Origin of the sequence: Thalassobacter stenotrophicus, from assembly GCF_001458315.1 — a bacterium.
Lineage (GTDB): Bacteria > Pseudomonadota > Alphaproteobacteria > Rhodobacterales > Rhodobacteraceae > Thalassobacter > Thalassobacter stenotrophicus.
The window spans coordinates 1-113,144 of sequence record NZ_CYRX01000024.1 but is presented as its reverse complement, the minus strand read 5'-3'; the positions used below and the strand labels follow the sequence as shown (position 1 = coordinate 113,144).

Here is a 113,144-nt window from a genome sequence, read left to right as displayed (position 1 = left end):
AATCCGTCCGGGGTCAGGGGAAACACGTCCCCAAGCGGGTTTGTGCAACAAAGCCCCGTGCGTCAGCCACTGATCATCTGGCTGACGGTGCCTTTGGCTTTGATCGGCGTCGTTTGGGGGCTGGTTATTACACAGACCGCGCTCGAGTTTATGGCCATCCTTGGCATCCTCTCACTGACGGGTATGTTGATTAAGAATGCTATCGTTTTGATTGATGAAACCGACAGTTTGATTGCAGCGGGCAGGGCGCGTATGCAATCGGTCCTAGATGCGGCTGTCAGCCGAGCCCGCCCTGTCACGCTTGGGGTTGTGACGACTGTTTTGGGGGTAATCCCGCTCATTTGGGACCCGTTCTTTAACTCCTTGGCCGTTGTCATCATCTGTGGGCTGAGCTTCGCAACGATCCTGACGTTGATCGTGGTGCCGACCCTCTATGCGATCTTCTTTGGCGTAAAAATGGATGAGATGGGGGCAGAGCCCGCCGAAGCATCAACTGATATGGGGGCCAACTGAGTATGTCGGGCCTTTTGCGCAATCCGATGCTTATGATCGCTTTGGCGATCACGGGCGGGATAGCGGTTTGGGGCATTATTGATACCGCTGGGCTGACGGCGCTGGCGCGGCGGTTGATCATAATCCAGTTCACCTCTCGGGCATGGTTCATCATGTTGACGGTCAGTTTCATTCTCATCACGAGCGTGGCTTTGGCCTTCTCCCGCTACGGAAGTATCGTGATCGGAGCGGATGACGATACGCCCGAATTTTCAACGCTTTCTTGGCTGACGATGCTATTTGCGGCCGGCATGGGGGTGGGGCTGCTATATTGGGGCACCGCAGAGCCACTGACACACTTCATCGCTCTTGATGGAGCCGAAGGCGTTGACGCGGTGTCCGCTTCCTTGTTTGTGACCAACTTTCATTGGGGTTTTCATGCGTGGGCGATCTATGCTTTGTCGGGGCTTGTGATCGGATATTTTGGCTTCCGCAAGGGATGGCCAACCTTAATCGGCTCGCCGATCTTGGCTGTTTTTGGCCAAGGACCCATTCCGCGCGGGGTGGCGTGGCTGTCTGATCTTCTGGCAATTGTTGCTATTGCGATTGGGCTGGGGGGCTCGGTTGCTATGGGCGTGTTTCAGATCGCTGATGGTGTCGAAATCCTGTTCGGGATGGAGGCGCAGGGTATCACGCTCATGTTGGCGGTGTTCGCAGTTCTTGTCGTAGCGTACCTGCCGCCGTTGACTGTCGATCTGAGCAAGGGGATGGCGCTGTTGTCCAACATTGCAATGGCCATTGCGGTTGTCCTGATGCTTTATGTGCTGCTTGCTGGGCCGACCCATACGATCATGGGTGGATTAGTTCAGGCTGGGGGGGAATACCTTGGCAGTTTCTTTGTGCAGGGGTTTCGGACTTTTACCTTTATGGATGAGGTAACGGTCGGCTGGTTTCAGGATTGGACGCTGACCTACATGGTCTGGTGGCTGGCTTGGGCGCCGTTTGTTGGGGTTTTTATTGCGCGCATTTCCAAGGGGCGGACGATCCGCGAATACCTTTTGGGTGTGATCGTCGCGCCTTCGGCATTCTCAGTGATGTGGTTTGGTATTTTTGGCGGCGCGGGGTTTGCCGCCGCCTTGAATGATAGCCTGCCTGTTCTTGATTTGGTGCGTGATGATACCGGCGCCGTGACTTTCTACATGCTGCGACAGTACCCGCTATCGAACGTGACCATTGTGCTGACACTGCTTGCGGCGTTTCTATTTCTGGTGACGAGTGTGGTAAGCGCGGCATTTGTGCTGGGTATGTTTTCCACCCGTGGGGACCTGAACCCCTCTACCCGAGTGAAGCTAGGGTGGGGTGTTATCTTGGGGGCTCTTGGTCTTGTGATGATCCTGTCGGGCAGTATTGGTGCTGTGAAATCGATCATTGCATTAGGGGCTTTGCCGTTTGTCTTTGTGGTTCTCTTACTGGTCGTTTGCTTTCTCAAGGCGCTGAAGGACGAGACACCACCATGAACTCGACACTCGATACGATCATGAACGTCGAGGTTCTGGCGTTCATTGCCCTTTTGATCTGGTTATATCTGAAGCCCTCTAGGAACGATGATTAACTAACCCTCTGATTGTTCGCACAGTCGAGTGATGCACCGCTTTTAGGCTTCCGAAATTTTCTGCGCTGCCGTGCTAGCAGTGCCCCTTGGTCAATGTCGAACTTGCGGCCATGCCTCCCTCTGCAGCCAAAGCTCAGTGCGTCTCCCTAGGGCGCTTGCATTCCATCAGGAGGTCATACCCAATTTTCACAACAAAATTTGGTATTCCAAAATATTGAATATTATGATATCTGCCACGTAAGGCGCAGAAAGCGTCGAACGCATGGGAGGAAATTATGAAGAAACTTTTGGCTTTGGCATCTGCCGCAGCGCTCCTCGGTGGTGAGGTTCTCGCTGAAGAATACCCAACTAAAACAATTGAAGTGATCACGCACGCCGGGAATGGCGGCGGTACAGATGTGACCACACGGATGATGATGATCCGCGCGCGGCGCGAGCTTGGCGCTGACATGGTCGTTGTTAATAAGCGTGGGGGCGGTGGAGCCACCGCGATGGATTACTACCTGACGCAAGAAGCCGACGGTCATAGCATCCTAACATTCACCATCGGCCACTCGGCGACTGTGGCGCTTGGCAAAACCGATCTTACGTTGGATGACGTCCGTCCGATCGCGCGTGGCACCGATGATCCACAGATCCTGATGACTCGTTGCGGCGTGTACGACAATGCAGAGGCCTTTGTGGCCGCTCAAAAAGACGACCCGCTGACCTACGGCACAACCCAGCTCGGTAACATCGATGACGTGTCGGCCTTTATGTTTACCCGTCGTGGTGAGCTGGCTACGCCAAAAATCATCCCATTTGATGGCGGTGGTGAATTGGCCACGCAGCTTGTTGCGGGCGCCGTTGATGTGGCGGTCTTGAACCTTTCTGAAGCGGGGTCACAGATTTCCGCCGGCGATATCTGCCCAATGGTGGTTCTTGCGCCTGAGCGTATGAGCGGATTGCCCGATGTCTCGACCGCGCAAGAGTTGGGAATTGATGCGAACTTCTCGACCGTGCGTGGGTTTGTTGTTCATGCCGATACGCCAGATGATGTGGCCGCGAAGATCGAAGCGTCTTTGATGAATGCAATGAGCCACTCGATCTACCAGGGTTTCCTGACATCGGTTGGGCTTGATGCGAATTCGGTCGCGGGCTCTGATGTTTGGGGCAACCAGCTGACGTCGATGCAGGCTGATATGGACGCCGCTCTGCGTGAGCTGGGCTTCATCGAGTAAGCACGCGCACTAAACTGCCGACCCGCAAGCTCATGTGTTGCGGGTCGGCCTGAGCTTCCCGCATTTTTCTAGGATGTCATCCATGACGCGCTACGCGGTGCCCTGCGGCACGATCGTCTTTTGCCTACTCGCCTACTGGCTAAGTACCCAGTTCGACCGTGTTCCGCCGATTTTGTTGCGCGGTATGCAGCCGGAAGATTTCCCGCAGATGGTGCTGATCTTGATCATCGCGCTGTCTGTTCTGGTGATGATCTTTGACAAGCCGATTGAGCACGGCGTCGTGGGCGCAAACGTCTGGCGCAGTATTGGCATGTTTGTGGTCTTTTCACTGGTCGCCCAAATCGACCTATTCTTGGGCTTGGGCGTCTTTGCTGGGGGGCTTGCTTCGCTTTGGGGTGAGCGGCGGCTTTGGAGCATCGGATTGGTCGCTTTTATCAGCCCCGCACTCGTATTTCTTCTCTTTGATTTGGTGTTCCGGATCCGCTTCCCGCGCGGCTTTCTGACGAACCTCTGGTACGGATAACCCACATGGAACCGCTTATTGCCGGACTTCTCGCACTGATGGACCCACAGCTGCTTGTGTTGCTGTTTGCAGCCACGCTGGCGGGGGTCATCATTGGGTCGCTACCGGGGTTGAATGCCACAACCGGTGCCGCCCTATTGCTGCCTTTCACCATTACGATGGAGCCGATCCCCGCGATTGCCATCCTGACGACGATCTATTGCGCGGCCACATTCGCAGGCGCGATTACAGCGATCCTGATCAACACTCCCGGCACGTCGGCAAGTGCCACGACCTGCTTGGATGGCTTTCCGATGGCTCAACGCGGTGAAGCGGGCAGGGCGCTGGGCATGGCGACCGTTTCATCGACAATTGGTGGGATTATCTCGGTCTTTTGTCTGATGCTTGCCGCGCCATTGCTTGCGCGGATGGCCTACAACTTTGCGCCACCAGAATACTTTGCGCTGACGGTTTTTGGGATTTCGATGCTGGCCACCATTGGGGATGGCACGCCGCTCAAAAACATAATCGCGGGGTGCATCGGTATTTTGTTGGCAACGGTGGGTAAGGATCTTTTGACCACGGTTGAGCGCTTTACGTTTGGGTTCAATGAGCTGTCCGAAGGGATCGGCTTTGTCCCGGTCATGATCGGAATTTTCGGAATATCCGAGCTGTTGGTACAGGCAGAACGGCTAAGCGTTGAGCGGCGTCAAATCCTGCTCAAGGCGATCAAGCTGCCCTCTCGCGCGGATTACCGCAAAGTCTGGAAGACGATTTTGCGCAGTTCGGGCATCGGCACGTTTATTGGCATCTTGCCTGCCGAGGGCGCGACCGTTGCCTCAATGATTGGTTACAATGAAGCGCGCCGTTGGTCCAAAACGCCTGAGGAATTTGGCAAGGGCGCGATAGAGGGCATCGCGGGATCCGAGGCTGCAAATAACTCAGCCACGGGCGGAGCGATGGTGCCCACCTTGGCCTTGGGCATTCCGGGCAGCCCGACGGCCGCCGTTATCCTCGCGGGGCTGATGGTCCACGGGCTTCAGCCCGGGCCAACCATGTTCACCGAGCAGGCCGAATTTGCCTATGCGATCTTTTGGTCCATGCTGCTGGTCAACATCACGTTCATCTTTGTGGGGCTGTTTGGGGCCAAGCTGTTTGCACGCGTGACCTTTGTTCCGGTGCAAATTCTATGGCCTATCGTTTTCACGTTTTCGATCGTTGGGGCCTATGCGCTCGATCAGTCTATGCTGGATGTCTACATCGCGATCGGGTCTGGCGTGATCGGCTATTTCATGCGCCGCTTTGGCTATTCGGTTGTGCCATTAGCCATCGGGTTGATCCTTGGGGGGATGCTGGAGAAGCGGCTCGGCCAATCTCTGATCATGCTCGATGACCAGTGGTGGCTGATGTTCACGCGCCCCCTGACGCTCCTGTTTTTCGTCTTAACCGTACTCGCGTTGTTCGGGCCCTATTGCTGGTGCCTGTTTCGCCAACGCGATCCGCTCCAATCTACGGGAGAATAACCCATGACCAAAATTAAATCGATCCGCACCCGTGTCTGGAATTGGACGGGGCCGACGGTCCCGCCACAGGGGAACTTCTGCACCAACGCCTCTGATGCGCTGGGCATGAAGGGGGACGCGATGGAATCGTTCCGCTTTCACCAATGGCTGACCTGTGAGGTAGAGGCCGACGACGGCACCATTGGCATCGGCAATGCCGCACTTGCGCCCTCGGTCACGAAGAAGGCGATTGATGATTGGTATGCGCCGCTGGTCGTGGGTGAGGACCCGTTCGACTATGCCTACATCTGGGAAAAGATGTACCGGCGCACCCAAGCATGGGGCCGCAAAGGCGTGGGTATGACCGCGATGTCGGCCATTGACATCGCGATCTGGGATTTGATGGGTAAACTCGTTGATAAACCAGTGTTCAAACTGCTCGGTGGGCGCACCAAAGAGGAAATCCCAGTCTATTACTCCAAGCTGTATTCCGGCCCTATTGATGTGATGCAGGCCGAAGCCGAAGAGGCGATGAAAGCCGGATACCAGGCGTTCAAGATGCGCTTTGGCTGGGGTCCACGGGACGGCATGGCGGGGATGCGCGAAAACCTCAAGCGGATCGAATGCGTGCGCGAAGTGATCGGCTACGATAAGGATTTGATGGCCGATGCCTACATGGGCTGGAACCTCGACTACACCAAACGCATGCTGCCCAAGCTGGCCCCGTTTGAGTTGCGTTGGCTGGAAGAGCCGGTGATCGGCGACGACACCACCGGCTACGCGGAACTGAACGCGATGAACATCGTGCCGATTTCTGGCGGTGAGCATGAGTTTTCGGTCATGGGGTGCAAGAACCTGTTGCAGACCAACGCCGTGAGCGTTTTGCAGTACGACACGAACCGCGTTGGCGGGATCACGGCGGCCCAAAAAATCAACGCCATTGCCGAGGCGCATCAGGTGCCCGTCATCCCGCATGCCGGCCAGATGCACAATTATCACGTCACGATGGCCAACACGAACTGCCCAATGTCGGAATATTTCCCGGTTTTCGATGTCGAAGTCGGCAACGAGCTGTTCTATTACATCTTTGAAGGTGATGCAGAGGCGCAAGATGGTTTCTTGCAACTGGACGAGGAAAAGCCGGGTCTTGGGATCACGATCACTGATAAATATCTGGAACACTTCGAGATCACCGAATGAACACCTACACCGGCATATGGCCCGTCGCACCGACCCCGTTTCATGACGATGGCACCCCCGATCTGGAGGGCATGAAACGTGTCCTTGATTGTCTGATCGATCAAGGCGCGGACGGAATTTGCATTCTTGCCAATTTCTCGGAGCAGTTCCTGATTTCGGACGCGGAGCGTGAGGTGTTGGCGCGGCTGAGCGTTGAGCATATCGCAGGCCGGGTGCCGGTGATCATCACGATCAGCCACTACGCCACCCAAATTGCCGTTGAGCGTGCGCGTTTCGCCAAGGACTTGGGCGCGGACATCGTGATGATGATGCCGCCCTATCATGGGGCATTGCTTAAGGGCACGCCCGAGCAGAGTTTTGAGCAGTTCGCCGCTGTGGGTGAGGTCGGTATTCCGATTATGGTTCAGGACGCGCCTTTGTCAGGTGTGGATTTGCCGGTTCCGTTACTGGTACGCATGGCGCGTGAGATTGAGGCCGTGAAGCTGTTCAAGATCGAATGCCCGCGCGCGGCCAATAAAATCCGTGCCCTGATCGCAGAGGGCGGGGACGCGATTGAGGCACCGTTTGATGGCGAAGAGGCGATTACTCTTTTGGCCGATCTGGACGCCGGCGCGACAGGGTCAATGACCAGCGGTATGATCGTGGATCAGATTAAACCGGTTATCACCAAGTATCACTCGGGTGACGTCTCTGGCGCGACAGAGGCTTATGGCCGGGTCGCAATGGCGATTAATCATGAAAATCGGCAATGCGGTTGGCAGTCGTGCAAGGCCGCGATGGTAGAGGGTGGCGTGATCAAGTCTGAGTTCTGTCGCCACCCGATCCCGCCCTTGCACCCCGATATTCGGTCGCGGATGATTGATCTGCTGCGGCCGCTTGATCCGCTCGTTTTGCGGTGGGGGAAGTAGCATGGAAGATCCTGCCTGGAGAAATGAACTGCGTGATTTCGCCGATCTCAAGCCGCGCAAGTCGCTGGCTTCGGAGGCGGCGGACAATCTGCGTGAATTCATAATGCTGGGAAAACTAGCGCCCGGCATGCCCGTGCGGGAACGTGATCTGGCCGAGGCATTCGGGATCAGCCGGACCCCGCTGAAAGAAGCGCTGCGTATTCTCGAAGGGGAAGGGCTTATTGCGTACGGCCCGACCCGCCGTCCCAGCGTTGCGGACCCTTCGCTTGATGAAATCAATGACTGGTTGCGGGTCCAAGGCGCGCTTGAGGCGTTAGCCGGAGAGTTGGCTTGTACCCACGCGAGCGACGCTGACTTGGCTGAAATTGAGCGGATCAACGCCTCCATCAAAGAGGCACGCAATTCCGAAGGCAAGCTAGAGGCATTTCGGCGCGACATGGCGTTTCACGCAGCGATTGTAGCGGCCGCGAACAATGTCGCCTTGGCGGAAACACATGCCACTTATAACGCTCGGCTATGGCGCGTGCGGTTTTTGTCGTCGCAGCGCGATGCGGGCCGCGGCGCCACCCGGCAGGAGCATTTGGATATCGTTCAGGCGCTAAAAGCCCGTGATCCGGTTGCCGCACGTCGCGCCCTGAAATTGCACCTACAGACGGCAGAGAAAAACATCGCCGCGTCGGTTGCAGAAGTTCAATCTGAAAAAGAGGCCGAATGATGCGCCCCAAACTCGCTATTGTCCCGGGTGATCCGTCTGGAATTGGTCCTGAATTGATTGCTAAACTGCTGTCCGAGGATGGCGTGTGCCAAGCTGCAGATATCATTTTGGTTGGCGATGCCCATCTTTGGCAACGCGGGGCCGAGCAAGCTGGCGTTGAGGTTACGCTCAACACGATTGAAGAGGGTGCGATCGGAGGTTTTGAAGGGCTTGTGCACCTTGACCTTGCGACTGTTGATCCCGATCAGGTCCAAGTGGCCGCAGTAACCGTAGCGGGCGGCACGACGTCCCTGAGGTGCTTGGATAAGGCGCTTGATCTTGCGCAAGCGGGCCTTGTGGATGGCGTGTTGTTTGCACCCTTCAACAAGGCTGCAATGACCTCTGCTGGTCTGAACGCCGAGGACGAGCATCGCTATATGGCGCGGTATCTTGGGTTCACTGGGTATCATTCGGAAATCAACGTCTTGGACGATTTGATGACCACCCGCGTGACCAGCCACATTGGGCTCAAAGATGTGGCGGCCAACATCGACGCTCCGGGCATCCAGCGTGCGATTGAGCTGGCGCATGCCACGCTCGCGCGCTCTGGCAAAGCACGGCCACACGTCGCGGTTGCCGCGTTGAACCCGCATGCGGGAGACAACGGTAAGTTCGGCAGCGAAGAGATCGATATCATCGAGCCCGTCGTCAAAGCCTGTCAGGATCGTCAAATGCATGTGACCGGTCCTTGGCCTTCGGACACCGTTTTCCTCAAGGCCAAACGAGGTGAGGTCGACGCGGTGGTCACAATGTACCACGATCAGGGTCAGATCGCGATCAAACTGATGGGGTTCGAAAGGGGCGTGACCGTCGCCGGTGGCTTGCCCATCCCTGTCGCCACGCCCGCCCACGGCACCGCGTTTGATATCGCAGGCCAAGGGATCGCGAACGTGAGCGCCACGCGCCAAGCCTTTGATCTATTGGTGCGCATGGCAACAACCGCAAAGACCGAAGCCGCGTTATGACGTTGCCCGCCATAGGCTTTATCGGCGTTGGACTGATGGGCGCTGGCATGGCGTCTTGCCTATTGGCGGCGGGGCATCCGCTTGTGGTTTTGCCCCACAAAAACCGAGTGCCGGTCGAAGACCTCTTGGCGAAGGGCGCGATTGAAGCGGCCAGTGCACTGGAACTGCTGCAGGGCTGCGAAGTCTTGATCACCTGTGTGCCCAACGCAGAGGTCATCGCTGATCTGGCTAGTGAATTGGTGCTCCATTTCAATAAGGGACAAATGTGGATCGACACCAGCACGTCCCGGCCTGAAACCAGCGCGCAGTTGGCGCGTGATCTGGCGGCGCGGGGGGCTGTTTTTGCGGATGCGCCCCTAACGGGTGGGCCACAGCAGGCGCGCGAAGGTAGCCTCGCCTCGCTTGTCGGCTGCGATGCTGCGCATTTTCCCGAGGTTGAAGCTATCGTTGGCGTTTATTCAAAAACGGTGCGCCGTTTTGGCGATGCTGGTACCGGGCATGCTGCAAAGCTGCTGAACAATTTGGTTACGCAGGGTACCACGATGCTTTTGGCGGATGCATTTCAATGCGCCGAGAAAATGAACGTTGATGCCCGCGCGTTATATGACATCATGATGAGCGGGGCGGCCCGCTCCGGCACGCTGCAAAAGGCCGTTGGCCCTGCGCTAGACGGCAATTACGACGGCGCACAGTTTACGATAACCAACGCGGCTAAGGACTTGCGGTATGCCCGTGATTTGATCGAACACGCGGCGCCCTCTCGGACGGCGTTGGCAGCTCTGCTCGCTGATAGGTTTGCGACGCTGGTCTCGGATGGACGCGGCGACCAGTTCGTTAGCACCATGCTTGCGCCCGAGGACCCCTAATCCCGGCGCCCTTAATCGCGCCTGACAGTTGAACCCCCATAAAAACGGATACTCAAGATGAGCTTTAAGCCCCACGGAAAACATCTGATTGCTGGCGAATGGGTCGCGAGTGATCGGACCTTTGCATCTGATCCGGCGCATGGCCCTGCCCATGACTATTCGGTCGGAACACCCGATTTGGTGGCACAAGCCTGCGAAGCTGCCGAAGAGGCATTCTGGTCTTTTGGCTACTCCTCCCGCGAGGACCGCGCCGCGTTTCTGAACGCAATTGCGGATGAGGTTGAGGCCCGCGGTGAGGCGATCACGGAAATTGGCGCCCAAGAAACCGGCCTGCCGGAGGCGCGCCTTCAGGGCGAACGCGGTCGCACCACTGGCCAGCTGCGGTTGTTTGCATCACACATCCTCAAGGGCGATTATCTGGACCAAGCGCATGATCCAGCACTGCCCGACCGGGCGCCATTGCCGCGCCCTGATCTTAAGCTGGTGCAGCGCCCGATCGGGCCTGTCGCCGTATTCGGCGCCTCGAACTTCCCACTGGCGTTCTCTACGGCTGGCGGCGACACGGCTGCGGCTTTGGCGGCTGGGTGTCCGGTCGTGGTTAAAGGCCACTCGGCCCACCCCGGCACGGGCGAGATTGTGGCTGAGGCGATCCACGCGGCGATCCAAAAGACGGGCATGCATCCGGGCGTGTTCAGCATGATCCAAGGCGGCAAGCGCGACGTCGGCACCGCACTGGTCCAACATCCGCTGATCCGCGCCGTTGGGTTCACCGGTTCACTCGGTGGGGGGCGTGCCTTGTTTGATCTGTGCGCAGCACGGCCAGAGCCGATCCCGTTCTTTGGTGAATTGGGCTCGGTCAATCCGATGTTCATGATGCCCGAAGCGATCAAAGCGCGCGGCGCGGATATGGGCGCCGCGTGGGCCGGTTCGCTGTGTATGGGGGCAGGGCAGTTCTGCACGAACCCCGGTATTGCGGTCGTTCTTCCGGGTGCGGATGCGTTCGTTGATGCGGCACAGGGCGCGTTAAGCGAGATGGGCGGCCAGACAATGCTGACGGATGGGATCGCCGATGCCTACCGCAGCGGGGCTGCTCGCATAGCGCAAGGCGCTGGAGTGAGTGAACTTCTCGGCACGGCCTGTGAAGGCCGCGAAGCGAAGCCCTATTTGTATCAAGTGTCAGCCAAAGATTGGCTGGCCGAACACGCGTTGCAGGAAGAAGTCTTCGGACCCTTGGGCATTGTGGTCGTTGCGCAAAATGCGGATGAAATGGCGTCTGTTGCCAAGGCATTGCAGGGGCAACTGACCTGTACGATCCATATGGATGACGCTGATACGCAGATGGCCCAAGGCCTGATGCCGATCATAGAGCGTAAGGCTGGCCGCGTCTTGGTAAACGGCTTCCCCACTGGCGTTGAGGTGTCAGACACGATGGTACATGGCGGACCTTACCCGGCTTCCACCAACTTCGGCGCGACCTCGGTTGGGACGATGTCTATTCGTCGGTTCGTACGGCCGGTGTGCTACCAAAACATGCCTGACGCCTTGTTACCTGACGGGTTCTAAGGGCTTCCTGTTCAGTCAAATCTAATGGCAGGGCGCAGCGGTTCCATAGTTGAAATGGTCCACCGCTGCGCCCTTTTTGCTGGGTGGTTTATGGCGGTTTGACTGTCACTGGATTCGGCGCCGCTATCGATTAGACTGGCCCATCTCTGGTTGCGAGGGGGTGTGCGTTGGATCACCGCAGGGTTGTGGATAATTTCCGAATTTGAATGTGATCTGCGGTAATTCTTTTGTTAAATATTTGTTAATGCTCATTAAAATATGTAAACTTATATAGACAGTTTACAATGTAAATAAAAAAGTACACAGTTTTCCTATCGGCTGTGGCCTAAATAATGGGCTGGGCCGTGAATCCACGAGAGTGGCCATCGCATCTTGCCAAGCCGTCTTCGTGTGGGTTCCGAAACCTAACCATGGAGGAGTTTGGACATGTCCGATGATCCAGAGAAGGTCTGGCCAACCGGTCTGACCCTAAAAGAGGCCGAGGAAGTGCATAGCTACCTCATTGATGGCACCCGCGTGTTCGGGGCTATCGCGCTTCTGGCACACATTCTTGTGGCGTCTGCAACGCCTTGGCTCGGCTAAGGAAGGATAGACAATGAACAATGCAAAAATGTGGCTTGTTGTGTCCCCGTCCGTCGGGGTCCCCCTGTTTCTTGGCGCAGTCGCCGTTGGGTCGTTCGCGGTCCACGTTGCTGTTCTAAGCAACACGTCTTGGGTGTCGGACTTCTTGTCCGGTCAGCCTCTTGGCTCCGGGGATGAAATGGCGTCTGCCATGACAGTACCAAACGCGGATACCGCGAAAGTGGCCTATACAAAAGATCTGGACGGCGGCGCACGTGAAGTGACCATCGTTCTTGCTGATGGCACATCAGCAAAGGCCATCCTGCAACCCGGCACAATTCGGGCTTCCGCAGATGCACCCCCTGTGATCGGCACGTTTTAGTCGATCATCCGCGCCCCGGGCGATTTCGCCTGAGGGCGCTCTCTTTTTGTCTGAGCGCTTGGCTGGCCGCGTATGTCAGCTGATCATCGACCCGTGGTGGTAAATGGACCCATGAAGTATCGCGCCTTTGCCCTTAACAAGCTGGCCTCAATTGCGCCGCGCTATCTGCCGTTTGTGGATGTCGCAACCAAGGATGTGCCGCTGTCGCGATTGCTGCGGCTGTCGTTGTTTCAGGTAACGGTTGGCATGGCGTTGGTACTGTTGATGGGCACGCTCAATCGGGTGATGATTGTTGAGTTAGATGTCTCGGCGGCGCTTGTGGCAGGTATGCTCGCGCTGCCATTGCTGTTTGCACCATTTCGAACATTGGTCGGCTTTAAATCGGATGAACATCGGTCTGCCCTCGGCTGGCGGCGCGTGCCTTACATCTGGAAGGGCACGATGTACCAATTCGGCGGCTTTGCGATTATGCCCTTCGCGCTTTTGGTCCTTTCGGGCTACGGCGAGGCGGTGGATGCCCCCCGGTGGCTGGGCTTGTCGTCTGCGGCGCTTGCGTTTTTGCTGGTAGGGGCTGGTCTGCATATCGTGCAGACGGTGGGGTTGGCGCTTGCGACGGATTTGGTCAAGCAAGAGGACCACCCAAAGGTCGTAGGCCTGATGTATGTTATGCTGTTGCTCGGGATGGTCGTGAGCGCGCTTATCTATGGCGCATTACTGGCTGATTATACGCCGGGCCGGCTGATCCAAGTGATCCAAGGCTCTGCGGTGGTGACTGTCGCGCTCAATATGATTGCGATGTGGAAACAGGAATCTCGTGACCGGTCGCGCGCCTTGCGCATGGCACAGACGCCGAAGGTGTCATTCTTAGATGCCTGGGGGCGGTTGATCGCCTTACCCGGGACGATGCGGCTGTTGGTTGTGATCGGCTTAGGCACATTTGGCTTTGGCATGGCGGATGTTCTGCTGGAACCATATGGCGGCCAAGCGCTTGGGTTCTCAGTGGCTGAGACGACGCGCCTGACTGCATTGTTCGCGGGTGGCACGTTGATGGGGTTTGGTATCGCATCGCGTGTGCTCGCGATTGGCGGGGACCCTGTGCGTTTGGCCACATTCGGTGCGATGATTGGCTTGCCGGGGTTTGCGGCGATAATCCTTTCTTCGGTCCATGGTGGGGGGTTTGTCTTTTGCGTGGGCACGTTAGCCACTGGGCTTGGTGCGGGCCTGTTTGGGCACGGCACGCTTACGGCCACGATCCGAAATGCCCCGCCAGACCAGGTCGGTCTGTCGCTTGGGGCATGGGGTGCGGTGCAGGCAACCTGTGCCGGCATTGGCGTCGCACTGGCCGGAATTGTCCGTGACATCCTTGTGGCGGCCCCAAGCCTTGCGGGACTTCAGCCCAGCACGCCCTATAATGTAGTCTTCACGATCGAGATGGCGTTCCTTGTTATGGCTATTCTCATTGCTATTCCGCTCGTGATCCGCCGTGGCGTTTCCCGGACGTCGCGCCCTGTAGCGACCGCACAACCAAAGCCAGTGGAGGCACAATGACAAAGATCATCACGCGGTATTTTGAACACGCGGACCAGGCGATGGCGGCGCGCGATGCGCTCGTGTTTGAGCAAAAGGTTGCGCCACAGATCATTCGGACATTCACGGATGCGGAGTGCCTTGCGGATAAACTGACTGCGCTGCAAGTCACGCCAGCAGCGGCGCAAGTCTATCAAGAGCGCCTTGCTAAGGGCGGCGCTGTGATGCTGGTAGAGGCCGGATGCCGCCCCTTGGGCGTTGCGCGGATGACGCGCGAAGCCGCCGTGGCCAACGGGGCCGTGGTTCTTGATGGCGTCGTTGATGAGGTTGAGGTGAAGGACCCAACCTACGGGCGCCGTGGATTGAGCGTTCTGCAAAGCCATCCACGGTTCATGTCGGGGGTTGAGCGTAGTTCACGTGCACGCGGCAATCATCACATGGCTGATTGGCCCATTCCGCTTTTGTCCAAGCGCAAGCCCTATGACGGGACCCTGTTTTATCGCCACGCGCACATGGCGAACTGGCCATTTGGCCTGCTGAGCCAACGCAAACCTTACACTAAGTCGATCTTTGGGCGACATCAGCGTATGGCGAGTTTTCCGATCAAGTTGATCTCTCAGCGCAAGCCATTCACGGGCTCGATTATTCCGCGGCATGGGCGGATGGCGAATATCATTCTGCCGCTGACCAACCGGCGCAAGCCGTTCAGCCGTTCGATCTTTCCACGGCATCAGCGAATGGCCACGGTGCCGTTCCCCCTGTTGATCAACGGTAAAACCGGCAGCAACGCATTGATGCCCGGCGCCCCCCGCATGGCGAACTTTCCCATCGGATTGTTGAGCACGCGCAAGCCGTTCACAGGGTCCATTTTTTCGCGCCACGCGCGGATGGCGAATTTCCCGATTGGTTTGTTGAGCCGCCGTAAACCCTTTACCGGCTCGATTTTTCCCAAGCACGCGCGGATGGCGAACTTTATCCTACCACTCGTGATCAAACGTCAGGATCCAGCTGACCGCCCCCAACGAGACGGCTTTTCGTTTTCTCGGATGCTGGGCATGCCGACTTTGATGCAGCGTTAGTCACAGCTTACGCATTGGGGTCGGCTGGACAGGCCGCCCCAATGGCTTGGGGCTTATGGGACCACGACGATATTGCCCGTGTGGGCTTTTTCGATGAACGCGGATTGTGCGGCGTGCAGCTCGCGCAGCGGGTAGGTGGCGGCCAAGGCGGGTTTGATTTCACCGGCTTCAATGTAGCGGACAAGTGCTGCTGTGACCTCGGGTGCGATGACGGTAGAGCCCGTGAACGTCAGATCCCGTAAGTAGAATGTGCGCAGATCAAACGCGACGATCGGGCCCGCAATCGCGCCGGAGCATGTGAGCCGCCCACCACGTTCGATGACATCGAGAAGGGTGCTCCAATTGGGGCCACCCACGACATCCGCAAGGACGGTGATTTTCTCGTCCCCTAGGGCCGCCCTTAGGTTTCCTGGCGCGCGCGGGAGCACAAGGTCAGCGCCCAAGGCGCGCACCGCGTCATGTTTGTTTTCGGATGCGAGGGCGACCACACGGGCGCCGCGTCGCTTGGCCAGCTGGATTAGCCCAGTGCCCACGCCACCCGAGGCGCCCGGTACCAAAACAGTGTCTGCCGCCGTCACGCCAGCGCGGGTCAGCATCCCCTCAGCCGTGGAGTAGGAGCATGAAAACGTGGCCAATTCGGCGTCAGACAGGGGGCTGTTTACGGCAATCGCGTTGACCGCAGGCATGGTGGTGTATTGCGCAAAGCCGCCATCCCGCTCCGAGCCGAAGTAACCGGTTTTGTTGATGTCGTTGGGATCTTGCGGGTCCCGCAGCCAGCAGTCGGTGATGATCCGTTCACCAATGCGGGTGGCGTCCACGCCTATGCCGACGGCGACGATCTCGCCACAGACATCAGCCCCCTGAATACGTGGAAAGGATATCGGCGCGGCCCCCCATGTCGGGTCTTCGTCGTCGACTTTGGCATAGCCATCGCCGCTTGTGGCCTCCGTTACGGCTTTGGAATACCAACCCACACGGGTGTTCACGTCGGTGTTGTTCAGCCCGCAGGCCTTGACCCGGACCAAAACCTCGCTTGCGGCGGGCGTGGGGCAGGGCCAATCTGGGTGCCAAACCATCTGATCCATGTTGCCGTGTCCCATAGTGACCATTGCGTTCATTGTGGTTGGCAGTGTCATTTCGGGTGCTCCGGTGTTGTACTTCGCTGGGGTGGCGGCTCTGTTCGCCAACCCTTCGATCAGGTCAGTCGCAGGCTGTCTAGGGGCAAGGCCATCGGGCCGTGTCCTCAGCTTCAAATGGCGTGCCGCTGCGAAGGCCGTTCAAAAGCAATTCGAATTGCAAATGTTCTCCAGAACAGAGCCACCCTTTTGCCGAGCTTTGGACACAGTTCGCCGCGATTTCAGCCTCAGGAAAAGCGCGCACCCGATGATGAGCGCACGCTTGCAACAGCCCGTGGGGGTGCGGAAATCAATGAGACCCAACAATGCCCCAAACGACCCCCACGCTTCGGCAGAATTCCTGCCGGTGGGCACCCGTTTGTTGGGCGGGCAGTACGTCATTGAACGGTATTTGGGCAGCGGCGGTTTCGGGATCACCTATGTGGCGCGGGACAGTTTGGACCGGCAAGTCGTCATCAAGGAATGCTTCCCCGAGGCGCTGTGCCAGCGGAAAAACCGCACCGTGGTCGAGCGGTCGCGGACCTCAAAGGGGCAGTTCCATTCGATTGTTGAGATGTTTGTCCGAGAGGCGCGGAGCCTCGCGAAACTGGACCACCGTAACATTGTGGGCGTACATCAGGTCTTTAAGGACAACGAGACAGCCTACATGGCGTTGGATCTGATTGAAGGGCGGGATCTACTTGATATCATTGACGAAAAGGGAAAGCGCCCCGCCTTTGCAGAGATAAAATCGGTGCTTTGGCGGATATTGGATGCCATTGCGGTCGTTCATGCGGAGGATATGCTGCATCGAGATATTTCCCCCGACAATATCCTGATTGATACGTCAGGCAGCCCCGTTTTGATCGATTTTGGGGCCGCGCGGGAAGAGGCCAGCAAAAAGAGCCGCGCATTGTCGGCGGTGCAGGTGGTCAAGGACGGGTATTCCCCGCAAGAGTTTTATGTCGCGGGCAGTCAGCAGGGGCCGTGCAGCGATTTGTACGCGCTTGCGGCAACCTTTGTGCATGTCATCTCAGGCAGCGCTCCACCTAATAGCCAGATGCGCTTGGCGGCTATCGCTGACAAAAAGCCGGATCCCTATGTGCCCTTGGTAGGGCGTATCGCGGGGTATCCAGATGCGTTTCTGCGGGCCTTGGATCAGGCAATGGCAGTGTTGCCGAAGGATCGGATTCAATCCGCGCAGGACTGGATGGCGCGCATCGGTGGTGAAGGCGGGTCACCCGTGCCTACGCGCGCAGCAACCCAAGAGCGAGACATCGAACGGACAGTTACGCAGTTGATCGCGATTGCCCAGCAGGATGGTGGTGGCAGTGCAGCGGCAGAGCCGAAGCAACCCAAACCTGTGGAAGTTGAGCCCGCGCCCAAGCGGGCCGAGGTGTCTTATCAGCAGCGGTTTGCGGAATTGGCCCATCCGCTTGAACCCGACCCAGAACCCGCAGGCTATACCGACGAAGATGAAGCCCCAGATTGGATTGAGAAAGCGCGCCTCAAACAGGTCGCGCGTGTTGCCGCCAGCGAAGCGGCAATCGACGCAATGTATACGGCCAAGTCAAAGCCCAAGGCCGTATCGCAGCCTTTGGCTGTGCCGGGCGCTTCGAAGGTGCCGATGATCTTAACGGTGATGGGCGCGCTGGTCTTTGCCGTGGTTCTTGGTCTGAACGGCAAACAAATCATGGCGCTGGTTTCGCCTGCAACGGCTCCTGCTCAGACAAATACGCCGCCCATCCTGACCCTGGACAGTGACGATGTTCTGTAACCCCGTGCGCGACGTCATCGCGTTGAAAGCAAAAAGAAATGAGGTTCCGAGATGACTTTGTTTAAACGCGTCTTCAATACGCCGCCCAAAAGCGAGCCTATAGCGCCCGTCGACATGGGAGAACCTGAATTGGATCAAGTGTTGGACACACGGGCATTGTCTGAGGTCGTGGCCCGAGTAGAAGAAGGTGCCCAGTTATCTGATCCGCCGAGCCCGCACCCCGTGGCCTGCACGACACTCACAGAGACCTCGCCACGTGAGATCGACCCTATCCCGCGGGATGAGGACTATACACTGGCTCGCGCCGACGACTTGGTTGCCCCCGCGCGTGCGCCTGCGGCGCCAGACCCCTCCGATGCCTTCGCTGAGCAAGAGGCGCTTGCGGCCCAAGAAATCGCCGCGTTTCAGGCGCGTATCGCGGAAAAACAAAAGGCAATAGAGGAGGCGCGGCAGTCTCAGGCCCTGCATCGGACGCCGGTGTCGGAGGTTCAGTTTACGACGCCACCCCAAGGACCAACGCTCGTGCCAGAGGTTGATCCACCGCAAAGAAATGACCGCTCAGCTCGGCGGGTTCGGACGCGGATGCTGGGGTTTGATCAAGAGGCCGCGATCATCGATCCGATCGACAAAGCCGCAGCCCAAGCCAGCCCAAAGGGCGCACGCTTTCCGGTCGCGTGGATTGTTGTGGCGGATGGGCCGGGTCGAGGGCACAGCTTTACGCTGCATTCGGGTGTGTCGACCATTGGTCGTGGTGACGATCAAACCGTGGTGCTGGACCTCGGTGATACCAGTATCTCACGCGAAAAGCATGCGGCCATTGCTTACGATGAGGAAGCCAACGGCTTTTTCCTTGGGCACGGGGGAAAGTCGAACATCGTTCGCCTGAATGGTCGCCCGGTCCTAAGCACCGAAGACCTGCGCCACGGTGACATGATCCGTATCGGTGAAACAACGCTGCGGTTTGTGGCTCTGTGCGGCGACGAATTCGTCTGGGAAGGCGCGGGTCATGCACAAACAATGTGAGCCAGTATTTGCCTTTGATGTTGCCTCTGCGATGTCGCGCGGTGCACGGGACTATCAAGAAGACGCCATGTTGGCAGATATCGCCAGCGGGGCAGATCTAGGCTTTGTGATTTTGGCGGATGGTATGGGGGGGCACGCCGCAGGCGACGTCGCCAGCCAGATTGTCCTGACAGAAGTGTTTCGCGCGCTGACATTTATGCGCAGTGAAATGGTGGCAGACAGGACGTGCATCCCAGAAACGCTTAGGGACGCTGCGCGTGCGGCCAACAGTCGTTTGCGCTCTCATGTTGAGATGCATTCGGAATGTAGCGGGATGGGCTCTACCTTGGTGGTTGCCGTGCTGATCGGTGATGAATTGCATTGGATATCCATAGGGGACTCTCCGCTTTTTCTGTTCCGTGACAACGAGTTGACGCAGCTCAACGAAGATCACTCCATGAGCCGTGCGATTGACACCATGGTTGCCGCAGGCGCGATGAGTGCGGCGGAGGGTAAGGATCATCCAGATCGCAATGTGCTGACTTCCGTGCTGTATGGGAAACCCATCCCGCATATGGATTGTCCGGAGGTGCCCCTGACGCTGAAGGGGGGCGACACCCTGATTGTCGCCAGCGATGGGCTGCAATTTCTGCCCAACGTGGAGATTGAGGCTGTCCTGCGGGATCAGCCCCTCAGCGGAAGCGCCGAGATATCCGACAGTCTGATGGAGGGGTTAGAGCGCCTACAGGACCCGGATTTGGACAACGTTTCCCTTTCCGTGGTTCAGGTGAAAACCGCGCGTACCGGTTCAGGCGTCAGGCCAGTTGTACCCTTAAGAGTTATCGAAACTGGTAGCATCCCTGACTTTGTCCAGCCGATGTTTTCCATTAGACCACGCACAAAAGGGGCAGCGGGGTGAGCAGGGACGGTGACCATGGCACGGCCTTGGCGGCATTGCATGCGTTGCTCCAGTCCGGTGGGCTTTCTGCGAACGCGCGGGACGTGGCGGAGGGTCTCTTGAAGGCGATGACATCCAAAACACGTCTGTTGATTGCGGGCCCTGAAAGTGCGGGGCGGGATGCGCTGGCGAATGCCATTTGCGCACGCGCCATTCCTAAGGCTGAGTTGTTCGTTGCGGACACGCCCGCCGCGTTTGACCCTAGCAACGGGGATATCTGCATCTGGTGTACGGCTACCTTTTCCTCGTCAGAGTTGCAGGTTTGGCAAAAAGTTCCGGATCGTTTGAAAAGTCGAAGTTTTTTGGTGCCAATTGCTGATACCATTACGTTTTCTGAGCGGCTCAATGACGCGCAAATATCCTACTTCCAAAGCATCGCGGACAGTGAGTTCTATGGGTTATTCCCGATTGTACTGGGCGCACCGCTGGGTCCGCAAAACGCAGAGCTATCGTCCACTTTGCTGCGCGAAATCGTAGGTATGGTGTCCTCGCAACGGGTAGCAGCTTATGTGGATGCTCAGAGCTTTCTCACCAGCCACAGAGATGAGGCGGCTGAACGAGGCGCAGCCCCAAATCTGGCGGCCGATACGAACCAAAATGCTAGCGACCAAGCCACTCAAGACGCGGCTCAACAGGCACTTTCGGTTTTGGCTGGCTACGCCAAGGATTTGGCCCCTGAAATGGCGGGGGAAGCCCCAGAAGCGCTCACGCAAATTTTGACGACTTGTTCGGCGGCTGCCGAGGCACTGGCAGAGGCTATGCAAACACATCTAGCGGGGGCAGGCGTATCAAGCGAATTCGCGCTTTTGTCCGAGGATGCGCGCACGGCTGCGGACAACATCTTACTGTTGTCGGTTGAAGGCGGACTCTCGCAGACGATCTGCGCAGTCACAACCTTACTCCAATTGCGGCGTGAGTTAGAAATCCTTGATGCCGCATAATTGGGCGGCGCTACACGGAGTATTAACCCCCGTACTCTACTGGCTGGTTCTGATATGAACATGGCTCCTCCCATACCGTCCGCGGGCCCTGATGATGGCCTGAGTGCATCGGATCGGCTTTTGAAATCCGCCGTCGCGGGGCTGGACGCGTTTGCCCAACAGATGGAGCCGGTAAAAGCCGCCGTGCTTACCGCTAAAAACCTTGGGGATGACAGCAGTGCCAAGATCGCGGCGCAGCTTGAGGCGAAGATTGAAGCCTTCGAACCGAGCGTTACGATGATTGGCCAGATTAAGTCGGGCAAAACGTCACTTGTAAACTGCATGATTGGCCGCCCGGACTTGCTGCCAACGGATGTGAACCCGTGGACCTCGGTTGTGACATCACTGCACATGTCACCCAAACCAATTAACGCTGAAACGCGCGCGCAGTTTTGCTTTTTCGAAGAAAATGAGTGGGATCGACTGATCGCAGGCGGCGGCCGCATCGGTGAATTGGCGGACCGCGCCGGCGCGGATGATGAGCTGGCCAAGATCAAAGCGCAGGTTGAACAGATGCGCCAAAAATCAAAGCTGCGCCTTGGTGAGAGGTTTGAACTTTTACTGGGGCAGCAGCATGACTACGGCTATTTCGATCACGAATTGGTCGAGAGGTACGTCTGCCTTGGTGATGATTTCGATGACAGCGCATCCGAGCAGCAAGGTCGATTTGCGGATATAACGCGATCTGCCGACCTGTTTTTCCACCAGCCTGCGCTGCCCGTTCGGCTATGCATTCGCGACACGCCGGGCGTAAACGACACCTTTATGATGCGTGAGCAGATTACTATTCGCGCGATCCGGGATAGCCGCATTTGCGTCGTGGTATTGTCCGCGCATCAGGCATTGTCTTCAACGGACTTGGCGTTGGTTCGGTTGATATCCAATGTGAAGTCAAACGAAGTTATTATTTTCGTGAACCGCGTCGATGAGTTGTCTGAGCCCAGCACTCAAGTTGTCCAAATCCGTGACAGCATTGTCGAAACACTGGCAAAAATAGATGGGCCAAAAGACGCGGAGATTATCTTTGGCAGCGCGATCTGGGCACAAGGTGCGATGATGGGGTCTTTTTCTCGCGTACCCGAGGCAAGCAAGGCTGCGCTTATGCAGCTCGTGAATGCGAGCGAGGACGCGAGCCTACAACATCAAACAACACGTAGTGTGTTGTGGGAATTGTCGGGCATGCCCGCGCTTTATGCAGCTATTTCTAGTCAAATTATGCATGGTGAAGGGCAGGGCCTAGTGAGGCACATTGGGGCGCGTGCCCGGAACCTGCTGGCCGGTGTGCAACAGGCAGATAACCTTAAGGCCAAGGCGCAAATCGGCGAAGTTCCGGTGCAAATCAGCGCGTCAGAGATCAGCACAGCGGTTGCCGTAATCAAAGAGAGTTCAAAGACGACATTGATGGCTGAGCTTGATGAGGCACAGACGGCTTTTTCAATCCGTTTGGATCGTGTGCACGATAGCTTTTTGGCGCGTGCTACGGATGCTTTGTTGTCTTATCTAGAGCAGTTCGGTGACGACGAAGTGTGGGAATATGATCCGGCTGGTCTGCGCCTTTTGCTTCGATCCTCGTACCAAGCGCATGGAAAAACGGTGCAATCAGCTTTTGATCGTTGTGTACGTCAGGCAGCGGAGGAGATCGGCTCACTCTATCAAAATGCGTTAAACCTGCCGGTTGAGTTGTTTGATATCAAAGTCCCGCCGCCTTTGCGTGTGCCGCCACCGGTAACTTTGGGTCAGACAATCGCGCTGGATTTGAAGGGCACTTGGTGGCGCAACTGGTGGTATAAGCGGCGAGGATATCAGTCATTTGCTACAGATTTTCGAAAGCTGATCCACGCCGAAACCATTGGAGTGATCCAAGATCTGAAGTCGCAGCATGGGGATGCTTTGCGTGAACAGGCGGTTCAGGAGGCGGAGCGATTTGTGTGCGAGCAGGCAGAAATCCTACTGAATACTCTTTCCGCACCTCTACTGGCCAAGGATGGAGTGGACGCGTTGTTTGATCGCCAGACTTTGATCGCCCGCGATGTGGAGGTACAGCAAGCGATCCGAAGCCTAGAGGCGATTGAGGCATGAGCCAAACAGCCGCGTGTGACAAGAAACCCTGTATTGCTCTCATGGGCGAATTCAGTGCGGGCAAAAGCACGCTGGCCAATTTGTTGATTGGCAGCCAGCCTCTGCCGGTTCAGGTTATCGCGAGCCATGTACCACCTGTGATGATTTCTTTTGGTGCAGAGGATCCCTTTCGCGTGGATATTGATGGCGAAGAACATCCGATTGATTTGTCACACATTGCGGCGGCTCCGCTCAAAGACACAGCCTATATTCAGATTTATTCTGAGGCGGATGTGCTCGAAAGCTGTGATCTGTTGGATATGCCGGGGATTTCTGATCCCAATATGTCGCCACAAGTCTGGCAAAGGATGATTGCACGGGCTGATGGCGTGCTTTGGTGTAGCCACGCAACGCAGGCATGGCGCCAGAGTGAGGCTGCAGTTTGGAGCGGTCTACCGGATACGTTGCAGTCAAACAGCCTTCTTCTGCTCACGCGAATTGATAAAATTACGAATGAGAAAGACCGCGAGAAGATTATCCGGCGGGTTCGCATGGAGGTCGGTGATCAGTTTCGTGCGTGCCTTCCAATTTCATTGTTACAAGCCGCGAATGAGCAGAATGACTATGACGCTTGGTTGCGGACTGGGGCTGGCGATTTCGCGCGGTATTTCAAGCAAATTTTGAATGATCTGACGCCTAATTCTGATTTACGTTCCTCCGAACGATCCGGTGCAGAGACAGCAGCCTGTGTTGCTGCAGAGACTAGAGCTGAGGAAATGGCGCAGCGCATTGTGCCGCGCCGTATCGGCAGAGTGCGCGCAGTGACGCCGCGACCCAAATCCGATTGAAGAGCGGTTGCGTTTACCTTTCTGCAATCCCTCATGGCGTATCGTGCCTGCTTTACATTTTAGGGCGAGAGGCTTGTTGCCGGCATGGACGTCGCAAAACGAATGCAGTCACTTCGGGATCAGTTTCCTGAATGCACGTTGATGGCATTCGCCGATCTAGAGGCTGGAATGGTCCTCTCTGTGAGCGCGGATACATCGCGCATGCAGGAAGAGATTAGCAGTCTGTGTTCTACCGCAAAGGCCGTTCTTGACCACCAAGCAAACGGCCCCATGGAGGCTCTTATTTCCAACGGTTCTGATGCCGGGGTTTTCGAAGCGGTACTGATTGAGCCTGAAGAAGTGGGTGTTTTTCTTAGATCGACGATCAAGCAAAGTGACGCGTTTTGCTGCGTATGTACGAGTCGCATTTCCCTTCAGCGTTTTTTGCCTGCAGTGCGTGCCGCGCTTGATGCATTGGAGATGCCGAAGTGAAGAGTGGCTCAGAAACCTCTAATGTTTCGATGCTTTTATCTCGGCTACAGGCCTTATCGCGCCCTCAATCCGCAATCGTTTCCAACGGGCCCATTTTGGGTATGGATGACCCGAGAGAGAACTTGATCGCTAAGATAGCAGAGACCCAACTGCCGAGGCGACTTATCTTTATAAATGACCGATCAGAGGCGATTTCGTGTTTTGCGAATGGAGGGCGCTTGTTGGGCGTCGAGTACACCGCTTGTTCAGGCGAAAACCGTTCCTATAAAGCTGCTCGAACTGAGACTCCCCATCAAGCTGTTCGTGCAGAGCCTGTCGCCGAGGCATTGGAGCGTTTTTTGGACAGTACCGCTCGCATAACGGTTCGTTCGCAGCGCTTTGACCTTAGCACATTTCAAAACCATGAAGAGCGCAACCCACCTGCGTTGCCCGATATAGGTATGCGTGAAGCCACCCAAGCATCGCCTCTTGCCGCTTTCTCCGATCAATTTCGCACGCAGGTAGAGGCATTGGTGGTCTGGAAGAGCGGAGAGTTTCAGGTGCTCTGGGGTGATCCTAGTTTGCTGAATTCGCTCAAGTCTTTGGCTGCTGAAGAGGGGGCTAGCCACGATGAGCAAGACTGCATCGGATCAGAAGATACGCCTAAGCCAGCGTGCGCAATCTACAGTGGGCATCCCGCTGGCGGCCGATCCGTTTTCTGTGCAACTCAGTCGGGCGCAATTCTGTTGGCTTTGTGCAAATACGAAAAAACGACCGAGTTGATTGCACTTTGGAAAAGTTATTTGGCGGAATAGCGGGGGTTCTTTTGCTTTAACCAAATGAATTGTACGCCCCTTGCCCGAGAAATCCTCTAGCCACCAAGAATGCCAAACGCAATCAACGGCTTCTACCCACGCATACGTTTGTGTTCTGGGTCAAAAGCACCTGGCGCTATGACTTCGGCCTCGACCATATCTCCGCAAAGATCGAGCGACATCGTGGCGCCCACATTAGCAAAGTCAGTTTCAACAAACGCGTAGGCCAAGTTTTTCTCGATCCGGTGCCCCCACGCCCCAGACGTGATCGTACCGACAACGCGACCGGCCTCCATCAGGGATGCGCCCGGGTGTGCGGGCGCGTGATCTGTTTTGACATGCAGCGTTACGAATTGCTTGCGAGGCGCCTTCGTAAGGCGTTCTCTCAAAGCTTCGCGGCCAACAAACGGGCCCTTATCGATACGTACAAACCGGGTGAGGCCCGTTTCATAGGGATCGAACTCGGTGATGATGTCGGCTTTCCAGTGCAGAAATCCTTTTTCCATTCGCATAGACTCAACTGCTCGTGCGCCGAACAAACGTAAGTCAAAGTTCTCTCCAGCCGCACGCAGTGCCAGGTAGGCCGCGTACAATGATGCGTTGGGCACGTGGATTTCATAGGCCAATTCGCCCGAAAAACTGACCCGCATAACAGTGGCTGGTACAAAGCCGATTTCACACTCGCGCACCCGCAGGAACGGGAATGTGTCGTTAGACCAATCGCCGCGCGCACAAGCCTGTAGCACCGCGCAGGCATCAGGGCCGGCTAAAACAAGGATCGTCATGTCATTGGTAAGACTGCGAATTTGCACATCTTCATCGGCACACATGTGCGCGCGCAGCCAATCCATATCATGGTATTCGCTTGCCGCAGCAGACCCATACCACATGCGCTCCGGCCCACGGTCACTGGCTGGCAGATTGGCCACAGTGGCCTCTGATTTCACCATGCCCTGCTCATTGAGCAGATAGACCAAGCCTACGCGCCCGTCCTTTTTGGGCACGAAGCTGCAACTCATCCGATCCATGAATGCGTGGCGGTCGACACCGGTAATCTCAAATCGGTTGAAGCCGTTGACCTCACATAGGCCGACCTTGGTGTGGACATGTGCCACTTCGGCGCCGACGGCTCCAAACGTGTTGTCAAACGCGAAGGAATGCGTCGCCACAAAGTCCGGCGTCGGCTTGATGTAATCCATGCGCTCCCACCCGTTCACAATTGTGAACTCCGCGCCCTCGGCCGCTAATACAGGAGTAAGGGGGGTGGTTTTTGCAGGCCGGCCCGCGGGCCGGTGTTCGTGGGGAAAGTGAAAGCGGAACTCATTTTGATAATCTTCGACGGCTTTGAGCGCGGTTAACTCGACTGTCGCGTGGCCCGTGAACCGGCGCGGATCGGTGCACCAAGTGTCGTAGCACGCTTCGCCATGTACGATCTGTTGCGCCAAAAGCCAGCCGTGTCCGCCGCCTTCTCCGAGCCCGGCACGCAGGCCGATGATGCAAAATGCATTCCGCTTTCCGGGGATCGGCCCAACCAAAGGCGCGCCGTCGATGGTGTACGTGATGGGGCCGTTAACCACCCGCTTGATGCCCACGTCGGCCAAGACGGGCATCCGCTCAAACGCGCCTTCTAGGACGTCCATCACGCGGTCTAGGTCATCTGGGCAGAGGTCGTTGGAAAAGTCGGGGCTGATCCCATCCATCCCCCACGTTTTGCAATCCTGCTCATAGAAACCAACCAGCAATCCGCCTTTTTCCTGGCGCGAATAATAGTCGGAGATCGGGCACCGCAAGAGCGGCATCCTGTGACCAGCCTCGGCGATAGCGGGGATGTCTTCGGTGACAAAATACTGGTGTTCCATCGACGCCACGGGGTGCCGAACGCCCATCATCGCACCGATCTCGTTTACGCGGTAACCGCCCGCGTTCACAACGATGTCTGCGGCAATGTCGCCCTTGGTTGTGTGCACGACCCAAGTATCGTCAGACAGTTGCTTAAGGCCGGTCACCGCAGTGTTGCGGTACACCTCAGCACCCGCTTTGCGCGCATGAAACGCGAGTGCCTGACACAGTTGGGCGGGGTCGATGTCACCGTCTTCCCCATCCCATAGGCCCCCCAGCAGGTTCTCGGTTGAGATCAGCGGATGCCTGCGCGCGCATTCCTCGGCATCCAAGATTTCATACTCAACGCCCATGCCGCGCGCCATTGAGGCAAAATGGCGATAGCCCTGCATGTGGCCTTCGGTATTGGCCAACCGAATGCCGCCGTCACCATGATGATAACCCACGGGGTATTCCGGATCGTCGCGCAGCTTTTTGTACAACGCGATGGAGTGCGACTTGAGCCCGACCATCGTCTGGTTCATCCCGAAGTTCGTCACCTGCGCGGCAGAGTGCCAAGTCGTCCCGCTCGTCAGCTCGTCTCGCTCAATTAGGACAACGTCGCTCCAACCCTCTTGGGTTAGGTGATACAAGGTCGAGCAGCCAGCGATACCACCACCGATGACGGCGACTTTTGTGCGCGATTTCATGGGGTTCGGCCTCCGACACTTTATGATCTACGCTTCAAAGCACCACGAACAAAGCCCGTTGAAAAGTTGAATTTTGCGGTTTCATTAGGTCCAGATCGTAGTGCGGCCTGTGCGTCGTCACGATCGCGTTGCAATTGATCTTTGAAAGGGTAGGCTTCGGCGGCGAACCGCGCCAAGTCACAGGGAGAAAGCCATGAGTCGCGTCAAACTGACGGTCAACGGACAAACCGTGAGCCGGGAGGTGCCAGACAACACCTTGCTGTCACAGTTCCTGCGCGAAGATTTGCGTCTGACGGGTACGCATGTTGGCTGCGATACCAGTCAATGTGGGGCCTGTTTGGTCCACGTGGATGGGCGTGCGATTAAGGCCTGCACGACGCTTGCGGTGTCGCTGGACGGAGCAGACGTCACGACGATTGAGGGCGTTGCGAACGGGGATGATTTGCATCCAATGCAGACGGCGTTCAACACGCATCACGGGCTGCAATGCGGGTTTTGTACGCCGGGCATGGTGATGGCGGGCATCGACATCGTGACGCGCTATCAGGCCATGGGCCAGCCTCTGACCGAGGCCGCTATTCGCGAAGAGCTAGAGGGCAATTTGTGCCGCTGCACCGGCTACCACAACATCGTCAAAGCGATTGCAGACGCCGCACAGACCATGTCGGGCGCGGCTAAGGCGGCCCAGTAGATGGGTTCGGCTGAGAAAGGATACGTCGATGTATGAGTTGAAATACCACAAAGCGACCTCTGTCGCGGACGCGGTCGCGATTTTGGGTGATGCGGAAGATGGCAAAGTAATTGCGGGTGGTCAGACGCTTGTGCCCACAATGAAACAACACCTTGCCGCGCCAAGTGACCTGATCGATATCCGTGCCTTGGCTGAGTTGCAGGGCGTTTGCATCAAAGGCGACGCGCTGGTTGTTGGGGCCGCGACGCGCCACGCAGATGTGGCACTACACACGGATGTCCGGACGCATATTCCTGCGCTTGCGAGGCTTGCGGCCGGCATTGGCGATCCTGCCGTGCGCGCCATGGGCACGATTGGTGGCTCATTAGCCAACAATGATCCGTCCGCTTGCTATCCGGCGGCGGCACTTGCGTTGAACGCGACGATCATCACAGATCGTCGCGAGGTCGATGCCGATGCGTTCTTTGCCGGTATGTTCGCAACCGATCTGGATGAGGACGAGATTATCACCTCCGTGCGGTTCCCGATCCCTGAAAAGGCGGCCTATGCAAAATTTCCGAATCCTGCGTCGCGCTACGCGATGGTAGGGGTTTTCGTCGCCGTTTTGGACGGCGATGTGCGTGTGGCTGTCACGGGCGCGGGCGAAGACGGGGTCTTTTGCCACAAGGGGCTAGAGGCCGCACTTGCAGCTCGCTTCACATCAGCTGCTGTTGATGGCGTTGATGTGTCGGAAGAAGAACTCATGAGCGATTTGCACGGTTCCGCCGCATACAGGGCCCAGCTGATCAAGGTCATGGCAAAGCGCGCGGTGATTGCTGCGGGCTAAGGCCTGGGTGTCGGAAAATGTTACGGGCTGAAACCATCAGCCCGTAACATTTTTGCTATCAACTGATATGCGCGCGCAGCAGCCACGCGAATTTCTCGTGGGTCTGACCGCGTGCGATGCACAAATCTTCGGTCAGCGTGTCACCGTGATCTGCGGCTAGACTGCCGGTTTCCGCAAGGCTTGAGGCGACAGTGTTCTGTGCCTCCATCATCAGGCGGATCATATCTTCGGCAGCTGGAACACCCTCAACCTCAGTCACCTTTGAGCGTTTCAGCATGCCCCCGAGGGTGCCTTCAGCGTGACCGTGCAGGGCCTTGGCACGCTCCGCGAGGTCATCTTGCGCTACGAAATGGTCTTCGTAGATTTGCTGAAACAGGTCGTGCAGGGGGCCAAAGGCCATGCCGGTCACGTTCCAGTGGAAATTCTGTGCGAGCATTGTGGTGACAGCCGTTTCTGCCACACATTGGTTCAGGCCATTCACGATCTCTGCTTGCGCGTTTGTCGTCAGAGTTGCCGCTGTCTGCGTCATGATTTTCTCCTGTTTTGGGGTAAATTTGTGCGTTTTTGAATGTGTTTTGGCCGTTCCATGCTTTTGGATATAGGGATGTTATGTGCCATTCCAAGACATTTTTAGAATTATTCTAAATTGGGTGAAGGCTCGATAAATTTCAAAGTCATAGCGGTTGTTGCGCACATGCAGCCGTTGGCTGGGGCGAAAAGTCTGTGAAATCTGGCCCCGGGGGCCTACCGTAAAGATATCAAGCATTTCGAGGCATCTGAGGGCAAGGGAGCAAAACATGGAGGTCATTCTCACCATTGCATTGGCCTTTGTGGTGTTTTTACTTGTGGCTGTCATTGTAGCCACCAAGGCTGCGCGCCCCCGTCAGGGTGTCCGACTGACGCTGGATCAAAAGACCGGGCAATACGTTTTGGATCAATCAGATCAGGGTGAGCGGCGGTAATAGTCAGGCTGCCTTTGAAATCCCGCCCATGTCGCCTAGCTCTGCGTACATGATCGAACCCGAACCCAACCCGATTATGCGTCTTTTGCGATTGATCTCTGGCGCGCTGCGACCGCCAAGGGGGCTGCGCCGCATCGCCGTTGCGCTCGCATTTGGCGCGGTATGCCACGCGATCTTTGGGCTGGCTGTTGTCGCGATGATCGCTGCGATGTTCTTTGGGATGAGTGAAAGCTTAGGGACCGTGCCCGCGCCCTTGTCGTATTTGGTCAACGCGCTTTTGCTGATTCAATTCCCGCTCGCGCATTCCATTTTGTTGACCACGCGCGGCGGTAAGTGGCTGTTAAGGTTGGCCCCTCGCGAGCATGCGTCCACTTTGATGACAACCACTTACGCGATTGTTGCGTCCAGCCAATTGTTGCTCTTGTTCGCGCTCTGGACGCCCAGTGGCGTGGTCTGGTGGCGGGCTGAGGGGGGCGTTTTCTGGTTGATGTGCAGCCTCTACACCAGCGCATGGTTGCTTTTGATCAAGGCCAGCTATGACGCAGGCGCTGAGGTGCAATCGGGCGCGTTGGGGTGGATGTCTTTGATGGCCAAGATCAAGCCAGTTTTCCCAGACATGCCAACGGGCGGGATGTTTCGGGTGATCCGTCAGCCAATCTATGTGGCCTTTGCGTTGACGCTGTGGACCGTGCCTGTTTGGACGCCGGACCAGCTTGCGGTGGCGATAGTGCTGACGGCCTATTGCCTCGGCGCGCCCATCCTAAAGGAGCGTCGGTTCACCGCCCGATATGGGGACCGGTTCGCGGCGTACAAAGCCCGGGTGCCTTACGCCATGCCAGCCTTGCACCGTCGGTCCTCTGACGACGCCTGAGGCTGTCTAACGGCCGTACGCAATCCCTTCGCGGCGCGGGTCAGCCCCGCCAGTGATGCCGTTGCCAATAGCAATCATGTGCAGCCCAGATGTCAGGGCGCGCGCATTAACCTCATACCCCAGTTCGGTTAGGGGGCCGCCCATAGCCTCGGCGCTGGTGCCTTCTTCGAGGTCATAAGTACCAAAGCGGTTCACAAGGTGCGGCAAAGCGGTGGCCTGTTGCACATCCATACCCCAATCCAGATGGGCGATAATCGACTTGGCCACGTATCCGATGATCCGAGAGCCCCCCGGACTGCCCGTTACCAACACGGGCGCCCCGTCTCTTAGAACAATCGTCGGTGCCATTGATGACCGAGGCCGCTTGCCCGGCGCCAGCGCGTTTGCAATCGGCACCCCATCGCGATGCGTGCGGAATGAGAAATCTGTCAGCTCATTGTTCAAAAGGAAGCCGCGCACAAACAGGCGCGAGCCAAAGCCGTTTTCGATGGTCGTCGTCATCGACAATGCGTTGCCGTACGCGTCCACGATTGAGATGTGTGAGGTCGAGGGTAGCTCAAGGCTTTCGTCATCGGCCCAGATCAAACTGGCATGATCAAAGCTGGGTGCGCCGGGGGCTACCTCTGGCAGCGCATCATCGCCTTCGAGAAACTTTCGCCGCTCTGCCAGATACTCTGGTGCGATCAGGCCGCGCGCGGGGACGGGCACAAAATCGCTATCGGCCATGTAGCGGCCGCGGTCTGCAAACGCGAGACGCGAGGCATCGCCGATCAGACGCCATGCCTCGGGCGATGTGAGGCCGAGGGCTGTCAGATCAAAGCCGTCAAGCATTCCAAGGATCTGCCCGACGGTCAGCCCACCTGAGGACGGTGGCCCCATGCCGCATACCTCGTGCGCGCGATATTCGGCACAAACTGCGTTGCGTTCAATCACTTGATAAAGCTCTAGGTCATCGGTGCTTAGCACCCCAGGGTTACCGGGTGCCGTACGCACTGTCGTGACGATATCCTGTGCGATGGGACCCGAATAGAACGCGTCCGCGCCATGGTCTGCCAACGCGCGCAAGGTGTCCGCGTAGTCGAGGTTCATTAGGGTGTCGCCAGCCGCAAGCCCTACGCCATCAGGGAAGAAATACGCAGCAGTCGGTGCGAAACGTTGCAACCTGTCCGCGTCGCGTTCGACCAAGCCGGCCAGCCGGGGTGAAACGGGAAAGCCATCCTCCGCCAAGGTGATTGCATCGTCAAACAGCCCGGCCCAGTTGGCGCGGCCCCAGCGGCGATGCGCGTCCTCAAGCAGCCTTGGCGTGCCAGGCGTGCCGACGGACAACCCGCCCACGACGGCGTCAAAGAATTTGAGCGGCTCGCCGTTTTCGTCCTGAAACAGCCGCGGGTTGGCCGCCAAAGGTGCAGTTTCGCGCGCATCCAACGTGGTGATCGCGCCCGATGCCGCATCATACCAGACCAAAAACGCGCCGCCTCCTAGGCCTGAGGATTGCGGCTCGACCAGACCCAAAACGGCTTGTACCGCGACCATCGCATCCGCAGCGGTTCCACCTGCGGACAAGACGCGCGCACCTGCCTGAACGGCCCAAGGGTTGGCAGCGGCGACCATCCAGTCTTGGGCTGTGACGGGCGCGCCCTTGGCTTTGGCGTCAAATGCGGGGCGTAGTTCCGGTGAGATGGCTTCGAACGCCAATGGCGCGCTTGCGGGCTCTGGTGCGACGGCGTCGGCCGCCTGTTGCGCGATGACGGGTCCACAAAAGACGGCCCACATTGCCGCGCCTAAAACAGTACGTTTCATGAAAACACCTCCGGAACAAATGACACAGCTAGCTTTGCATGGGCTAAGCGTTGCGCGAAGTCACAATTAACGGTGTGGTGCTGGTTTTCTGCGCAGACCGCCCCACGTTTGGTGGATGCTGCGCCGTATCCTCAAATCGCTACTCATCTTGACGCTGGGCGTTTTCGTCATCGGCTGCACCCAGATTTTGCGCAATTCCGGGATGCCTGCGTTGCCGCCCGCATCGCCTGAGGCGCTGCGCATGGCAACTTATAATGTGCACTACATCGTTGTGCCCCGCGCTGAGGGACCATGGTCGATGGCCGATTGGGAACGGCGCAAGGGTCCGTTGGATACGGCTTTCAAGGCGCTTGAGGCTGACGTGATCGGCTTCCAAGAAATGGAGAGCTTTGCGGGCGGCGCCATCAGTCTCGACAACCTCGCGTTGGATTGGCTGCTGACCAACAACCTCAACTACGGGGCCGCAGCCGCGGGGGACCCGCGCGAATTCCCCTCCACCCAGCCCATCCTCTATCGCAGAGATCGCTTGCAAATGCTGGGGCAGGGGTGGTTCTTTTTCTCTGAGACACCGGATGTCCTTTACGCCCGTACGTTCAACGGCTCGTACCCTGCTTTTGCGTCATGGGCCGAATTCCGGGATATGCGGTCTGATCGGGTGTTTCGTGTGGTGAATGTCCATACGGATTTCAGTAGCCGATCCAATCGGTTGCAATCAGCCGAGTTGATCGCGGAACGGATCAAGCCTTGGATCGAGGCCGGAGAAACCCTGTTTGTCATCGGCGATATGAATGCGCGATTGGGTGCGCGCAAGCTGGCGATCATGGAGGACGTGGGCGTCACATTTACGCCCGTCAAAGGGGCAACGTTTCACTTCAATCGCGGCCTCAACTTGTTTGGGGCGATTGATCACATTGGGTATGCAGGGCCCGTTCAGCCCCTTGGCGCACCTGTTGTACTGCGCCAAAAGTTCGACGGGGAATGGCCTACGGACCACTACCCCGTCGTTGTTGATTTTGCGCCCTAGCTAAAGCGTTCTGGCCCCTGCCATTGCACGTCAGAGTATCGGTCCCCGTGAGCCCAGCCGACGGGCAGTACGGCTTCAATTCGGTCCAAATCCTCAGCCGTGAGCGTAACCTCAGTCCCGCGCAACAGTTCGGCCAGATGGGCGGTGTTTTTCGTGCCGGGGATGGGCAGCACATGCTCGCCGCGCGAGATGACCCACGCAATCGCAAGCGCCGCCGCGGGAAGCTCCATGTCCGCAGCCAAGCGGCGGAAACGATCCGTGGCGGTGATATTGGCGCTGTAGTTCGGTTCCATAAAGCGTGGGTTGTTGGCCAAAAACGCATGGGATTGCGCGCGGGCATGGCTGAATGGGGCGTCTGTCAAAAAGCTACGCCCCACGGGCGAGAATGCGACCAAGGTGGTGCCCAATTCGGCGCAGGCTTGGCTCAGCCCCAGTTCGGGCGCGCGCGTCGAAAGCGAGTATTCGGATTGCACGGCCGCGATAGGGCATTCCGTCCACGCCCGGCGTAACGTGCTGGGCGCAATCTCCGAAAATCCAACGGCCCGTGTTTTGCCTGCATCAATCAAACGCTTAAGCGTGCCTGCCACGTCTTCGGGGCTGTGGGCGGCGTCGTAGCGGTGGATATAGAACAGATCCACATGGTCAACGCCCAGCCGGGTGAGGCTCTCATCCAAGCAGGCCTCAAGGTAGTCGGGGTCATTGTTACGCGGGCGTTCATTACCGCGCGCGATGCCTGCTTTGGTCGCCAGCACCATATCGGCTCGTGCGCCGGGGCGCTGCTTGAACCAGTCACCGATGATCTCCTCGGAGCGGCCCATGCCATAGACATTGGAAGTGTCGATATGCGTGGCCCCCGCCGCGCGGCACGCGTCCAACACGGCGTGGCTTTCTGCGAAAGTGGCGTCACCATAGATGCCCGCAAACGACATCGCCCCTATGCCAAATTGCGAAACCTGTGGGCCGCTTGCGCCCAATGTAATTGTCTTCATTCCGGTATTCCTCTTGTCCTGACAACAACATAGCTCGCTTCGGGGTTTGGCCTAGATCACAGCGCGTTCATGGATTGGGCGATTGTGCATGAGCCGGTCGTAGCCGAACTCCGATAGGTCCAAGGTCTGGTAGGCCCCATGTGTAATCCACTCAGCCATCCCCCGGCCCATCGCCGGAGACTGTTGCAACCCATGCCCTGAGAACCCATTGATGAACAGGAAATTGCGCACCTCCGGGTGCGGTCCGTGGACGGCGTTGTGATCAAAGGTGTTCATGGCATAGTGCCCGGTCCATTCGGCCTGAATGCGTACGGCCTCAAACGCAGGGATACGGTGTGCGATGGCGGGCCAAACTTTGTCCATCCAGATATCCGGGTCCATCGCGAAATCGTCGAAATCGGCGGCAGGGTCGATGTCGCTGTGGGCGCCGACCTGATAGGTTCCGCCACCGTTTTCGCGCACATGCACGCCGGAGGGATCGATTGTCAGGGGCAGGGGGCGGTCCAACGGTTGATCAGCCTTGATCACCCATGAATAGCGTTTGCGCGGCTCAATCGGTAGCGTCAGCCCGGCCATGGCTGCGGTGCGTGCTCCGCGCGGACCCGATGCGTTGACCAATTGCCCGCAGGCGATGACCTCTCCAGAGGCGAGTGTCACACTCTCGATCTGATCGCCTGTGCGGGTGATCGCGACCACCTCGTTTTGGAGCCACTCAACGCCACGTTCAATCGCCTGCCGTCGCCACCAAGTGTTGACGGTGCTGCCGTCGAAATAGCCCTCGTTCACCGTGTTGATCGAGCCAAGGACAATGTCGTCTACGGTGTAGAACGGGTAGGCGGCTTTGATCTGATCGGGGGTAAGAAGCTGGGTGGCCGCACCGGCCGCATGTTGTATCGTTTGGTTCGCGCGCAGGGTGTCGGCAAAGCCCTCATCGGCCGCAAGATACATGTACCCAAATGACTGAATGCGCAGCTCTGGTACGCGTTCATCGCCGCCCATTCGGTCCCGTAGTGAATGGACGAATTCAGCTGTGAACTGGCTGATGCGCACGTTTAACTCGGTTGAGAACTGTTGCCGCACGCAGGAATTGGTGTGCGTGGTCGACGCAAATTCGAGGGTCGTGTCCCGCTCAATCACCAAAACGCGTCCGTTAAAATCGGGCTCATCCGCCAGGAACCACGCGGTGGATGCCCCCATGATGCCCCCGCCGATGATGACGACGTCATATTTTAAATGCGCGGGGCTTTGTGTGGCTTGGCTCATGGATCTAACTCCTCTGCGGCGTCGATCTGGGCTTGGGTTAGGCCGTAGTCGCGCTGGGCATCTGCGGGCGTGATATAGCCCCGAGCCACGTCGCGTTGGATCGCACTGAGCGGACGGTCGGACGCGGGTCCGTATCCGCCCCCGCCGGGAAAGGCCATCTGCACGCGCCCGCCTTCGGGCACAAACTGTTTGCCTTTGACACGCATGGGCGTGCCGTCTTCACGGGTGATGACCGTGGGCGCGCCGTCCGTCCCGCCGCGTCGTCCGCGCGCGGGGTGGGCGCCGCGATCAAACATGGCTTGCAGGTCGAATTCATGGCCCGGCAGGGCGCCGACCTCCATCACTTGGCCCAATCCGCCGCGTGCAGCCCCTGCGCCGCCTGATCCGGGGCGCAATTCCTTGCGCCAGATGATGACCGGGCCTGCGTGCTCGGTTGCCTCAACGGGCATGGTCATCACGCCCGAGGGGAACGCGGTCGCGTTTAAGCCGTCAAGGCCGGGCCGCGCGCCGGATCCGCCGGAGTTGAACGTCAACACCTCCGCTCGGCGGGCCTCTGCCGCCCCCGGTGCGGGCCGGAGGGAGACCTGGAAATTGCACAAACATCCCGCCCCTTCGGCGGGCACAACGCCCGGTACGATCTGGTCGAATGCGTTGAAAACCACGTCCGGTACGAAGTGGCCGACGATGTGGCGCAACGCGACGGGCGCAGGATGGACTGCGTTGACGATTGTGTCTGCGGGGGCCGTGACTTCAAACGGCTCTAGTGAGGCGTGGTTGTTGGGGATATCCGGCGCAATCGCGACTTTAAGCGCATAACATGCGTAGGCCTTAGCGTAGACGAGGGGGCAGTTGATCCCCTTTGGGTCCACGCCCGATGTGCCCGTGAAATCGGTAATGATGCGCTGATCTTCGACCGTGACCGTGGCGCACAAAGTGATTGGCGTGTCGAAGCCATCGACCGTCATTTCACCAGTTGCGGTGGTGCGCGGCAGGGCCGCGATCCGCGCGAGGGTCGCCGTGCGTGAGTTGTCTAGAATGAAGCCCGCGATTTCGGCCAAATCCGACAGGGCGAACTCTGCCATCATATCGTTCAAACGCTGCACGCCGATCTGATTACAACTGGCCAAAGCATAAAGATCGCCCACCAATTGATCGGGTTCGCGCACGTTGCTGCGCACGATCCGCAAAAGCGTTTGGTCCACGGTGCCGCGATCCGCAAAACGCATGATGGGGATGTGCAGACCTTCTTCGTAGACGCTATGCGCATCGGCCCCAAACCCGCGCCCGCCAACATCGACGACATGAGCAGTACAGGCGAAGAAGCTCACCAATTTATCGCCATGAAACACGGGCGTGACCATGGTGAAATCGTGCAGGTGGCCGGTCCCCTCCCACGGGTCGTTGGTGATATAGACGTCGCCCTCGGCCATGGTATCGCGCCCGATGCAGCGAATGAAATGAGCGACTGCATCGGCCATTGCGTTGACGTGGCCCGGCGTGCCCGTGACCGCTTGGGCCAGCATCCGGCCCTGCGCATCATAGACGCCAGCCGACAAATCCCCGGCCTCTCGGACTGAGGTCGAAAAGGCAGTGCGCACCAACGCTTGGGCCTGTTCTTCTACGATTGAGATCAGGCGGTTCCACATGACTTGTGCGGCGACGGATGACAGGGTCATGGTTGGGCTCCCTCAAGGCTAAGCTCAATGCAGCCGTCGGCGTGACATAGGGCCGTGCGGCTGGCGGGGACGACGATGGTGGTTTCTTCTTCAACGATGGCAGCGGGGCCCGGGCAGCGCATCCCCGGGGCCAGCGCGCGCCGGGCGATCTCTGCGGCCTCTAGCGTTGTGGCGCGCGCGGGGTCGAACATCTGTCTGGTTGCTTGGTGCGGTGCCAGTGTCGTTTGGGCCGCGGATTCTGGCATCGATCGGGGCGGAGATTTCGGCGTAGACGCGTTGACCGACCAGACCGTGACTTCGATGTCCAGCCCCGCGACGGTGCGCCCGAACAACTGGGCATAGTCTTCCTCAAACCGTGCAACAAACGTCGCGGCATCGGGTGCCCCGGCCTGCGCGGGCGTCAGCGTTACGGGAATTTCCCAGCCTTGACCCGCATAGCGCATGTAGACTTTGACCGCCGTTTCAATCGGGGCCTTTGCGTCGCAGGTTCGCACAAATGCGGTCGCCTCATCCGCGAGTTCGGCCAGTAATTGTGCCACGGTGTCTGCATCAAACGCGCTAAGCCGCATGTATACCGATCGGGTCGCCTCAAAACTGAAGGGCGCGCGCAGAAAGCCAATCGCGCTGCCGACACCCGCACCGGGCGGCACAAGGCACCGGCTGATCCCCAGCTTTTCGCACAACCGTCCGGCGTGCAGCGGTGCGGCCCCGCCAAAGGCGATCATGGTGTAGTCGCTGAGGTCTTCGCCATTCTCAACGGCATGAACGCGCGCGGCGTTGGCCATGTTCTCGTCGACAACTTCTGTGACCCCAAAGGCAGCCTCTTGTGGGGGCATGCCCAGGGGGGTGCCGACGGCGGTATCCAGCGCGCGCGCCGCGGCGTCACGGTCCAGAGCGATCCGCCCACCTGCAAAGGCCGCTGGGTCAAGCTTGCCCAACATAAGGTCCGCGTCTGTCACCGCCGGCCGATCGCCGCCGCGCCCGTAGGACGCTGGCCCCGGCTCGGATCCGGCGCTTTCTGGGCCAACCGCGATCCGTTGAAGCGCATCCACGGACGCAAGTGAGCCGCCCCCTGCGCCAATCTCAACCATGTCGATCACTGGAATAGAGATCGGCATCCCAGAGCCTTTTTTGAAGCGGTACGTGCGCGCAACCTCAAAAACACGCGCGGTCTTGGGGGTTTGGTCCTTGATGAGGCAAATTTTGGCCGTAGTACCGCCCATGTCAAAGCTCAGCACCTTATTAAGGCCATGACGCGCGGCGATATCGGCGGCAAACACGGCCCCCCCAGCGGGACCAGATTCAACCAAACGAACGGGGAAGTCGGCAGCATTTTGAAGGCTGATAATCCCACCACCCGAATGCATTAGGAATACATCAGCCGTTACGCCTTCGGCCTTTAGGCGGGCTTCTAGGCGGCAAAGATAAGAGGCAATGAGCGGTTTGATGTAGGCATTCGCCACGGTAGTGTTGAACCGCTCATATTCGCGCATCTGCGGGGACACTTCGCTCGAGATCGAGACAGAGACATCGGGCAGGCGCGCGGCGATCATCTCGCGGATGCGCCGCTCGTGCGCGGAATTGAGGTAACTGTGCATCAGGCCGACGGCAACACTGTCGACGCCCATTGCCGCGATCTCATCTATGCGGGTGGCGACCTCGGCCTCATCCAGCGCGATCATGACTTCGCCCTGTGCATTGACGCGTTCGCGCACGCACAACCGGGGTTGGCGGGGCAGGAGGGGTTCGGGCAGGGTGAGGTTCAGATCGTATTGCTCAAACCGGCTCTCGGACCGCATTTCGATTACGTCACGAAAGCCCTCAGTGGTGATCAAAGCAGTGCGCGCGCCGCGCCGTTCGATCAGGGCGTTGGTGGCAAGTGTGGTGCCGTGAATGATCTGGGTAATGGCGCTGGGCGCGATGCCCTCGGCTGCACAAACCCTTTGCAATCCCTCAACAATTGCATCTTCAGGCGCAGCATATGTCGTGAGCACTTTGGTGGATGCGAACAGGTCCGGCCCTTCTAAAACGACATCCGTGAAGGTGCCTCCGATATCTACTCCCAGCCGGATACCATCCTGCGCCATGCTGCTCTCCCCCAAGTCCATACTCTATTTCCAAGCCTGAGCCTGCCTCGGAAATAACCCAGCCGCAAGGCGCGTATTGGGACCGTTCCCAAAGGCATGTTTGCGAAGGATGCAGGCGCGTGGGCTTTCCGAATTCGATCCGGTGACCGCTATGTTCTGGGCCGTTTCAAGTCGGGGACAGCGGCGCTTATTATGGACCGAGAGGCAGACTCGTGGTTCGCGCGCTACGGTATTTTTACCTAGGGGGAACTGCCCCACAGACATTGCACCGTTTGACCACAAGGCCGGGATCGCCATATCGGCTAACTCTTGGCGAGAACGGGTTGTAGGCGGCACACAGAACGATATTCTATCCTCAATAATTCGTAAAAATCCGAAAGCCGTCGCATGAGTTTCATTGGCCTCGACTTGGGCACGTCATCGCTCAAGGCCATCTTAATCGATGACGATCAGAATATTCTGGCCGAACATCACGTACCGCTCCAAGTGCAGCGGCCGCACGATGGTTGGGCAGAGCAATGCCCTTCCACGTGGGAGGCCGCGGTGCGCCAAGCCCTTGGTGCGTTGGCTGCCAAGGCTGATTGCTCTGGGTTGAAGGGGATCGGCTTGTCGGGGCATATGCACGGCGCCTGCCTTGTCGGCGCGGATGATCAGCCCGTCTATCCTTGCATGCTGTGGAACGACACGCGTAGCGCGGATGAGGCCGCTGAGATGGACGCGGACCCGCGGTTTCGCGCGATTTCGGGCAATATCGTTTTTCCGGGGTTTACCGCGCCCAAGGTAGAATGGCTGCGCCGTAACAAGCCTGAGGTCTTTGAGAAGGCCACTAAAATCCTGCTCCCCAAGGATTATCTCCGGCTCTTTTTGACAGGAGAGTATGTGTCCGAGATGTCGGACGCTGCGGGCACCGCGTGGTTCGATACGGCGGCGCGCGATTGGTCTGATACCCTTTTGGCCGCTTGCCACTTGAACCGTAGCCAAATGCCCAGATTGGTCGAGGGCAGTGCAATTTCCGGCCAACTCAGGCCAAAACTGGCCGCAGACCTTGGGTTGCCAGTGGTCCCTGTTGCGGGCGGCGCAGGGGACAATGCGGCGGCCGCAATCGGTGTGGGCGTTGTTGAGGACGGGTCTGCGTTCTTGTCACTGGGCACGTCCGGCGTATTGTTTGCTGCGACCTCGGGCTACCGCCCTGCGCCAGAAACGGCCGTGCATAGCTTTTGTCATGCAGTACCAGACACTTGGCATCAGATGGGTGTCATCTTGGCGGCCAGCGATGCTCTCGAATGGCTTGCGCGGTTAACGGGTCAAACGGCCGCTGAATTGACCGCTGATCTAGGTGCGCTTCAGGCCCCCAGTCGTACGTTGTTCCTTCCCTATCTAGGCGGGGAACGGACGCCCCACAATAACGCGCAGATGCGTGGTCAATTCCTGCACCTAGATCACGCAACAAATGCGACCGAGGCTGCGCGCGCCGTGTTGCAAGGTGTCAGTTTCGCGTTTGCGGACAACCAGTTGGCCTTGGCTCAGACGGGCACGACCCTAAAGCGAGCGCTTGTTTTGGGCGGCGGCTCTAAGTCCGCGCATTGGGTTGAGATGCTGGCGACGACGCTGGGCGTCACGCTGGATCTGCCAAAGGCGGGTGACTTTGGCGCAGCTTTGGGCGCGGCGCGTTTGGGGATGATGGCAGGCACCGGCGCAGGCCGAGAGGTCGTCACACCCCCACCCATCGCCCGCAGCACGGAACCTGTGGAGGCGCTACGTGACGCAATGGCAGACGGTCACGCGCGATACCGTGCCGCCTATGATGCGCTGAGGTCGCTGTGATTATGGCGTCGAAACCTATTCTCTATTCCTTTCGCCGGTGTCCCTACGCGATGCGCGCGCGGTTGGCCGTATCAGCGTCGGGCATCTCCGTCGCGCTGCGCGAAGTTGTCTTGCGGGATAAACCGGTCGCGTTCCTAGCGGCGTCGGCCAGTGGCACCGTGCCTTGCCTTGTGGCGGAGGATGAGGTGCTGGATGAAAGCCTCGACATCATGCTGTGGGCGTTGCGTCAGCGCGATCCCGAGGGATGGTTGACCATGCCACGCGAGGGGTTTGATTGGATTGCACGCTGCGATGGTCCGTTCAAATCCGCGCTTGATCGCACAAAGTATCCTCCCCGATACCCAGATGCGGACCCAGAGGCTTCACGCGCAGAGGCGCATGGGTTCTTGGCCGATCTTGATGCCGAAATGGGAGAGTGGATTTTTGACCAGCCCAGCGTGGCGGACTATGCGATCTTGCCGTTTGTGCGACAGTTCGCATTTGTGGATAAGCCGCGTTTTGATGCGCAGCCTTGGCCGCGTGTACAGGCATGGCTGGAGCGGTTTCTAGCCTCAGAGCGGTTTGAGAGTACGATGAAAAAGTACCCTCAATGGCAGGAAGGCGACCCTGAGATCGCCTTTCCTTGAGTGCACGACTTAAGCGAGCACACCTTCAGCGGTAAGGCGTGACTTACCGCCAAGATAGCGGTGCAGAACCTCCGGCAGTTCGACCGAGCCATCAGCCCGCTGCCCGTTTTCGAGCACGGCAATCAGGCACCGTCCGACAGCCAGACCAGAGCCGTTGAGCGTGTGTACGTATTCGGGTTTCGCACCGGCTTCGGGGCGGAAGCGAGCGTTCATGCGCCGCGCCTGATAATCACCGCATACCGAACAAGAGCTGATCTCCCGATAGGCGTTTTGGCCGGGCAACCAGACTTCAATATCGTGGGTGCGTTGCGCGCCGGCACCCATGTCACCCGTGCACAAAACAACCGTGCGGTAGGGCAGGCCAAGGGCCTCAAGGATGCCTTGAGCGCAGGCCGTCATCCGGTCCAACTCGGCCCGGCTTTCATCAGGTTTTGTGACCGAAACCATTTCGACTTTTTCGAACTGGTGTTGGCGCAGCATACCTGTGGTGTCGCGCCCGGCGGACCCTGCCTCGGACCGGAAACACAGGCTGTGGGCGCACATGCGACGGGGCAGATCGGCGGCCTCAAGAATATCGCCCGCAACGGTGTTCGTCAGGGTCACCTCGGATGTCGGGATCAGCCACCAACCCTCACGGGTGCGGTAGCTATCCTCACCAAACTTGGGCAACTGGCCAGTGCCGTACATCGCCTCTTCCAACACCAGGACGGGGGTGTTCGTTTCAGTCAGCTCGTTTTGATCCACATGTGTGTCGAGCATAAACTGCGCAAGCGCGCGGTGGATACGTGCAACCGCACCGCGCAAAACCACAAACCGTGAGCCCGAAAGTTTAGCCGCAGTGGTGAAATCCATGCCCGGCACAACGCTTGGGATCTCAAAATGTTCAACAGCGGTGAAATCCAGTTTGGGCGGCGTGCCCCAACGGTGAATTTCGATGTTGTCGTCCTCATCCTTGCCATCGGGGACGTCCGCGTGCGGCAGGTTTGGAATGCCCATCAAAAGGTCACGCAAGGCCATATCCTTGGCTTTTGCGTCTTCTTCTAGCTGCGCAATTTCCTGTTTCTTCTCAGAAACAAGGGCGCGCAGACGCTCAAACTCGGCCTCATCGCCACGTGCTTTGGCTGCACCCACTTGCTTAGAGGCCGCATTTCGGTCCGCAAGTGCGGTTTCAGCGGCGGTAATGCAGGTTCTGCGTGCTTCATCCAGCGCAAGGATTTCTGATGACATCGCAGAGCCACCCCGGCGCATCAAAGCGGCGTCAAAGGCCTGAGGGTTGTCTCGGATCATGCGAATGTCATGCATGGAAGTGGCTCCTTGGGTGGGGCATGGCGTGCAAACACGCGTTGATTTGCGGGCCTTTTAATGGATGCTCGGGCGTAAGGCTAGGCGTATGCAGCGCGGCATGTCCGCATTCGTTGTGACCTGCGTGAATTGTCGTGGCGCGGGTTCTATTAATGCCGTGAAACTGTCGTGGCTCGGTCACGATCTTGCCGCGATGCGGCGCGACGGTGACTGCATGAACATGCTTAACCAAATACACTCCACGCGAGTCGCGGTTTTTGTCGATGGGGACAATGTCCCACCCAAGCTCATCGATCCCGTTCTGGAACGGGCCAAACATTTGGGTCGGGTCGATGCTGTGCGTGTTTATGCTGACGAATGCCATGTTGAAGGTTGGTGTAAAACGCCGGGCATCACCTTGGCTCCGATGGCCAGCAGCAAGAATGCCTCGGACATCGCGCTGTGTCTGGACGCGCTGGAGTTGGCGCTTAGCAGCGATATCGCGACCTTTGTGATCGCGAGCGCGGATCAGGGCTTTGCCCATCTGGCGCAACGCCTGCGCACTCATGGCAAATGGGTGTTGGGTGTCAGTGGGGGCAAGCCTTCGGATTTCTTTCAAAACAGTTGTAGTGAGTTTCACAGGCTGCCGATGGGGCCAAACGAGGCGGCTCTGGATGCTTTGCATAGCAAAATTGCGGGAGTTCTGGGCCAAACACCGACAAAACCCATCTCGCTCGCGAACTTTGGGCACGAAATGTATCAGCTTGGCGTGACTACGTCCGATCTGCCCAACGCAAACTGGCGCAGTTTTTTGGCGGGGCACGCCGATCGCTACACCTTGTGCCCGATTGGTGTGCGGCTCAGCGGTGATCTGACCGGGCAACAGTGGCTTAATCGCCGCGCCAACCCCGGGACAGGGCGCCAATAGCTTGTTCCGCCGCCTTGCGCTCCCTACTTGCCAGTTATAACGTGCGCCGAACCTTAAAGGCGCCAAAGCCCGAACTGCAATCACAGGGAAATTCTGATGTTCGTCACCCCCGCATATGCCCAAGCCGTCGGAGGTGCAGGCAGCACTTTCGCGTCTTTTGTACCGCTCATTCTGATCTTTGCGATCATGTACTTCCTGCTGATCCGCCCGCAGCAGAAAAAGCTCAAAGAGCACAAAGCCATGGTCGAGGCACTGCGCCGCGGTGACCAGATCGTCACCCAAGGTGGTGTGATTGGCAAAGTCACCAAGGTCAAAGAGGGTGACGAAGTGGAAGTCGAAATCGCAGACGGTGTTAAAGTCCGTGTCGTGCGCTCGACCATCGTGACGGTTCTGACAAAATCCGAACCGGCGACCTGACCTGATGCTTGATATCCCCCTCTGGAAGAAGGTGCTGATCCTAGGCATCTGCGCGGCCGGGCTGCTCATGGCATTGCCCAACGCGAATTATTCGAACGTAGAGCGGTACAATGACGCCGTGTCTGCGATGGAGGGGGGGATCACCTCGCCAGAGCTTGAGGCGGATGCGGGGCTTTGGCCAAGCATTCTGCCTTCAAATCTGATGAACCTCGGTTTGGACCTGCGGGGCGGCGCGCATTTGCTGGCCGAAGTGCAGGTTGAGGATGTTTATGGTAGCCGGATGGACGGCTACTGGCCCGCCGTGCGCGACGCCCTTCGTGAGGAACGCGCAACCGTTGGAACGATCCGCCGCCAGCCGGGGCCCGACAGTGAACTGAGGGTGCGGATTTCCCAGCCTGAGGGCATGGAAGCCGCCGTTGCTGCCGTGCGGGCCTTGGCCCAACCGATCACCACATTCACGGGCGTAGGGTCCAGTGACATTGATGTGTCAGCCAATGGCGACGTTTTAACCGTTCAGCTGTCGGAGGCGGAACGCGCCGCGACGGACGACCGGACGATGCAACAATCGCTCGAAATCATCCGCCGCCGTGTGGATGAGGCCGGGACACGCGAACCCACGATCCAGCGTCAGGGTGCAGACCGCATCCTGATCCAAGTACCGGGCATCGGCTCCGCGCAGGAGCTGAAATCCCTGATCGGGACGACCGCCAAGCTGACGTTCCACCCGGTGGTTGGCCAAACGTCTGACGCGAATGCGCGCCTTGATGGGCGTCAAATCCTAGTCCCCGACATGGATGATGCGGGCACCTACTATATTCTTGAGCAAACGCCGGTGGTCACAGGCGACGATCTGGTCGACAGCCAGCCTGCGTTCGATCAAAATGGCCTGCCTGCTGTGACTTTCCGGTTTAACGGTGCGGGTGCACGGGACTTTGGGATTTATACGGCCGAAAACATCGGCTCCCCCTTTGCCATCGTGCTGGACGATGAGGTGGTCACAGCTCCGGTCATCCAATCCGCCATTCCCGGCGGTACTGGCCAGATTACTGGTAACTTTGATGTAACGGAATCGACGCAGCTGTCGATCTTGCTGCGTGCAGGTGCTCTCCCGGCTGAAATGACATTCCTTGAGGAACGGACAATTGGTCCCGAACTGGGCCAAGATTCCATCGATGCAGGCCGCATCGCTGCGACCATCGCTATGGCAGGTGTTGTGGTCTTTATGATCGCAAGCTACGGCCTGTTTGGCGTGTTTGCGACGGTGGCCTTGCTGATCAACGTGGCGCTTATCGTCGGTATTCTCAGCCTGATTGGTGGCACCCTGACATTGCCTGGCATTGCAGGGATCGTTCTGACCGTGGGTATGGCGGTGGATGCTAACGTGCTGGTGTTTGAGCGTATCCGCGAAGAATTACGCACGGCCAAAGGGCCCGCGCGGGCCATTCAGCTGGGCTATGAACGCGCTCTGTCGGCTATTGTGGACGCGAACCTGACGACCTTCATCATCGCAGTCATCCTGTTTGTGCTGGGCTCTGGCCCTGTGCGGGGGTTCTCGGTGACGCTGGGCATCGGGATCATCACGTCCGTCTTTACTGCGCTGTTCGTCACGCGCGTCTTTGTGGTCATGTGGTTTGAACGTCGCCGCCCCAAAAAATTGGAGGTGTAAGATGCGCCTAAGACTTGTCCCGCAAGAGACCAACTTCGACTTCTTCCGCTTTCGCAAAGTAACATTTGGCGGCTCGGTGATCGCGGTGATCGCGTCAATCGTGCTGTGGTTGGTGATGGGCCTAAACTTCGGTATCGACTTTCTGGGCGGGACCACCATCCGCACCGAAAGCCGGGTTGAGGTGAATGTCGGCGCGTATCGGGATGCGCTGCAACCCTTGAACCTCGGCGATGTTTCCATCACTGAGGTGTTCGACCCCACATTCGCCGACGACCAAAACGTGGCCATGGTCCGCATTCAGGCGCAAGATGGCGCTGAAAGCGTGACGCCCGAGGTCATCGCCTTGGTCGAGGACGTGCTGCGGACTGTCGACCCAGAGATCACATTCCCAAGTGTTGAATCTGTCGGTCCCAAGGTCTCGGGCGAGTTGGTGACGACGGCTTTGATTGCGCTTGCGGCTGCGATGGCCGCGATGTTGTTCTACATTTGGCTGCGGTTTGAATGGCAGTTCGCCGTCGGCGCGGTTGCGGCCTTGGTGCACGATGTTGTCCTGACCATCGGGATTTTCAGCCTGCTGCAAATTCGCTTTGATTTGGCAACGATTGCGGCGCTTTTGACGGTGCTGGGGTACTCGATCAATGACACTGTGGTCCTGTTTGACCGCCTGCGTGAAAACCTGATCAAGTACAAGAAAACCCCGCTGATGGAGGTCATGAACCGCTCCACCAATGAAACGCTGTCACGGACGTTGATGACCAGTGGCACGACCATTGTCGCACTTTTGGCGCTGATCATTCTGGGCGGCGATGTGATCCGGGGCTTCGTGTTCGCGATCCTGTGGGGCGTTATCGTCGGGACCTATTCCTCGGTCTACGTGGCCAAAAACGTGGTGCTGATGCTGGGCGTGAACCGCGACCCGAAAAAGCCCGATAGCGGCGCAGGCACACAGTTCGGTAACATCGATGCCTGAGATTTTAGCCACCCCGGGTTTGGGGTGGCTGGTCTTTGCAACCTGTCTTGCAGGCTTGGTGCGGGGCTTTGCCGGGTTCGGCACTGCCCTGATTTACCTGCCCATCGCGGGCACGGTTTTGCCTCCGGTTTGGGCGATCGTTACACTCACAATTATGGATCTGATTGGGCCACTTCCGACCGTACCGCGTGCAGTGCGCGACGGGCATCCGCGCGATGTGTTGCGGTTGTGTGCAGGGCTGGCGGTGACACTGCCCATCGGCTTGGCGGTCTTACTGAGTGTTCCGCCTGAGGCGTTTCGCTACGCCGTGTCCCTTGTGACATTTGTGATGCTCGCGGCCCTTGTGTCGGGCTGGCGTTACCGGGGCCAAGTGACACCGCCCAAGGTATACGGCATCGGCGCCTGCGCGGGCTTTTTGGGCGGTGCGGCGGGTCTGCCGGGGCCGCCCGTCATCCTGTTCTACATGGCGCGGCCTCTGCCTGCCTCGGTCGTACGGGCGACGCTGACGTTGTTTCTGCTGATCTATGACGGGATGGCCTTGGGGCTTTTGACTGCAAAGGGCGAAGTCACGCTGACGCCGTTCCTGATTGGTGCAATCTTGATCGTGCCCAACCTCTTGGCGATTCAGGTCGGCGCGGCTATGTTCCACCCCGACCGCGAACGGCTTTACCGCCGGATCGCCTATACCATCATCGCCGGCGCGGCCCTCATGGGCCTGCCTTTGTGGGGAGACATGTAATGCAACTCAACGAAGTCCACTATGGCAGCGCGCAACCAATCGACAGCTATGGGCCCGGGTTTTTCCGCGTGGGCGGAGATCGGATTGATGGCGCAATCCTTGCAACCGAAACCACAGCCCGGACATGGGCAGGGTTAGGGGATGCGGACAGCTTGTTGAAGTTGGCGGGAGCGGTCGACGTGATTTTCTTGGGCACTGGGTCCGAGATCGCCCATGCGCCCGCAGGCCTGCGCGCTGCCGTTGAAGGCGCGGGCATGGGGCTTGAAGTGATGAACAGCCCCGCCGCGTGTCGCACCTACAATGTGCTGCTGGGGGAAGGCCGCCGCGTCGCACTTGCGGCTTTGCCAGTCAACGCGACGGACTGAACGCGATCAGGATGATGACAGGTCTAGCGTGGTCTGTGTTTCTACGGCCTTGATTGACGTGTTCATATCGCCGCTGATATCGGCAGCCCCATCTTTGACGACCATCATCACCGCAAGGCCAAGCCCCACGAGGCCCGCGCACAAGATAACCCAGTCGACAGTTACGGCACCGTGTTCATCGGTTAGGAAAGATTGGAAATAGGTCATGGGGCAGTTCCTTTGTGATCTGTCCCTCGCATATGCCGCATGAAACGTGTTCGGAATGGGGCTAGAACGACGCTAAATACCGCAAGTTTTAACGGGTTCGCGTGGTTCGTCCGGCAGTGGGGGCGATTTGACCAAAAACCATTGTCTTTAGCTCACGCAACAATTTGCGCTCCATCGCGGCTTGATAGGCTGAATATCCCAATGCGGTTTCTACAAAGGCACCGGGGCCGCGAATGATTTCGGACAGAAAATAGCTGCTCAGCTCCGCGATTTCGGCCTGCCGCTGGTCCCCTGCGGCGGGGTTGTCTGCGCCGATGACCAGCGCATTGATCGTGACGCCCTCCAGCTTGCGCTGCTGGCTGCTGGGATCGGGCCAGTCGTTGTTTTTGCCATCGCCTGAGATGTCGAGTGTACGTTGCAAACATGTGGGCGGAGCATCGCGGAACAGCGCTGCGGCATATGCCATAGACGCGCCCAATGCGGTGGACCGTGAGGCTGGCCGCAGGGTCGGCGCGCGGAGCGTCGCGGCCACCTGATTTAGCGTGGCTAAATCGGTGATGGGCGTCCACTCCAGCAGGGTGAATTGATCGAACTGTCCCGCCCATTCAAATGCAGCGATATAGACGGGGAACTGCGGCGTGCTCAGCAGAACATCGCGCACAGAGGGCGCGGTCAGGGCTGCGGCCAGCCCCTCCCGCTGGAGTGTGTATTCATCGGCATCAACCGAGCCAGAGACGTCCAAGGCCAGCACCAGCGCCTGCCGACAGGCGGCCTGAGCTGCCCCTGCGTGTATCACTACCGCAAGGGCAAGGGCCGCCGCGCGGCTTACCAATGGCCTGTGTTTTCCATGGATGCCCAAGGCTCTGCTGGGGCCAGATGATCCCCGCTTTGCAGCAGCTCAATCGAGACGTTATCGGGCGAGCGGACAAACGCCATATGCCCATCGCGGGGAGGGCGATTGATAGTGACACCGTTGTCCATCAGGTGCTGGCAGGTCTCATAGATATTATCGACCCGATACGCGAGGTGGCCAAAGTGACGACTGTCTGAGGGCAGGCCCTCATCACCGTCCCAGTTGTAGGTCAACTCAACATGGGCGTTTTCTTGACCGGGGGGCGACATGAAAATCAGGGAAAAGCGGCCCTTTTCGTTTTCATAGCGGCGGGTCTCTTCGAGACCGAGCAGCTTGTAAAACGCGATGGAGGCATCAAGGTCGCGGACCCGAACCATTGTGTGCAGATAGGTAATAGGCATGGGGAACTTTCGTGAGTGAACTCTACGCTCAAGATAGGGCCGGGGGCTGTGGGCGCAACCAATGGCTGTGTCTGATGCGGGTGGCAGGGCGCAAAGCCGCTGTGATTTATATATCTTGTGGATATCCTGACAAAAGTTGACCACATCTAGTGTTCACGTGCGATTATACCCCGAATACGTTCGGAAAGGCCCGATTCGCGGCTTTTGTGGCCCGTTGCGGGCGCGAACATGCGTGGAGAACAGTTCATGAATGATCAGGCCAGTCGACCGATGACCCCCGAAGAAGAAATCGCCGAAATGCGCAGCCATCCGCGCCCCACATTGCGGGCCGTAAGCGAGGGCATGGAGAAACACTTGTACACCGCGCAGCCGGTTTTGGATCACGGGTTTGTCCGTGTGATCGACTATATGGGTGACGACGCCGCCATCACGCAGGCCGCGCGCGTCAGCTACGGCAAGGGCACGAAATCGGTTCAAAACGATGAGGGCCTGATCCGCTATTTGATGCGGCATTGGCACTCCACTCCGTTTGAGATGTGTGAGATCAAACTGCACGTCAAACTGCCCGTGTTCGTTGCGCGTCAGTGGATCCGTCACCGGACCGCGAATGTGAACGAATATTCAGCCCGCTACTCGATCCTTGATCGTGAGTTCTACATTCCGCCGGCGGAGCATCTGGCGGCACAGTCCGTGGTGAATAACCAAGGCCGCGGCGATGTTCTTGAGGGTGAAGAGGCCGCGCGCGTTCTCGAAATTCTAAAGCGTGATAGCAATCAGGCATACGACAGCTATGAGGCGATGATCTCACAGGATGGTCAGGCCGGGCTGGCTCGCGAATTGGCGCGCATGAACCTGCCGACCAACATCTACACGCAGTGGTATTGGAAGGTGGATTTGCACAACCTGTTCCACTTCCTACGGCTGCGTGCTGACCCCCATGCGCAATACGAAATCCGCGTCTATGCGGATGCGATTTGTGAAATGGTCCGCGATTGGGTGCCCTTCGCATATGGCGCGTTCGAGGATTACCGCATGGGCGCGCAACAGCTTTCGGGCAAGGGCGTTGAATGCCTCAAGCGCCGCCTTGCGGGCGAAGTTGTGACCCAAGAAAACTCGGGCATGTCCAAAGGTGAATGGCGTGAGTTTGAGGCCGTCTGGGGCGACGCTTAATCAGATTTGCACGCTCGGGGCCTAGGCCTCGGGTGTGCGCCCGTTCCGCTTTTTCGGCGGTTTGGTTGGGTCATCCCCATTAGGATAGACCAACCCTGCCGAGATTACCAATTTGGCGGCGTCCTCAACGGACATATCCAAGATTATGATATCCTCTTTGGGCACGAACAGCAGGAACCCTGATGTTGGGTTCGGCGTGGTCGGCAAAAAGACCGAAACGATTTTGTCCTCACCCACGGTTTTGGTCGCGATCTCGGCCTTTGCATCGGTCGAGATAAAGGCAATCGCCCAAATACCTTTGCGGGGATATTCCACAAGGCAGGCTTTCTCGAACGAGGTTTCGGTTTGTGCAAAAATCGTCTCGGCGATCTGTTTCACGCCGCCATAGACTGAGCGGACAACAGGCACGCTTAGCACAAGGCTTTCGGCCCAACCGATCAGGGACCGGCCGATCAACCCCTTGGCCACCCAGCCCACAAGCATGGCAAATATGATGAAGACCACCACGCCAACGCCGCGAACGTTCACCTCAATCTGGTCCACGCCCTCAAATCCAAGGATACGGTTCAGCAGCTGCGTGGGTTGGTAGGCGTCGGGTACAAACGGCCAAACAAATCCGTCGATCCAACCGACAACCGTCCAGATCAGCCAGACGGTCAGCCCAATGGGCGCAATCACAATGAGTCCGGTTAGGAAATTGTTGCGAAGCCGCGCGAACAGCCCCACGCGTGGGGGTTTGGGGTCTTCGGGCATGGGAATTTGCATTGGGTGGTCGGTCTTTCCTCGGTCCTAGCCGCATATGTAGCGGTGCGCGGTGGGCCGCACAAGGAAGCGCGGAATTTAGCGCCGCTGTGTCGCAATTTCGCCCGCGATTTCAGCGGCGAGGCGTGCATTGTTCATCACGAGGGCAATGTTCGCCTCAAGCGAGGCCCCGTTTGTCAGCTCAAACAAACGCCGCAGCAGAAACGGGGTGACGGCCTTGGCGCTGATCCCGGCGGCGTCCGCCTCGGCTTGAGCCGTGGCGATGAGAGGGGCGAGGGTGGCCGCCGGGATTTCGGCCTCCGTCGGGATTGGATTGGCCACGAGCTGTCCGCCGGGCAACCCGAGGGCCGCGCGCATCAAATGTGCCTTGGCAATCTCGGCCGGGGTTTCGGCGCGTAGGGGCGCGGGCAGGGGGCTGGTCGCGGACCAAAACGCCGGAAAAGTATCCGTGCGGTAGCATAGGACCGGAACGCCTTGGGTCTCTAGGACCTCCAACGTTTTTGGCACGTCAAGGATCGCTTTCGCGCCAGCGGCGACGACAGTGACAGGTGTGCGCGCCAGCTCCGTCAAGTCGGCTGAGACGTCAAAGCTGGTTTCCGCACCCTTGTGGACGCCGCCGATGCCCCCGGTCGCAAAGACCGCGATCCCTGCGAGGCGTGCGCAGATCATGGTGGCCGCAACAGTGGTGGCCCCGGTCTCACCCGTTGCAAGGCAGTGCGCCAAATCGGCCCGGCTCAGCTTGCGCGCATCGCTCCGCTGCGCAAGCGCATCTAGGTCTGTATCCTCAAGCCCCACATGCAGCGTGCCATCCAGCACGGCCATTGTGGCGGGCACCGCACCGGCATTGCGAACCACGCCCTCAACCGCGCGGGCTGTTTCAAGGTTTTGCGGATAGGGCATGCCGTGGGTGATGATGGTGCTCTCAAGCGCCACAATCGGTGCGCCCTTGGCTTGGGCGGCTGCAACTTCTGCGCTCATTTGCATTGGCACGTCCAACATCATCTCGGTCCTTTTCACGTGTTTGACCTCGCGGATACGATGGTCCCGATTGCCCTAGTAGGTCTCGCCTGAGACGTAAATAGCCGCAGCCTCCAACGCCCGCTCAAGGGCAGCGTCGGGCGCGGCACCCTTGGCCTCCGCCGCGATATGAGCGGCCATAAAAGTGTCTCCTGCGCCGGTCACGCGAGTGACCATCACTTCGCGCGGCTGTGCGGTGAATGTCCCGCTTTGCGATCCACATGCTGCCGCGTCCCCGCCATTGGTGACCAGCACCCGGTGGACCCCGCGTCCGACCAATGCGCGCGCGGCATCCGCAGCGGTTCCATGACTTTCGCGGAGAAGTAGGTTCGCCTCTTCTAGGTTTACGTAAAGCGTGGCGCGCCCTGCGTGTAGAAAGGGGGTGAGACGCTCCGCCTTGCCGGGGGAGGCTGGTGCAATCCGTAGGTCCGTGCGTGCGAATGTTTCGCTGACCGCGATGTCAGACAACAGCGCCTCGGTTAGGTTGCCGTCTAACGCGATGATGCCCGCCCAGCCCTTTAACGTACCGCTTTCCAAGGGGCGCAGTATCTTGGCCCCAGCCTGCTCAAGTGAGTGAGCATCCGCAATTGCTGCGATCAAACCGTTGCCACCCTCGACCGCCATATAGGTGTCCGTTGGCAGGTCCTCTGATCGGTACAGGTGCGTCGTCACCATGCCCAATCGCGCACAAGCCGCGACCAATTCCTCACCCTCCGGATCGCGCCCGACTGTCGACAAAAGCGCGGGCTGCATTCCATACGCCTTGAGAGCCATAGCAATGTTCATCGCGACCCCGCCGGGGATACGGGTGATCCGTCCAGGCACATCTGAGCCCGCGCGCATGTGCGATGATGACCGCCCGATTATGTCCCACAAAACCGAGCCTATACATAAAACGTCTACGGCTTGCGGCATCATCGGCCCAACACCAATCGCAATCCAAGGGCCCCCATCACCACCGCCGCGCCGCGATCAAGATACAGCTTCGCCGCCATGTACCGCCGTTGCGCGGCTTGCGTGCTCAAAAGCATGGACAGCCCGGTATAAAACGCAATTTCCACCGCGAAATGGTTCATCACAATCAGTCCCTTATCTATCGCGCTTAATCCCGGCGGAAAAATCACAATCAGAACGGCTGCAGCAAACAAAGCGGACTTGGGGTTAACCGCTTGCAGCAATACTCCGCCCCGAAAGGCCCGCCCCGCAGGACGTAAATCTGTCTGAATGGGGGTGCGCGCGCCTCTCCACATCTGGATCGCAATCCAGATCAAATACGCCGCACCTACCGTTTTGGCCGCCCAATAGGCCCATGGAAACGCCGCAAATACGGTCTCTAGGCCCAGCAATGCTGCAGCCGTCCAAACGGCCGCCATTAGTCCCAGCCCAAATCCCATAGCGATCCCAGCACGACGCCCCGCTGATAGGGTCGTGCGAATGGCCATAACCAACGCTGGTCCGGGGGACAGGATCGCCGCCAGCAGGGTCAGATTAAACAGAATAACATGTTCAAAACTCAAAGCGGCTCTCCCTCACCAATCAGCGCACAACACCAAAAAGGCACCATATTGTCGAGCCTTGATAAACCCTACTCCGGCCATCTCCTTTGTTCCCAAAATACTCACCTCGCGGGGCCGAAGGCCGCGCAAGAATGTCATGCCGCGCAAGCGGCGCGTTCAGCTTACCCTTCGGGTAGCTTGGTCCAGCGTGCATCTAGCGCTTCAATGGCTGCCACGCGGTCCGCGGTCTTTGGGTGGCTCATCAACCAAGCCGGTGCGCCGCGCCCGCCCATACCGGTCAATGTCTCTAGCTTTTCCAGCAGTCGTTTTTGTGGCCCGGTGCCCAGCCCTGCCTTAACCATCAATGCAGCTGCATAAGCATCAGCCTCATATTCATCCTGCCGCGACAGACGCGCAGCCAGAATAGAGGTTAGCGCATTGGCAACCCACACGCCGCCAAAGGGCAAAATCCGACCCAGTACCGTCGCCAACACAACGCGGATCGCGTTTTGACCGGAAAAGTCGATCATCCGGCGGCGAGAATGCCCCAACGCGACGTGCCCTAATTCATGCGCCACCACAGAGGCCAATTCTTCCGCGGTGACTTCGCCCGCCTTGAATTTGCGGTAAAACCCCCGAGTCAGAAAAATCCGCCCGTCTGGTGCTGCAAGCCCGTTCACCGGCTCAATCTCATAGATGTGCACGCGGATGCGCGGGATATCGAGCGCTTTGGCCATGGATTTGGTCAGCCGCGCAATCTCTGGGTCGGCCAATTCCGTTGACTGTTGGTCCAGCATTTTCGCCGTCCGCCATGCGGAGAAGCGATACATCACCAGCCCATAGATGAGCGCGAGCAGGATGGGGGAAAACTTTAGCATCTGTCAGATATGGTGCACCCGCGTTGGGTTGCAAAGGGGGAGTGCCACACGCCACGCCCTATTTGCGCCATATTCTGGCCCTAGTCTGACCCTTGCAGTAAAAAATATAATACGACCAATATCATACCGCTGAGGCAAAGCGTGACAGGCATTCAACCCCTTTCTATTCGTCCCATAGGGGCGGAGGATTATTCTGTATGGCGCGCGCTTTGGGCGGGGTACCTTGCCTATTATGAGACATCATTGCCGGATACGGTGATCGACACGGCTTTTGAACGCTTGATGTCAGATGAGCCCACGACGTTTCAAGGACGCCTTGCCCTTCGGGACGGACAGGCTTTGGGCCTAGTGCACTATGTTTTCCATCCTCACATGTGGCGGGTCGAGCCGGTTTGTTACCTGCAAGACCTTTTCACATTGCCTGAGGCGCGGGGGCAGGGCGTTGCCCGTGCGCTTGTCCAATCTGTCTATGACGCGGCTGATGCGGCCGGGGCCCCGCGGGTTTATTGGCTGACCCAAGAGTTCAACTACAAAGGGCGGATGCTCTACGACCAAGTTGGTACCAAAACACCGTTTATTCGGTACGACAGGCCTCCGAAGTGAGGGGGCGTTGGGTCTTGGCTGCGGCGCTTGTGGTTGCGTCCTGTGCGCCAGTCGCATCGCCTTTGACCGACGCCGCACTTGAGGCTGAGGTTGCCGCCATCACTCTTCCCGCGATGAAGCGGTTCGATGGCGCGTTGCCTCGCCCCGTTCCCATGCCCAGCAATGCGCAACTGACGCAAGATTTTCTGGATCTGAGCTTTCAGCTCGAAAGCGGCCGTGTGCTGCCAGTGTTCACGCGGTTTGAGGGGCCAGTTACCGTGGCGGTTCTGGGAGATGCGCCTGATACAGTGGCCACTGATTTAGACGACCTTTTGGTGCGGCTACGCCGAGAGGCTGGCATTGACATCTCGCGCGCCAAAGAGGGACGTGCCGCCTCTATCACAATTGAGGCTCTCCCACGTCGAGAATTGCAAAGGCTCGTTCCCCAAGCGGCCTGTTTCGTGGTCCCAAATGTTGAAAATTGGGAGGATTACCTGTCCAAGCGGCGCGCGCGCTCAACGGATTGGGGGACGCTGATGGCGCGGACGCAGGCAGCGGTGTTTCTGCCATCTGATGTCAGCCCACAAGAAATTCGCGACTGTCTGCACGAAGAAATTGCTCAGGCTTTGGGGCCATTGAATGATCTCTATCGGCTGCCCTTTAGCGTGTTCAATGATGACAACCTTCACACCATTCTGACCAGCTACGACATGGCGATTTTGCGCATGACGTATGATCGTCGGCTCGCCACGGGTATGGACGTTGAGCAAGTTGCAACCGCCCTGCCAGCGATTGTAGCGCGGGTGAATAAACGCGGCGCGCCGGTGCAAGATCAACTTGCAAGCGACAGTTCAGAGGCTTGGAAACGCGCGCTCAATCGATCCCTTCAGCCAGGACTGCCTGCGCGGCTGCGGGCTTCTGCTGCGGCGCGTGCGATTGATTTGGCCCGCGCGGCAGAATGGAATGACACGCGCTTGGGCTATTCGCTCTTGTCGTTCGGTCGTGCTGCACTTGGGGTCCAACCCGAAAGCGCGATTGCCGCGATTGTTGAGGCGGCGTTTGTGTTCCGAGACGCCTACGGTGAAGAGGTTCACACCGCCCACGCCATCGTGCAACCCGCGGCCTTTGCCCTAACATCTGGGCAGCCGGATGTGACCCTGCGACTGGTCGAGGGCGCCTTGCCTGCCGCGCAAAAAGGCCAAAACGCGGCTCTTTTGTCGACGTTGTTGTTGCTGCGCGCTGAGGCGTTGGAGGAAACAGGCCGCGTTTCCGAAGCACGAGCCGTCCGCGAGGAGGGCAAGGCGTGGGCACTCTATGGCTTTGGCTCTGCGGCAGAAGTGCGCCGCCACGTCGCAGAGGTTGCTGCTCTGCGCCCTGGGGTCTAAGTAGCGAGCTAACCCACAACACGAGGCTTTCATGCTCTATTCCGCAACGACCCTCCTTGGTGCCCTGATTGGCGGTTTTTTCGCCCGAAAGAAGGGCGGAAACCGCTATGATATCGCGCAATATGCGGCTGTTTGGGCCGTGCTTGGCTTTATGATCGGAATGTTCGCCACGATCATCATTGGCCGCGTTATCGAAGGGTAATCCGCGATGTTCCTGCGCTTTTTTGACCAGCTACGTACGCATAATGTGCCGGTCTCGATGCGGGAGTTTTTGACATTTTTAGAAGGTCTTAGCGCGGGTCTCGTGACCTATGATGTTGAGGCGTTCTATTTCTTCGCTCGCGCTGTGATGGTGAAGGATGAGCGTAACCTTGATAAATTCGACCGCGCCTTCGCGGCGACTTTTGAAGGGTTAGAGGCGCTAGATATGGGGGCCGTCCTCGAGGCGGTGAACCTGCCGGCCGATTGGCTGGAAAAGATGGCCGAAAAGCACCTGAGCGCAGAGGAAAAAGCTCAGATCGAGGCGCTTGGTGGTTTTGACAAGCTGATGGAGACGCTCAAAGAGCGTCTGAAGGAGCAAAAGGGCCGCCATCAGGGTGGCAACAAGTGGATCGGGACGGCAGGCACCAGTCCCTTTGGGGCCTATGGCTATAATCCCGAAGGCGTGCGGATTGGCCAAAACGAAAGCCGCCACCAGCGTGCTGTTAAAGTCTGGGATAAACGCGAATTCAAGAACTTGGATGACAGTGTTGAACTGGGCACGCGCAATATCAAAGTCGCCCTTAAGAGGCTGCGCAACTGGGCGCGCGACGGTGCAGCAGAAGAGTTGGACCTAGACGGGACGATCCGCGCCACGGCTGAGAATGGCTATCTTGATGTCAAAACCCGCCCCGAGCGGCGCAATGCTGTCAAAGTGCTTTTGTTTTTGGATGTTGGTGGGTCTATGGACCCGCATATTCGTGTTGTGGAGGAGCTGTTTTCAGCCGCGCGCGCCGAATTCAAACATCTTGAGTACTATTATTTCCACAACTGCCTCTACGAGGGCGTGTGGCGTGATAACCGACGCCGTTGGAATGAGGTCACGCCCACGTGGGAGGTTCTGCGGACTTATGGGCCGGACTACAAATGCATCTTTGTCGGCGACGCGAGCATGTCACCCTATGAGATCGCTTATGCAGGCGGTGCGAATGAACATTGGAACGAAGAAGCAGGGCAGGTCTGGCTGAACCGCGCGCGTGAGCAGTGGCCCCAACACCTTTGGATCAACCCGGTGCCAGAGCATCACTGGTCCTACACCCAGTCTATCGACATGATCCGCACCGTGTTCGAGGATCGGATGGTTCCTATGACCCTTGAGGGGATCACCTCAGGCATGAAGTCGTTAACGGCCGGCTGACGCTTTAACCATTTTTCCGGGGTGCAGCGGCGCGTTTACCCGCGCCGCGCCATGAAGGCCAAACGTTCAAACAAATGAACATCCTGTTCATTTTTCAAAAGCGCACCGTGCAGTTTGGGCAGGGCGGATTTGGGGTCCATTTTCAGGTCTGCTGGGTCCAGGTCTTCCGCCAGCAGCAGTTTGAGCCAGTCCAACACTTCGGAGGTCGAGGGCTTTTTCTTCAACCCTTGCTGTTCGCGCACAGTATAGAATTGCGTCAACGCGGTGGTCAGCAACGCTTCCTTGATCCCGGGGTGATGGACCTCAACAATCTGCTTCATCGTTTCCATGTCGGGAAACCGGATGTAGTGGAAAAAGCAACGCCGCAGGAACGCGTCGGGCAGTTCTTTTTCATTGTTCGAGGTGATGATGACGATGGGCCGTTGCCGCGCTTTGACCGTTTCGCCCGTCTCATAGACGAAAAATTCCATCTTATCGAGCTCTTGAAGGAGGTCGTTGGGAAACTCGATATCGGCTTTGTCGATTTCGTCAATCAGCAACACAACCCGCTCCGGGGCGTCAAACGCCTCCCACAGCTTGCCGCGTTTGATGTAGTTTGCGACGTCATTAACCCGGTCATCGCCGAGTTGACTGTCCCGCAACCGGCTCACGGCATCATACTCATACAGGCCCTGTTGGGCGCGCGTCGTAGACTTAATATGCCACTCAAGCATCGGCAGGCCGAGGCTTTCGGCAACCTGCCGCGCCAGCTCAGTTTTGCCCGTTCCCGGCTCACCCTTAACCAATAAAGGCCGTTCCAGTGTGATGGCTGCGTTCACCGCGACGGTCAAATCTTCGGGAGCTACGTATGTTTTGGTGCCTGTAAACTGCATAAAGCCCGCTCTAGTTGTTTGTTTCGACTACAAAGATTAACTCTACGCCATAAATTAGTAACTATGGTAAATCAATTCGTGACTCAGGGGGCGTTGGGATGTATTCGGGTCGCAGGGTGACCGGATGACTTTAGATATTAACAAAGTCTCTTCCGGTGGAAATAGAGGAAGTGATATGAAAGCCGAAACTTTTCTCCCGGAAGACTATCGTCCCGCCGAGGACGAACCTTTCATGAATGATCGTCAGACGGAATACTTCCGGCGCAAGCTGCTTGCGTGGAAATCCGATCTTATTGACGAAACCGCCAGCACGATTGAGGGCCTTCAGGGTGGCACACGTAACATCCCAGATGTTGCGGACCGTGCGTCTGAGGAAACCGACCGCGCGCTGGAATTGCGCACGCGGGATCGCCAGCGCAAGCTGATCTCCAAGATCGACAGCGCGCTGCGCCGGATCGATGAAGGTGAATATGGTTACTGCGAGGCGACCGGCGAACCGATCAGCCTCAAGCGGTTAGATGCGCGTCCGATTGCAACCATGAGCCTTGAGGCGCAAGAGCGTCATGAACGTCGGGAAAAAGTCCATCGCGACGATTAAGTCGACGCTTCGGACTGGACCAAACAGCAAGCCGCGCCCCATATTGGGAGCGCGGTTTTTCTTTGGGGGCATGCGGTGATCATCGGGGCAGAGGTGACAGTTTTGGGCGCGGGTATCGGTGGACTCGCCGTGGCTACGGCGTTGGCGCAACGCGGTGCAAACGTCCGTGTGCTTGAGCAGGCGGATGAAATCGCCGAAGTCGGTGCGGGCATTCAAATCAGTCCCAATGGCGTCGCGGTCTTGCGCGCCTTGGGCATTGGTCCCGTTGGTGGGGCCAGCTCGGCTGTTTCGTTGTGCGATGGCGCGTCGGGGGGGCAAGTGTTGCGGATGGCCTTGCCTGAAGGTTTTGAACTGGTCCATCGCGCCGACCTTATCACGGCATTGGCCGCCGCTGCGCGCGATGCAGGTGTTCAGATCCAGCTAGGTGAACGTGTCGAGAGCGTGGACGCGGATGGTACGCAGGCCGTCTTGCGCATGGTTGACGGGACCGCGTCGCGCCAAGACATCTTGATCGGCGCGGACGGGTTGCATGCCAAGACACGCACGGCCGTTCTGGGTGATATTGCGCCCTTTTTCACAAAACAGGTCGCGTGGCGTGCGTTGATCCCGGGCAGGGGGGAACCTGCTGAGGCGCGTGTGTTTATGGGGCCGGGCCGGCACCTTGTGACCTATCCCCTGCGGGGCGGCGCGCTCACAAATATAGTGGCGGTGGAGGAACGCGCCTCTTGGGCGGAGGAGGGCTGGAACCACACCGATGATCCCGCGAACCTGCACGCGGCGTTTGCGGGGTTCTGCCCAGAGGTCACAGATATGTTAGCGCAGGTTGAGGCCGTGAACATCTGGGGATTGTTTCGGCATCCTGTCGCGGATCGGTGGTCTCGCGGAGCGGTGGTTTTGTTGGGGGACGCGGCCCATCCGACGCTGCCTTTCTTGGCTCAAGGGGCGGTCATGGCCCTAGAGGACGCGTGGGTTTTGGCGGATGCGCTGGCTGTTCACGATAGCCGCGACCAAGCCTTTGCGGCCTATCAGGCAAAGCGCAAACCCCGCGTGACCCGCGCGATTGAAGCGGCGAATGCGAATGCCCGGAATTACCATCTGGCTGGTGTGAAAAAGACCGCGGCGCATGCAGGGCTGCGGATGATCAACGCGGTTGCGCCGCAGCGGATGCTGTCGCGGTTTGACTGGCTTTACCGTCACGACGTGACGCGGGGCGATTAGTCCCCCTTAAGATGTGCTGCGACGGATGCATGTAGCCAATCGTCAAGGGCCACGGCCATCGCTGCCCGATTACCGGCTCGGGCAGCGGCCACACCAACGATCCGCCATTCGCCGTCAGATTTGATAAGGAGGGGCGAGCCGGAGTTGCCGCCCCTAACCGGACATTCCACGCCCATGAGCCGCCCGCGCCCGGGCCCAACGGGGCAATCAAACGCGCCGCTCAACCCGCCCTGTGCGCCTGCGTGATAGCCAAGCAAGGCGACGGGTTCGTTGTAGATTGCGGCCCCAGATAAATCCGCTAATGCCAGCGGTGGCACGCCCGTCACCGGCACCGACAAAACGGCGAGTGCGATGTCATTTTCAAACTGCAAAGACCCGATGCCCCCGTAGTCAGGGTGCCGCAGAGTGCGCGCAATCGCGATGGAGGGATTGCGGCGCCCGACCCGCCAGCCGGGGGCGAAAACCGCGTTGCTCGGACCGGCGGCAAGGCAATGCGCTGCTGTTAACAATAAATCAGGGGCGATTAACGTTGCGGTGCATCCTTGTGATGTCTGAAACTTGGGGTCAGGTCCCAATCTGCCAATAGCGTCAAAAGCAGGTGCGTATGTCAGGGGTAGGCGGGGCAGCCCGTCTTGGGCCAAGCCGGGGGTAGCCCCTAGCAGCAGGCCCAAAAGGGCTGCGAGTGTCGAAAACCTGCCCAGAACGTGTCCTCCGCTAACTTTGGTATCGTGTGGTGCCGCGCCGGTTTACGTCAAGTGGTAAGGCCACATGCAACGGTTCATACGCGCGTTGGGCACAATCAAGACGCGGGCAGATGTGGCAGTTGATCCCGATTTGGGCGATGGGGGCCTCGGCGCGATCGTGCGGGTCGGCGTAGCGAATGCGGTGGGCATGGGTTTGCTCGCACCCAAGCGTGACGACCAGTCGTCGCGGTGTGTCCTGGTGCTGGGTCACGGGGCGTGGCGTCGTGCGCGAAATGGTGAAAAACTGCCCTGTATCGGGCAGCTCAACCCGTTGGGGCAGGATCGTATCAGGGGCGGCAAACGCGCTGTGCAGGTTCCAGACCGGGCAAGCGCCGCCCTGATCGGCTAGGGTAAAGGGTGTCGCATTGAACCGCTTGGTCACATTGCCGGCAGGGTCGATGCGCAGGAAAAAGAACGGCACGCCTTCCGCGCCTTTGCGTTGCAATGTCGTTAGGCGCTGGGCGACTTGCTCGAATGAGACAGCGAACCGGGTTGCGATCCGATCGAGGTCGTAGCGGGTGTCCTCGGCGGTGCGAAAGATCGCGTCGTAGGGCATCAAAAGGGCCGCGGCAAAGTAGTTGGCCAGCTCCACGCGGCACCGCTCTTGTCCGGTTTCGGTCGGGATGTTCGCGTCAGTAATCAGTGTCTCCAACAGCGCGCTTACGCTCACGAGGGCAAGGACATGCGCAAGTTGGAAGGTGCGGTTCACCGGGTCCAGCGCCTCTGAAATCAGGACCCTGCTTTCGGCAATATCAAACACGCGCAAGGCTTGTTCCATTTCCTCAACTGGGGCAAGGGTGACTTGTAGCCCATAGGCCTGTTTCAGGTGGCGCTTGAGGTTGGCATAGAGGTCATCGTTTGCGCCCCCGATGGCGTCACGCGCAGCCTCGGCTGCGGCCTCAAGCGGGGGGAAGTGATTCCCGTGACTGCGGAAAAAGGTGTAAATTGCGGTCTCTGCCCGGACGGCTTGGACACTGCCAGAGGCGTCATCTCGGGTCAGTTTGCGCATCGAGTGCTGTAGCGCCTCGTGATTTGCGTGCAATTGCAAGAAAAGCTTCACCACCGTGGGGGCATGGTCCAATGCGGCACGCAACTCAGAGATGTCGGGTGCTTGGTTTGCGAACATCGGGTCCCGAAGGCAGGCGCGCAGATCTGCAAGTTGCGTGGCGGAGCTGTCTTTGACCAGGTGATGGGCGTCGATGCCATAGGCTTCGCTAAGCGCCATTAACACGTTAACAGACACACTCCGTTGATTATTTTCCAAAAGGTTAATGTAGGCAGCAGACACGCCCAATTTGCGGGCCATCTCTGCCTGAGTGTCCGTATTTACCTTGCGAATATGCCGTATTTGGGGGCCAATAAGTGTCTTAACCATATTTACAACATAACAGATAATAAATTTGTTGTCGAAATAATTAACAACAAAACACGATTAATTTTGGAACATTCTTTCACGAAGATATTTCTTGGATCATCCTGCACCTTACACGGCACGTTCAGCGTGCAGCAGAAATCACATGGATTGGGAGGTCCTCCGTATGACTTTGAAACTTACAAGACGCTTGTCTTTGGCACTTGCAGCATCCGCAGCACTGGCCGCCACTGCCCCCGCATTTGCTTCTGATTGGAAGCCGTCGAAACCTGTCGAGATGGTGATCATGGCGGGCCAGGGCGGCGGGGCTGATCGCTTGGCGCGGCTGTTCCAGTCCATCATCCAAAAAGAAAACCTCGCCTCAATGCCGATCCTGCCGGTGAACAAGGGTGGTGGTTCGGGCGCTGAGGCGCTGCGGTACCTCAAGGACAAAGAGGGCGATAACCATGTGATTATGGCAACGCTCAACAGCCTTTACACCACGCCGCTGCGCACAGACATCGGCGTGAACATCGAAGAGTTTACGCCAATTGCGCGAATGGCTCTGGATACGTTCGTTTTGTGGGTGAATGCCGACAGCGATATCTACACGCTCGACGATTATGTTGCTGCGGTCCGTGCCTCGGGCGGCCAGTGGAAGATGGGTGGCACCGGCACTGGGCAAGAAGACAGCTTGGTTACATCCATGCTGGAAAACGAGTTCGGTCTTGAGATTACGTATGTGCCCTTCAAAGGGGGCGGTGACGTGGCTAAGAACCTCGTAGGCGGCCACATCGATAGCACTGTTAACAACCCGTCCGAGCAGTTGGGCTTTTTCACCGCTGGTAAGTCGCGCCCCATCGCGACGTTCACGCCCACACGGTTGGCGGCTTTCCCCGACACACCAACCATGACCGAGTTGGGCCATGAACTGGTCTATGACATGCAGCGGTCCTTTGTGGCACCAGCGGGCATGGCACCAGAGGCCGTCGCCTACTACACCGAAATGTTCGAAAAGCTGAACGCCTCGGAAGAGTGGCAGACCTACACATCCGAGAAATCCCTCGCGCCAGATTTCCTGACGGGCGATGCATTGGGGGAATACTTCCTCGTGGAACGTGAAAAGCACGCCTCTCTGCTGGAGATGAGCGAGCAAGGCTCCTGAGCTTAATCCGGACATAAATGATTACAGGCGCGCGGGGGAAACTGCGCGCCTGTTTGGGTGGGAAAGTTGAGACTATCATGCTGACTGCAGATCGCGTTCTTGCCGCGGGGATTATGGTCCTTTCGGTATATTTTATGTGGCACGCCAGTGCGCTCCCCATTGGGTGGAATGGGATGACAGGCGGGCCGGGGGGCGGCGCCTTTCCGTTCTGGCTCTCGGGGATCATGTTCTTGTGTGCAGGGGGGATTGTCCTGCGTTCATTCAAGGACAGTGCACCCTTCGCCAAGGATGACACACCGTTTTTCGACCCAGATACGCTGAGGTCTGTTGTGGTGGTGACGCTTGCACTGACGGCGACTGTGGCGGCCTTGCCGTTCGCGGGTGCCTATATTGCGATCCCGATGTTCCTGCTTTGGTACCTCAAGATCTACGGCAAACATGGTTGGGTTCTGACCGGCGCACTCACCATCTGCACACCCGTCTTTTTATTCTTTTTCTTCGAAGTCACGCTCAAAATCCTGCTGCCCAAAGGCTGGACAGAGCCGTGGTTCTTCCCGCTATACGCGCGCTTCTTCTAGGGGACCTCGGCTATGGAACTGCTTGGATACCTTGGCGAAGGCTTCGCCACATCATTGATGCCCATCAACATCCTGATCGTAATGATCGGGGTCACGGCGGGCCTGTTCATAGGCGCAATGCCGGGGCTGGGTTCGGTCAACGGGGTGGCCATTGTGCTGCCCATCACCTTTATCGTGCCGCCGTCGTCTGCCATCATTCTACTCTGTGCGATCTATTATGGCGCGATGTACGGGGGCGCGATCAGCTCGATCCTGTTGGGTATTCCCGGCGCGTCAACGGCAGTCGCGACGACCTTTGATGGCCGACCAATGGCGCAGCAGGGCAAGGCGGGGCTGGCCCTGATTGCTGCGGCGGCCGCATCTTTCGTTGGTGGCACGATTTCGGTCGTGCTGTTCACGCTGTTTGCTGTGCCCCTTGCGGATGTGGCCCTCGCGTTCGGTCCGGCTGAGGAATTCGCGCTTGTTCTGTTGGCATTCACCACCTTTGTGGGGCTTGGCGGTGATGACGTCCTTAAAACGATCATCATGATCTGTCTCGGCCTTGTGCTGTCGGCCGTCGGGCTGGACCTTATTTCTGGCGATCCGCGTCTGATTTTCTTTGACCAGCCAGGGTTCTATTCGGGGATCAGTTTTCTGGTGCTCGCCATCGGTATCTACGGCGTGGGTGAAATCCTCTACACGATCGAAACCCAGAAAAGCGCGCCGCAAGTCACACCTGCCAAGATCACCTTCCGCGAGTTGTGGTACGGCCTGAAGGAGATCAATAAACTTTGGAAAACCATGAGCTTCGGCTCCTTTCTTGGCTTCTTTGTTGGTATGTTACCCGCAGCAGGTGCGACGCCTGCAGCGCTTATGTCCTATGGCATCGCAAAGCTGCTTTCCAAAAAGCCGGAGACCTTCGGCAAGGGTGCGATTGAGGGCGTTGCAGCCCCCGAAACGGCGAACAACGCAGCTTCAACAGGGTCGCTCTTGCCGATGCTGACGCTTGGCATTCCCGGCTCACCCACGACAGCGTTGTTGCTGGGCGGCATGGTCATGTGGGGGCTGGTTCCCGGCCCGATGTTGTTCATTGAACAGCCCGATTTTGTGTGGGGCCTGATTTCGTCGCTTTACACGGCCAACCTATTTGCGGTGCTGGTTAACCTGGCACTGATCCCGCTGTTCGTCTGGGCGCTTCGGATGCCGTTCACTGTGCTGTGTTCACTGGTGTTTGTGCTGTGTCTGGTCGGGGGCTTTGCGCCCAGCCAAAAGCTACATGATGTCTGGCTGATTGTGGGCTTCGGTGTCGTGGGCTACGTTCTGCGCAAAGCGGACTACCCTATGGCGCCACTGGTGCTGGCGCTCGTGCTGGGCCCGTTGATGGAACGCAGCTTCCGCCAGACATTGATCGCGGAGCAGGGCAATATGATGGCCTTTGTTGAGCGGCCAATATCGGGCACATTCATGGCGATTGCCGCACTCTTCTTTGTGCTGCCGATGTTGAAACACGTAAAACGCCTGTTGCGGCGCGACCTTTCGCCTGCAGAATAAAACCAATTAAGATTTACAAGACGAGGGATGGATTGATGGAAACGAGCTTGAAAGCGTTGATCGCGGATCATGCCGGGGATGCGCCTGCGATTGGGGCGCCGGGGCGTACGTGGCTCAGCTACGGCGCGCTGCGGACCTTGGGGGATGAGGTCGCGACGGCACTGCATGGCATGGGGATTGATGCCAGCGACCGCGTGGCCATCGTGCTGCCCAATGGGCCCGAAATGGCGACAGCTTTTGCCACTGTGGCGCAGGCCGCCACAACTGCCCCCCTGAACCCTGCATACCGCGAAGATGAATACGTGTTTTACCTTGAGGATTTGAACGCCAAGGCCCTGCTCGTCGAAGGCGGCTACGACGGCCCGGCCTTTGCGGCGGCTCAGCGGTTGGGCATGGCGATTATCCGCCTCAGCGTGCCTGAGGGGGCCGCGGCGGGGTACTTCACGCTCTCGTCCGACTTATCTGGCAGCGCGTCGCGCGCACCGGCAGCTGACGACGTGGCCCTGATCCTGCATACGTCCGGCACCACATCGCGGCCCAAAATCGTGCCTTTGTTGCAGTCTAATGTTGCGGCCTCTGCCCAGCATATCCGGGACAGTCTAGACCTCACGCCAGAGGATTGCTGCATGAACGTAATGCCGCTGTTTCACATCCACGGATTGATTGCCGCGGTGTCCGCGTCACTTGCGTCGGGGGCTTCGATCTTTTGTACGCCGGGCTTCAACGCGTTGAATTTCTTCGCAATGATGGAGGAGGCGAACCCAACATGGTACACCGCCGTGCCCACAATGCATCAGGCGATCCTGACCCGTGCCAGCCGCAATCGCGACGTGATTGATGCCGCGCGCCTCCGGTTCTTGCGGTCCTCGTCGGCGTCCTTGCCCGCGCAGGTGATGCTGGAACTGGAAAAAACCTTTGGCGCGCCCGTGATCGAAGGCTACGGCATGACCGAAGCTGCGCACCAGATGGCCTCCAACCCGTTGCCCCCGCGCGCCCAAAAGCCCGGTGCCGTGGGTGTAGAAGCAGGTCCCAAGGTCCGCATCGCGCATGAGCTTGAGAACCACTTGATCGAGGGCACCGGAGAGGTCGTGATCTCGGGCCCGAACGTCACCCCCGGCTACGAAAGCAACCCGGACGCTAACGCCAAAAGTTTCTTTGAGGCGGACGGCGCGCGGTGGTTCCGCACCGGTGATCAGGGCGCCTTTGATGAGGACGGCTACCTGCACCTAACAGGGCGGTTGAAGGAAATCATCAACCGTGGCGGCGAAAAGATCAGCCCGCTGGAGGTGGACGGTGTTCTGCTGGATCATGCCGATATCGCGCAGGTGGTGACCTTTGCCTTGCCGCATTCCAAGCTTGGCGAAGAAGTCGCGGCCGCCGTTGTCCTAAAAGAAGGCAGCACCGCGACGGAACGCGATATCCGCGACTTCGCGGCTGAGCGCATGGCCGACTTCAAGGTGCCGCGCAAGGTGATCATCATGGATGAGATCCCCAAAGGCGCGACTGGTAAAATGCAGCGGATCGGCCTCGCCGAAAAGCTGGGTTTGGTAGAGAAAGCCTGAGCCTATGAAAATCTGTGTATTCGGCGCCGGCGCGATCGGCGGCTATATGGGCGTGAAATTGGCGCAAGCCGGGGCGGACGTGTCCTTGGTGGCACGCGGCCCGCATCTGGCCGCCATGCAAGCCAAGGGCTTAACCCTGATTGAGGAAGACGGCGCACCGCAAACCGTGGGCGTCACGGCCAGCGATAATCCCGCTGATCTTGGTCCTCAGGACTATGTAATTGTCACGCTCAAGGCTCACTCGGTGCCCGCAGTCGTGCCCAACATGCAGCCGCTGATTGGGCCAAATACGACCATCGTGTCGGGCGTAAACGGCGTGCCGTGGTGGTATTTTCACAAAATTGGTGGCGCGCTGGAAGGTACGCGGCTGGCCAGTGTTGATCCCGGCAATGCGCAATGGGACGGCTTTGGTCCAGACCGCGTGTTGGGCTGTGTGGTGTACCCAGCGGCTGAGGTCCAAGAACCCGGCACCATCAAACATATCGAAGGCAACAGGTTCTCATTGGGGGAGCCTGACGGATCAAAATCCGAGCGTGCCATGGCGCTGTCCAAGGCGCTGTCTGCGGCGGGCCTGAAGGCGCCCGTTCGCCCACGGCTGCGCGATGAGATTTGGGTGAAGCTGTGGGGGAACCTGTCGTTTAACCCGATCTCGGCCCTGACGCACGCAACACTCGACGTGCTGTGCACCGACGAAGGCACCCGCCCCGTTGCGCGCAACATGATGCTAGAGGCGCAAGCCATCGCTGAAAAGCTGGGCGTCAAATTTCCCATAGACGTGGACCGTCGGATCGACGGAGGAGCCGCTGTCGGCGCGCACCGCACATCCATGTTGCAGGATTTGGAACAGGGACGGCCTATGGAAATTGACGCCCTCTTGGGGTCCGTGCAGGAGCTTGGCCGCGTGACAGACACGCCCACGCCGATCATCGATACGGTCCTCGCGCTCACCAAATTGCGCGGCCGCACAGCGGGGTTGTACGGGGCATGAGCATCAAAAATATCCTTGTCGCCTACAACGGCCTGCCCGGCTCAGACGCCGCCCTTGCCGGGGCGGTTACCGTGCAGAAATACTTTGATGCGCATCTCAATGGTCTGTTTGCGCATGGCAATCCGATGCTGTCGCGTCAGATCAAGCAAAACTGGATGCCTGCGGCGGTACAGGCCGCCATTCTAGAGGCCGCCGATAGCCCGACAGCCGAAATTCAACAAAAGTTCTTTGAAGCGTGCCGTAATGTCCCGGCAGATAAGCTGCATTGGATCGATAGCGGCGGCTCAGTGCAGCGCACGGTGGCGCGGTATGCGCGGTTGTTTGACCTAACTGTGCTCGGCATGCACGAGACCAACGATGAGCATAACTTGGCGCACATCGAAATTCATCCCGATCGCGTGGCCTTTGACAGCGGGCGCCCTGTGATGACCTTTCCTGCGAACCACACGGGAAGTGTGTTTAACGGGCGTGCCGTGATTGCGTGGGATGGTGGGCGCGCAGCGGCGCGGGCCTTGGCGGATGCAATGCAAATCCTGAAAACCGAAGCCGAGGTTGAGATCGTCTCTGTCGGGCGCTCGCCCCTCGCGGACAGTTTGCCGGGGATCGACGTGGCAATGGTATTAGATCGGCATGACGTCAAAGTCACGCTAACCGAACTCCCGCGGGAGCGGCGGCCCATCGCGGATACGCTTGTTTCACATTGTGAAAAAACCGGCGCTGGACTGTTGGTGATGGGGGCGTATGAACATTCGCCCCTGCGCGAAGGTCTGATCGGCGGGGTTACCCATGACATCGCCGCGCGGGCCAACATTCCGGTCTTGATGAGCCATTAATTAACGCCCACGCGGATGGCCGCGCGGGTGCCGCCCAGGTCTGAGAAGGCGCGCGTCCGACAGCTTAGGACGATGATCTGCTGGTTCTGCGCGGTCTGGGCTAGCATGGTAAACATCGCCTCGATCCGCGCATCGTCTGTGTGCACCAGCGCGTCGTCCAAAATGATCGGTACGTGTTGGCCTTGTTTGGCAAACAGACGGGCAAAGGCCAGCCGCGTCAGGATCGCAATTTGCTCATAGGCGCCACCCGAAAGCACATCGAGGGTGTCGGTCACACCGTCGCGTGTGATTGAGCGGACAAGCATTTTATCAGGGTCCAGATCGAACGCGGCCCCGGCGTGCAATTGCGCCAAAAGTGGTGTCAATTCGGCCCGTATGGGTGCGAAATAGGTCTCCTGCGCGGCTTGCCGGGCATCCTCTAGCTCTTGGATCAACAATGCCCAGGCCTGCGCTTCTTGGGCATAGCGGGCCGCACGTGTGCGGGCCTGAACCAACTGCCCCTCGGTCTCAGCCAGCTTTTCTTCTACGCCGGCATCTGCTTGCACACCGATCTCAGCCGTTAGTCCCGCGAGTTGTAATTCAAGCGCGCGGCGTTCCGTTTCATCGGCGGTTTGTGCCCCGATCAGGCGTTGGTGCGCGGCTTCTAGGGCGCTCACATCCGGTGTGATGGCTTGCAGCGTCGCGACCTCCGCGTCGGCCTTGGCGCGTTGCTCGGCCAGTGAGGTGCGCTTTGCCTCTAGGTCGGTCCGTTGGCTGTCTTCATCAGGGGCGGGGGCTAACGCCTGTTGTTCAGTGGCAAGCCGCTCTAACGCGCCGGTGGCCTTTGCACGTGCGGTGATTGCTTGGGTCACGGCCTGTTGCAGTGCGTCTAGGGGCGCACGGGCGGCCTCAATCTCTGCGTCCAGCTTATGCGCGGTCTGATCTAGCGTTTGAGTGGTTTGCGTCTCATGAGTTGGGGCAGGCAAGGGCGCATCTGCGGCATGGTCTAGCTCCGCGCAAAGCGTGCGCCAGGTTGCTTCCAGCGCGTCCGTGCCATCCGGCGCCAAGGCCGCGATCTGCGCCCTGGCCGTTGCGGCACCTGCCTTGGCCTCTTGCCGCGCGGACAGGGCTGCGCGAGCGGCTGGCACGTCGGCGACGCCAAGGGCTGCCAGCTGTGAGGCCATCTGTGTGCGCAATGCGTCGCGCTTGCCCCTGTCTGCAGCCGATCCGGGCACAAGCCGCACCGCGCCGTACCCCTCAAGCGTTATCGTCATGTCCGCGTCGATCGGCAGATCGGTTTCTGGGGCAATGAGGGCGCCATCGCGCGTGGCCTTGGCATGGCCCTCGGGGCGCAAGACCACCTTGGCGGCTGCCGCGTTATGGCGCTCCTCCGCGACTGTCAGGCTGATCCGTAAGGCGTCCAATGCTTCGATATCGGCTGATGTGACCTCGGGCGTCGTGCTGAGCGCGGTTTGCGCGTCCTGCAACGCGGCGCGCGGTGCGATCAGTGCGTCTCGGGTGCGGGTAAGGGCGCGCAGGCGGTCCCATTTCTGTGCGGTCGCTTGCGCTTTTTGTGCGGCCTGACGTGCGGCTTCAAGGTCTTGGCGGTCCGCTTGAGCCGTGGCGAGCTTTTCTTTTTGCGCACTCAGCGCTTGGGCCGCTGACGCCTCCGCCTGCGTGGCCTTTGCATGAGCGTCCTCTTGAGCCTTTAGGTCCCGCAGAAGGGTCGCGCGGCGGTCACGCATCGCGTCCATATCCCGGAGGGATTGGGCGACCAAAGCCTCCTCTCGGGTGATCAAATCCAGCGCTGCGGAGGCTTCGTTGAGCTTGGCAAGATGCCCTTGCGCGGTCTTGAGTGCCTCAGCCGCCGCTTTGATTTTCGCGGCTCTGGTCTGGGCAAGTTCGGGGTCATTCAGGGCACTCAGCCGCGCCTTGGCACTGCGTTTCTGGCTGAGCGCGGCAGAAAGTTTGCGCACCTGTTGCTGCAACTGATCACAGCTCAGCTCAAGCGCTTCAGCGGTATCCTCAGCGTCTTTCCAGGGGCCGTTTGCCTTGGGGCGGAGGGTCTTGGTGGCCAGCGTATCCAGTTCTGCGCGGGCGCGGCCAACGATCCGGTCCATGCGCCGCCCGCCGGTTACGGTGTCAATCTGGCCTTGCACGCTCGACATCAGATCGCGCCGCGCGGCGAGGTTGTCCGCATCTTTGTCGCGGCCGGTTGGGTCCACATGGCTCATACCTTGGCGCACCCACAACAGACCCGTCGGTCCTTTGTGCGCGCGCAGGATATGCGCCTCGATCCAAGCTTCCGCATCACCCGCTTGTTGCACGATTGCGCCCGTGCTCGCGTCGATCACTTGCGCGCTGCGCTGTTGCAGGTAGGTTTTCTCGATCCGATAGTTATGGCCATCCAGCTCAATCTCAGCCGCGATCTGAACCGGCCCGCCGGAGTGCGGCTGTAACGATTTCACCTCCTGCGACTGCGAGCTGTGGGCTGAGAACAGCAGGACGTGCAGAGCGTCAAAGAACGTCGATTTGCCCTGCTCGTTTTCGGCTGTGATCGTCGTCAGGCCATCCCCAAACGGGCCGATCTGCGCGGTTTGGCCCGCAAAGCGGCGCACATTGTGCAGTTTGAGGCTGCGCAGCTTCATGCCTCTCGGTCCTCTTGCGCGAGGTGAAAGAGGTGGGTCAGTGCGATTTGCGCCACTTGCGCGTCCTCAACGCTGCGACCTGTTAGGTCCGTGGCGGCCATCAAGTTGTCTGCCGCTGTGCGCAGGGCACCGGCCTCTGCGATCAGGTCCAGATCGGTCACAGATTGTGCGATGCCAAGGGTATCTGCATGCACCTCAAAGTGGTGAAAGTCTTCGCGCAACCCCTCACAGGCGGACAAGAGTGCAGCATGATCCGACAGCCCCAATCGACCGCTGAGCGTGAGTTTCACAAGCGCCGTGTCACGGTCTTTCTGAGGCAACGTCTGGGCCAGTTGGTCGAGCGGATCGACCCCCTCAAGGCACTGTAAGTTCAGGTCGTGCCACTGGAACGTGCCCAAATGTATTGGGGTGACAACAGGCTCGGCTCCGGGGGCCGGGATATCGACCAACAGCGCCCCGGCCGGTGGGTGACCCTTAAAACTATCGGGCTCCGGCGTCCCCGCGTACCATGTGCGCGGGGTCAGCTGCATTTGTCCGTGCCAATCGCCGAGGGCGAGGTAATCTAGCCCAGCCGTTTCGGCTCGGTTCGGGGGGATGATCGCGGGCGTCGCAGCCTCGGACCCGAAATCGACGACGCCCCCATGGGCAAGGCCGATGCGGATGCGCCCCGGTGTTTCGTATTGTGCGGTCCATGCCGTCAGGTCCATGCCGGGCGCACGCACGGTGGGCGGGCAGGGCAGGATCGCGACATCCTCCCCAATCTCAATTACCTCCGGTGCGAGGGCGAGGCGCAAGTTGTCGGGCGCGTCGCGGGCAATCCGCTCCCACAGCTCAACCGCGGCGAGGCTGTCGTGGTTGCCGGGCATCAAAACCCATGTCACCTCTGGCACGTCGGCGATGGTACGAAGCGCGCGGTTGATGGTTTTCGCGGGCGGTGTTTCCGCGTCAAACGTGTCCCCGGCGATGACGATGACATCAGCCTTGTGGTCCCGCGCGGCCTGTCCAATCGCGCGCAGAGCCGTCAGCCGTGCGTGACGCAAAGCGGCGCGTGTGTCCTCATCAAATCGGCCAAAAGGTTTGGCCAGATGCAGGTCTGCGGTGTGAAGAAAACGCACGGGGTGACGGGCCTTTGGGTCGCGCGGCGAGGCCGCTCATGAACCGGTACTGTGCCCAAGCCTATGCGGGATCGCAAGCCGACAAACCCTGCTCAGTCAATCGCGGCAAAGCCCGTGATCAACTGGCGCAAGCCCAAGGCTGCTCCTAGAAAGATGGCGGCAAAAGTGACTGGCGCGCTGTAGGCAAGGACCGAGAACGCCGAAATCCCTTGGCCCACGCTGCACCCCATCGCAAGGATCGCCCCGGGTCCCATTATCGCAGCACCCGTCATCTGGCGGCGCAATTCGCGTGGGTCATCACAGGCCTCCCACCGGAAGTGGCCCTTGGAATAAGAGCCAAAAGCCGCGCCGATCACCACACCCAGTACCGATCCGACGCTAAACGACAGCGCGTTGCCCGAGGCGGTCATGCTGTAGTAAATCGTATCCCCCAAAGGGGCGGCAAAGGCATGGGTCTCGATAGGTTCAACCTCAAACCCTGTGGTCGCGATCCAGTATGTGCCGAGCCAGCCGGACACAATCGCAAGGCCAACGACAGCACCCCAAAAGACCTTGGAAGGACTGTGCCGCATCTCAGATTTGGAGAGGGCGAACAGCAGAAGACCGCCGCCAAACAAAAGCCCCGTCGTCAGGGGCGAAATGCCAAAACCATCGAATAGCTGCGTAAAGCCCTGTGGTTGAAGCGCGTTGTCCTCAATCGGAAACAGCCAAACGCGTGTGGAGGCGAGCGGGCCGGACATCACGAAATAAGCGGACAACCCCATCACTAATACGATGACAAACCCGCGCAGATCGCCGCCCCCCAAACGCGCCAGCGCGCCGTAGCCGCAATTGCCGCTCAGCGCCATGCCGTAGCCAAACATCAGCCCGCCGATGATTGTACCAACGGGGTTCCACTTGCGGTCCAGATAGGTGACGCCGTCGGTGCCGAACCAGCCAAGGCTCAGGGCGATATGTGTGCCCAAGATCGCCACGCCGATCGCGATGGCCCACATCCGCAGGCGCAGATCGTCACCGCCATAGAGGTAGTCTTCGATAGCACCCAATGTGCAGAACCGCCCAAACCGCGCGGCCATTCCAAGCGCTATGCCACCCATCAATCCGATGAGTGCAACAGTGTTCGCTTCTCCGAGTACGTCTAGCACGAGAGCCCTCCCCTAACCTGTTTGCAAGGGGCTTGTTGGCTCAATCCTCCCGGCAGAATAGGTCGTATACAACTTCCATGATCTGTTTGGGGCGGTCATCTGTCAACCTGTAGTAGATCGCCTTGCCGTCACGGCGCGGGGTCACAAGGCCTTCAAGGCGCAGGCGCGACAGCTGTTGGGACACGGCCGCTTGGCGCGCGGACAGCAATTCCTCTAGCTCCGTTACCGACTTTTCCCCTGATGCCAAATGGCACAGGATCATCAAGCGGCCCTCATGACTGATCGCTTTCAGGAAGTTGGACGCGCGCTGGGCGTTGTCCATCATCCGTTCCATATCGTCCGGGCAGGTGTTGGCGTCAAAGACGGGTAGGCGCGAGGCTTGGCTCGCAGAGGTGTCGGCTTGGCTTGTCATATTGGGTGTCATAGTCGATCAGCCCGCCTCGTCAAAAGGGATATTTGCACGATCAAACATTTTGCCGAGCAATCCCCAGAAAAAATCTTCACCCGGATAGCCTTCGATCCGACCCACCTCAACGCCGTCTTGGACCAAAATGAAGGTCGGCGTAAAGCTGACGCGGCGCACGAATGCCACATCCGGGGTGTCGCCATGAAGGTCATAGCGCACCAGCGGGGCGGTCCGGCCCTCGGGCGTTTTGGGGTAGATGTGAGAGATTTCCTCATTCCACTGCGCACACCAATAACAGCCCCGTTCCTCAGCCATGAATAGCCGGACGTCCGCCACAACGGTTTGGGGCAGCAGAGTAAAAAGCAAAATGGCCAATGGTTTGAGCATGGGGTGCGCGGCTCTTATTGACGAAAATCTATCACTTATCATAATCTAATGTTTGAATATCACAAGGCAAGGACCCCTGCGGCATGTTCGATGTTACCCTTTTCGGCGCGCTATTTGCAGGCCTGCTGTCTTTCTTGTCACCCTGCATTTTGCCGATTGTGCCGTTCTACCTGAGCTATCTTGCGGGCGTCGGGATGAACCAGATTTCGGCGCAGGCAGAAGTGTCGCGCGCAGTGCGGATCCGCGCGGTGATTGCGGCGTGCTGCTTTGCGTTGGGGGTGATCACGGTCTTTGTGGGGCTGGGCGCGACTGCGACGGTTTTTGGCGGAATGGTCCGTGAATACTTTGACGTTTTGCGGTGGGTCGCGGCGGCTATCATCATCGCGATGGGGCTGCATTTCCTAGGCGTTGTACGCATCGGCGTGCTGTACCGGCAGTTTCGCGCGGACGCGGGCACCACATCGAACGTCAGCCTTATTGGCGCCTACGTGATCGGGCTGGCGTTTGCCTTTGGCTGGACGCCTTGCGTCGGGCCGGTGCTGGCCGCGATCCTGTTCACAGCCGCGGGACAGGACACCGCAGGGCAGGGGGCGTGGCTTTTGTTCACCTACGGGTTGGGCATGACCCTGCCATTCATTGCCGCCGCCCTGTTTATTGGACCGTTCATGGCGTGGATGGTCCGGTTTCGGCGGCATCTTGGCCTGATGGAAAAGCTGATGGGGGCCTTTTTGATCCTGTTCGGCGTTCTGATCGCGACGAACTCGATCAACATTATCGCCAACTGGATGCTGGAGCATATCCCGTGGTTTGGCACGCTCGGCTGACGGATTATGAAACCATGGAGTGGGAGAAACCCGATGAAATTCTTGATGACATTGATTTGGACTTGCCTGTTCGCCACGGCGACTTTCGCGGCTAATATTGGCGATGATGGCCTGCACAAAGCCTCTTGGATGCGAGATACGTTCAAGGATCTGAACGAAGACCTTGCCGAAGCCACGGCCGAGGGCAAACGCCTGATGATCCTGATTGAGCAGCGCGGCTGCATCTATTGCAAGAAGATGCACGAAGAGGTCTTTGTGGTGCCCGAGGTGGCCGATTATATCGACGAGCATTTCTTTGTGGTGCAGATCAACATGTTCGGCGACGTCGAGGTGACGGATTTTGACGGCACAACCTTGCCCGAAAAAGACATGGTCAAACGGTGGGGCGCGTTGTTCACGCCGAGCCTCTATTTCTTTCCCCAAAAGGTTGAAGACCCTATGTCCGCGCCACAAGCTGCGGTTGTTCACATGCCAGGGGCCTTTGGACGGTGGACAACGCTCAACCTTTTGACTTGGGTTGTTGAGCAAGGCTACGCCGGAGATGAGCCTTTTCAGAAGTACCATGCCAGAAAATTTTCTGAGCAAAATGAATGACTTTCTGCGGGCGCAAAAAGAATATTGCGATAATTTCTGCGTGAGCGAAACAAATAGAAAAATTCAAGTTATTGAATTTAATATTGCGTTGCGTCCATTGTATCCCGTAGTGTGCAACCTATAAGGGCAATGAATCGACCTAGGGAGGACGCATGAAAATTGCATTTCTGGCCGCAGCGGCCATCGCATTGACCGCTACCGGAGTAACGGCAGAGATCGTTAAGCCTCAGGATGTGGCCTACGTGGACGGTGCTGTTGCCACCTCACTGACGGGCACGCCGGGCAATGCCGAAAACGGGGCAGTCATCATGAACAAAGGTGCGGGCAACTGCATCGCATGTCATGAAGTCACCGCGCTGAACCACCTGCCGTTCCACGGCGAAATCGGCCCGATGCTGGATGGCGTCGCCGACCGCTGGAGCGAAGCAGAGCTGCGTGGGATCGTTGCCAACGCAAAGATCATGTTCGAGGGCAGCATGATGCCGTCGTTCTACAAAACCTCCGGGTTTACCCGCTTGGGCGATGCCTACACCGGCAAAGCACACCCCGAGGGCGAGGTTAAGCCTCTCCTGACCGCACAAGAGATCGAGGATGTCGTCGCTTACCTGATGACCCTCAAATACGATTAACTCTACAAGATGGAGCCAAACATGGAACTGACACGGCGTAAGCTGCTCGCAATCGGCGCCAGCACGTTCGCTATCGCGAGCATCACAGGCGCATCCGCCTACGCAAGCCTGACCGACGACGCGATTGCTGCGTTGACAGGCGGCGCGGAAGCTGGCGAAGGCGCGATCACAATCACCGCACCTGAAATCGCGGAAAACGGTAATACGGTGCCTGTCGCTGTTGACGCCCCCGGCGCAGTCGCGATCACGCTGTTTGCTGACGGCAACCCAACACCCGGCGTTGCGACCTTTAAGTTTGGTCCGCTCAGCGCCTCGCGCAGTGCTGCCACACGTATCCGCCTTGCCACGACGCAGAACGTTGTCGCCGTCGCCAAGATGGAAGACGGTTCGTTCCAGATGGCCAAGGCCAACGTCAAAGTGACCATCGGCGGCTGCGGCGGCTAACATTAGATTACAAGGAGATAACCAATGGCATCTGGTGTAAAACCCCGGGTCAAAGTTCCCAAAACAGCGGCAGCTGGCGAAACGATCACTATCAAGACGTTGATCAGTCACAAAATGGAAAGCGGCCAGCGTAAAGACAGCGATGGCAACCCCATCCCACGCTCGATCATCAACCGTTTCACGACCGAATTTAACGGCGAAAACGTGGTGGACGTGGCGCTTGAGCCTGCGATCTCAACCAATCCGTACTTCCAGTTTGATGCTGTCGTGCCTGAGGCCGGCGAATTCAAATTCACGTGGTACGACGATGACGGTTCGGTCTACGAGGAAACGAAGTCCATCAAGATCGGCTGAACGACCAACACCGCGTGAGGGAGGACTCAAGGTGAACAGACCCCAGACACTGACCCGTGCCATTGCCTTTGCTGCAGCCGCTTGTGTGGCCGCAGGGGCCAACGCAGAGCCGGACACCGACCAACTGGTCGTCAACGAAGAGATCGAAATGATCACCGAAGCTGCGGCTCCGGCGCATACTGAAAACCTCAGCACGGTGTACTCCGGCTGGCGTTTCCGCGCCGATGAGACGCAGGCGCTGCAAATGGACGACTTCGAAAACCCCGCGATGATTTTCGTCGAGGCGGCAGCCGAAGTGTGGAGCACGGCTGACGGCACCAAGGGTAATTCCTGCGCGTCGTGCCACGAGGATGTGGAATCGCTGCGCGGTGTGCGTGCGGTTTACCCCAAGTGGAATGAGGCCGCTGGTGAAGTGCGCACCCTGGAAATGCAGATCAACGACTGCCGTGAAAACCAGATGGGCGCCGATAAGTGGAAATACACAGGCGGGGACATGACCAACATGACCGCGCTTATTTCGTCCGTATCCCGTGGGATGCCCGTGAACGTCGCGATTGACGGTCCTGCGCAATCCATGTGGGAGCAGGGCAAAGAACTGTATTACACCCGCACCGGTCAGCTGGAGCTTTCGTGCGCCAACTGCCACGAAGACAGCTATGGCATGATGATCCGTGCCGACCACCTGAGCCAAGGTCAGATCAACGGTTTCCCAACGTACCGTCTGAAAAACACCAAGCTCAATTCCGTGCATGCACGTTTCAAGGGCTGTGTCCGTGACACACGCGCCGAAACGTTCAAGCCCGGTTCGGCTGATTTCGTCGCCCTTGAGTTGTATGTCGCTTCGCGCGGCAATGGCCTCAGCGTCGAGGGCCCTTCGGTCCGCAACTAACGAAACTAAGCAAAAGGCTCCGGTTCATCCCGGGGCCTTTTCTCGCCGCATAACATTCACTTATGCGCATATGTAATTTGGAGTGAGAGACACATGATTTCGCGGCGCGATTTTCTTCAGGTGGGTATGGCTGCCTCGGCTCTGGTCGGCGGTTCTGGTTTCGGGAACTGGGCACGACTGGCGGCACAGCAGCGGCTGACGCAGGACCAGCTTTTGCAGTTCGACACCTTTGGCAATGTCTCTTTGATCCACATCACCGACATCCACGCCCAGCTCAAGCCGATCTATTTCCGTGAACCCTCGGTGAATATCGGCGTGGGCGGCAACAAGGGCGCTGTGCCCCATGTCACGGGTGCCGATTTCCGCAAGCTTTACGGTATCGAGGACGGCAGCCCGAGCCACTACGCGCTTAGCTCCGGCGATTTCTCGGCCCTGGCTCAGGGCTACGGCAAGGTTGGCGGAATGGACCGTGTGGCCACCGTGGTTAACGCAATCCGTGCGGACCGCCCCGATGCGATCCTGCTGGATGGGGGTGATACGTGGCACGGCTCCTACACGTGTCACAAGACCCAAGGCCAAGACATGGTCAACGTCATGAACGCGTTGCAGCCTGATGCGATGACCTTCCACTGGGAATTCACGCTCGGCAGCGACCGTGTGACAGAACTGGTTGAGGGGCTGCCCTTTGCGGCTCTCGGTCAGAACATTTTCGACGCTGAGTGGGACGAACCCACCGACCTGTTCCCGCCCTACAAGATGTTTGAGCGTGGCGGCACCAAGATCGCGGTCATCGGGCAGGCGTTCCCCTATATGCCCATCGCGAACCCGCGTTGGATGTTCCCCGAATTCTCATTCGGTATTCGCGATGAAAACATGGCCTCAATGGTTGAAGAGGTCCGTGCCGCAGGCGCTGAATGTGTTGTCGTCCTGAGCCATAACGGCTTTGACGTGGATAAAAAGATGGCCAGCGTTGTGCCGGGCATTGACGTGATCCTGTCGGGTCACACCCACGATGCGCTGCCAGAGGCCGTCACAGTCGGCGACACGATTATCGTGGCCTCCGGCTCGAATGGTAAATTCGTCAGCCGCGTGGATCTTGATATTCGTGATGGCCGTATGATGGGGTACCGCACCAAGCTGATCCCGATCTTCTCGGACGTGATCACGCCCGATGCGGAAATGTCCTCCCTGATCGATGCGCAGCGCGCTCCTTATGCGGCTGAACTGTCCGAAGTGATCGGGCAGACCGACAGCCTGCTATACCGCCGCGGTAACTTTAACGGCACGTGGGATGATCTGATCTGTGACGCACTGCTGTCAGAGCGTGAGGCCGAGATCGCGCTCAGCCCCGGCGTCCGTTGGGGGCCATCGTTGATCCCGGGTCAGGACATCACCCGTGAGGATATCTTTAACGTCACCTCCATGAGCTATGGTGAAGCCTACCGTTCCGAGATGACAGGTGAGTTCCTCAAGGTCGTGCTCGAGGATGTCGCGGACAACATCTTTAACCCCGATCCTTTCTATCAACAGGGCGGCGACATGGTTCGTACTGGTGGCCTTGGTTACCGGATTGATGTGTCCAAGCCCCAAGGCGAGCGGATTTCAAACATGACCCTGCTCAGCACGAGTGAGCCGATTGACCCTGCGCGCGCCTACGTGGTCGCGGGTTGGGCCAGTGTGAACGAAGGCACCGAGGGCCCGCAGATTTGGGACGTGGTGGAAAACCACATCCGTAAAATTGGCACCGTCACGGTGTCAGAAAACAACAGCGTCGACGTTGTCGGCGTATAAGTAGACCGGAGAATTTGATCCATGAGTGATTTGTTCAAACCCTCCCGCCGCGCCTTCCTTCGGGGGGGCGCCGCCGTGGCCGCTGGTTCGGTTGCGGGTGCCGCAAATGCCGCGGGCCCCGATCCGCTGATCACAGAGCTTCAGGATTGGGAATCCTACCTTGGTGCGGGCGTTGACGAAACGCCCTACGGCCTGCCCATCCGCTTTGAGCAGGATGTGGTGCGCCGCAATGTGGAATGGCTGACGGCTTCGCCGATTTCGTCGATCAACTTTACGCCGATCCATGCGCTAGAAGGCACGATCACCCCGCAGGGCTGTGCGTTTGAACGTCACCACTCTGGTGCGATTGAGCTGGCCAAGGATGACTTCCGCCTGATGATCAACGGGCTTGTGGATAAGCCGCTGGTGTTTTCCTACGAGGACATCGAGCGCTTCCCACGTGAAAACCACGTGTATTTCTGCGAATGTGCGGCCAACACCGGCATGGAATGGGCGGGCGCTCAGCTGAACGGTGTGCAGTTCACTCATGGTATGATCCACAACATGGAATACACCGGTGTTCCGCTGCGGACCCTGCTGGCCGAGGCTGGTGCGGACATGTCGCTCGACAAATGGGTCTATGTGGAGGGCGCGGATGCGTCGTCCAACGGGCGCTCCATCCCGATGGAAAAAGCGCTGGATGACGTGTTGGTCGCATTCAAGGCCAACGGTGAGGCCCTGCGGATGGAGCACGGCTATCCCGTGCGCCTCGTCGTGCCTGGTTGGGAAGGCAATATGTGGGTCAAATGGATCCGCCGGATTGAGGTCGTGGATCGCGCAGTCGAAAGCCGCGAGGAAACCTCCAAGTACACTGACGTCTATGAGGACGGCACAGCACGCAAATGGACATGGGTGATGGACGCGAAATCCGTTATCACCTCGCCCAGCCCGCAAATGCCGATCAAACATGGCGCAGGACCTTTGGTTATCTCGGGGCTTGCATGGTCTGGCCACGGCCAGATCACCCGTGTGGATGTGTCTCGCAATGGCGGCATCACGTGGGAAACCGCGCGTTTGGGCAAACAGGGCGACACCAAGGCGCTGACCCGGTTCTACCTTGATGTCGACTGGGATGGTGCGCCGATGCTGTTGCAGGCTCGTGCCATGGACGAAACCGGCTACGTGCAACCAACCAAAGATCAGCTGCGTGAGCAGCGTGGCGAGAACGCCGTCTATCACAACAACTGTATCCAGACCTGGTACGTGAACGCAGAAGGGGTCGCCGAGAATGTCGAAGTCTCTTAGTCAAATTTTCTTGCCTGCAGCGGGGGGCACCGCGCTTGCGGCGGCGCTTGCGATTACGATTGCGAACCGCGACTACGGCAATGACAAGATCTCCTCGCTGGAGGGGCGCGTTGCTCAGGTTGAGGCCAACGCCTCTGCGGCAACGCAAAAAGCCCGGGCCGAGGCGCAACGCGCCGCCGAACTCCAGGCTGAGTTTGAGGCCGTTCAGGCGGCCGCTGCGGCCACGGCTGCAATGGGCGTTGATCTGACCGCTCCGGCCCCTGTGGCCGACGGCGGGTACGGTTTGGGCCGCGCGGCGCACCCCGAAGAAATCGCCGCCTGGGATGTTGATGTCCTGCCCGATGGTCGCGGTTTGCCCGAAGGGCGTGGTGACGCGTATTGGGGCGAAGAAGTGTTCGCCGAAAAATGCGCATCCTGCCACGGGGATTTCGCAGAAGGTGCCGACAACTGGCCCGTTCTTGCGGGTGGTTTTGACACGTTAGACGATGAGGATCCGGTAAAGACTGTGGGGTCTTACTGGCCGCATCTGTCGACCGCGTGGGATTATATCCACCGCTCCATGCCGTTCGGCGAAGCAGGCACGCTCACGGCCGATGAGACCTATGCGATTGTCGCCTACATCCTCTATTCGAACGATCTGGTGGATGATGATTTTGAACTTTCGCACGAAAACTTTGCTGAGTTTGAGATGCACAACAAAGACGGTTTCGTGGTCGATGATCGGGCTGAGCTGGAGTATAGCCAGTGGCGGACAGAACCTTGCATGGACAACTGCAAGCCTGAGACCGAAGTGACTATGCGCTCGGTATTTTTGGTCGATACCCCGGCGGAGGGTGGCACGGAATCGATGATGAACCCAGCCACGATCGAAGGCTTGCCCTCGTTCTCGGCCAGCGGTGCTGCGTTTATCCCCCAAGCCGCCGCAAAGCCGGTTGAGGTTGCTGCCGCAGAACCTGCCGCTGCACCCGCAGATGCAGGGTCTGAGTTGGTCGCCGCAGGCGCGCGTGTTTATCGGAAGTGTAAGTCCTGCCACCAAATCGGCGATGGTGCCAAAAACCGCACCGGCCCGCATTTGAACGGCCTGTTTGGGCGTGAGATGGGATCGGTCGATGGCTTCGGCTATTCGCGCGTGTTCCAGTCGGCGCAGGAAGAGGGTCGCGTTTGGGATGAGGCCGAATTGGCTGCTTTCCTTGCTCAACCCAAGGCTTACATGAACGGCACCAAGATGGCGTTCTCTGGCTTGAAAAAGGCCGAAGATCTGGATGCAGTCATCGCCTACATCAAGTCCTATGAGAACTGATTGATGTTTCGGGGTTTCCTTTTCTCCCTGTCGGTCGCTGCGGTGATGTCACCCATCACTGTGGCGGCCGACCCCATTGGGGATGCCGCCGCCGGTGAGAAAATCTACAACCAGTGCAAGCGCTGCCATCAGGTGGGGCAGGGGGCCGAGCATCGCATCGGCCCGCACTTGAACGGCATCTTCGGACGCCCCGCGGCAGGATACGAGGATTTCCGCTACTCTAAGGCCCTGACCCGTGCCGGGACCAGCGGGCTTGAGTGGCATGCCGATACGCTTGATGTGTTCCTTGAGAACCCACGCGCCTTGGCCAGCGGCACACGGATGAGCTTTCGTGGCCTCAAGGACCCACAAGACCGCGCGAACGTGATCGCGTTCTTGCGTATTTATTCTGACGATCCGGCCAACATTCCCGAGGCCGATCCCACCGCCACAGTACCTGACCATGACCTTGATCCCGCGATCCTCGCGTTGGTGGGGGATGCGGAATATGGTGAATACCTGAGCGGTGAATGTACCACGTGCCATCAGGCAACGGGAGGGGATGACGGGATCCCCTCAATCGTGTTGTGGCGGGAGGAGGACTTTGTGCTCGCCATGCACGCCTACAAGAACAAGCAGCGCGCTCATCCTGTCATGCAAATGGTGGCCGGGCGTCTTGGTGATGAGGAGATCGCCGCACTGGCTGCTTACTTCGCAAATATCGAAGAATAGACAGGGAAGGGAGACACCATGTCGATCAACAGAAGAACTTTCATCACGACCTCCGCGGTCGCAGCTGCGACGCTTGCGGCCCCAATGGTGCGGGCTGCCGGCACGCCGAACGTCGTTGTCGTGGGCGGCGGCGCGGGCGGTGCAACCGCTGCGCGCTACATCGCAAAAGACAGCAAAGGCGCCATCAACGTCACGTTGATTGAGCCGACGCGCCGGTACTACACATGCTTCTTCTCGAACCTCTATTTGGGCGGGTTCAAGGAGATGGAAGAGCTGGGTCATGGCTATGGTGGCATGGCCGCTGGTGGCGTGAATGTGGTGCACGACTGGGCCGTCGGTGTGGACCGTGATGCCAAGACCGTATCGCTCGCGGGTGGTGGTTCGCTGCCATACGACAAGCTGATCCTGTCGCCAGGTATCGATTTTGTGGACGGCGCTGTCGAAGGTTGGGACCTGAGCGCACAAAACGCGATGCCCCATGCCTACAAGGCCGGTTCGCAGTCTGAACTGCTGCGCGCGCAACTCGAAAGCATGCCCCAAGGCGGAACTTTCGCAATGGTCGCCCCGCCGAACCCCTACCGCTGCCCCCCCGGGCCGTATGAGCGGGTGTCGATGGTCGCGCACTTCCTCAAGCAGAACAATCCAACAGCCAAAATCATCGTGGCTGACCCCAAAGCCAAGTTCTCAAAAATGGCGCTGTTCCAAGAGGGTTGGGCCAACCACTACTCGGGTATGGTCGACTGGATCGGCGATGACTTCGGTGGTGGCAATGTCTCGGTCGATCCCGGCGCGATGACGCTGACCATCGACGGCGAAGTGACCAATGTGGATGTCTGTAATGTGATCCCAGCCATGAAGGCAGGCCGCATTGCGGATATGGCAGGCGTGACCGAAGGCAACTGGGCCCCGGTCAATGCAGCGGACATGTCCACCAAGGCGGACGCGGACATCTACGTGTTGGGCGATGCCTCCAGCCAAGGTGACATGCCGAAATCGGGCTTCTCCGCGAACTCTCAGGCGAAGGTCTGTGCGAATGCCGTCCGCGGCGCGCTGACGGGCAGCCGTGTGTTCCCGGCCAAGTTCTCAAACACCTGCTGGTCGCTGATCGCGACGGGCGATGGTGTGAAAGTGGGCGCCACATATGAGGCCACGCCAGAGAAAATCGCCAAGGTCGATGGGTTCATCTCACAGACCGGCGAAAGCGCGGATGTGCGTCAGGCGACCTACCTCGAATCCGAGGGTTGGTACACCGGCATCACCACCGACATGATGGGCTAGTCCCAATTTAAAACAAATGCGTCCCGGAATTGATTTCGCGCAAAGTCCGGGGCGCATAGACTTGTAAGACTTTGGCAACCGGAAGGAGATAGACTGATGAAACATTCAATTCTGGCTGCCACATTCGGCGCCATGCTCTGCACCCCTGCTGTCGCGAACGAAGCATTTACCTATGCATTCGATGGCAGTTTTGATGACGCCACGTTTGCTGTGGAAAGTGCGATTGTCGGCCAAGGGCTGGTGATCGATTACGTGAGCCATGTGGGCGAAATGCTGAACCGCACCGGCGCGGACGTGGGCAGCGATACGATGATTTTCTCGCAAGCGGACATCTTTTTGTTCTGCTCGGCAGTTGTCTCGCGCCAAGTGATGGAGGCCGACCCGATGAACATCACCTATTGTCCCTACGGGATATTCGTCATGGAAACGGACGATGGTGTCACCGTCGGTCATAAGGATTATCCAGAAGGCTCGATGCAGGCCGTCGAAGACCTGATGCAACAAATCGTGGCGGAGGCCGTGGGCAACTGATGAAATACCAAGACTACTTCCGCAGCCGCCTCGATACTTTGCGTGATGAGGGCAATTACCGAGAATTTGCGGAATTAGAGCGTCATCGCGGCGCTTACCCACGGGCGAAATGCCACTCGGGCGAGGGTGACGTGACGATTTGGTGTTCAAACGACTACCTCGGCATGGGGCAGCATCCCGATGTGTTGGCCGCCATGCACGAGGCGCTGGACCGCACCGGCGCAGGTGCTGGCGGCACACGGAATATTTCGGGCACGACCCATGATCACGTCCTACTAGAGGCCGAGTTGGCAGATTTGCATGGCAAAGAGGCGGCGCTCCTGTTCACCAGTGGCTATGTGTCCAACTGGGCCGCATTGGGGACGCTGGCGTCCGAAATCCCGGACTGTGTCGTTCTGTCGGATGCGTTGAACCATGCCTCTATGATCGAAGGTATCCGCCATTCGCGCGCGCAAAAGGTCATCTGGAAACATAACGACCTAGAGGACCTTGAGGCGAAATTGGCGGCCCTTCCGCTCGAACAGCCCAAATTGATCGCGTTTGAGAGCGTGTATTCAATGGATGGCGACGTCGCCCCGATTGAGGCGATTTGTGATCTCGCGGATCGGTACGGTGCCATGACCTACCTCGATGAGGTCCATGCCGTGGGCCTGTATGGTCCGCGCGGCGGAGGTTTGGCAGAGCAGCTGGGCCTGATGGACCGGTTGACGGTGATTGAGGGCACTTTGGGCAAGGCGTTTGGCGTGGTTGGCGGCTACATCGCCGCCTCGGCTGAGCTGTGTGATTTTGTGCGCTCCTTTGCGAGTGGGTTTATCTTTACGACCGCGTTGCCGCCTGCGGTGGCTGCGGGTGCTGCGGCATCGGTCCGGCACCTTAAGGCCAGCTGCGAGGAGCGTACCGTGCACCAAGCGCGTGTGGCCGAAGTACGGGCGCAGTTGGATGCCATCGGCCTGCCGCACATCGAAAATCCCAGCCACATCATCCCAGTGATGGTCGGGGATCCGGTGAAGTGTAAGTTCATCTCTGACACGCTTCTGCGGGATCATGGCATCTACATTCAGCCGATCAACTACCCAACGGTTCCCAAGGGCACCGAACGGCTGCGGATCACGCCATCGCCGGTTCATACCGCGCAGGATGTCGCGAAATTGGTCACCGCACTTGAGGCGCTTTGGACCCAGTGCCAACTGGCGCGGCAGCCGATCGCGGCACAGTAGTTGGACTAGATCAGCTTCGGGTCACCCATTGCGCCCAGCAGGACATGGGTGGTCATCGCGCCGATCCACATGCAAAACACGGCGACCCAAGCTGTCATGGCAAAGATCGCGCCCCCGGACATTCCTGCACCAACGGCGCAGCCCCCCGCCAACATACTGCCAAACCCCATCAGAATGCCGCCAAACAGATAGCGTTCCATGGGCACGTTCGGCTCAAACCGCTGGATGCGGGCCTCGCCCATAAAAATAGCCGCGATCATCGCACCGAAAAATACCCCCGGCACGAGCCCCATGCCAAAGCTCGCCGGCATGCTGGGCGCCGTGACAAGGGTCATCAGCGTGTCGGTGGACGGGCCGGTAAAGGTCACGGATTGCACCGCAACCAACTCAAAGGATGCGTTGGCGATGGCGTAGCTGCCTTGCCAGCCTGCATATACCGCAAGGCCCACAATCATAGCGCCCACAAGGTCTGCCCTTGGTGCACCACGGCGCGGCCCAATGACCAACACGGCAACAAGGCACGTGGTGCATAGTGCAATGGCTACAGGCAAAAGTGGGCTATCTGGCGCGAAAAGCGCGCGGGCGGTACCGCCGTTAACGACCCAAAGCCCGGCGATTTGTTCGCGCGCGGGTGAAAGAAATCCACTCAGGGAAGCTTGGGCCGTCAACGTCAGCACCAGCCCCGTGATGATGGCCCGCAGGTTGCCGGAGGCCGACAACACCAACAAACGGCTGGCGCAGCCTCGCGCGAGGATCATCCCAACCCCAAACATCAGCCCGCCGATAATTGCGCCTGACATGGAGCCTACGCTGGCCAGTTGGCGCGCGTTTGAGACATCTAGCGCGCCGATCCAAACGGCGCTTTGGACGCTGACGACCGCAGTGGTAAAGGCCGCGAGCCAGATCATCAGTTTTGCTCCGACGCGCCCCTCGGCCAATTCGGCAGTAGCCGCCCGCAGGCAAAATCGGGACCGATAGGCCGCCAGCCCAAAGACCGCCCCGACCACAAGGCCAAGCACCAACATCAAAGTCGGCTCTCCGAAGGTGTCGATTAAGGTTTCCATGCGGCGCCCTTTTGATCCTTCCGTTGGCCTATCGCCTCTGTGCGCGCAGATCGTTGACCTAGGTCAAACGCGGTTCAGGCGGGGGCGGGGCCTATTCGAACTCCATCTGCTCATACACAAAGCCCGCGTTTTTCGTGGCCAGTTCCTCGAATGTGTCGAGGTTGCGATAAGCGCTTTGATCCACGTAGTAAGCACCGGCCAAATCGCCGCCGTCCTCTAGGTGTGCGCCCACGACCGCGCGCAGGTGGACAAGGTAGTTACGGGTGTAGCGGCGGACTTGGTCCATGTTGGTTGGGTGGCCGTGGCCGGGGATCACATAAGTCGCGCCCAAGGGCTCAAAATACGTGTCCCAGGTTTCGATCCAATCGTAGACAATCGTGTCCTCAAAGATCGGCAGCATCCGTTCATGGAACGCCATGTCCCCCGCAATCACGAGGCTTTGGTTCGGCAACCAAACCTGTGTATCACCGGGGCTGTGGGCGGGGCCAAGGTGCAGGACTTCGATGCGAAAATCGCCCATTTCAACGATGTATTTGTCTTCGAAGGTGAGGGTCGGAGGGGCGACAAATGTGCCCTCGGCCTTGTCACGGTTGTACCGCTTCATACCCTCTAGAATGCGGTGACCGTTTTCCGCGATTTCATGGGCGGCATCAACGTGGGCAAGGATCGGAACGCCCTGTTCAGCCCAATACGAATTGCCCAACATCGCGTGGCCTTGAGCGTTCTCATCAATGACCAATTTGACCGGTTGGTCGGTGATGACCTTGATTTCTTCATGCAGGGCCTTGGCCAAAACATAGGCCGCGCCACCGTTCACGACGACAACCCCGTCGCCAGTAACGACAAAGCTGAGGTTGTTGTTGTGGCCGCTGTTTTCATACGTCGGCGGCGCCGTTGCGCCGATGGCCGACCAGACGTGCGGGATCACCTCAACTGGTTTGGAGTAAAGGGCCGAGCCGGGGTATTGATCAGCGATGTCTTCGCTGGCCCAAACGGGGGATGCGAGGCAGAGGGCCGCGATCAGGATACGCAGGCTCATGCGGACACAAAGCGGTAGGCGCTTCCCTCTTTTTCGGCGCGGCCCATACCGCCGTCTGGCAGGTGAAAGCCAACCAAAGCCATCTGCTCTTGGCTCAGGCGGTCAAGCAGCATTTGGCGCGTGGCCGCAGCCGTGATGCCATCCTGATCAGAGCCGCTTTCCCAGCCGGGTTTGGCAAAAGCCACGTGGTGGTTGCCGATTGCGTCCCCCACAATCAGTGCAGCCTCTGTGCCCTGCCGGACCTCAAAGGCCATGTGACCGGGGGTGTGGCCGGGGGTTGAGAGCGCTGCGATACCGGGCAAAACTTCGTCGTCGTCGTCAAACAGCATGACGGCTTCCTCAATCGCTTCCATCCGTCGCTTAGCACCGACGGCAAAGGCCGCACGCGCATCGCCGATGGTGTTCACGGTTTCCGGGTTCCACCAATAATCCCACTCCGCACGGCCCATCATGTAGCTAGCCTCATAGAAAAGCGGCTCATCAAAGTCGTCCAGCAGGCCCCAGATGTGATCGGGGTGCGCGTGGGTGAACAACACATGTGTGATGTCTTCGGGGGCGAGGCCGATGGCATCAAGGCTGTCGACGATTGTGCCCGCAGTGGGCATAAAGTCGGGGCCGGAGCCTACGTCGAATAGCACCGTGTTCGTCCCATCGCGATAAAGCGCGAGGTTACATTCCGGCGTCAGTCGTTCGCTGTCTTGGCCGTATTGCGCCAAGATCGGGGCCAATTCATCCTTGGGCATCGGGTCAAAGATAAAGCTGCCCGGCAGCATCAGGGAGCCATCACTGACCGTGGTCAATGTGGCGGACCCAAGTGCCATGTTCGCGGTGGCCAAGCGGGGCATCGCGCCCAGAACGGGCAGGGCGGCGGCGCCTTGCAAAAATGTGCGGCGTGAGAGTGTCACGATCTTCCTCCGATAAATTCTTGAATGTGAATATGAATGTATTTTAGGATCAAAGCAAGAAAATGCGGAACTTCGCGCGCCAACACGCTAATGTGACAAGCGGTTAAGTGACAGCGGGCCTGTTGGTGTGGGACCAGTAGGGCAACTGACGTCTCCGACGCCCTAAACCCCAAGGAAACAAGCCCGGCCATGGAATTTGTCTTTGCCTATTTCGCGGGTCTTTTGACGCTGATTAACCCCTGCGTGCTGCCGGTTTTGCCAATTGTTTTGGTTAGTGCGTTGAATGCGCACCGCGCGGGGCCACTGGCGTTGGCCGCGGGGATGAGCGTGTCGTTTGTCGTATTCGGCGTGTTGGTCACGGCCTTTGGGGCAAGTATCGGGCTGACCCAAGACCGACTGGCCCAAATAGGCGCGGTTATGATGATGGCCTTTGGTCTGATCCTTGTGGTGCCAATGTTCGCCCAACGGTTTGAGATGGCGACAGCGGGTGTCGCGGCGGGGGCGGATACGCGCATGAATACCCTGAATGCGAGGTCACTGCGGGGTCAATTCGCGGGTGGTTTGTTGCTGGGTACGGTATGGTCGCCGTGTATTGGACCGACGCTTGGGGGTGCGATTGCGCTGGCGTCTCAGGGCGAAAACCTTGGTTATGTCACCCTGATCATGACGGCCTTTGCCATGGGGGTTTCGACCCTTATTCTTGGGTTGGGTTTTGGCGCACAAGAAGCCATTCGCCCTCGTGCACAGGCGCTGCGTGGATTGGCTGAGCGCTCCAAGCCGATAATCGGAGCCACGTTTCTCGCCATCGGGGCACTATTGTTTTTTGAGGTTCATCACCTGATCGAGGGGTGGCTTTTAAATGTAATGCCGATCTGGCTCCAAGATCTTTCTGTTTCCATTTAGTAAAAGGATACCGCTATGCACCGTCGTCTTTTTCTGGCTGCCAGCCTATCGCTGGCTTTGATCCCAATGAACGCGCAGGCCGCAAATTTTGTCGACTACACACCTGGTGTGATCGAGGCGGCCTTGGCCGAAGGCAAAACCGTTTTCGTGGATTATTCGGCCACGTGGTGCGGCACCTGCAAGCGGCAGGAACGTGTGATCAATGCCCTGCGCGCGGCCGATCCCAGCTATGATGCAGCAATGACGTTTGTGAAGGTGGATTGGGACACCTATAAGGCCGATGACGTGACCGTGTTTCGCGGTATTCCGCGGCGCTCAACGCTGATTGTTCTGCGCGGTGAGGATGAACTGGGCCGTGTGGTCGCGGGCACGTCAGAGGCTCAGATCAAGGCGTTGATGGATGCCGGGCTATCTGCGCCACAAGGGTAAACGCAGGCAGTAAGGATGCGCGCAGTGGCCGAAAGTTGGATTGACCGGTTCCCCGGATTGATGAGCCTGCCGGCTGAGCTGCAAGCTGACTTGGTGGGCGGGTCCGAGGTGATTTCACTGCCCCGAGGCACCACGATTTTTCGCCCAGGTGAGGCGGCAGACCGCTTGCTTTTGCTGCTAGAAGGCACGATCTGCGTCACGCAAAAATCCGAAACAGGCCGGGACGTCACGCTTTACCGGGTCAGCGAAGGGGACAGTTGCATTCTGACGACGGCCTGCGTGCTGGCCTTTGAGGAATACTCCGCCGAAGGCATAGCCGAGACTGACATGCGCGCTGTCGCGATACCCCGCGCGACGTTTGACGATATGCTCGTGCGCTCCCCGATTTTTCGGGAATTTGTCTTTAAGGCCTATTCCAAGCGGATCACGGATTTGTTCGCCTTGGTGGATGATATCGTGTTCCAACGCATGGATGTGCGGCTTGCGGCGCGGCTGCTAGAGTTGGCCGATGATCGCGGTATCGTCCGGGCGACCCACCAGGCGCTGGGTACGGAATTGGGCACCGCGCGAGAGGTCATTTCCCGCACGCTCGCTGAATTCCAGCGGCGCGGCTGGGTGGAACAATCCCGCGGGGAGGTCAGGTTGGTTGCTATGGCCGATTTGCAGCGGATGGTGCGCAAGGCCCACGCGCAATGAGCCTCCGACAATAATCCAACGGCACAGTGACAAATGTCACCGTCACAATTGGGCAGCCCGTGCCAATGTCATGATGATCTGATTCTGAAAAGGAGATCGACATGACGACGAATATGGGAAAATTGGACCGTGGCGCACGTGTCGCTGTCGCGTTGGTCCTGCTGTTCTTGGCCTTGGTGTCCGGTGCACTTGGCAGTGGCGTTTTGTTCTACCTTGGCATCGGTGTGGCGGCTGTGTTCACGCTGACCGCGCTGGTGGGCAATTGCCCTCTCTATAGCATTATCGGCCTCAAAACCTGTCGGGATTGCTAAATGTTTGAAACAGAATTCACACCTTGGATGTCGCTTGGCGGCGGCATCTTGATTGGGCTTGCCGCCACGCTTTTGATGCTGGTGCAGGGGCGGATTTTCGGCGCCACTGGCGTCTTGGCGGGATTGGTCCAGCCGACTTCACGCTCGGATTTCACGTGGCGGGCGGTATTGCTGGCGGGCATGGTTTCGGGGCCTTTGGTGATCCTTGCGCTGACCGGTGCGATGCCGACGGTCACGGTACCTGTGTCCAACACAATGTTGATCGTGGGCGGCTTGATCGTGGGCATTGGTGGCACGTTTGGGTCTGGCTGCACGTCGGGTCATGGCGTGTGCGGGATGGCGCGGCTATCGCCTCGGTCGCTTGCGGCGACGCTGACGTTCATGGCGACTACGGGTGTCACCGTCTACGTCGTGCGCCATGTGATCGGAGGATAAATCATGCGGTTCGTACTCACTTATTTCATTGGTCTCGTTTTCGGGATCGGCATCTCGATCTCTGGCATGGCCAATCCTGCCAAAGTTTTGAACTTCTTCGATGTGGCGGGCACTTGGGACCCGTCCTTGATGTTCGTTATGGGCGGTGCGCTGATCACAACGTTTATAGGGTATCGGCTAACCTTGGGCCGCAAGGCCCCATTGTTCGCGGCGAAATTTGCGCTCCCGACGGCACGACAGCTTGATGCAAAGCTGCTGGGCGGCTCTGCTGTTTTTGGCGTGGGTTGGGGCATCGCGGGTTTCTGCCCGGGCGGCGCGCTTCCGGCGCTTGGAACAGGCCGAAGCGAGGTTCTGATCTTCGTTGCAGCTTTGATCGCGGGCATCGTTATTGCCAGGCTTCTTCAATCCATTGCGACACGAAACGCGCAGGCCGCGTGATTGCACAAGGGAGGATACATTATGACCAATTACCCCGTTAACACGTCCCTGAAACCGGATGTGCAGGCTTTCTTTGATGAGGCCACAAACACGATCAGTTACATTGTAAAGGACCCAGCCTCGAACAGCTGTGCCATTGTCGATAGCGTCATGGACATCGACTACGCGGCGGGTCGGATCACCTTTGAACATGCCGACGAATTGATCCGTCAGGTCAAAGCCCGCGGCCTGACCCTTGAGTGGATCATTGAAACCCATGTCCATGCCGATCACCTGAGTGCTGCGCCATATATCCAAGAGCGTTTGGGCGGCAAGATCGGTGTCGGTTCCAAGATCACTGTGGTGCAGGACGTCTTTGGCAAGGTCTTTAACGAGGGGACTGAGTTCCAGCGTGACGGTAGCCAATTTGATGCTTTGTTTGAGGATGGCGACCGCTACCGCATTGGTGAGATGGAGTGTTTTGCGATGTACACGCCCGGCCACACGCCTGCCTGTATGGTGCATGTGATGGGCGATGCGGCCTTTGTCGGCGACACGTTGTTTATGCCCGATGGCGGCTCTGCCCGGTGCGATTTTCCCGGCGGCTCCGCAGAGACCTTGTACGACAGCATCATGAAGGTCCTCGCGCTGCCGGATGAGATGCGGTTGTTCATGTGCCACGATTACGGTCCTAATGGTCGCGATATCCAGTGGGAGACCACGGTAGCCGATGAAAAAGCCCATAATATCCATGTGGGTGGCGGCAAAACGAAGGAAGACTTCGTGAAGTTTCGTACCGAGCGGGACGCACAGCTCGGTATGCCGCGGCTGATTATCCCGTCGCTACAGGTTAACATGCGCGCAGGCGAAGTGCCCACCGACAAAGACGGCAATCCGATGCTCAAAGTGCCGGTCAACGGTCTCTAGGCGCAACGGGAGGACGCATTTATGGATATCAAAACACTCTCGCCTCAGGTCTCTGTTAGCCCCCAGATTACGGTAGCGGACGTGGCCAAGGTTGCTGAGGCGGGCTTTCGCGCGATCATATGCAATCGGCCTGATGGCGAAGGCGCAGATCAGCCCAATTTCGATGAAATCGAGGCGGCAGCCAACGTGGCCGGGCTTCAGATCGCGTATGTTCCTGTTACTGCGGGCATGGTGACGGACGACGATGTGGCGGCCTTTGCCTCTGCCTTAGCAGAGTTGCCGCGGCCCGTTTTGGCTTATTGTCGGACCGGCACACGGTCGGCCACGCTGTGGTCCTTTCATGAGGCGGACAAACGCCCGATGCCCGATATCTTGGCTGCGACCAAAGCTGCGGGCTATGACATGAACGGTGTGGCGCGCCGGATCGCCAACGGGGGTAAGACACCCACAGACACGGGTGACGCTCATTTTGAGGTGGTCATCGTAGGGGCCGGTGCAGCGGGCATTTCCGTAGCGGCGAGCCTCAAGGCTCGTGATCGGGATCTGAGCGTCGCTGTGATCGACCCTGCGGATGTGCACTATTATCAACCCGGTTGGACCATGGTGGGGGGCGGCATTTTTACGCCCGAGCAAACCGCGAAAACCATGGGCAGCCTGATCCCCAAGGGCGTGCATTGGATCAAATCGGCGGTTGCTGCATTCGAGCCTCAGGCAAACGCCGTCATCCTCGATGGGTGCCGCGTGGTGAAATACGACCGCCTTGTGGTGTGTCCCGGTTTGAAGCTGGACTGGGCCGGGGTTGAGGGGCTCGAAGAAACGCTGGGGCGCAATGGCGTGACCTCAAACTACCGCTATGATCTGGCCCCTTATACGTGGGAGCTTGTCCGCCAGATGACCTCTGGCCGGGCCATCTTTACTCAACCGGCGATGCCGATCAAATGCGCGGGTGCACCGCAAAAGGCGATGTACCTGTCGGGTGATGCGTGGCACCGGCGCGGCGTGCTGGACGGCATCGATATCCAGTTTATGAACGCAGGTGGCGTGTTGTTTGGGGTCAAGGACTACGTTCCGGCCTTGGAAAAATACGTCGAAAAATACGATGCGACTTTGAATTTCTTTCATACGCTGCGGGCGGTGGATGGTGCGGCCAAGACGGCCACGTTTGATGTGGCAAAACCGAATGAGGACGCAACGTCTGTCACAGTTGAGTTCGACATGATCCATGTGTGTCCGCCACAAACCGCGCCGGATTTCATCCGGGTGTCGCCCTTGGCCGATGCAGCTGGTTGGGTGGACGTGGATCAGGCCACGCTGCGCCACAAGGAATTTGAGAACATTTGGTCGCTGGGCGATGTGATGAATGCACCCAATGCCAAGACGGCTGCCGCCGCCCGCAAACAGGCCCCAACCGTCGCGGATAATATCATGGCCGATATCAACGGGTACTCCGCAACCGCGCAATATGATGGTTATGGATCGTGCCCGCTGACGGTTGAGCGTGGTAAGATTGTGCTCGCGGAGTTTGGCTATGGCGGCGTTTTAAAGCCGAGCTTTCCGTCGTTTCTGCTTGATGGCACCAAGCCCAGCCGCGCGGCGTGGTTCCTGAAGGAAACGATGCTGCCGCCGATTTACTGGAAGGCGATGCTGCGCGGCAAGGAGTGGCTTGCCAAGCCAGAGAAAGTGAACGTCGCAGCGGAGTAGGCCCGCTGCGGCGCCCATGGGGGGCATTGCGCGAACATGCATCCCTTGGGCTTTGCCCGGCGCCTCCCCGTCGGGTTTTCCGCGGTGGCAGCGATGTCCCCTCGTTGCCACCGCCTTGATTATAATGAGACAAACGATGCCCCACCTGCGCCAGTACCTTCCGATCCTTGACTGGGGGCGGAGCTACAACCGCCATTCCCTGTCCAATGACCTTATCGCGGCCGTCATCGTGACGATCATGTTGATCCCGCAGTCGTTGGCTTATGCGATGCTGGCGGGCTTGCCGCCTGAGGCCGGGATCTATGCCTCAATCGTGCCGATTATGCTTTATGCCGTGTTTGGCACCAGCCGTTCGCTTGCGGTCGGGCCTGTGGCGGTGGTGTCGTTGTTGACAGCCTCAGCGATTGGCCAAGTGGCAGAACAGGGCACGGCGGGATACGCGGTTGCCGCTCTGACGTTGGCGGGCCTGTCGGGGGCGATGTTGTTGGCGATGGGTTTGCTGCGATTGGGGTTTCTCGCGAACTTTCTCAGCCATCCAGTGATATCAGGGTTCATCACAGCGTCCGGTATCTTGATCGCTGCGAGTCAGTTGAAGCACATTTTGGGGATTGAGGCCCACGGCCACACTCTGCCGGAAATTCTGGGCGCGTTGGTGTCCCACCTGCCTGATGTTCATCTGCCCACGGTTTTGATCGGCGTCAGTGCGATCGCGTTTTTATTCTGGGTCCGTAAACATCTGAAATCCACGCTCAAGCGCATAGGCATGCCGGGGCTCTTGGCGGATATTCTGACCAAGGCCGGGCCGGTCGGGGCGGTGGTCGCGACGACGTGCGCGGTCTGGGGCTTCGGGCTGTCGGATCAGGGTGTGCGGATCGTTGGCGCGGTGCCGCAAAGCCTGCCGCCGCTCACCCTGCCCAGCTTTGCCCCTGACCTTGTGGGGGCGTTGATCATGCCGGCTATCCTGATCTCGGTCATTGGTTTTGTGGAAAGCGTGTCGGTCGCACAGACGCTTGCGGCCAAGAAACGGCAACGGATCGATCCGGACCAAGAGTTGATTGGCTTGGGCGCGGCCAACATCGGCGCGGCCTTTACCGGGGGCTATCCCGTGACGGGGGGCTTTGCGCGCTCGGTCGTGAACTTTGACGCAGGTGCTGAGACCCCGGCTGCGGGGGCATTCACCGCGATTGGCCTGACCATCGCCGCCGTCGCCCTAACGCCGTTGGTGTATTTCTTGCCCAACGCGACGCTCGCGGCCACGATTATTGTGGCGGTTCTCGGCTTGGTCGATCTGTCGATCTTGAAAAAGACGTGGGGATATTCGAGTGCGGATTTCACGGCTGTGGCTTCCACAATTCTGCTAACGCTGGGCTTGGGGGTAGAGATTGGGGTGGCCGCCGGGGTCATCATCTCAGCTCTTTTGCATATCTATCAAACCTCGCGACCCCATGTGGCCGAAGTCGGGTTGGTCCCCGGGACCCAGCATTTTCGCAATATTCACCGCCATAGCGTTATTACCGACCCCAGCCTTGTGACCCTGCGCGTGGATGAGAGTCTTTATTTCGTGAACGCTCGGTTTCTTGAGGATTTGATCCAAAAGCGCGTGACGGAGGCGCCATCGATCAAGAACGTCGTGCTGATGTGTTCTGCGGTAAATGATGTCGATTTCTCTGCCCTTGAGAGCCTTGAGGAAATTAACCAACGCCTTGCGGATATGGGGGTTGGGCTGCACCTGTCGGAGGTAAAAGGCCCGGTGATGGACCGGCTCAAACGATCCCACTTGTTGGGTGCTTTGAATGGTCAGGTGTTCTTGGCGCAATATGATGCTTGGCAAGCTTTGACCGATCCGCATAGGCCGCTCAGCCGTGTGGCAGAATAGGTGCTAAGAAAAACGGCGCCCCGGTTAGAGGGCGCCGCTTTGAATGCTAGACAATGGTAAGACACTGCTTACTCAGCGGCCTCGGGTGATGATCCGCCAGATGATCCGCGGCTACGTTTCCACTGCCCATACAATCCGTACACCAGCGAGGCTGCCGATAGCGTCAGCAGTGTCGCGGCGATCGGGCGCATCAGGAACTCGCTGTAGTCGAACTGCGTGATCATCAGGCCTTGGCGCAAGCTGGTCTCGGCGATGGGACCAAGCACAAGGCCAATGATGAAGGACGCCACGGGGTAACTCATGACCCGCAGTAAGACCCCGATTAGGCCAAAGCTGAGCATCACAGCGATGTCGAACATGTTGGCGTTCAGCCCGTATACACCAGTGATACACATCACCACGATCGCGGGGCCCACATAGGCGTAGGGGATCGTGAGGATGAGGGCGAAATACCGCGCTGCACGGATGCCAAAGATCAACATTAGAATATTGGCCAGCATCATTGAGATGAACACCGTATAGACCAAAAGCGTGTTGTTTTCCATCAACAGCGGGCCGGGTACGATCCCGTGGATCGTCAGGCCGCCGAGCATCACAGCCGTGGTCGCACTGCCGGGAATGCCCAAAGCCAGCAGCGGGATCATGGAGCCCCCTACGGCTGAATTGTTAGCCGCTTCTGGGGCTGCGATCCCCTCGGGTACGCCTGTGCCGAACTTCTCGGGGCGCTTGGACCATCGCACGGCCTCAGAGTAGCTGATGAAGGCCGCCGTGGTTGCGCCCACGCCGGGCAGGGCCCCGATGATGGAACCGATAACGGAGGAACGCGCCAGGGTGCCCTTCACCTCGCCCATTTCCTCACGGGTGGGCAACTTGGTCGAGACGTTGGTGATGACGTTGGTCGGTGTGCTGCCCTCGCTCACGCGGCTCAACACTTCTGCGAGTGCGAATGTGCCGATGATGACGGGCACGAAGCTGATCCCTGTCAGCAGCATTAGGTTGTCAAAGGTATACCGCTCAAACCCTGTGATCGGGTCGAGGCCCACGGTTGCAACGCCAAGTCCGATCAGGCCCGCGACCAGCCCCTTCAGGACCGAGCCGGAGCCGATAGATGCAATCGCTGAGATGCCCAGAATAGCCAACGCAAAGTATTCCGCTGGGCCGAATGCCAAAGCCAGTTGTGCCATGGGTGGGGCGAGCAGCATCAACACCAATGTGCCAAAGATTCCGCCAATCGCGGAGGACGCCAATGCAATGCCCAGGGCTTTGCCACCCTGACCGTTGCGCGCCATCGGATAGCCGTCCAGCGCCGTGCAGGCGGCTTCGGGCGAGCCGGGCGTGTTGAACAAAATGGCTGAGATCGAGCCACCAAACGTAGCACCCACATAGACGCCGCCCAAAAGAAGCAGACTTTGTTCAGGCGAAAAGGCGTAGGTGAATGGGATCAAAAGTGCGACCCCGACAATGCCCGTCAGGCCCGGCACTGAGCCAAAGGCGATGCCCCACAGTACGCTGAATACGATGAAGGCGATGTTGACTGGGCTGCCGAAGATAAAGGCAAAGGCCTCGAGATAGGCTTCCATTGCGGCGGCTCCCTAGTAGAACATCAGGCTGAATTGATAAAACACACCGTCACCGCGTGGCACGGGCAGGCCCAGAACCTTTGTGAACAATGCCGTGAGCGCGATCGTGAAAACGGGCGCAAAGATGATCTTGGTCATGATGCGCCCTCCGTGCAGCGAAAATGCCGCGACCCAGAGGAACGCCACCGTCGCCAGCAAAAAGCCCACGCGGTCGAAGGTAAAGAAGTAGAGCAAGACCAAGCCACCCATCGCGGCCATCCGGCCGATGCGAGCCCAGTCTATGGTGATAGTTTCCCCAACTTGTGACAGTCGGCGTTCTTGCCACCATGCGTATGCGTTTTGCGCAGCAATAATGCCGGTCAGGACAGCAGCAACGCCGGTCACGATCTTGGGCCAGAAGTCGGTGTCAATCTGGGCATAGCGCGGAGAGCCGCGGAACCCGTCCGCCACGAACCAAAGGAAAATGCAGGCCACGCACAAGAGCATGGCAAACGCGAAATCAAGCGCGTGCTTGGACATGGTGTCCTCCGTCACTGAGCAGAAATGAGAAAAGCGCCGCCCGGGTGGGGGCGGCGCCGAAAAGGTCGCTTAGTCGATGTAGCCGAGTTGCTTCATCACACTTGTGTAGGTCTCGATCTCGGTGTCGATGAACGCTTTGAAATCGTCCAGACCGATCAACTCAGAGCGGTATTGAAGGGCGGACTGCGCTTCAAACGCTTTGTAGCTGTCGGCCTCAACCGCTTGTTCGATCACACCGTACAGGTGTTTTGCTTGGTCCATGTCGTCGCCGCCTTGCATGGCAAACGCGCGCCAGCGGCCAAGCGTAACGTCATAGCCCATCTCAACCGCTGTGGGCACGTCGGGCAGTTCGGGCAGGCGAGTTTCGGAGAAAAGGACTAGCGGACGCAGATCACCGGATTCCCACAGACCGCGCGCAGGGCCGAACTCTTCGAACATCGCGTCGACTTGGCCGCCAACGGTGTTTGACACCATCTCGGACGACGAGAACGGTACAGTGGTAAAGTTCACATCAGCCTCAAGGCCGAACAGGCTGACCGCGACCTCATCAAAACCGCCGGCACCGGAGAGGGCCACGGATACAGAGCCGGGGTTGGCCTTGGCTGCGTCTAGCATGTCTTGGACTGTCTGGAAGGGGCTATCGGCCGGCACCCAGATCAGGGCTTGGTCGAATTGTACGCGGGCCAGCGGCAGGAAGTCGGCCATGTCGATGCGGCCTTGCACGTGGCTGATGACCTGCGCGGGGCTGATCGCCATGAGCGTGTAACCATCGTCGGGGCGACGTTGCCATTGTGCGATTGCGGGAATGCCGCCGCCGCCTTTGATAGAAACCGGCACCATCTGCTGGCCTGTGATCTCGGCGAAGGGTTCTGCCACTGCGCGCACAAAGCGGTCGGTGCCGCCGCCGGGGCCGTAGTGGTGAATGACTTCAACGGTCCGTGAGGGGTAATCGTCGCTTGCGACTGCAGGTGCGGCGAACGCGAGGCCCGCAGCAAGCGCCGCAAGGGTGAGTGTGGTTTTGGTCATGGTAGTCCTCCCAGTTTTTCATCTTTTTTTGGTGGAGCAGGGCGCGCACGTGGCGCGCTGCTCCGTTTTCTGGATGATACGGTCTTATTCTGCCGCTTTGAGTGCCGAGGCGTCGACAGTGTCGAGCACTTCGATGGCAGCATCCAAACCGCCCTTTTGGTGTGGAACGCCGGCGCGGGTTAGCCCACGCTCAACGCCCGTAAGTGTGGCCAACAGCATGGCATCGTTGAAATCGCCAAGGTGACCGATGCGGAACACTTTGTCAGCGACCTTGGACAGGCCATTGCCGAGCGAGATATCCGATTGCTCCAACACGGTTTTACGGAAGCCGTCCGCGCTGTGCCCTTCGGGCATCAAGACGGCCGTTAGCACCCCACTTTCTTGGCCCTGTTGGGCACACAGCACCTCTAGGCCCCAACCCCGCACGGCGGCGCGGGTCGCGGCACCATGGCGGGCATGGCGGGCAAAGACTGCGTCCAAACCTTCTTCGTGCAGCATCGCGATTGCCTCGTTGAGGCCGTAAAGCATGTTGGTGCCGGGGGTGTAGGGGAAGTAACCGGTCGCGTTTGGCCCGACCATATCGTTCCAATCCCAGTAGGAGCGGCGCATCCCACCGGTGCGGGCCACGGCCATGGCTTTGTCACTGACGGCGTTAAAGCTGATCCCGGGGGGCAGCATCAGACCCTTTTGCGAGCCGGACACGCAGACATCGACGCCCCATTCGTCAAAGCGGAAATCAACCGAGGCCAGTCCCGAGATGCTGTCTACCATCAATAGGGCGGGGTGCTTGGCCGCGTCGATGGCCGCACGCACCTGCGCGATGGGCGAAACGGAGCCGGTTGAGGTCTCGTTGTGAACAACGCAGACGGCTTTGATTTCGTGGTTTGTATCGGCCCGCAGGCGCGCTTCAATAGCGTCGGGGTCTGCACCACCGCGCCAATCGCCTTCAATGAACTCGGCCTCAACACCCAGCTTGCTGGCCATCTTGTTCCACAGAGTAGCAAAGTGGCCTGTCTCATACATCAAGACGCGGTCGCCTTCTTTGACCGTGTTGACCAAGGCCGCTTCCCACGCACCGGTACCGGACGCGGGATAGATAAAGACGTGGCCTGCTTCGGTCTTGAAGATGGTTTTCATCCCCTCAAGCGCGGTTTGGCCGACGGCTGCGAAGTCTGGTCCGCGGTGATCAATCGTCTGCCGCGCGATGGCGTGCAGAATGCGATCTGGCACGGCCGAAGGGCCTGGGATTTGCAAAAAATGACGTCCAGCCTTTCGGGCCATAAGCGTCTCCTCCGTCGTTTTGGGGGCGATCCGTTTCCCTGAATGGTTGACGTCACGTGCCCTATGCATATTTAATTTTGCATTATGTATTACGGGCGATTATGAACGAGTCAATATATTTCGTAAAGCCGCCCATTCTGATAACAACGCGTCGTCATGTGGGCGCTGGAGGACATAAGATGTTAGAGCAGTCGCTGCGTCAGAATTTTCAGGGGGATATCCTCTTTGATCGGTTCTCTCGGGGGCGGTATTCGACCGATGCATCTATCTATCAAATGATGCCTGTTGGGGTGGTTGCGCCGCGCACGCGCGAAGACGTCGAGGCGGCCTTGTATGCCGCGCGCACGGCTGGTGTGCCTGTGACAGGACGCGGGGGCGGGACATCCCAATGCGGGCAAACAGTCAACTCTGGGCTGATCGTCGACAACGCCCGCCACTTTAACGGTATCCTTGAAGTCGACGTGGAAAACCGCCGGGCGGTGGTTGAGCCCGGCGTCGTGTTGGATGAGCTGAACCGCGCGCTCAAACCCCATGGGCTGTGGTATCCGGTGGATGTGTCCACGGCCTCTCGGGCGACGATTGGGGGGATGGCTGCGAACAACTCCTGCGGCGGGCGATCCCTGCGTTATGGGACAATGCGCGATAATGTCATTTCTATCGAGGCGGTGATGCACGACGGCACAGTCGCGATCTTCGGGGAAGTCGACCTGGCCCTGGCACAGGGCAATACGCCCTATGACCTGATAGCGGCTGATATGTTGGCCTTGGGTGCCGAGAACGCCGCGCTAATTGAGGCGCGGTTCCCAAAGCTGAAGCGGCGGGTCGGCGGTTATAACCTTGATGCGTTGGTGCGCAACGGTCATGCGCCGAACATGGCACATCTGTTGGTCGGCTCCGAAGGAACGCTGGCATATTTCACCAAAATTGAGCTGAAGCTCTGGCCCGTGGTCGGCAAAAAGGTCATGGGTGTTTGCCATTTTCCGACGTTTTATCAGGCAATGGATGCGACCCAGCACTTGGTCAAAACGAACCCGCTGTCGGTTGAACTGGTCGACGCGACCATGATCGGCCTGTCACGTCAGATCCCAATGTTCCGGCCGACGATCGATAAGGTGGTTAAGGGGGACCCGGCAGCCGTTTTGTTGGTGGAGTTCGACGAAGGCAGCCCCGAGGCGAACGCCGCCAAGCTGCGTGATCTGCATCAGGCGATGGCTGATCTGGACTTTGACTGGGCGCAGAGCGGCAGCAAATGGGGCGGGGTGATCGACGTAGAGGACCAACGGCTTCAGGGCCAAGTGGCCGAGGTGCGCAAATCCGGTTTGAATATCATGATGTCCATGAAGCAGGAGGGGAAGCCCGTCAGTTTTGTGGAAGATTGCGCCGTCGAGCTAAAAGACCTTGCCGCTTATACTAAGCGTCTGACCGGTATTTTCGAGCGTCATGATACATCGGGGACATGGTATGCGCACGCCTCGGTGGGCTGTCTGCATGTGCGGCCGATCCTGAACATGAAGGCCGGTGAGGACGTGGCTAAAATGCGTTCAATCGCGGAGGAAGCCTTTGATCTGGTGGCAGAATACAAAGGCTCTCACTCGGGCGAGCATGGCGATGGGATCGTCCGGTCCGAGTTTCATGAAAAGATGTTCGGGTCCGAGATTACGGATGCCTTTCTAAAGGTCAAAGACCGCTTTGACCCCAAACGACGCTTCAACCCCGGCAAGATCGTCGAAGCGCCCAAGATGGACGATCGTACGCTTTTCCGCTTTGGGCCGGATTACGCGGTCAAGCCGCTCAAGACCGCGTTTGACTGGTCCGCTTGGCCGGGGGCGGGCGGCGGTTTTCAGGGCGCGATTGAGATGTGTAACAACAACGGTGCCTGCCGTAAGCTGGAGGGGGGCGCGATGTGTCCCTCTTACCGGGCGACCCGTAATGAGCGGGATGTCACGCGGGGTCGGGCCAATTCCCTAAGGCTCGCGATTTCGGGGCAGTTGGGTGAGGACGCGCTGACCTCGGATGAGATGATGGAGACGATGAAGTTCTGCGTCTCATGCAAGGCATGCAAACGTGAATGTCCGACGGGTGTCGATATGGCCAAGATGAAGGTCGAAGTGCTGGCGGCGCGTGCGCAAAAACACGGGCTCAGCCTACATGAAAAGCTGGTCGCGCACATGCCTGACTATGCGCCCTATGCCTCTAGGGTGCCGTGGCTTTTGAACCTGCGCAACAGGGTACCGGGTTTGGCTAAGGCGCTGGAAAAACCCACGGGGTTCGCGGCCTCACGGCAGTTGCCACATTGGTCATCGAACCCGTTTCGCGATGCAGAGGCGCAGGATGCAGATCCGGATGTCATCCTGTTCGCGGACATCTTTAACCGCTATTTTGAGCCCGAAAACCTGAGGGCTGCGGTGCGTGTTTTGCGTGCGGGCGGCAAGCGGGTGGCGGTGGCCACGGATGGCGGCGCAAAGCCGCTGGATAGCGGCCGAACGTATTTCGCGACGGGGCTGATCGATAAGGCCCGTGCCACTGGGCAGCGATTGGTCGATGCACTCGCGCCTCATGTTGCTGCGGGTCGCCCGATCATCGGGCTAGAACCGTCGTGTCTTTTGACGCTGCGCGACGAAATTCCCGCATTGATCCCGGGTGATACCACGACCAAGATCGCGGCTGCCGCCAAAATGCTTGAGGAATATATCGCCGAAGCGACTGAGGCTGGGACATTTCATCTTGATCTGCATCCAGTCGGGGCGCGTGTGATGTTGCATGGCCATTGCCACCAAAAGGCCCACGATGTGGTGCCTGCGATCCGCCGCACGCTTGATCTGTTGCCAGGCACTGAGGTCGAAATGATCGAAAGCTCATGCTGCGGCATGGCAGGGGCCTTTGGTTACGGAGTTGACACAGAGGCGGTGTCACGCAAAATGGGAGAACTTACACTTTTCCCGGCAGTGCGCGCCGCGGCATCTGAGACAATTGTTGTCGCCGACGGAACCTCTTGCCGCCACCAAATTGCTGATGGCACCAACCGTGAGGCCATCCACGTCGTACGCCTTTTGGACCGGGCGCTGACGCAGCCACGAACAACGGAGACGACCGCTTGAACGCTTTTGATGCCCAGACACGCCCCTTAAAGCGTATGAGCCTGCACGAGGAATTGGCCCAGAAGGTGGCAGAACTCATCGTTGGGGGAGAGTTGGAGCCGGGGTCTAAGGTGCCCGAAAAGGAGCTGTGTGAGGCGTTTGGTGTGTCACGCACACCGCTGCGTGAGGCCCTCAAGGTCTTGGCGAATGATCGGTTGATTTCGCTCGAACCGAACCGTGGTGCGTGGGTGACCCCCATCACGCCAGCGGATGTTGAGGATATTTATCCCGTCATGGGTGTGCTTGAGGGGCTGGCCGGTGAGCTGGCTTGTGCTCGACTTAGCGATGCGGGCATTGCTCAGATCCGCGCGCTCCACACCGAAATGGAGGGGCAATACGCTGCACGCGACCGGGCTGGTTTCATCAAGACCAACCAAAAGATCCATGAGGCGATTTTGGTTGGTGCGCGTAATGAAACGCTCTCGGCGCAGTTTCAATCGCTCGCGATCCGGGTGCGCCAAGCGCGCTACGCGGCCCCCGTGAGCGACGAACGATGGGCCTTGGCGTTTGCTGAGCATGAGCAGATGATCATGTGTTTAGAGGCGCGCGATGGTGCGGGGCTAGCCCGGGTACTGCGTACGCACCTTGATCATAAGGCCGAAACGGTTCTGGATTGGCTGGATCAAAAGTCGAGCTGAGCGCGTTTTCGCGCGGTTTAGTCTCTTTTCCTAAAGTGATAGAATGATTTAGCTGGCGCTCGATGGGCGGCAAACCGCGCAGATACGCGGATCCAGAAAATCAACTCTGTGTTAATTTTTATACGATTTAACCTCGAATATAGGCCTTAAGGCGCGTTACGAGGTATCGGTAGTTGTTTGAAGTTTACCCAAGGCAAGGGCGTCTTGCCTTTGATGTTGCAAGTTTTCTAGCTTTTTCACTTTTGATCTTTATCCAGCCTGTGTCCGCTGAGGGCCCTCAGGCCGGGGTGGTCGCGGCTGGCACCGCCGCGATTAGCCAATCTGGGAATACCACAACCATTACCCAAGGGTCGGATCGTGCGATCATTGACTGGCGCAGTTTTAACCTCGCGCCCGGTCATTCCGTGGATTTCATGCAACCCGGGCAGAATGCGGCGACCCTGAACCGAGTGCAGTCCTTCTCCCCCAGTGTGATTGAGGGGCGCATCACCGCGCCGGGCACGGTCGTGATCCAAAACGCCGCGGGTGTGATCATGACAGGTGATGCGGTTATTGATGCGGGCGGCTTTGTCGCGACCAGCCAGATCGTGGCGCCCGGTGTGTTTTTTGAACGTGGTGATCTACGTTTCGGCGGCGGCAATTTGCCCGGTGCGGAGGTCAGCAACGCAGGGCAAATCACCGTGGCTGATGCGGGGCTTGCGGCCTTGGTGGGGCGCAATGTTGCGAACTCCGGCGTGATCGTGGCGCGCCTTGGTACGGTCGTCTTGGCCTCGGGTGAGCGGACGACGATTGACCTCTCGGGTGACGGTGTTTTTCAAATCGATGTGTCTGGCAGTCCGGTGGGTGGCAGCGTGGACCATAGTGGTGTGATCGATGCGCCTGGTGGTCAAGTTCTGATGACAGCGGGCGGTGCCGTGGGGCTGTTGGACAATGTGATCAATACGTCGGGTGTGGTGCGTGCGACCTCCGGCAGCATCAGGGGCGGTGAAATTTCCCTCATCGGACGGGGGGGCGGCACCGTGCGCGTGGCTGGCACGCTTGAGGCGTCGGGCGCGGGTGATGGCGGCACTATTCGGGTTACGGGTGAGCGCGTTCGTATTGAGGCCACAGCAGTTCTGGACGCGCGCGGGGCGGCGTCCGGTGGGCGAATTTTTGTCGGCGGAGAGCGGCAGGGCACAGGCGACATGCGCCGCGCTGAGCATGTCGTTTTGCATACTGGTTCGACCGTTCAAGCGGACGGTGCTGCCGCCCTTGGGGGTGAGGTGATCGTTTGGGCCGACGGTTCAACATGGTTTGATGGGACTATCACAGCCAGCGGGCGTGAGGGGGGCGGGTTTATCGAAACCTCTGCCAAAGACGCCTTGGGCAATGGTGAAAATGCGGTCGTGACGGCAGGCGTGGGGGGCTCTTGGCTGCTTGATCCGCGCAATGTACGGATCGTGGGCGGCAGCGGGGCCACCGCTATCGCGGGCAGTAATGCGCCCCCTTCCGGACCTGGCGACTACCAGATCGTGGGCAGTACGATTGTTGACGCGCTAAACCGTGATGAGAACGTCACGATCACTACGGTGCAGGCGGCCAGTAGCGACGCTGGCGATATCACGGTGGACACGCCGCTAATCTGGCACGGCGATGGTGATCTGGGCCTAGAGGCGGATAACACCATTACCGTGAACGCAGACGTGCGCACCGAAGGTGTTGGTAACCTTATGCTGAACGCGGAGGGCGATATTCAGTTGAACTGGTCTATTGCTTCAACCTCGGATGGTAACATCATAGCCCGCTCAGGTGGTGCGATAGTGGTGGACCGCATACTGACTATGTCGGGTGCAGGCGATGTGACCTTGACCGCAGGCAGCGATATCACGGTTAATCGACAGATTGTCTCGGTCCGGGATGGAGATATTTTCCTTACTGCGGCCAATGATGTGCGGCTCAACGACAGTGTCAGTGGAAAGGGGGCTGGCGACGTCAGTATCCTCGCACAAACGGGTGATATCGCCCTCGGCGGCAGTGTTGAGGATCAGTTTATTGTCACAAACAGCGGCGACATAACGCTAGAGGCGACCACCGGTCGTGTTCTGATCGAGCGGACAAATGCGGTTCCATTCCGGACGTCGGTGAACAGTCGTTCGGGTGATATCGACATTGTCGCGGGCACTGAAATTCGGGTTGCCGGGGGGGATGGCGTGGCCCAAGCCTCTGAAATTGGCGGCTCGCGGAATAGCTCAGATGTGACCCTGACGGCACCAACGATTTCCGTGTTGGCGGGGGATGGGGTGCGCCAAAGCACAGCCGATATTGTTGGCGGTCTTGGCGGAAGCCTCACGATCAACACGGATGCTTTGATCGTTGAGAATGGCGATGCCGGGGCACGGGGCAGTGTGCAGGGTCTGAATGGTGCGGACTTAACCATTAATTCTCCCAGCCAGACGTGGGACGGCTTTGTGCGTGGATCGGGTGATGTCACGCTGACTGGCGATATTACGGCGAGCGTGCGTCCACGTTTTATACTAGATCCGGGCGCGGATTTTTCGCTTAACACGACCACGCCGCCCAATGCCTTTGAGGCCACAACAGTGCCTTTGCATGTGGCGACCACCGGTGGCGTTATTAGCATTGGCGGCGGGGTTGAGGCGACCCAAGTCTCACTTCGCACGGACACTGGGGTAAACTTGGCCGCTAGTACGTCGGTTACAGGTACCGCGCGTACCAATGCGATTGTTGTTGAGGCTGGCCCAAGCTTGAACAACGCGGCCGGAACAGATGTGTTTCGTACGACCGACACCTCGGCCCGCTGGCTCTTATATATGGATAGGTTCAACAGCCTAACCGGGACCGAGCCCGCCTCGGGCACGTTTGATCTCTACAACCGCACTTATGCGTCTGCCCCACCGGATACGCTGCGCAGCTTTACTGGCAATCGCATTATTTATGGTGAACAGCCTGATCTGACAGTCACTGCCGTATCCCGTAGCAAGACTTATGGCGATGACCTTACCGGCACATTGCAGGTGGGATTTGCAGGCTTCCGGCCAGGCGATAGTGAAGCAACAGCATTTGACGCGCCGCTCGTGATCTCTAGCACTGGCGCACCGGGCAGTGCGTCTGTGTCCGGTGGTCCCTATGTAATCAACGTGACGCCCCAAGTATCGAGCCAAGGCTATAGCGTCACGTTGCAGGATGGAACACTCGCGGTTTTGGCCACTCCGTTAACCATCTCAGCCGATGATGTTTCACGAGCTGCAGGGCAGCCAAACCCTACCTTCACAGCGACGTCCGCGGGCCTCGTTTTGGGGGAGGCTTTGACAGATTTGAGTGGAGCTTTGACGTTTAGCACACCAGCCACTCAGGCTTCAGCGGCGGGTACCTACAGCGTGACGCCATCCGGGGTGAGCAGTCCGAACTACGACATTAGCTTTGTCGATGGCACGCTCAGCATTGGGGCGGGCGCACCTGGAACTCCAGGGACCGCAGGCCAGATTGACGGCGTCGTGAGTACCATCCGCACCACCACTTCGCGTGCTGCACCGCTGACCCCGGGTGACGCGGCATTTCGTACGACGATCCGCGACATTGGCTTGGCGAACGCCAACCCCTTCACGCTGAACTATTCGCTGGGGCAAGTTCTTGCCTTCGCGCCAGCCGCTGATCCCGGCACCCAAGGGTTCGTTCCAGCCGCAGGTGGTCTTGAGGATGAGAGCTTGGGCTTCGTTCCCGCGGCGGGCGGATTGGACGTAGATGAGGAGCCGACATCGGATCGAGACACTTGTGGTGTTGCCGTGAATTTGGGTGGCACCCGAAACGAGGAATGCGTGGGTGTGACCATAACTGAAACGTACTGGGATCAATGATGAAGCGCTTTATTCCTGCCGTCGCGGGCATTTGCCTTTGCGTCGCTCCTTTTTGTCTGGCGGCGCAACCCGCAGATCTGCCTCCGCTTGTGGGCGCAGGGCCCAACCTGTCGCGACAGGTCAAAGCTCCTGAGCTCGTGCCCTCAGCTTCGCCAATAAATACTCCCGGAGCGGGCCCATCGTTTCAGTTAAACAAGATCACACTGGAGGGTGCGACTGCGATTGATCAGGAGGCTTTGTCTCAGACATGGCGCGATCTTCTGGGCACGACTGTCACCATCCCTAGGCTCAATCGTATTGCCGCTGAGATCAGCGCGCTCTACCGGGAACGGGGGTTTTTACTCTCCCAAGCGGTTCTGCCTGCTCAAACGATCCAAGGTGGTGTTGTCCGCATTCTCATCATTGAGGGGTTCATTGATGATCTTTCTTTGACCGGTGGCGCGCCAAACCAGCAGACGCTTGTGCAGCGGTACTTCAAACCCGTGCAGTCAGATCGCCCCCTAGCGATTGAGACGCTGGAGCGGAGCGTTTTACTGTCTCGCGATGCCGTGGGAAGCGTGACGGGCGGGTCGGTCGAAACGGTTCTTGGACCCTCACCAGATACCTTCGGGGCAGCCAACCTAAGTGTGCAAGTCACGCCGCAGCCACGGACCGGGTACTTCTCAGCCGATAATCGCGGGTCGCGGTTGTATGGTGATCTGAACTTTGGCGCGGGCCTGCGCGCGTTTAACGCGATGGGTTTGAACGAAACACTGGATGCCAATTTCGCCTATGCGCCGCAGGGGTCATCCTTGCAGTTTGGGTCTGTATCCGTTGAGATGCCGGTTCAGGCGTTCGGCGGCGGGCTTTTTGACGGAGCGCGCCTACGCTTTGCGGCAAACGTGTTCCGAGGTGCGCCTGATTTAAGCGAAGCTGGCGATACGACGGGCTTGCTGAGCATATCGGATCAAACGGAGGTCTCGGCACAATTGTTGGTGCCTTTTGTTCGGACGCGGTCGATGAACCTTTTCGGACGCGCTGGGCTGACGTTTCGCGACAACCAGACACAAGCGGGTTTGGTTGGGGCTGTCGTGACCGAAGCCGCCCGTATCACGGTGTTTGAGGTTGGGGCAGCATGGGATGTGGCTGATACGCGCGGCGGGATCAATTTTGTAGATGTTTCCGTAAGGCAAGGCTTGGGGGCAGCAGGTGCGACCGTTTCGGCCACAGGACCAGCTGCGGGGGACCTACATTTCACGTCTGCCCAGCTTACCGCGTCGCGACTGCAATCAATCGCTCAGAGCCCATGGTCCGTGTTCGCTGAGTTTAGGGGGCAAGTTTCAAAGGGCATACAACCCAATTCCGAACGCTATTTTTTGGGTGGAGCGTCGATTGGGCGAGGGTTCGCGCCGGGCAACACTTCTGGGGACGCGGGCTATGGCGTTCGGTTAGAACTTAGGCGCGCATTGGTGCCCGGGACATGGGCGCAGGCCGCAAACGTCTTTGGGTTTGTAGATTACGGTGAGGCGTACGATCGATCCATCGCGCGGGACGGACAGCAGAATGAGCCGCTTGGATCCATCGGCCTTGGTGCGCAGATTGAGATCAACGATTGGCTATCGTTGACACCTCAGGTTGTACGGCAAATCGAAGGAACCCCGCGCGATAGCGCTGATAATCGCCGAGAAACACGATTGTTTATTGGTGCTGTCGGTCGCTTTTGACTTGATCGGCGTCGCGAAGGATATCCCTTCAACTTACGACAAAATCAACTAAAGCCTTAGGCGCTTGACCCGTGCCAGTTAGGCAGGTCTTAACCCCCGGCCCGCATGCTTCTTGCGGGGGCTGGCTGCAAAGCCGGTTTGATGGAGTGGGTTATGCCTTTGGGGTATTTTGTTCGTGCAAGTGTGCGGACAGTGGGAAGAATTGCGCGAAAGCTTGTTTTGCTTTCCTGCATATCATTGGCCTGTGCGTTCTCTGCATGGGCGGTCGAGCCACATCGTGGTGTCGAGTATCACGCGACTTTGACCAATGGGCAGATCATAGGATCTGCATTTATGATTGCTGACGGCTTGGTCGTGACGAACGCGCATGTCGTGTCGGGTCGCAAGCTGGGCGATTGGCTCATGCTGTCCTCTCAAAAAAGAGCTTCGCGTTCGGCTCAAATTGTTGGCATCAGCACACGCATGGACTTAGCCGTTTTGCGTGTTCCGAAGGATTTCCTCCCCGTTGTGCCGTATACAAACGCAAAACAAATTCGAGGCGCCTCGATTTATGCCGTTGGCGTTGCCGCCAAGAGCGCACAACCTCAGCGACGCTATGTAGTCTCGGGACAAATTTCTTCAGGAGCAATGGTGATTGAGGCGTTCGGGAGTGGAGTCATCGCGCGTATGCCAGATATTAGAAGAGGCTTTTCTGGTGGGCCCGTTTTCGATCAGCGAGGTAACGCGATTGGAATGGTTGCCGCGCTACGTGATGCACATCAGTTTCGAGCAAGAGATGTTTTTGTCTTATCAATTGATGAGGTCAGGGCAGAGGTCGATCGGATTCTAGGGCAGTAAAACAATCGGCTCATAGTTTTTTGTTGCACAGGGCTTTGTTGCACAAACCCGCTTGGGGACGTGTTTCCCCTGACCCCGGACGGATT

At 58.6% G+C, this 113,144-nt stretch carries 108 protein-coding genes; 76 read left to right on the top strand and 32 right to left on the bottom strand.

Annotation, left to right across the window (positions count from 1 at the left end; all coding sequences use genetic code 11):
• From THS5294_RS07065 to THS5294_RS06995, 15 genes are all read left to right on the top strand, one after another.
• The coding region (locus THS5294_RS07065) for an efflux RND transporter permease subunit (protein WP_145974156.1) at positions 1–513 on the top strand (513 nt) is incomplete at its 5' end.
• Positions 514–515: 2 nt separating this feature from the next.
• The gene (locus tag THS5294_RS07060) at positions 516–2,009 is read left to right on the top strand and encodes a BCCT family transporter (RefSeq protein ID WP_058123185.1); all 1,494 of its coding nucleotides are present in this window, start codon (positions 516–518) and stop codon (positions 2,007–2,009) included.
• A 370-nt stretch (positions 2,010–2,379) separates the two neighbouring features.
• Positions 2,380–3,324 carry a Bug family tripartite tricarboxylate transporter substrate binding protein gene (locus tag THS5294_RS07055; RefSeq protein WP_058123184.1) on the top strand — a complete coding sequence of 315 codons (945 nt, stop codon included), beginning with the start codon at positions 2,380–2,382 and terminating at the stop codon, positions 3,322–3,324.
• An 82-nt stretch (positions 3,325–3,406) separates the two neighbouring features.
• Entirely contained in the window at positions 3,407–3,847 is a 441-nt protein-coding gene (locus THS5294_RS07050; RefSeq protein WP_058123183.1) for a tripartite tricarboxylate transporter TctB family protein, read from the top strand.
• Positions 3,848–3,852: 5 nt separating this feature from the next.
• The gene (locus THS5294_RS07045) at positions 3,853–5,349 is read left to right on the top strand and encodes a tripartite tricarboxylate transporter permease (protein WP_058123182.1); all 1,497 of its coding nucleotides are present in this window, start codon (positions 3,853–3,855) and stop codon (positions 5,347–5,349) included.
• A 3-nt stretch (positions 5,350–5,352) separates the two neighbouring features.
• Complete coding sequence (locus THS5294_RS07040; RefSeq protein WP_058123181.1) at positions 5,353–6,528, top strand: L-rhamnonate dehydratase; 1,176 nt, start codon at positions 5,353–5,355, stop codon at positions 6,526–6,528.
• Positions 6,525–7,436: a dihydrodipicolinate synthase family protein gene (locus tag THS5294_RS07035; RefSeq protein WP_058123180.1), complete on the top strand. Its 912-nt coding sequence runs from the start codon at positions 6,525–6,527 to the stop codon at positions 7,434–7,436. The genes THS5294_RS07040 and THS5294_RS07035 overlap by 4 nt, the downstream gene beginning before the upstream one ends.
• Before the next feature lies 1 nt (position 7,437).
• Complete coding sequence (locus THS5294_RS07030) at positions 7,438–8,151, top strand: GntR family transcriptional regulator (RefSeq protein ID WP_058123179.1); 714 nt, start codon at positions 7,438–7,440, stop codon at positions 8,149–8,151.
• Positions 8,148–9,155 (top strand): 4-hydroxythreonine-4-phosphate dehydrogenase PdxA, encoded by a 1,008-nt coding sequence (locus THS5294_RS07025; protein WP_233486428.1) that lies wholly within the window; start codon positions 8,148–8,150, stop codon positions 9,153–9,155. The genes THS5294_RS07030 and THS5294_RS07025 overlap by 4 nt, the downstream gene beginning before the upstream one ends.
• Positions 9,152–10,021 carry an NAD(P)-dependent oxidoreductase gene (locus THS5294_RS07020; protein WP_058123178.1) on the top strand — a complete coding sequence of 290 codons (870 nt, stop codon included), beginning with the start codon at positions 9,152–9,154 and terminating at the stop codon, positions 10,019–10,021. Before THS5294_RS07025 ends, THS5294_RS07020 begins: the two co-directional genes overlap by 4 nt.
• Before the next feature lie 57 nt (positions 10,022–10,078).
• Positions 10,079–11,584: an aldehyde dehydrogenase (NADP(+)) gene (locus THS5294_RS07015; protein ID WP_058123177.1), complete on the top strand. Its 1,506-nt coding sequence runs from the start codon at positions 10,079–10,081 to the stop codon at positions 11,582–11,584.
• A gap of 426 nt (positions 11,585–12,010) precedes the next feature.
• A complete protein-coding gene (gene pufB / locus THS5294_RS07010; RefSeq protein ID WP_038008076.1) occupies positions 12,011–12,166 on the top strand; it encodes a light-harvesting antenna LH1, beta subunit in 156 nt (51 codons plus the stop codon).
• A 13-nt stretch (positions 12,167–12,179) separates the two neighbouring features.
• Positions 12,180–12,527 carry a light-harvesting protein gene (locus tag THS5294_RS07005; protein WP_038008077.1) on the top strand — a complete coding sequence of 116 codons (348 nt, stop codon included), beginning with the start codon at positions 12,180–12,182 and terminating at the stop codon, positions 12,525–12,527.
• Between the two features lie 111 nt (positions 12,528–12,638).
• A complete protein-coding gene (locus THS5294_RS07000) occupies positions 12,639–14,075 on the top strand; it encodes a PucC family protein (RefSeq protein WP_058123176.1) in 1,437 nt (478 codons plus the stop codon).
• On the top strand, positions 14,072–15,133 hold the full coding sequence (locus THS5294_RS06995; protein WP_058123175.1) for a hypothetical protein: 1,062 nt from the start codon (positions 14,072–14,074) through the stop codon (positions 15,131–15,133). The genes THS5294_RS07000 and THS5294_RS06995 overlap by 4 nt, the downstream gene beginning before the upstream one ends.
• Before the next feature lie 53 nt (positions 15,134–15,186).
• Here THS5294_RS06995 and THS5294_RS06990 read toward each other — a convergent pair whose 3' ends face one another.
• The gene (locus THS5294_RS06990) at positions 15,187–16,269 is read right to left on the bottom strand and encodes an alcohol dehydrogenase family protein (protein WP_058123174.1); all 1,083 of its coding nucleotides are present in this window, start codon (positions 16,267–16,269) and stop codon (positions 15,187–15,189) included.
• 292 nt (positions 16,270–16,561) lie between these two features.
• Between THS5294_RS06990 and THS5294_RS06985 the strand changes: the two genes are divergently transcribed.
• The 8 genes from THS5294_RS06985 (at position 16,562) to THS5294_RS18225 (ending at position 25,136) form a co-directional block, all read left to right on the top strand.
• Entirely contained in the window at positions 16,562–18,025 is a 1,464-nt protein-coding gene (locus THS5294_RS06985) for a serine/threonine-protein kinase (RefSeq protein ID WP_082644970.1), read from the top strand.
• A 51-nt stretch (positions 18,026–18,076) separates the two neighbouring features.
• Positions 18,077–19,048: an FHA domain-containing protein gene (locus THS5294_RS06980; RefSeq protein WP_058123172.1), complete on the top strand. Its 972-nt coding sequence runs from the start codon at positions 18,077–18,079 to the stop codon at positions 19,046–19,048.
• A complete protein-coding gene (locus tag THS5294_RS06975; protein ID WP_058123171.1) occupies positions 19,032–19,946 on the top strand; it encodes a PP2C family protein-serine/threonine phosphatase in 915 nt (304 codons plus the stop codon). Before THS5294_RS06980 ends, THS5294_RS06975 begins: the two co-directional genes overlap by 17 nt.
• Positions 19,943–20,926: a hypothetical protein gene (locus THS5294_RS06970; RefSeq protein WP_058123170.1), complete on the top strand. Its 984-nt coding sequence runs from the start codon at positions 19,943–19,945 to the stop codon at positions 20,924–20,926. The genes THS5294_RS06975 and THS5294_RS06970 overlap by 4 nt, the downstream gene beginning before the upstream one ends.
• Positions 20,927–20,986: 60 nt before the next feature.
• Complete coding sequence (locus THS5294_RS06965) at positions 20,987–23,044, top strand: dynamin family protein (protein WP_158508584.1); 2,058 nt, start codon at positions 20,987–20,989, stop codon at positions 23,042–23,044.
• On the top strand, positions 23,041–23,871 hold the full coding sequence (locus tag THS5294_RS06960; protein WP_058123168.1) for a dynamin family protein: 831 nt from the start codon (positions 23,041–23,043) through the stop codon (positions 23,869–23,871). Before THS5294_RS06965 ends, THS5294_RS06960 begins: the two co-directional genes overlap by 4 nt.
• Positions 23,872–23,955: 84 nt before the next feature.
• Positions 23,956–24,342: a hypothetical protein gene (locus THS5294_RS06955; protein ID WP_058123167.1), complete on the top strand. Its 387-nt coding sequence runs from the start codon at positions 23,956–23,958 to the stop codon at positions 24,340–24,342.
• A gap of 218 nt (positions 24,343–24,560) precedes the next feature.
• Complete coding sequence (locus THS5294_RS18225) at positions 24,561–25,136, top strand: hypothetical protein (RefSeq protein WP_072936775.1); 576 nt, start codon at positions 24,561–24,563, stop codon at positions 25,134–25,136.
• Positions 25,137–25,228: 92 nt separating this feature from the next.
• Here the strand turns inward: THS5294_RS18225 and THS5294_RS06945 are convergent, their stop codons facing one another.
• Positions 25,229–27,664, bottom strand: coding sequence for a GcvT family protein (locus THS5294_RS06945; protein WP_058123165.1), 2,436 nt, complete (start codon positions 27,662–27,664; stop codon positions 25,229–25,231).
• Between the two features lie 193 nt (positions 27,665–27,857).
• Here THS5294_RS06945 and THS5294_RS06940 point away from each other — a divergent pair, with 193 nt between their 5' ends.
• Both THS5294_RS06940 and THS5294_RS06935 read left to right on the top strand, forming a co-directional pair.
• Positions 27,858–28,355: a (2Fe-2S)-binding protein gene (locus THS5294_RS06940; protein ID WP_038008093.1), complete on the top strand. Its 498-nt coding sequence runs from the start codon at positions 27,858–27,860 to the stop codon at positions 28,353–28,355.
• A 28-nt stretch (positions 28,356–28,383) separates the two neighbouring features.
• Positions 28,384–29,181 (top strand): FAD binding domain-containing protein, encoded by a 798-nt coding sequence (locus THS5294_RS06935; protein ID WP_058123164.1) that lies wholly within the window; start codon positions 28,384–28,386, stop codon positions 29,179–29,181.
• 58 nt (positions 29,182–29,239) lie between these two features.
• Here the strand turns inward: THS5294_RS06935 and THS5294_RS06930 are convergent, their stop codons facing one another.
• Positions 29,240–29,710, bottom strand: coding sequence for a Dps family protein (locus tag THS5294_RS06930; protein WP_038008095.1), 471 nt, complete (start codon positions 29,708–29,710; stop codon positions 29,240–29,242).
• Positions 29,711–29,978: 268 nt separating this feature from the next.
• On the opposite strand from THS5294_RS06930, the gene THS5294_RS18330 reads away from it, so the two are divergent.
• Both THS5294_RS18330 and THS5294_RS06925 read left to right on the top strand, forming a co-directional pair.
• The gene (locus THS5294_RS18330) at positions 29,979–30,143 is read left to right on the top strand and encodes a hypothetical protein (protein WP_158508583.1); all 165 of its coding nucleotides are present in this window, start codon (positions 29,979–29,981) and stop codon (positions 30,141–30,143) included.
• A gap of 49 nt (positions 30,144–30,192) precedes the next feature.
• On the top strand, positions 30,193–31,014 hold the full coding sequence (locus THS5294_RS06925) for a methyltransferase family protein (RefSeq protein ID WP_058123197.1): 822 nt from the start codon (positions 30,193–30,195) through the stop codon (positions 31,012–31,014).
• A 6-nt stretch (positions 31,015–31,020) separates the two neighbouring features.
• Here the strand turns inward: THS5294_RS06925 and ggt are convergent, their stop codons facing one another.
• On the bottom strand, positions 31,021–32,814 hold the full coding sequence (gene ggt, locus THS5294_RS06920; protein WP_058123163.1) for a gamma-glutamyltransferase: 1,794 nt from the start codon (positions 32,812–32,814) through the stop codon (positions 31,021–31,023).
• Between the two features lie 115 nt (positions 32,815–32,929).
• On the opposite strand from ggt, the gene THS5294_RS06915 reads away from it, so the two are divergent.
• Positions 32,930–33,838: an endonuclease/exonuclease/phosphatase family protein gene (locus tag THS5294_RS06915; RefSeq protein WP_058123162.1), complete on the top strand. Its 909-nt coding sequence runs from the start codon at positions 32,930–32,932 to the stop codon at positions 33,836–33,838.
• Here THS5294_RS06915 and THS5294_RS06910 read toward each other — a convergent pair.
• Genes THS5294_RS06910 through THS5294_RS06895 form a run of 4 tightly spaced genes read right to left on the bottom strand, consistent with a single transcriptional unit; the run spans position 33,835 to position 39,853 of the window.
• Entirely contained in the window at positions 33,835–34,827 is a 993-nt protein-coding gene (locus THS5294_RS06910) for an aldo/keto reductase (protein WP_058123161.1), read from the bottom strand. The genes THS5294_RS06915 and THS5294_RS06910 overlap by 4 nt on opposite strands.
• Before the next feature lie 51 nt (positions 34,828–34,878).
• Positions 34,879–36,090: an NAD(P)/FAD-dependent oxidoreductase gene (locus THS5294_RS06905; protein WP_058123160.1), complete on the bottom strand. Its 1,212-nt coding sequence runs from the start codon at positions 36,088–36,090 to the stop codon at positions 34,879–34,881.
• Positions 36,087–37,766 carry a hydantoinase B/oxoprolinase family protein gene (locus tag THS5294_RS06900; RefSeq protein ID WP_058123159.1) on the bottom strand — a complete coding sequence of 560 codons (1,680 nt, stop codon included), beginning with the start codon at positions 37,764–37,766 and terminating at the stop codon, positions 36,087–36,089. Before THS5294_RS06900 ends, THS5294_RS06905 begins: the two co-directional genes overlap by 4 nt.
• Positions 37,763–39,853, bottom strand: a complete 2,091-nt coding sequence (locus THS5294_RS06895) for a hydantoinase/oxoprolinase family protein (protein WP_058123158.1) — start codon at positions 39,851–39,853, stop codon at positions 37,763–37,765. Before THS5294_RS06895 ends, THS5294_RS06900 begins: the two co-directional genes overlap by 4 nt.
• A 387-nt stretch (positions 39,854–40,240) precedes the next feature.
• Between THS5294_RS06895 and xylB the strand changes: the two genes are divergently transcribed.
• Positions 40,241–41,677 carry a xylulokinase gene (xylB, locus tag THS5294_RS06890; protein WP_058123157.1) on the top strand — a complete coding sequence of 479 codons (1,437 nt, stop codon included), beginning with the start codon at positions 40,241–40,243 and terminating at the stop codon, positions 41,675–41,677.
• 2 nt (positions 41,678–41,679) lie between these two features.
• Complete coding sequence (locus tag THS5294_RS06885; protein ID WP_058123156.1) at positions 41,680–42,303, top strand: glutathione S-transferase; 624 nt, start codon at positions 41,680–41,682, stop codon at positions 42,301–42,303.
• A 9-nt stretch (positions 42,304–42,312) separates the two neighbouring features.
• Here the strand turns inward: THS5294_RS06885 and serS are convergent, their stop codons facing one another.
• Positions 42,313–43,605 (bottom strand): serine--tRNA ligase, encoded by a 1,293-nt coding sequence (serS, locus tag THS5294_RS06880; protein WP_058123155.1) that lies wholly within the window; start codon positions 43,603–43,605, stop codon positions 42,313–42,315.
• Positions 43,606–43,705: 100 nt separating this feature from the next.
• Here serS and THS5294_RS06875 point away from each other — a divergent pair, with 100 nt between their 5' ends.
• The 6 genes from THS5294_RS06875 (at position 43,706) to THS5294_RS06850 (ending at position 48,669) form a co-directional block, all read left to right on the top strand.
• Positions 43,706–44,512, top strand: a complete 807-nt coding sequence (locus THS5294_RS06875; protein WP_158508582.1) for an NYN domain-containing protein — start codon at positions 43,706–43,708, stop codon at positions 44,510–44,512.
• A gap of 96 nt (positions 44,513–44,608) precedes the next feature.
• Positions 44,609–44,929, top strand: coding sequence for a preprotein translocase subunit YajC (yajC, locus tag THS5294_RS06870; protein ID WP_038008109.1), 321 nt, complete (start codon positions 44,609–44,611; stop codon positions 44,927–44,929).
• A 4-nt stretch (positions 44,930–44,933) separates the two neighbouring features.
• Positions 44,934–46,595 (top strand): protein translocase subunit SecD, encoded by a 1,662-nt coding sequence (gene secD / locus THS5294_RS06865; protein ID WP_058123153.1) that lies wholly within the window; start codon positions 44,934–44,936, stop codon positions 46,593–46,595.
• A 1-nt stretch (position 46,596) separates the two neighbouring features.
• Entirely contained in the window at positions 46,597–47,565 is a 969-nt protein-coding gene (gene secF, locus THS5294_RS06860; RefSeq protein ID WP_058123152.1) for a protein translocase subunit SecF, read from the top strand.
• Positions 47,558–48,304 (top strand): sulfite exporter TauE/SafE family protein, encoded by a 747-nt coding sequence (locus THS5294_RS06855; RefSeq protein WP_058123151.1) that lies wholly within the window; start codon positions 47,558–47,560, stop codon positions 48,302–48,304. Before secF ends, THS5294_RS06855 begins: the two co-directional genes overlap by 8 nt.
• On the top strand, positions 48,304–48,669 hold the full coding sequence (locus tag THS5294_RS06850) for an Mth938-like domain-containing protein (RefSeq protein WP_058123150.1): 366 nt from the start codon (positions 48,304–48,306) through the stop codon (positions 48,667–48,669). The genes THS5294_RS06855 and THS5294_RS06850 overlap by 1 nt, the downstream gene beginning before the upstream one ends.
• Positions 48,670–48,675: 6 nt before the next feature.
• On the opposite strand, the gene THS5294_RS06845 is transcribed toward THS5294_RS06850, so the two are convergent.
• From THS5294_RS06845 to THS5294_RS06835, 3 genes are all read right to left on the bottom strand, one after another.
• Complete coding sequence (locus tag THS5294_RS06845) at positions 48,676–48,876, bottom strand: hypothetical protein (RefSeq protein ID WP_058123149.1); 201 nt, start codon at positions 48,874–48,876, stop codon at positions 48,676–48,678.
• An 88-nt stretch (positions 48,877–48,964) separates the two neighbouring features.
• On the bottom strand, positions 48,965–49,708 hold the full coding sequence (locus THS5294_RS06840) for a DUF1194 domain-containing protein (protein ID WP_058123148.1): 744 nt from the start codon (positions 49,706–49,708) through the stop codon (positions 48,965–48,967).
• Positions 49,702–50,130, bottom strand: coding sequence for a VOC family protein (locus THS5294_RS06835; RefSeq protein ID WP_038008124.1), 429 nt, complete (start codon positions 50,128–50,130; stop codon positions 49,702–49,704). Before THS5294_RS06835 ends, THS5294_RS06840 begins: the two co-directional genes overlap by 7 nt.
• A gap of 246 nt (positions 50,131–50,376) precedes the next feature.
• Between THS5294_RS06835 and thyX the strand changes: the two genes are divergently transcribed.
• Positions 50,377–51,300: an FAD-dependent thymidylate synthase gene (thyX, locus tag THS5294_RS06830; RefSeq protein WP_038008126.1), complete on the top strand. Its 924-nt coding sequence runs from the start codon at positions 50,377–50,379 to the stop codon at positions 51,298–51,300.
• Positions 51,301–51,321: 21 nt separating this feature from the next.
• Here thyX and THS5294_RS06825 read toward each other — a convergent pair whose 3' ends face one another.
• The 5 genes from THS5294_RS06825 to THS5294_RS06805 form a co-directional block, all read right to left on the bottom strand.
• Positions 51,322–52,065 (bottom strand): DUF502 domain-containing protein, encoded by a 744-nt coding sequence (locus THS5294_RS06825; protein WP_038008128.1) that lies wholly within the window; start codon positions 52,063–52,065, stop codon positions 51,322–51,324.
• Between the two features lie 75 nt (positions 52,066–52,140).
• The gene (locus THS5294_RS06820; RefSeq protein WP_370736575.1) at positions 52,141–53,046 is read right to left on the bottom strand and encodes a pseudouridine-5'-phosphate glycosidase; all 906 of its coding nucleotides are present in this window, start codon (positions 53,044–53,046) and stop codon (positions 52,141–52,143) included.
• Positions 53,047–53,115: 69 nt separating this feature from the next.
• Positions 53,116–53,994, bottom strand: coding sequence for a PfkB family carbohydrate kinase (locus THS5294_RS06815; RefSeq protein ID WP_058123195.1), 879 nt, complete (start codon positions 53,992–53,994; stop codon positions 53,116–53,118).
• A complete protein-coding gene (locus THS5294_RS06810; RefSeq protein ID WP_058123147.1) occupies positions 53,994–54,596 on the bottom strand; it encodes a LysE family translocator in 603 nt (200 codons plus the stop codon). Before THS5294_RS06810 ends, THS5294_RS06815 begins: the two co-directional genes overlap by 1 nt.
• Positions 54,597–54,757: 161 nt before the next feature.
• On the bottom strand, positions 54,758–55,453 hold the full coding sequence (locus tag THS5294_RS06805; RefSeq protein ID WP_058123146.1) for a M48 family metalloprotease: 696 nt from the start codon (positions 55,451–55,453) through the stop codon (positions 54,758–54,760).
• A gap of 141 nt (positions 55,454–55,594) precedes the next feature.
• Here THS5294_RS06805 and THS5294_RS06800 point away from each other — a divergent pair, with 141 nt between their 5' ends.
• From THS5294_RS06800 to THS5294_RS06790, 4 genes are read left to right on the top strand one after another with little or no spacing between them, the layout of a single operon-like run.
• Positions 55,595–56,056, top strand: a complete 462-nt coding sequence (locus THS5294_RS06800; RefSeq protein WP_082644967.1) for a GNAT family N-acetyltransferase — start codon at positions 55,595–55,597, stop codon at positions 56,054–56,056.
• A gap of 14 nt (positions 56,057–56,070) precedes the next feature.
• Complete coding sequence (locus THS5294_RS06795; protein WP_233486427.1) at positions 56,071–57,420, top strand: DUF2927 domain-containing protein; 1,350 nt, start codon at positions 56,071–56,073, stop codon at positions 57,418–57,420.
• Positions 57,421–57,451: 31 nt separating this feature from the next.
• Complete coding sequence (locus tag THS5294_RS18220) at positions 57,452–57,622, top strand: apolipoprotein acyltransferase (RefSeq protein ID WP_116903954.1); 171 nt, start codon at positions 57,452–57,454, stop codon at positions 57,620–57,622.
• Positions 57,623–57,628: 6 nt separating this feature from the next.
• Entirely contained in the window at positions 57,629–58,816 is a 1,188-nt protein-coding gene (locus THS5294_RS06790; RefSeq protein ID WP_058123144.1) for a vWA domain-containing protein, read from the top strand.
• 35 nt (positions 58,817–58,851) lie between these two features.
• Here the strand turns inward: THS5294_RS06790 and THS5294_RS06785 are convergent, their stop codons facing one another.
• Positions 58,852–59,688 carry an AAA family ATPase gene (locus tag THS5294_RS06785; RefSeq protein ID WP_038008137.1) on the bottom strand — a complete coding sequence of 279 codons (837 nt, stop codon included), beginning with the start codon at positions 59,686–59,688 and terminating at the stop codon, positions 58,852–58,854.
• 175 nt (positions 59,689–59,863) lie between these two features.
• Between THS5294_RS06785 and dksA the strand changes: the two genes are divergently transcribed.
• Together dksA and THS5294_RS06775 are read left to right on the top strand one after the other, a co-directional pair.
• Complete coding sequence (gene dksA / locus THS5294_RS06780; RefSeq protein ID WP_038008138.1) at positions 59,864–60,286, top strand: RNA polymerase-binding protein DksA; 423 nt, start codon at positions 59,864–59,866, stop codon at positions 60,284–60,286.
• Positions 60,287–60,361: 75 nt separating this feature from the next.
• Positions 60,362–61,504, top strand: a complete 1,143-nt coding sequence (locus THS5294_RS06775; RefSeq protein WP_058123143.1) for an FAD-dependent monooxygenase — start codon at positions 60,362–60,364, stop codon at positions 61,502–61,504.
• Here the strand turns inward: THS5294_RS06775 and THS5294_RS06770 are convergent.
• A complete protein-coding gene (locus THS5294_RS06770) occupies positions 61,501–62,145 on the bottom strand; it encodes a trypsin-like serine peptidase (RefSeq protein WP_058123142.1) in 645 nt (214 codons plus the stop codon). The two genes, THS5294_RS06775 and THS5294_RS06770, sit on opposite strands and share 4 nt — an antisense overlap.
• A gap of 73 nt (positions 62,146–62,218) precedes the next feature.
• Positions 62,219–63,622, bottom strand: a complete 1,404-nt coding sequence (locus tag THS5294_RS06765) for a helix-turn-helix domain-containing protein (protein ID WP_058123141.1) — start codon at positions 63,620–63,622, stop codon at positions 62,219–62,221.
• A gap of 163 nt (positions 63,623–63,785) precedes the next feature.
• Between THS5294_RS06765 and THS5294_RS06760 the strand changes: the two genes are divergently transcribed.
• The 6 genes from THS5294_RS06760 to THS5294_RS06735 all read left to right on the top strand — a co-directional run bounded on the left by THS5294_RS06760 (position 63,786) and on the right by THS5294_RS06735 (position 70,254).
• Complete coding sequence (locus THS5294_RS06760; protein ID WP_058123193.1) at positions 63,786–64,763, top strand: tripartite tricarboxylate transporter substrate binding protein; 978 nt, start codon at positions 63,786–63,788, stop codon at positions 64,761–64,763.
• Positions 64,764–64,840: 77 nt separating this feature from the next.
• Positions 64,841–65,341: a tripartite tricarboxylate transporter TctB family protein gene (locus tag THS5294_RS06755; protein WP_058123192.1), complete on the top strand. Its 501-nt coding sequence runs from the start codon at positions 64,841–64,843 to the stop codon at positions 65,339–65,341.
• Between the two features lie 12 nt (positions 65,342–65,353).
• Complete coding sequence (locus THS5294_RS06750; RefSeq protein ID WP_058123140.1) at positions 65,354–66,871, top strand: tripartite tricarboxylate transporter permease; 1,518 nt, start codon at positions 65,354–65,356, stop codon at positions 66,869–66,871.
• A 35-nt stretch (positions 66,872–66,906) separates the two neighbouring features.
• Entirely contained in the window at positions 66,907–68,433 is a 1,527-nt protein-coding gene (locus THS5294_RS06745; protein WP_058123139.1) for an acyl--CoA ligase, read from the top strand.
• A gap of 4 nt (positions 68,434–68,437) precedes the next feature.
• Positions 68,438–69,421: a 2-dehydropantoate 2-reductase gene (locus THS5294_RS06740; protein ID WP_058123138.1), complete on the top strand. Its 984-nt coding sequence runs from the start codon at positions 68,438–68,440 to the stop codon at positions 69,419–69,421.
• Positions 69,418–70,254: a universal stress protein gene (locus THS5294_RS06735; protein ID WP_058123137.1), complete on the top strand. Its 837-nt coding sequence runs from the start codon at positions 69,418–69,420 to the stop codon at positions 70,252–70,254. The genes THS5294_RS06740 and THS5294_RS06735 overlap by 4 nt, the downstream gene beginning before the upstream one ends.
• Here THS5294_RS06735 and THS5294_RS06730 read toward each other — a convergent pair.
• From THS5294_RS06730 to THS5294_RS06710, 5 genes are all read right to left on the bottom strand, one after another.
• Complete coding sequence (locus tag THS5294_RS06730; RefSeq protein ID WP_058123136.1) at positions 70,251–72,881, bottom strand: AAA family ATPase; 2,631 nt, start codon at positions 72,879–72,881, stop codon at positions 70,251–70,253. The genes THS5294_RS06735 and THS5294_RS06730 overlap by 4 nt on opposite strands.
• Entirely contained in the window at positions 72,878–73,996 is a 1,119-nt protein-coding gene (locus THS5294_RS06725) for a metallophosphoesterase family protein (RefSeq protein ID WP_058123135.1), read from the bottom strand. The genes THS5294_RS06730 and THS5294_RS06725 overlap by 4 nt, the downstream gene beginning before the upstream one ends.
• Before the next feature lie 92 nt (positions 73,997–74,088).
• Positions 74,089–75,141 carry a YeeE/YedE family protein gene (locus THS5294_RS06720; protein ID WP_170863242.1) on the bottom strand — a complete coding sequence of 351 codons (1,053 nt, stop codon included), beginning with the start codon at positions 75,139–75,141 and terminating at the stop codon, positions 74,089–74,091.
• A 40-nt stretch (positions 75,142–75,181) separates the two neighbouring features.
• Positions 75,182–75,553 (bottom strand): ArsR/SmtB family transcription factor, encoded by a 372-nt coding sequence (locus THS5294_RS06715; RefSeq protein ID WP_038008165.1) that lies wholly within the window; start codon positions 75,551–75,553, stop codon positions 75,182–75,184.
• An 18-nt stretch (positions 75,554–75,571) separates the two neighbouring features.
• Positions 75,572–75,934: a thioredoxin domain-containing protein gene (locus tag THS5294_RS06710; RefSeq protein WP_052068502.1), complete on the bottom strand. Its 363-nt coding sequence runs from the start codon at positions 75,932–75,934 to the stop codon at positions 75,572–75,574.
• An 83-nt stretch (positions 75,935–76,017) separates the two neighbouring features.
• Here THS5294_RS06710 and THS5294_RS06705 point away from each other — a divergent pair, with 83 nt between their 5' ends.
• The 13 genes from THS5294_RS06705 to hemA all read left to right on the top strand — a co-directional run bounded on the left by THS5294_RS06705 (position 76,018) and on the right by hemA (position 87,780).
• Positions 76,018–76,758 (top strand): cytochrome c biogenesis CcdA family protein, encoded by a 741-nt coding sequence (locus THS5294_RS06705; RefSeq protein WP_058123134.1) that lies wholly within the window; start codon positions 76,018–76,020, stop codon positions 76,756–76,758.
• Between the two features lie 33 nt (positions 76,759–76,791).
• Positions 76,792–77,352 (top strand): thioredoxin family protein, encoded by a 561-nt coding sequence (locus THS5294_RS06700; RefSeq protein ID WP_058123133.1) that lies wholly within the window; start codon positions 76,792–76,794, stop codon positions 77,350–77,352.
• A gap of 152 nt (positions 77,353–77,504) precedes the next feature.
• Entirely contained in the window at positions 77,505–77,981 is a 477-nt protein-coding gene (gene soxX / locus THS5294_RS06695; RefSeq protein ID WP_038008171.1) for a sulfur oxidation c-type cytochrome SoxX, read from the top strand.
• Between the two features lie 21 nt (positions 77,982–78,002).
• Positions 78,003–78,425 (top strand): thiosulfate oxidation carrier protein SoxY, encoded by a 423-nt coding sequence (gene soxY / locus THS5294_RS06690; RefSeq protein WP_038008172.1) that lies wholly within the window; start codon positions 78,003–78,005, stop codon positions 78,423–78,425.
• A 24-nt stretch (positions 78,426–78,449) separates the two neighbouring features.
• On the top strand, positions 78,450–78,779 hold the full coding sequence (gene soxZ, locus THS5294_RS06685; RefSeq protein ID WP_038008173.1) for a thiosulfate oxidation carrier complex protein SoxZ: 330 nt from the start codon (positions 78,450–78,452) through the stop codon (positions 78,777–78,779).
• 49 nt (positions 78,780–78,828) lie between these two features.
• Positions 78,829–79,668, top strand: coding sequence for a sulfur oxidation c-type cytochrome SoxA (soxA, locus tag THS5294_RS06680; protein ID WP_058123190.1), 840 nt, complete (start codon positions 78,829–78,831; stop codon positions 79,666–79,668).
• Between the two features lie 93 nt (positions 79,669–79,761).
• Positions 79,762–81,459: a thiosulfohydrolase SoxB gene (soxB, locus tag THS5294_RS06675; RefSeq protein ID WP_058123132.1), complete on the top strand. Its 1,698-nt coding sequence runs from the start codon at positions 79,762–79,764 to the stop codon at positions 81,457–81,459.
• A 21-nt stretch (positions 81,460–81,480) separates the two neighbouring features.
• Complete coding sequence (gene soxC / locus THS5294_RS06670) at positions 81,481–82,743, top strand: sulfite dehydrogenase (protein WP_038008175.1); 1,263 nt, start codon at positions 81,481–81,483, stop codon at positions 82,741–82,743.
• Complete coding sequence (locus THS5294_RS06665) at positions 82,727–84,043, top strand: c-type cytochrome (RefSeq protein WP_072936777.1); 1,317 nt, start codon at positions 82,727–82,729, stop codon at positions 84,041–84,043. Before soxC ends, THS5294_RS06665 begins: the two co-directional genes overlap by 17 nt.
• 3 nt (positions 84,044–84,046) lie before the next feature.
• Positions 84,047–84,754 (top strand): c-type cytochrome, encoded by a 708-nt coding sequence (locus THS5294_RS06660; protein WP_058123131.1) that lies wholly within the window; start codon positions 84,047–84,049, stop codon positions 84,752–84,754.
• An 18-nt stretch (positions 84,755–84,772) separates the two neighbouring features.
• Positions 84,773–86,032: an NAD(P)/FAD-dependent oxidoreductase gene (locus THS5294_RS06655; protein ID WP_058123130.1), complete on the top strand. Its 1,260-nt coding sequence runs from the start codon at positions 84,773–84,775 to the stop codon at positions 86,030–86,032.
• A gap of 96 nt (positions 86,033–86,128) precedes the next feature.
• On the top strand, positions 86,129–86,563 hold the full coding sequence (locus THS5294_RS06650; protein WP_058123129.1) for a DUF302 domain-containing protein: 435 nt from the start codon (positions 86,129–86,131) through the stop codon (positions 86,561–86,563).
• On the top strand, positions 86,563–87,780 hold the full coding sequence (hemA, locus tag THS5294_RS06645) for a 5-aminolevulinate synthase (protein ID WP_058123128.1): 1,218 nt from the start codon (positions 86,563–86,565) through the stop codon (positions 87,778–87,780). The genes THS5294_RS06650 and hemA overlap by 1 nt, the downstream gene beginning before the upstream one ends.
• Positions 87,781–87,785: 5 nt before the next feature.
• On the opposite strand, the gene THS5294_RS06640 is transcribed toward hemA, so the two are convergent.
• The 3 genes from THS5294_RS06640 to THS5294_RS06630 form a co-directional block, all read right to left on the bottom strand.
• Positions 87,786–88,844, bottom strand: a complete 1,059-nt coding sequence (locus THS5294_RS06640) for a YeeE/YedE family protein (RefSeq protein WP_058123127.1) — start codon at positions 88,842–88,844, stop codon at positions 87,786–87,788.
• A gap of 91 nt (positions 88,845–88,935) precedes the next feature.
• On the bottom strand, positions 88,936–89,883 hold the full coding sequence (locus THS5294_RS06635; RefSeq protein ID WP_058123126.1) for an MBL fold metallo-hydrolase: 948 nt from the start codon (positions 89,881–89,883) through the stop codon (positions 88,936–88,938).
• On the bottom strand, positions 89,880–90,788 hold the full coding sequence (locus tag THS5294_RS06630; RefSeq protein WP_370736574.1) for an MBL fold metallo-hydrolase: 909 nt from the start codon (positions 90,786–90,788) through the stop codon (positions 89,880–89,882). Before THS5294_RS06630 ends, THS5294_RS06635 begins: the two co-directional genes overlap by 4 nt.
• Positions 90,789–90,977: 189 nt before the next feature.
• Here THS5294_RS06630 and THS5294_RS06620 point away from each other — a divergent pair, with 189 nt between their 5' ends.
• From THS5294_RS06620 to THS5294_RS06580, 9 genes are all read left to right on the top strand, one after another.
• The gene (locus THS5294_RS06620; RefSeq protein WP_058123124.1) at positions 90,978–91,691 is read left to right on the top strand and encodes a cytochrome c biogenesis CcdA family protein; all 714 of its coding nucleotides are present in this window, start codon (positions 90,978–90,980) and stop codon (positions 91,689–91,691) included.
• A gap of 15 nt (positions 91,692–91,706) precedes the next feature.
• Positions 91,707–92,120 (top strand): thioredoxin family protein, encoded by a 414-nt coding sequence (locus THS5294_RS06615; RefSeq protein WP_058123123.1) that lies wholly within the window; start codon positions 91,707–91,709, stop codon positions 92,118–92,120.
• Between the two features lie 15 nt (positions 92,121–92,135).
• Entirely contained in the window at positions 92,136–92,816 is a 681-nt protein-coding gene (locus THS5294_RS06610) for a Crp/Fnr family transcriptional regulator (protein ID WP_058123122.1), read from the top strand.
• Between the two features lie 101 nt (positions 92,817–92,917).
• Entirely contained in the window at positions 92,918–93,127 is a 210-nt protein-coding gene (locus THS5294_RS06605) for a YgaP family membrane protein (protein ID WP_058123121.1), read from the top strand.
• Positions 93,128–93,562, top strand: a complete 435-nt coding sequence (locus THS5294_RS06600) for a YeeE/YedE family protein (RefSeq protein ID WP_058123120.1) — start codon at positions 93,128–93,130, stop codon at positions 93,560–93,562. It begins immediately after the preceding gene.
• A gap of 3 nt (positions 93,563–93,565) precedes the next feature.
• On the top strand, positions 93,566–94,000 hold the full coding sequence (locus tag THS5294_RS06595) for a DUF6691 family protein (RefSeq protein WP_058123119.1): 435 nt from the start codon (positions 93,566–93,568) through the stop codon (positions 93,998–94,000).
• A gap of 21 nt (positions 94,001–94,021) precedes the next feature.
• Positions 94,022–94,906: an MBL fold metallo-hydrolase gene (locus THS5294_RS06590; protein ID WP_058123118.1), complete on the top strand. Its 885-nt coding sequence runs from the start codon at positions 94,022–94,024 to the stop codon at positions 94,904–94,906.
• Between the two features lie 21 nt (positions 94,907–94,927).
• Positions 94,928–96,607, top strand: coding sequence for a bifunctional protein tyrosine phosphatase family protein/NAD(P)/FAD-dependent oxidoreductase (locus THS5294_RS06585; protein WP_058123117.1), 1,680 nt, complete (start codon positions 94,928–94,930; stop codon positions 96,605–96,607).
• A 136-nt stretch (positions 96,608–96,743) separates the two neighbouring features.
• Positions 96,744–98,483 carry a SulP family inorganic anion transporter gene (locus THS5294_RS06580; RefSeq protein WP_058123116.1) on the top strand — a complete coding sequence of 580 codons (1,740 nt, stop codon included), beginning with the start codon at positions 96,744–96,746 and terminating at the stop codon, positions 98,481–98,483.
• Positions 98,484–98,551: 68 nt separating this feature from the next.
• Here the strand turns inward: THS5294_RS06580 and THS5294_RS06575 are convergent, their stop codons facing one another.
• The 4 genes from THS5294_RS06575 to THS5294_RS06560 form a co-directional block, all read right to left on the bottom strand.
• Entirely contained in the window at positions 98,552–100,063 is a 1,512-nt protein-coding gene (locus THS5294_RS06575) for a tripartite tricarboxylate transporter permease (protein ID WP_038008198.1), read from the bottom strand.
• A 12-nt stretch (positions 100,064–100,075) separates the two neighbouring features.
• A complete protein-coding gene (locus THS5294_RS06570) occupies positions 100,076–100,582 on the bottom strand; it encodes a tripartite tricarboxylate transporter TctB family protein (RefSeq protein WP_058123115.1) in 507 nt (168 codons plus the stop codon).
• 69 nt (positions 100,583–100,651) lie between these two features.
• The gene (locus THS5294_RS06565) at positions 100,652–101,608 is read right to left on the bottom strand and encodes a Bug family tripartite tricarboxylate transporter substrate binding protein (RefSeq protein ID WP_058123114.1); all 957 of its coding nucleotides are present in this window, start codon (positions 101,606–101,608) and stop codon (positions 100,652–100,654) included.
• Positions 101,609–101,692: 84 nt separating this feature from the next.
• Positions 101,693–102,889 (bottom strand): pyridoxal-phosphate-dependent aminotransferase family protein, encoded by a 1,197-nt coding sequence (locus THS5294_RS06560; protein ID WP_058123113.1) that lies wholly within the window; start codon positions 102,887–102,889, stop codon positions 101,693–101,695.
• A gap of 179 nt (positions 102,890–103,068) precedes the next feature.
• On the opposite strand from THS5294_RS06560, the gene THS5294_RS06555 reads away from it, so the two are divergent.
• The 5 genes from THS5294_RS06555 to THS5294_RS06535 all read left to right on the top strand — a co-directional run bounded on the left by THS5294_RS06555 (position 103,069) and on the right by THS5294_RS06535 (position 113,058).
• Positions 103,069–105,987: an FAD-binding and (Fe-S)-binding domain-containing protein gene (locus THS5294_RS06555; RefSeq protein WP_058123112.1), complete on the top strand. Its 2,919-nt coding sequence runs from the start codon at positions 103,069–103,071 to the stop codon at positions 105,985–105,987.
• The gene (locus THS5294_RS06550; protein ID WP_233486425.1) at positions 105,984–106,664 is read left to right on the top strand and encodes a GntR family transcriptional regulator; all 681 of its coding nucleotides are present in this window, start codon (positions 105,984–105,986) and stop codon (positions 106,662–106,664) included. The genes THS5294_RS06555 and THS5294_RS06550 overlap by 4 nt, the downstream gene beginning before the upstream one ends.
• A 173-nt stretch (positions 106,665–106,837) precedes the next feature.
• Positions 106,838–110,518 carry an MBG domain-containing protein gene (locus THS5294_RS06545; protein ID WP_058123111.1) on the top strand — a complete coding sequence of 1,227 codons (3,681 nt, stop codon included), beginning with the start codon at positions 106,838–106,840 and terminating at the stop codon, positions 110,516–110,518.
• Positions 110,518–112,221, top strand: coding sequence for a ShlB/FhaC/HecB family hemolysin secretion/activation protein (locus THS5294_RS06540; protein ID WP_058123110.1), 1,704 nt, complete (start codon positions 110,518–110,520; stop codon positions 112,219–112,221). The genes THS5294_RS06545 and THS5294_RS06540 overlap by 1 nt, the downstream gene beginning before the upstream one ends.
• A gap of 153 nt (positions 112,222–112,374) precedes the next feature.
• Positions 112,375–113,058, top strand: coding sequence for a S1 family peptidase (locus tag THS5294_RS06535; RefSeq protein WP_158508581.1), 684 nt, complete (start codon positions 112,375–112,377; stop codon positions 113,056–113,058).
• Positions 113,059–113,144: the final 86 nt, after the last annotated feature.

Bases quoted from the DNA above. Each gene is read 5' to 3' on its own strand.
- THS5294_RS06985 (WP_082644970.1), top strand. From the start codon at position 16,562: ATGAGACCCAACAATGCCCCAAACGACCCCCACGCTTCGGCAGAATTC.
- THS5294_RS06850 (WP_058123150.1), top strand. From the start codon at position 48,304: ATGCAACTCAACGAAGTCCACTATGGCAGCGCGCAACCAATCGACAGC.
- THS5294_RS06735 (WP_058123137.1), top strand. From the start codon at position 69,418: ATGAGCATCAAAAATATCCTTGTCGCCTACAACGGCCTGCCCGGCTCA.
- THS5294_RS06750 (WP_058123140.1), top strand. From the start codon at position 65,354: ATGGAACTGCTTGGATACCTTGGCGAAGGCTTCGCCACATCATTGATG.
- THS5294_RS06845 (WP_058123149.1), bottom strand. From the start codon at position 48,876: ATGACCTATTTCCAATCTTTCCTAACCGATGAACACGGTGCCGTAACT.
- THS5294_RS06935 (WP_058123164.1), top strand. From the start codon at position 28,384: ATGTATGAGTTGAAATACCACAAAGCGACCTCTGTCGCGGACGCGGTC.
- THS5294_RS06765 (WP_058123141.1), bottom strand. From the start codon at position 63,622: ATGGTTAAGACACTTATTGGCCCCCAAATACGGCATATTCGCAAGGTA.
- soxB (WP_058123132.1), top strand. From the start codon at position 79,762: ATGATTTCGCGGCGCGATTTTCTTCAGGTGGGTATGGCTGCCTCGGCT.
- THS5294_RS06975 (WP_058123171.1), top strand. From the start codon at position 19,032: ATGCACAAACAATGTGAGCCAGTATTTGCCTTTGATGTTGCCTCTGCG.
- THS5294_RS06610 (WP_058123122.1), top strand. From the start codon at position 92,136: ATGCGCGCAGTGGCCGAAAGTTGGATTGACCGGTTCCCCGGATTGATG.
- THS5294_RS06805 (WP_058123146.1), bottom strand. From the start codon at position 55,453: ATGCTAAAGTTTTCCCCCATCCTGCTCGCGCTCATCTATGGGCTGGTG.
- THS5294_RS06990 (WP_058123174.1), bottom strand. From the start codon at position 16,269: ATGACACTGCCAACCACAATGAACGCAATGGTCACTATGGGACACGGC.
- THS5294_RS07055 (WP_058123184.1), top strand. From the start codon at position 2,380: ATGAAGAAACTTTTGGCTTTGGCATCTGCCGCAGCGCTCCTCGGTGGT.
- THS5294_RS06575 (WP_038008198.1), bottom strand. From the start codon at position 100,063: ATGGAAGCCTATCTCGAGGCCTTTGCCTTTATCTTCGGCAGCCCAGTC.
- serS (WP_058123155.1), bottom strand. From the start codon at position 43,605: ATGCATGACATTCGCATGATCCGAGACAACCCTCAGGCCTTTGACGCC.
- THS5294_RS07035 (WP_058123180.1), top strand. From the start codon at position 6,525: ATGAACACCTACACCGGCATATGGCCCGTCGCACCGACCCCGTTTCAT.
- soxY (WP_038008172.1), top strand. From the start codon at position 78,003: ATGGAACTGACACGGCGTAAGCTGCTCGCAATCGGCGCCAGCACGTTC.
- THS5294_RS06580 (WP_058123116.1), top strand. From the start codon at position 96,744: ATGCCCCACCTGCGCCAGTACCTTCCGATCCTTGACTGGGGGCGGAGC.
- THS5294_RS06855 (WP_058123151.1), top strand. From the start codon at position 47,558: ATGCCTGAGATTTTAGCCACCCCGGGTTTGGGGTGGCTGGTCTTTGCA.
- THS5294_RS07000 (WP_058123176.1), top strand. From the start codon at position 12,639: ATGAAGTATCGCGCCTTTGCCCTTAACAAGCTGGCCTCAATTGCGCCG.
- THS5294_RS06900 (WP_058123159.1), bottom strand. From the start codon at position 37,766: ATGACCCTGTCATCCGTCGCCGCACAAGTCATGTGGAACCGCCTGATC.
- THS5294_RS18330 (WP_158508583.1), top strand. From the start codon at position 29,979: ATGGAGGTCATTCTCACCATTGCATTGGCCTTTGTGGTGTTTTTACTT.
- THS5294_RS06760 (WP_058123193.1), top strand. From the start codon at position 63,786: ATGACTTTGAAACTTACAAGACGCTTGTCTTTGGCACTTGCAGCATCC.
- pufB (WP_038008076.1), top strand. From the start codon at position 12,011: ATGTCCGATGATCCAGAGAAGGTCTGGCCAACCGGTCTGACCCTAAAA.
- secD (WP_058123153.1), top strand. From the start codon at position 44,934: ATGCTTGATATCCCCCTCTGGAAGAAGGTGCTGATCCTAGGCATCTGC.
- hemA (WP_058123128.1), top strand. From the start codon at position 86,563: ATGAAATACCAAGACTACTTCCGCAGCCGCCTCGATACTTTGCGTGAT.
- dksA (WP_038008138.1), top strand. From the start codon at position 59,864: ATGAAAGCCGAAACTTTTCTCCCGGAAGACTATCGTCCCGCCGAGGAC.
- THS5294_RS06905 (WP_058123160.1), bottom strand. From the start codon at position 36,090: ATGAGCCAAGCCACACAAAGCCCCGCGCATTTAAAATATGACGTCGTC.
- THS5294_RS06945 (WP_058123165.1), bottom strand. From the start codon at position 27,664: ATGAAATCGCGCACAAAAGTCGCCGTCATCGGTGGTGGTATCGCTGGC.
- THS5294_RS06660 (WP_058123131.1), top strand. From the start codon at position 84,047: ATGTTTCGGGGTTTCCTTTTCTCCCTGTCGGTCGCTGCGGTGATGTCA.
- THS5294_RS06705 (WP_058123134.1), top strand. From the start codon at position 76,018: ATGTTCGATGTTACCCTTTTCGGCGCGCTATTTGCAGGCCTGCTGTCT.
- THS5294_RS06820 (WP_370736575.1), bottom strand. From the start codon at position 53,046: ATGCAAATGAGCGCAGAAGTTGCAGCCGCCCAAGCCAAGGGCGCACCG.
- THS5294_RS06995 (WP_058123175.1), top strand. From the start codon at position 14,072: ATGACAAAGATCATCACGCGGTATTTTGAACACGCGGACCAGGCGATG.
- THS5294_RS07025 (WP_233486428.1), top strand. From the start codon at position 8,148: ATGATGCGCCCCAAACTCGCTATTGTCCCGGGTGATCCGTCTGGAATT.
- THS5294_RS07005 (WP_038008077.1), top strand. From the start codon at position 12,180: ATGAACAATGCAAAAATGTGGCTTGTTGTGTCCCCGTCCGTCGGGGTC.
- THS5294_RS06540 (WP_058123110.1), top strand. From the start codon at position 110,518: ATGAAGCGCTTTATTCCTGCCGTCGCGGGCATTTGCCTTTGCGTCGCT.
- THS5294_RS06555 (WP_058123112.1), top strand. From the start codon at position 103,069: ATGTTAGAGCAGTCGCTGCGTCAGAATTTTCAGGGGGATATCCTCTTT.
- THS5294_RS06585 (WP_058123117.1), top strand. From the start codon at position 94,928: ATGGATATCAAAACACTCTCGCCTCAGGTCTCTGTTAGCCCCCAGATT.
- THS5294_RS06940 (WP_038008093.1), top strand. From the start codon at position 27,858: ATGAGTCGCGTCAAACTGACGGTCAACGGACAAACCGTGAGCCGGGAG.
- THS5294_RS06960 (WP_058123168.1), top strand. From the start codon at position 23,041: ATGAGCCAAACAGCCGCGTGTGACAAGAAACCCTGTATTGCTCTCATG.
- THS5294_RS06655 (WP_058123130.1), top strand. From the start codon at position 84,773: ATGTCGATCAACAGAAGAACTTTCATCACGACCTCCGCGGTCGCAGCT.
- THS5294_RS06640 (WP_058123127.1), bottom strand. From the start codon at position 88,844: ATGGAAACCTTAATCGACACCTTCGGAGAGCCGACTTTGATGTTGGTG.
- THS5294_RS06825 (WP_038008128.1), bottom strand. From the start codon at position 52,065: ATGCAAATTCCCATGCCCGAAGACCCCAAACCCCCACGCGTGGGGCTG.
- THS5294_RS07015 (WP_058123177.1), top strand. From the start codon at position 10,079: ATGAGCTTTAAGCCCCACGGAAAACATCTGATTGCTGGCGAATGGGTC.
- THS5294_RS06740 (WP_058123138.1), top strand. From the start codon at position 68,438: ATGAAAATCTGTGTATTCGGCGCCGGCGCGATCGGCGGCTATATGGGC.
- THS5294_RS18220 (WP_116903954.1), top strand. From the start codon at position 57,452: ATGCTCTATTCCGCAACGACCCTCCTTGGTGCCCTGATTGGCGGTTTT.
- THS5294_RS06635 (WP_058123126.1), bottom strand. From the start codon at position 89,883: ATGAGCCTGCGTATCCTGATCGCGGCCCTCTGCCTCGCATCCCCCGTT.
- THS5294_RS06790 (WP_058123144.1), top strand. From the start codon at position 57,629: ATGTTCCTGCGCTTTTTTGACCAGCTACGTACGCATAATGTGCCGGTC.
- THS5294_RS06700 (WP_058123133.1), top strand. From the start codon at position 76,792: ATGAAATTCTTGATGACATTGATTTGGACTTGCCTGTTCGCCACGGCG.
- THS5294_RS07045 (WP_058123182.1), top strand. From the start codon at position 3,853: ATGGAACCGCTTATTGCCGGACTTCTCGCACTGATGGACCCACAGCTG.
- THS5294_RS06600 (WP_058123120.1), top strand. From the start codon at position 93,128: ATGTTTGAAACAGAATTCACACCTTGGATGTCGCTTGGCGGCGGCATC.
- THS5294_RS06570 (WP_058123115.1), bottom strand. From the start codon at position 100,582: ATGTCCAAGCACGCGCTTGATTTCGCGTTTGCCATGCTCTTGTGCGTG.
- THS5294_RS07060 (WP_058123185.1), top strand. From the start codon at position 516: ATGTCGGGCCTTTTGCGCAATCCGATGCTTATGATCGCTTTGGCGATC.
- yajC (WP_038008109.1), top strand. From the start codon at position 44,609: ATGTTCGTCACCCCCGCATATGCCCAAGCCGTCGGAGGTGCAGGCAGC.
- THS5294_RS06620 (WP_058123124.1), top strand. From the start codon at position 90,978: ATGGAATTTGTCTTTGCCTATTTCGCGGGTCTTTTGACGCTGATTAAC.
- THS5294_RS06755 (WP_058123192.1), top strand. From the start codon at position 64,841: ATGCTGACTGCAGATCGCGTTCTTGCCGCGGGGATTATGGTCCTTTCG.
- THS5294_RS06965 (WP_158508584.1), top strand. From the start codon at position 20,987: ATGGCTCCTCCCATACCGTCCGCGGGCCCTGATGATGGCCTGAGTGCA.
- THS5294_RS06875 (WP_158508582.1), top strand. From the start codon at position 43,706: ATGTCCGCATTCGTTGTGACCTGCGTGAATTGTCGTGGCGCGGGTTCT.
- secF (WP_058123152.1), top strand. From the start codon at position 46,597: ATGCGCCTAAGACTTGTCCCGCAAGAGACCAACTTCGACTTCTTCCGC.
- THS5294_RS06665 (WP_072936777.1), top strand. From the start codon at position 82,727: ATGTCGAAGTCTCTTAGTCAAATTTTCTTGCCTGCAGCGGGGGGCACC.
- THS5294_RS06980 (WP_058123172.1), top strand. From the start codon at position 18,077: ATGACTTTGTTTAAACGCGTCTTCAATACGCCGCCCAAAAGCGAGCCT.
- THS5294_RS06535 (WP_158508581.1), top strand. From the start codon at position 112,375: ATGCCTTTGGGGTATTTTGTTCGTGCAAGTGTGCGGACAGTGGGAAGA.
- THS5294_RS06565 (WP_058123114.1), bottom strand. From the start codon at position 101,608: ATGACCAAAACCACACTCACCCTTGCGGCGCTTGCTGCGGGCCTCGCG.
- THS5294_RS07040 (WP_058123181.1), top strand. From the start codon at position 5,353: ATGACCAAAATTAAATCGATCCGCACCCGTGTCTGGAATTGGACGGGG.
- THS5294_RS06560 (WP_058123113.1), bottom strand. From the start codon at position 102,889: ATGGCCCGAAAGGCTGGACGTCATTTTTTGCAAATCCCAGGCCCTTCG.
- THS5294_RS06730 (WP_058123136.1), bottom strand. From the start codon at position 72,881: ATGAAGCTGCGCAGCCTCAAACTGCACAATGTGCGCCGCTTTGCGGGC.
- soxZ (WP_038008173.1), top strand. From the start codon at position 78,450: ATGGCATCTGGTGTAAAACCCCGGGTCAAAGTTCCCAAAACAGCGGCA.
- THS5294_RS06910 (WP_058123161.1), bottom strand. From the start codon at position 34,827: ATGAAGACAATTACATTGGGCGCAAGCGGCCCACAGGTTTCGCAATTT.
- THS5294_RS06955 (WP_058123167.1), top strand. From the start codon at position 23,956: ATGGACGTCGCAAAACGAATGCAGTCACTTCGGGATCAGTTTCCTGAA.
- THS5294_RS06605 (WP_058123121.1), top strand. From the start codon at position 92,918: ATGACGACGAATATGGGAAAATTGGACCGTGGCGCACGTGTCGCTGTC.
- xylB (WP_058123157.1), top strand. From the start codon at position 40,241: ATGAGTTTCATTGGCCTCGACTTGGGCACGTCATCGCTCAAGGCCATC.
- THS5294_RS06715 (WP_038008165.1), bottom strand. From the start codon at position 75,553: ATGACAAGCCAAGCCGACACCTCTGCGAGCCAAGCCTCGCGCCTACCC.
- THS5294_RS06930 (WP_038008095.1), bottom strand. From the start codon at position 29,710: ATGACGCAGACAGCGGCAACTCTGACGACAAACGCGCAAGCAGAGATC.
- thyX (WP_038008126.1), top strand. From the start codon at position 50,377: ATGAATGATCAGGCCAGTCGACCGATGACCCCCGAAGAAGAAATCGCC.
- soxC (WP_038008175.1), top strand. From the start codon at position 81,481: ATGAGTGATTTGTTCAAACCCTCCCGCCGCGCCTTCCTTCGGGGGGGC.
- THS5294_RS06885 (WP_058123156.1), top strand. From the start codon at position 41,680: ATGGCGTCGAAACCTATTCTCTATTCCTTTCGCCGGTGTCCCTACGCG.
- THS5294_RS06650 (WP_058123129.1), top strand. From the start codon at position 86,129: ATGAAACATTCAATTCTGGCTGCCACATTCGGCGCCATGCTCTGCACC.
- THS5294_RS07030 (WP_058123179.1), top strand. From the start codon at position 7,438: ATGGAAGATCCTGCCTGGAGAAATGAACTGCGTGATTTCGCCGATCTC.
- THS5294_RS06915 (WP_058123162.1), top strand. From the start codon at position 32,930: ATGCTGCGCCGTATCCTCAAATCGCTACTCATCTTGACGCTGGGCGTT.
- THS5294_RS06745 (WP_058123139.1), top strand. From the start codon at position 66,907: ATGGAAACGAGCTTGAAAGCGTTGATCGCGGATCATGCCGGGGATGCG.
- ggt (WP_058123163.1), bottom strand. From the start codon at position 32,814: ATGAAACGTACTGTTTTAGGCGCGGCAATGTGGGCCGTCTTTTGTGGA.
- THS5294_RS06925 (WP_058123197.1), top strand. From the start codon at position 30,193: ATGATCGAACCCGAACCCAACCCGATTATGCGTCTTTTGCGATTGATC.
- THS5294_RS06815 (WP_058123195.1), bottom strand. From the start codon at position 53,994: ATGCCGCAAGCCGTAGACGTTTTATGTATAGGCTCGGTTTTGTGGGAC.
- soxX (WP_038008171.1), top strand. From the start codon at position 77,505: ATGAAAATTGCATTTCTGGCCGCAGCGGCCATCGCATTGACCGCTACC.
- THS5294_RS06785 (WP_038008137.1), bottom strand. From the start codon at position 59,688: ATGCAGTTTACAGGCACCAAAACATACGTAGCTCCCGAAGATTTGACC.
- THS5294_RS07050 (WP_058123183.1), top strand. From the start codon at position 3,407: ATGACGCGCTACGCGGTGCCCTGCGGCACGATCGTCTTTTGCCTACTC.
- THS5294_RS06710 (WP_052068502.1), bottom strand. From the start codon at position 75,934: ATGCTCAAACCATTGGCCATTTTGCTTTTTACTCTGCTGCCCCAAACC.
- THS5294_RS06595 (WP_058123119.1), top strand. From the start codon at position 93,566: ATGCGGTTCGTACTCACTTATTTCATTGGTCTCGTTTTCGGGATCGGC.
- THS5294_RS06590 (WP_058123118.1), top strand. From the start codon at position 94,022: ATGACCAATTACCCCGTTAACACGTCCCTGAAACCGGATGTGCAGGCT.
- THS5294_RS07020 (WP_058123178.1), top strand. From the start codon at position 9,152: ATGACGTTGCCCGCCATAGGCTTTATCGGCGTTGGACTGATGGGCGCT.
- THS5294_RS06835 (WP_038008124.1), bottom strand. From the start codon at position 50,130: ATGCCTATTACCTATCTGCACACAATGGTTCGGGTCCGCGACCTTGAT.
- THS5294_RS06895 (WP_058123158.1), bottom strand. From the start codon at position 39,853: ATGGCGCAGGATGGTATCCGGCTGGGAGTAGATATCGGAGGCACCTTC.
- THS5294_RS06615 (WP_058123123.1), top strand. From the start codon at position 91,707: ATGCACCGTCGTCTTTTTCTGGCTGCCAGCCTATCGCTGGCTTTGATC.